Origin of the sequence: Leisingera sp. NJS204 (assembly GCF_004123675.1) — a bacterium.
In the GTDB taxonomy this organism is placed as follows: domain Bacteria; phylum Pseudomonadota; class Alphaproteobacteria; order Rhodobacterales; family Rhodobacteraceae; genus Leisingera.
Window position 1 is genome coordinate 3648024 of sequence record NZ_CP035417.1, and the last position, 115343, is coordinate 3763366.

The 115343-nt window shown below is 61.8% G+C and carries 98 protein-coding genes (1 of these 98 only partly in view); 44 read left to right on the top strand and 54 right to left on the bottom strand.

Translation table 11 applies throughout. The annotated features are described in order from the left end of the window. On the bottom strand, positions 1 to 72 hold the 5' end (the start) of the coding sequence (locus tag ETW24_RS17795; protein ID WP_205877294.1) for an AAA family ATPase. It extends 1746 nt beyond the left edge of the window; the window shows 72 of its 1818 coding nt (coding positions 1–72); the start codon lies at positions 70 to 72; its stop codon lies off the left edge, out of view. 131 nt (positions 73 to 203) lie between these two features. Between ETW24_RS17795 and ETW24_RS17800 the strand changes: the two genes are divergently transcribed. The 3 genes from ETW24_RS17800 to mcrC all read left to right on the top strand — a co-directional run bounded on the left by ETW24_RS17800 (position 204) and on the right by mcrC (position 4585). Continuing rightward, the gene (locus tag ETW24_RS17800; RefSeq protein ID WP_129372276.1) at positions 204 to 1112 is read left to right on the top strand and encodes an ArdC family protein; all 909 of its coding nucleotides are present in this window, start codon (positions 204 to 206) and stop codon (positions 1110 to 1112) included. A gap of 117 nt (positions 1113 to 1229) precedes the next feature. Continuing rightward, on the top strand, positions 1230 to 3458 hold the full coding sequence (locus ETW24_RS17805; protein WP_205877296.1) for an AAA family ATPase: 2229 nt from the start codon (positions 1230 to 1232) through the stop codon (positions 3456 to 3458). Then, entirely contained in the window at positions 3458 to 4585 is a 1128-nt protein-coding gene (gene mcrC / locus ETW24_RS17810) for a 5-methylcytosine-specific restriction endonuclease system specificity protein McrC (protein ID WP_129372277.1), read from the top strand. The genes ETW24_RS17805 and mcrC overlap by 1 nt, the downstream gene beginning before the upstream one ends. 61 nt (positions 4586 to 4646) lie before the next feature. Here the strand turns inward: mcrC and ETW24_RS17815 are convergent, their stop codons facing one another. Further along, positions 4647 to 4826: a hypothetical protein gene (locus tag ETW24_RS17815; RefSeq protein ID WP_129372278.1), complete on the bottom strand. Its 180-nt coding sequence runs from the start codon at positions 4824 to 4826 to the stop codon at positions 4647 to 4649. Between the two features lie 522 nt (positions 4827 to 5348). Here ETW24_RS17815 and ETW24_RS17820 point away from each other — a divergent pair. Next, on the top strand, positions 5349 to 5585 hold the full coding sequence (locus ETW24_RS17820; protein WP_129372279.1) for a hypothetical protein: 237 nt from the start codon (positions 5349 to 5351) through the stop codon (positions 5583 to 5585). After that, positions 5582 to 6019 carry a hypothetical protein gene (locus ETW24_RS17825; protein ID WP_129372280.1) on the top strand — a complete coding sequence of 146 codons (438 nt, stop codon included), beginning with the start codon at positions 5582 to 5584 and terminating at the stop codon, positions 6017 to 6019. Before ETW24_RS17820 ends, ETW24_RS17825 begins: the two co-directional genes overlap by 4 nt. 38 nt (positions 6020 to 6057) lie before the next feature. On the opposite strand, the gene ETW24_RS17830 is transcribed toward ETW24_RS17825, so the two are convergent. The 4 genes from ETW24_RS17830 to ETW24_RS17845 are packed head-to-tail and all read right to left on the bottom strand — an operon-like array spanning position 6058 to position 8629. Further along, positions 6058 to 6285, bottom strand: a complete 228-nt coding sequence (locus ETW24_RS17830; RefSeq protein ID WP_129372281.1) for a hypothetical protein — start codon at positions 6283 to 6285, stop codon at positions 6058 to 6060. Between the two features lie 21 nt (positions 6286 to 6306). Beyond that, positions 6307 to 7686 (bottom strand): relaxase/mobilization nuclease domain-containing protein, encoded by a 1380-nt coding sequence (locus tag ETW24_RS17835; protein ID WP_164982767.1) that lies wholly within the window; start codon positions 7684 to 7686, stop codon positions 6307 to 6309. Beyond that, on the bottom strand, positions 7683 to 8093 hold the full coding sequence (locus ETW24_RS17840) for a plasmid mobilization relaxosome protein MobC (protein WP_129372283.1): 411 nt from the start codon (positions 8091 to 8093) through the stop codon (positions 7683 to 7685). The genes ETW24_RS17835 and ETW24_RS17840 overlap by 4 nt, the downstream gene beginning before the upstream one ends. Positions 8094 to 8140: 47 nt before the next feature. Beyond that, entirely contained in the window at positions 8141 to 8629 is a 489-nt protein-coding gene (locus ETW24_RS17845; RefSeq protein WP_129372284.1) for a hypothetical protein, read from the bottom strand. A gap of 70 nt (positions 8630 to 8699) precedes the next feature. Between ETW24_RS17845 and ETW24_RS17850 the strand changes: the two genes are divergently transcribed. After that, positions 8700 to 11048: a methyl-accepting chemotaxis protein gene (locus ETW24_RS17850; protein WP_129372285.1), complete on the top strand. Its 2349-nt coding sequence runs from the start codon at positions 8700 to 8702 to the stop codon at positions 11046 to 11048. Positions 11049 to 11453: 405 nt separating this feature from the next. Further along, entirely contained in the window at positions 11454 to 14240 is a 2787-nt protein-coding gene (locus tag ETW24_RS17855) for an ATP-binding protein (RefSeq protein ID WP_254695645.1), read from the top strand. 51 nt (positions 14241 to 14291) lie between these two features. On the opposite strand, the gene ETW24_RS17860 is transcribed toward ETW24_RS17855, so the two are convergent. From ETW24_RS17860 to ETW24_RS17900, 9 genes are all read right to left on the bottom strand, one after another. Continuing rightward, on the bottom strand, positions 14292 to 15131 hold the full coding sequence (locus tag ETW24_RS17860) for a DMT family transporter (RefSeq protein WP_129372287.1): 840 nt from the start codon (positions 15129 to 15131) through the stop codon (positions 14292 to 14294). 41 nt (positions 15132 to 15172) lie between these two features. After that, a complete protein-coding gene (locus ETW24_RS17865; RefSeq protein ID WP_129372288.1) occupies positions 15173 to 16849 on the bottom strand; it encodes a Na/Pi cotransporter family protein in 1677 nt (558 codons plus the stop codon). Between the two features lie 154 nt (positions 16850 to 17003). Then, positions 17004 to 17795 (bottom strand): DeoR/GlpR family DNA-binding transcription regulator, encoded by a 792-nt coding sequence (locus tag ETW24_RS17870; RefSeq protein WP_129372289.1) that lies wholly within the window; start codon positions 17793 to 17795, stop codon positions 17004 to 17006. Between the two features lie 384 nt (positions 17796 to 18179). Next, the gene (glyA, locus tag ETW24_RS17875) at positions 18180 to 19463 is read right to left on the bottom strand and encodes a serine hydroxymethyltransferase (protein ID WP_129372290.1); all 1284 of its coding nucleotides are present in this window, start codon (positions 19461 to 19463) and stop codon (positions 18180 to 18182) included. Positions 19464 to 19476: 13 nt separating this feature from the next. Beyond that, positions 19477 to 22137: a phosphoenolpyruvate carboxylase gene (locus ETW24_RS17880; RefSeq protein WP_129372291.1), complete on the bottom strand. Its 2661-nt coding sequence runs from the start codon at positions 22135 to 22137 to the stop codon at positions 19477 to 19479. Next, positions 22137 to 23108: a 2-hydroxyacid dehydrogenase gene (locus ETW24_RS17885; protein WP_129372292.1), complete on the bottom strand. Its 972-nt coding sequence runs from the start codon at positions 23106 to 23108 to the stop codon at positions 22137 to 22139. The genes ETW24_RS17880 and ETW24_RS17885 overlap by 1 nt, the downstream gene beginning before the upstream one ends. A gap of 99 nt (positions 23109 to 23207) precedes the next feature. Then, positions 23208 to 24101: a succinate--CoA ligase subunit alpha gene (sucD, locus tag ETW24_RS17890; protein WP_129372293.1), complete on the bottom strand. Its 894-nt coding sequence runs from the start codon at positions 24099 to 24101 to the stop codon at positions 23208 to 23210. Further along, complete coding sequence (locus ETW24_RS17895; RefSeq protein WP_129372294.1) at positions 24098 to 25297, bottom strand: malate--CoA ligase subunit beta; 1200 nt, start codon at positions 25295 to 25297, stop codon at positions 24098 to 24100. The genes sucD and ETW24_RS17895 overlap by 4 nt, the downstream gene beginning before the upstream one ends. Positions 25298 to 25329: 32 nt before the next feature. Then, a complete protein-coding gene (locus ETW24_RS17900) occupies positions 25330 to 26580 on the bottom strand; it encodes an aminotransferase class V-fold PLP-dependent enzyme (protein WP_129372295.1) in 1251 nt (416 codons plus the stop codon). A gap of 309 nt (positions 26581 to 26889) precedes the next feature. Here ETW24_RS17900 and ETW24_RS17905 point away from each other — a divergent pair, with 309 nt between their 5' ends. From ETW24_RS17905 to ETW24_RS17915, 3 genes are all read left to right on the top strand, one after another. Further along, a complete protein-coding gene (locus tag ETW24_RS17905; protein ID WP_129372974.1) occupies positions 26890 to 27504 on the top strand; it encodes a response regulator transcription factor in 615 nt (204 codons plus the stop codon). A gap of 177 nt (positions 27505 to 27681) precedes the next feature. After that, positions 27682 to 28659 (top strand): HpcH/HpaI aldolase/citrate lyase family protein, encoded by a 978-nt coding sequence (locus ETW24_RS17910; protein ID WP_129372296.1) that lies wholly within the window; start codon positions 27682 to 27684, stop codon positions 28657 to 28659. 79 nt (positions 28660 to 28738) lie between these two features. Next, on the top strand, positions 28739 to 30001 hold the full coding sequence (locus ETW24_RS17915; protein WP_129372297.1) for a glycerate kinase type-2 family protein: 1263 nt from the start codon (positions 28739 to 28741) through the stop codon (positions 29999 to 30001). Between the two features lie 71 nt (positions 30002 to 30072). Here the strand turns inward: ETW24_RS17915 and ETW24_RS17920 are convergent, their stop codons facing one another. Together ETW24_RS17920 and tdm are read right to left on the bottom strand one after the other, a co-directional pair. Further along, on the bottom strand, positions 30073 to 30489 hold the full coding sequence (locus ETW24_RS17920; RefSeq protein ID WP_129372298.1) for a group II truncated hemoglobin: 417 nt from the start codon (positions 30487 to 30489) through the stop codon (positions 30073 to 30075). Positions 30490 to 30518: 29 nt separating this feature from the next. Next, positions 30519 to 32888, bottom strand: a complete 2370-nt coding sequence (gene tdm / locus ETW24_RS17925) for a trimethylamine-oxide aldolase Tdm (RefSeq protein ID WP_129372299.1) — start codon at positions 32886 to 32888, stop codon at positions 30519 to 30521. Between the two features lie 181 nt (positions 32889 to 33069). Here tdm and ETW24_RS17930 point away from each other — a divergent pair, with 181 nt between their 5' ends. Next, on the top strand, positions 33070 to 33912 hold the full coding sequence (locus ETW24_RS17930) for a DMT family transporter (RefSeq protein ID WP_129372300.1): 843 nt from the start codon (positions 33070 to 33072) through the stop codon (positions 33910 to 33912). A 97-nt stretch (positions 33913 to 34009) separates the two neighbouring features. On the opposite strand, the gene folD is transcribed toward ETW24_RS17930, so the two are convergent. The 9 genes from folD to ETW24_RS17975 all read right to left on the bottom strand — a co-directional run bounded on the left by folD (position 34010) and on the right by ETW24_RS17975 (position 43416). Further along, on the bottom strand, positions 34010 to 34912 hold the full coding sequence (folD, locus tag ETW24_RS17935; RefSeq protein ID WP_129371741.1) for a bifunctional methylenetetrahydrofolate dehydrogenase/methenyltetrahydrofolate cyclohydrolase FolD: 903 nt from the start codon (positions 34910 to 34912) through the stop codon (positions 34010 to 34012). A 94-nt stretch (positions 34913 to 35006) separates the two neighbouring features. Further along, positions 35007 to 35312 carry a chorismate mutase gene (locus ETW24_RS17940; protein WP_129371742.1) on the bottom strand — a complete coding sequence of 102 codons (306 nt, stop codon included), beginning with the start codon at positions 35310 to 35312 and terminating at the stop codon, positions 35007 to 35009. A gap of 59 nt (positions 35313 to 35371) precedes the next feature. Beyond that, positions 35372 to 37048 (bottom strand): formate--tetrahydrofolate ligase, encoded by a 1677-nt coding sequence (locus tag ETW24_RS17945; protein ID WP_129371743.1) that lies wholly within the window; start codon positions 37046 to 37048, stop codon positions 35372 to 35374. Positions 37049 to 37346: 298 nt separating this feature from the next. Next, positions 37347 to 38678, bottom strand: a complete 1332-nt coding sequence (gene glnT, locus ETW24_RS17950) for a type III glutamate--ammonia ligase (RefSeq protein WP_129372301.1) — start codon at positions 38676 to 38678, stop codon at positions 37347 to 37349. A 73-nt stretch (positions 38679 to 38751) separates the two neighbouring features. Beyond that, the gene (locus tag ETW24_RS17955) at positions 38752 to 40089 is read right to left on the bottom strand and encodes an FMN-binding glutamate synthase family protein (RefSeq protein ID WP_129372302.1); all 1338 of its coding nucleotides are present in this window, start codon (positions 40087 to 40089) and stop codon (positions 38752 to 38754) included. 11 nt (positions 40090 to 40100) lie between these two features. Next, entirely contained in the window at positions 40101 to 40784 is a 684-nt protein-coding gene (locus tag ETW24_RS17960; protein ID WP_129372303.1) for a protein GlxC, read from the bottom strand. 1 nt (position 40785) lies between these two features. Further along, complete coding sequence (locus ETW24_RS17965; RefSeq protein ID WP_129372304.1) at positions 40786 to 41682, bottom strand: class II glutamine amidotransferase; 897 nt, start codon at positions 41680 to 41682, stop codon at positions 40786 to 40788. Between the two features lie 133 nt (positions 41683 to 41815). Then, on the bottom strand, positions 41816 to 42031 hold the full coding sequence (locus tag ETW24_RS17970; protein ID WP_129372305.1) for a hypothetical protein: 216 nt from the start codon (positions 42029 to 42031) through the stop codon (positions 41816 to 41818). Positions 42032 to 42042: 11 nt separating this feature from the next. Then, entirely contained in the window at positions 42043 to 43416 is a 1374-nt protein-coding gene (locus tag ETW24_RS17975; protein WP_129372306.1) for an ammonium transporter, read from the bottom strand. 555 nt (positions 43417 to 43971) lie between these two features. Between ETW24_RS17975 and ETW24_RS17980 the strand changes: the two genes are divergently transcribed. The 4 genes from ETW24_RS17980 to ETW24_RS17995 all read left to right on the top strand — a co-directional run bounded on the left by ETW24_RS17980 (position 43972) and on the right by ETW24_RS17995 (position 47817). Next, a complete protein-coding gene (locus ETW24_RS17980) occupies positions 43972 to 45117 on the top strand; it encodes an aminomethyltransferase family protein (protein WP_129372307.1) in 1146 nt (381 codons plus the stop codon). Positions 45118 to 45189: 72 nt separating this feature from the next. Continuing rightward, positions 45190 to 45801: a dimethylamine monooxygenase subunit DmmA family protein gene (locus tag ETW24_RS17985; RefSeq protein WP_129372308.1), complete on the top strand. Its 612-nt coding sequence runs from the start codon at positions 45190 to 45192 to the stop codon at positions 45799 to 45801. After that, on the top strand, positions 45798 to 46763 hold the full coding sequence (locus ETW24_RS17990) for a PDR/VanB family oxidoreductase (protein WP_129372309.1): 966 nt from the start codon (positions 45798 to 45800) through the stop codon (positions 46761 to 46763). Before ETW24_RS17985 ends, ETW24_RS17990 begins: the two co-directional genes overlap by 4 nt. Before the next feature lie 10 nt (positions 46764 to 46773). Then, on the top strand, positions 46774 to 47817 hold the full coding sequence (locus ETW24_RS17995) for a heme-dependent oxidative N-demethylase family protein (RefSeq protein WP_129372310.1): 1044 nt from the start codon (positions 46774 to 46776) through the stop codon (positions 47815 to 47817). A gap of 315 nt (positions 47818 to 48132) precedes the next feature. Here the strand turns inward: ETW24_RS17995 and ETW24_RS18000 are convergent, their stop codons facing one another. From ETW24_RS18000 to ETW24_RS18030, 7 genes are all read right to left on the bottom strand, one after another. Further along, entirely contained in the window at positions 48133 to 48789 is a 657-nt protein-coding gene (locus ETW24_RS18000) for a helix-turn-helix domain-containing protein (RefSeq protein WP_129372311.1), read from the bottom strand. A 242-nt stretch (positions 48790 to 49031) separates the two neighbouring features. Then, positions 49032 to 49625 carry a tetratricopeptide repeat-containing protein gene (locus ETW24_RS18005; RefSeq protein WP_129372975.1) on the bottom strand — a complete coding sequence of 198 codons (594 nt, stop codon included), beginning with the start codon at positions 49623 to 49625 and terminating at the stop codon, positions 49032 to 49034. Continuing rightward, complete coding sequence (locus ETW24_RS18010) at positions 49591 to 50298, bottom strand: ABC transporter ATP-binding protein (RefSeq protein ID WP_129372312.1); 708 nt, start codon at positions 50296 to 50298, stop codon at positions 49591 to 49593. Before ETW24_RS18010 ends, ETW24_RS18005 begins: the two co-directional genes overlap by 35 nt. Continuing rightward, positions 50288 to 51055: an ABC transporter ATP-binding protein gene (locus ETW24_RS18015; protein ID WP_129372313.1), complete on the bottom strand. Its 768-nt coding sequence runs from the start codon at positions 51053 to 51055 to the stop codon at positions 50288 to 50290. The genes ETW24_RS18010 and ETW24_RS18015 overlap by 11 nt, the downstream gene beginning before the upstream one ends. After that, entirely contained in the window at positions 51052 to 52032 is a 981-nt protein-coding gene (locus ETW24_RS18020; protein ID WP_254695646.1) for a branched-chain amino acid ABC transporter permease, read from the bottom strand. Before ETW24_RS18020 ends, ETW24_RS18015 begins: the two co-directional genes overlap by 4 nt. Beyond that, positions 52025 to 52894 (bottom strand): branched-chain amino acid ABC transporter permease, encoded by an 870-nt coding sequence (locus ETW24_RS18025; RefSeq protein ID WP_129372315.1) that lies wholly within the window; start codon positions 52892 to 52894, stop codon positions 52025 to 52027. The genes ETW24_RS18020 and ETW24_RS18025 overlap by 8 nt, the downstream gene beginning before the upstream one ends. Before the next feature lie 75 nt (positions 52895 to 52969). After that, complete coding sequence (locus tag ETW24_RS18030) at positions 52970 to 54259, bottom strand: ABC transporter substrate-binding protein (protein WP_129372316.1); 1290 nt, start codon at positions 54257 to 54259, stop codon at positions 52970 to 52972. A gap of 479 nt (positions 54260 to 54738) precedes the next feature. Here ETW24_RS18030 and ETW24_RS18035 point away from each other — a divergent pair, with 479 nt between their 5' ends. Beyond that, positions 54739 to 55464: a FadR/GntR family transcriptional regulator gene (locus ETW24_RS18035; RefSeq protein WP_129372317.1), complete on the top strand. Its 726-nt coding sequence runs from the start codon at positions 54739 to 54741 to the stop codon at positions 55462 to 55464. Positions 55465 to 55486: 22 nt separating this feature from the next. On the opposite strand, the gene ETW24_RS18040 is transcribed toward ETW24_RS18035, so the two are convergent. Beyond that, positions 55487 to 56788 carry an ABC transporter substrate-binding protein gene (locus ETW24_RS18040; RefSeq protein WP_129372318.1) on the bottom strand — a complete coding sequence of 434 codons (1302 nt, stop codon included), beginning with the start codon at positions 56786 to 56788 and terminating at the stop codon, positions 55487 to 55489. Between the two features lie 163 nt (positions 56789 to 56951). On the opposite strand from ETW24_RS18040, the gene ETW24_RS18045 reads away from it, so the two are divergent. Both ETW24_RS18045 and ETW24_RS18050 read left to right on the top strand, forming a co-directional pair. Further along, positions 56952 to 58298 (top strand): NAD(P)-binding domain-containing protein, encoded by a 1347-nt coding sequence (locus ETW24_RS18045; protein ID WP_129372319.1) that lies wholly within the window; start codon positions 56952 to 56954, stop codon positions 58296 to 58298. A 105-nt stretch (positions 58299 to 58403) separates the two neighbouring features. Further along, the gene (locus ETW24_RS18050) at positions 58404 to 59408 is read left to right on the top strand and encodes a GlxA family transcriptional regulator (protein ID WP_027256656.1); all 1005 of its coding nucleotides are present in this window, start codon (positions 58404 to 58406) and stop codon (positions 59406 to 59408) included. Between the two features lie 71 nt (positions 59409 to 59479). Here the strand turns inward: ETW24_RS18050 and ETW24_RS18055 are convergent, their stop codons facing one another. Then, a complete protein-coding gene (locus ETW24_RS18055; protein ID WP_129372320.1) occupies positions 59480 to 65704 on the bottom strand; it encodes a PA14 domain-containing protein in 6225 nt (2074 codons plus the stop codon). 784 nt (positions 65705 to 66488) lie between these two features. On the opposite strand from ETW24_RS18055, the gene ETW24_RS18060 reads away from it, so the two are divergent. Genes ETW24_RS18060 through ETW24_RS18070 form a run of 3 tightly spaced genes read left to right on the top strand, consistent with a single transcriptional unit; the run spans position 66489 to position 71653 of the window. Further along, the gene (locus ETW24_RS18060; protein ID WP_129372321.1) at positions 66489 to 68147 is read left to right on the top strand and encodes an ABC transporter transmembrane domain-containing protein; all 1659 of its coding nucleotides are present in this window, start codon (positions 66489 to 66491) and stop codon (positions 68145 to 68147) included. A 22-nt stretch (positions 68148 to 68169) separates the two neighbouring features. Further along, a complete protein-coding gene (locus tag ETW24_RS18065) occupies positions 68170 to 70311 on the top strand; it encodes an ABC transporter transmembrane domain-containing protein (protein ID WP_164982768.1) in 2142 nt (713 codons plus the stop codon). A gap of 16 nt (positions 70312 to 70327) precedes the next feature. Then, complete coding sequence (locus ETW24_RS18070; RefSeq protein WP_129372323.1) at positions 70328 to 71653, top strand: HlyD family type I secretion periplasmic adaptor subunit; 1326 nt, start codon at positions 70328 to 70330, stop codon at positions 71651 to 71653. 90 nt (positions 71654 to 71743) lie between these two features. Here the strand turns inward: ETW24_RS18070 and ETW24_RS18075 are convergent, their stop codons facing one another. The 5 genes from ETW24_RS18075 to hpaR all read right to left on the bottom strand — a co-directional run bounded on the left by ETW24_RS18075 (position 71744) and on the right by hpaR (position 77608). Next, the gene (locus ETW24_RS18075) at positions 71744 to 72325 is read right to left on the bottom strand and encodes a sarcosine oxidase subunit gamma (RefSeq protein WP_129372324.1); all 582 of its coding nucleotides are present in this window, start codon (positions 72323 to 72325) and stop codon (positions 71744 to 71746) included. After that, complete coding sequence (locus ETW24_RS18080; RefSeq protein WP_164982794.1) at positions 72318 to 75329, bottom strand: sarcosine oxidase subunit alpha family protein; 3012 nt, start codon at positions 75327 to 75329, stop codon at positions 72318 to 72320. Before ETW24_RS18080 ends, ETW24_RS18075 begins: the two co-directional genes overlap by 8 nt. An 11-nt stretch (positions 75330 to 75340) precedes the next feature. Beyond that, positions 75341 to 75628 carry a sarcosine oxidase subunit delta gene (locus tag ETW24_RS18085; RefSeq protein ID WP_129372326.1) on the bottom strand — a complete coding sequence of 96 codons (288 nt, stop codon included), beginning with the start codon at positions 75626 to 75628 and terminating at the stop codon, positions 75341 to 75343. 15 nt (positions 75629 to 75643) lie between these two features. Further along, positions 75644 to 76894, bottom strand: a complete 1251-nt coding sequence (locus tag ETW24_RS18090; RefSeq protein ID WP_129372327.1) for a sarcosine oxidase subunit beta family protein — start codon at positions 76892 to 76894, stop codon at positions 75644 to 75646. A 273-nt stretch (positions 76895 to 77167) separates the two neighbouring features. Next, entirely contained in the window at positions 77168 to 77608 is a 441-nt protein-coding gene (gene hpaR / locus ETW24_RS18095) for a homoprotocatechuate degradation operon regulator HpaR (RefSeq protein ID WP_129372328.1), read from the bottom strand. 114 nt (positions 77609 to 77722) lie between these two features. Between hpaR and ETW24_RS18100 the strand changes: the two genes are divergently transcribed. The 7 genes from ETW24_RS18100 to ETW24_RS18130 all read left to right on the top strand — a co-directional run bounded on the left by ETW24_RS18100 (position 77723) and on the right by ETW24_RS18130 (position 84620). After that, positions 77723 to 78115, top strand: a complete 393-nt coding sequence (locus ETW24_RS18100) for a 5-carboxymethyl-2-hydroxymuconate Delta-isomerase (RefSeq protein ID WP_129372329.1) — start codon at positions 77723 to 77725, stop codon at positions 78113 to 78115. Further along, on the top strand, positions 78115 to 79626 hold the full coding sequence (gene hpaE, locus ETW24_RS18105; protein WP_129372330.1) for a 5-carboxymethyl-2-hydroxymuconate semialdehyde dehydrogenase: 1512 nt from the start codon (positions 78115 to 78117) through the stop codon (positions 79624 to 79626). The genes ETW24_RS18100 and hpaE overlap by 1 nt, the downstream gene beginning before the upstream one ends. A gap of 91 nt (positions 79627 to 79717) precedes the next feature. Continuing rightward, entirely contained in the window at positions 79718 to 80698 is a 981-nt protein-coding gene (hpaD, locus tag ETW24_RS18110) for a 3,4-dihydroxyphenylacetate 2,3-dioxygenase (RefSeq protein ID WP_129372331.1), read from the top strand. A 60-nt stretch (positions 80699 to 80758) separates the two neighbouring features. Further along, entirely contained in the window at positions 80759 to 82171 is a 1413-nt protein-coding gene (locus tag ETW24_RS18115; protein ID WP_129372332.1) for a pyridoxal phosphate-dependent decarboxylase family protein, read from the top strand. Then, positions 82168 to 83037 carry a fumarylacetoacetate hydrolase family protein gene (locus tag ETW24_RS18120; protein ID WP_129372333.1) on the top strand — a complete coding sequence of 290 codons (870 nt, stop codon included), beginning with the start codon at positions 82168 to 82170 and terminating at the stop codon, positions 83035 to 83037. The genes ETW24_RS18115 and ETW24_RS18120 overlap by 4 nt, the downstream gene beginning before the upstream one ends. Further along, positions 83034 to 83834, top strand: a complete 801-nt coding sequence (gene hpaH / locus ETW24_RS18125) for a 2-oxo-hept-4-ene-1,7-dioate hydratase (RefSeq protein ID WP_129372334.1) — start codon at positions 83034 to 83036, stop codon at positions 83832 to 83834. Before ETW24_RS18120 ends, hpaH begins: the two co-directional genes overlap by 4 nt. A gap of 15 nt (positions 83835 to 83849) precedes the next feature. Beyond that, entirely contained in the window at positions 83850 to 84620 is a 771-nt protein-coding gene (locus ETW24_RS18130; protein ID WP_129372335.1) for an aldolase/citrate lyase family protein, read from the top strand. A gap of 185 nt (positions 84621 to 84805) precedes the next feature. Here the strand turns inward: ETW24_RS18130 and ETW24_RS18135 are convergent, their stop codons facing one another. From ETW24_RS18135 to ETW24_RS18150, 4 genes are all read right to left on the bottom strand, one after another. Beyond that, positions 84806 to 86455 carry a DUF4139 domain-containing protein gene (locus tag ETW24_RS18135; protein ID WP_129372336.1) on the bottom strand — a complete coding sequence of 550 codons (1650 nt, stop codon included), beginning with the start codon at positions 86453 to 86455 and terminating at the stop codon, positions 84806 to 84808. Positions 86456 to 86558: 103 nt separating this feature from the next. Further along, entirely contained in the window at positions 86559 to 86906 is a 348-nt protein-coding gene (locus ETW24_RS18140; protein ID WP_129372337.1) for a hypothetical protein, read from the bottom strand. A gap of 132 nt (positions 86907 to 87038) precedes the next feature. Then, a complete protein-coding gene (locus ETW24_RS18145) occupies positions 87039 to 88061 on the bottom strand; it encodes an aspartate-semialdehyde dehydrogenase (RefSeq protein WP_129372338.1) in 1023 nt (340 codons plus the stop codon). An 82-nt stretch (positions 88062 to 88143) separates the two neighbouring features. After that, positions 88144 to 89316, bottom strand: coding sequence for an MFS transporter (locus ETW24_RS18150; RefSeq protein ID WP_129372339.1), 1173 nt, complete (start codon positions 89314 to 89316; stop codon positions 88144 to 88146). Positions 89317 to 89433: 117 nt separating this feature from the next. Here ETW24_RS18150 and ETW24_RS18155 point away from each other — a divergent pair, with 117 nt between their 5' ends. Next, on the top strand, positions 89434 to 90597 hold the full coding sequence (locus tag ETW24_RS18155; protein ID WP_129372340.1) for a DUF3095 domain-containing protein: 1164 nt from the start codon (positions 89434 to 89436) through the stop codon (positions 90595 to 90597). Between the two features lie 2 nt (positions 90598 to 90599). On the opposite strand, the gene ETW24_RS18160 is transcribed toward ETW24_RS18155, so the two are convergent. Further along, positions 90600 to 91250, bottom strand: coding sequence for a carbonic anhydrase (locus ETW24_RS18160; protein WP_129372341.1), 651 nt, complete (start codon positions 91248 to 91250; stop codon positions 90600 to 90602). A gap of 157 nt (positions 91251 to 91407) precedes the next feature. Between ETW24_RS18160 and ETW24_RS18165 the strand changes: the two genes are divergently transcribed. The 3 genes from ETW24_RS18165 (at position 91408) to ETW24_RS18175 (ending at position 94085) form a co-directional block, all read left to right on the top strand. Further along, complete coding sequence (locus ETW24_RS18165; RefSeq protein ID WP_254695647.1) at positions 91408 to 91788, top strand: hypothetical protein; 381 nt, start codon at positions 91408 to 91410, stop codon at positions 91786 to 91788. A gap of 85 nt (positions 91789 to 91873) precedes the next feature. Then, positions 91874 to 93256 carry a leucyl aminopeptidase family protein gene (locus ETW24_RS18170; RefSeq protein ID WP_129372343.1) on the top strand — a complete coding sequence of 461 codons (1383 nt, stop codon included), beginning with the start codon at positions 91874 to 91876 and terminating at the stop codon, positions 93254 to 93256. 4 nt (positions 93257 to 93260) lie between these two features. Then, on the top strand, positions 93261 to 94085 hold the full coding sequence (locus ETW24_RS18175) for a C40 family peptidase (RefSeq protein ID WP_129372344.1): 825 nt from the start codon (positions 93261 to 93263) through the stop codon (positions 94083 to 94085). Between the two features lie 93 nt (positions 94086 to 94178). Here the strand turns inward: ETW24_RS18175 and ETW24_RS18180 are convergent, their stop codons facing one another. The 3 genes from ETW24_RS18180 to ETW24_RS18190 all read right to left on the bottom strand — a co-directional run bounded on the left by ETW24_RS18180 (position 94179) and on the right by ETW24_RS18190 (position 97084). Continuing rightward, on the bottom strand, positions 94179 to 94523 hold the full coding sequence (locus ETW24_RS18180) for a DUF2794 domain-containing protein (RefSeq protein WP_129372345.1): 345 nt from the start codon (positions 94521 to 94523) through the stop codon (positions 94179 to 94181). 115 nt (positions 94524 to 94638) lie between these two features. After that, positions 94639 to 95328: an ArsR/SmtB family transcription factor gene (locus tag ETW24_RS18185; protein WP_129372346.1), complete on the bottom strand. Its 690-nt coding sequence runs from the start codon at positions 95326 to 95328 to the stop codon at positions 94639 to 94641. A gap of 73 nt (positions 95329 to 95401) precedes the next feature. Next, complete coding sequence (locus ETW24_RS18190; protein WP_129372347.1) at positions 95402 to 97084, bottom strand: Y-family DNA polymerase; 1683 nt, start codon at positions 97082 to 97084, stop codon at positions 95402 to 95404. A 112-nt stretch (positions 97085 to 97196) separates the two neighbouring features. Here ETW24_RS18190 and ETW24_RS18195 point away from each other — a divergent pair, with 112 nt between their 5' ends. Beyond that, a complete protein-coding gene (locus ETW24_RS18195) occupies positions 97197 to 97673 on the top strand; it encodes a c-type cytochrome (protein ID WP_254695648.1) in 477 nt (158 codons plus the stop codon). Positions 97674 to 97733: 60 nt separating this feature from the next. Here ETW24_RS18195 and ETW24_RS18200 read toward each other — a convergent pair whose 3' ends face one another. Next, complete coding sequence (locus ETW24_RS18200) at positions 97734 to 98351, bottom strand: TetR/AcrR family transcriptional regulator (protein WP_129372349.1); 618 nt, start codon at positions 98349 to 98351, stop codon at positions 97734 to 97736. Between the two features lie 138 nt (positions 98352 to 98489). On the opposite strand from ETW24_RS18200, the gene mbfA reads away from it, so the two are divergent. Together mbfA and ETW24_RS18210 are read left to right on the top strand one after the other, a co-directional pair. Further along, positions 98490 to 99464, top strand: coding sequence for an iron exporter MbfA (gene mbfA, locus ETW24_RS18205; protein WP_129372350.1), 975 nt, complete (start codon positions 98490 to 98492; stop codon positions 99462 to 99464). 375 nt (positions 99465 to 99839) lie between these two features. Continuing rightward, positions 99840 to 100763 (top strand): AEC family transporter, encoded by a 924-nt coding sequence (locus ETW24_RS18210; protein ID WP_129372976.1) that lies wholly within the window; start codon positions 99840 to 99842, stop codon positions 100761 to 100763. A gap of 7 nt (positions 100764 to 100770) precedes the next feature. On the opposite strand, the gene ETW24_RS18215 is transcribed toward ETW24_RS18210, so the two are convergent. After that, complete coding sequence (locus ETW24_RS18215; RefSeq protein ID WP_129372351.1) at positions 100771 to 101112, bottom strand: cupin domain-containing protein; 342 nt, start codon at positions 101110 to 101112, stop codon at positions 100771 to 100773. Between the two features lie 227 nt (positions 101113 to 101339). Between ETW24_RS18215 and fghA the strand changes: the two genes are divergently transcribed. The 7 genes from fghA (at position 101340) to ETW24_RS18250 (ending at position 107721) form a co-directional block, all read left to right on the top strand. Further along, a complete protein-coding gene (fghA, locus tag ETW24_RS18220; protein WP_129372352.1) occupies positions 101340 to 102173 on the top strand; it encodes an S-formylglutathione hydrolase in 834 nt (277 codons plus the stop codon). Positions 102174 to 102191: 18 nt separating this feature from the next. After that, the gene (gene sthA, locus ETW24_RS18225; protein WP_129372353.1) at positions 102192 to 103688 is read left to right on the top strand and encodes a Si-specific NAD(P)(+) transhydrogenase; all 1497 of its coding nucleotides are present in this window, start codon (positions 102192 to 102194) and stop codon (positions 103686 to 103688) included. Continuing rightward, positions 103685 to 104140, top strand: coding sequence for a YaiI/YqxD family protein (locus tag ETW24_RS18230; protein ID WP_129372354.1), 456 nt, complete (start codon positions 103685 to 103687; stop codon positions 104138 to 104140). Before sthA ends, ETW24_RS18230 begins: the two co-directional genes overlap by 4 nt. Positions 104141 to 104259: 119 nt before the next feature. Further along, positions 104260 to 105222 carry a DMT family transporter gene (locus ETW24_RS18235; RefSeq protein ID WP_129372355.1) on the top strand — a complete coding sequence of 321 codons (963 nt, stop codon included), beginning with the start codon at positions 104260 to 104262 and terminating at the stop codon, positions 105220 to 105222. A gap of 5 nt (positions 105223 to 105227) precedes the next feature. Continuing rightward, positions 105228 to 105848, top strand: a complete 621-nt coding sequence (locus ETW24_RS18240; RefSeq protein WP_129372356.1) for an HAD-IA family hydrolase — start codon at positions 105228 to 105230, stop codon at positions 105846 to 105848. Between the two features lie 29 nt (positions 105849 to 105877). Then, positions 105878 to 106795: an ornithine cyclodeaminase family protein gene (locus ETW24_RS18245; protein WP_129372357.1), complete on the top strand. Its 918-nt coding sequence runs from the start codon at positions 105878 to 105880 to the stop codon at positions 106793 to 106795. Then, positions 106792 to 107721: an alpha/beta fold hydrolase gene (locus ETW24_RS18250; RefSeq protein WP_129372358.1), complete on the top strand. Its 930-nt coding sequence runs from the start codon at positions 106792 to 106794 to the stop codon at positions 107719 to 107721. The genes ETW24_RS18245 and ETW24_RS18250 overlap by 4 nt, the downstream gene beginning before the upstream one ends. A 100-nt stretch (positions 107722 to 107821) precedes the next feature. On the opposite strand, the gene ETW24_RS18255 is transcribed toward ETW24_RS18250, so the two are convergent. After that, positions 107822 to 109066, bottom strand: coding sequence for an MFS transporter (locus ETW24_RS18255; RefSeq protein WP_129372359.1), 1245 nt, complete (start codon positions 109064 to 109066; stop codon positions 107822 to 107824). Between the two features lie 806 nt (positions 109067 to 109872). Here ETW24_RS18255 and zapE point away from each other — a divergent pair. Then, a complete protein-coding gene (gene zapE / locus ETW24_RS18265; protein ID WP_129372361.1) occupies positions 109873 to 110949 on the top strand; it encodes a cell division protein ZapE in 1077 nt (358 codons plus the stop codon). Continuing rightward, a complete protein-coding gene (locus tag ETW24_RS18270) occupies positions 110946 to 111851 on the top strand; it encodes a bestrophin family protein (protein ID WP_129372362.1) in 906 nt (301 codons plus the stop codon). Before zapE ends, ETW24_RS18270 begins: the two co-directional genes overlap by 4 nt. Before the next feature lie 151 nt (positions 111852 to 112002). On the opposite strand, the gene ETW24_RS18275 is transcribed toward ETW24_RS18270, so the two are convergent. The 3 genes from ETW24_RS18275 to ETW24_RS18285 form a co-directional block, all read right to left on the bottom strand. Beyond that, positions 112003 to 113274: a bifunctional folylpolyglutamate synthase/dihydrofolate synthase gene (locus ETW24_RS18275; protein WP_129372363.1), complete on the bottom strand. Its 1272-nt coding sequence runs from the start codon at positions 113272 to 113274 to the stop codon at positions 112003 to 112005. A 110-nt stretch (positions 113275 to 113384) separates the two neighbouring features. Further along, on the bottom strand, positions 113385 to 114335 hold the full coding sequence (gene accD / locus ETW24_RS18280; RefSeq protein ID WP_129372364.1) for an acetyl-CoA carboxylase, carboxyltransferase subunit beta: 951 nt from the start codon (positions 114333 to 114335) through the stop codon (positions 113385 to 113387). A gap of 63 nt (positions 114336 to 114398) precedes the next feature. Continuing rightward, positions 114399 to 115313, bottom strand: a complete 915-nt coding sequence (locus tag ETW24_RS18285; protein ID WP_129372365.1) for a CPBP family intramembrane glutamic endopeptidase — start codon at positions 115311 to 115313, stop codon at positions 114399 to 114401. Between the last annotated feature and the right edge of the window lie 30 nt (positions 115314 to 115343).

Genomic DNA, 115343 nt, shown 5'->3' on the forward strand with positions numbered 1-115343 from the left:
CTTGTTTGGGGCCTTGCAGGCCCGTCCTCCGTCAAGACCAAGCCCTTCGCTTCGGCTGCGCGCAAAAGCCATGGCCGTGGCTCACCTTCGGCTGCGCCCGCACCACTCCATGGCTTTCGGTCTGGACGGCCGTCCCCCCGCTCATTGGCGCGGGCCTAGTCCGGTTGCATGCGCAACCGAGCTTTGAAGGAAGGAAAAAGCCAATGAGACAAGACATTTATCAAAAAGTAACCGATAAGATTATTGCTGATCTGGAACAAGGCGAGTTGTCATGGCTCAAGCCTTGGAACAGCGGAAACCTCGAAGGCAAAATCACCAAACCCTTGCGGCACAATGGCGTGCCCTACAACGGAATCAATATCCTTATGCTATGGGGAGCCGCCGTTGAAGCGGGCTATCTCTCGCCTTTCTGGATGACCTTTAAACAGGCCAAGGAGCTTGGCGCACATGTCAAGAAGGGCGAGCGCGGCAATCTGGTTGTCTATGCCAACACCATTACCAAGACCGAGGAGCAGGACGACGGATCAGAGGAAGAGCGGAAAATTCCTTTCATGAAGGGCTATAGCGTCTTCAACGTCGAGCAGATCGAAGGCTTGCCCGAGCACTACTATTCCAAGCCCGAGCCCGTGATTGACCCCGCCTTGCGGATCAGCCACGCGGAAGACTTTTTCGCCAGCACTGGCGCAGACATTCGCCACGGCGGGAACAGCGCTCACTATGCGGGCGGCAGCGATCATGTGCAGATGCCGTACTTCGAGACGTTCCGAAACCCCGAAAGCTACTACGCCACACTTGCCCATGAGTTGACCCACTGGACAAAGCATAAGAGTCGCCTTGACCGCGAGTTCGGGCGGAAGCAATGGGGCGATGAAGGCTACGCCCGCGAAGAGCTGGTCGCCGAGCTTGGCGCGGCGTTCCTTTGCGCTGATCTGGAACTGACGCCTGAGCCTGGCACAGACCACGCCGCCTACATTCAAAGCTGGCTCAAGGTCTTGAAGGAAGACAAGAGAGCGATCTTCAGCGCTGCTGCGCACGCGCAACGCGCCGCAGATTTCCTGCACGGTCTGCAACCGCTGACCGAGGAAGAAGAGAACGAAGGGGTCGCCGCCTAAGCGGCGACTTGACAGCCAAAAAATTTCGCGCCTGCCGAACGGCAGGCGCATCATTAACTTCTTGATAAGTAATATAAATGGCTATCGCCGACCAATCCTTTTCGCTACTGTCGAGTCATGACAGATACGCTCGACTTGCAGATCAGCTATAGCGCCATTCTCGCTGCAGCGCGAGACCGCCACTTCATCAGCTACGGCGAGCTGGCGAAAGCCAATGGCGCAATATGGAAGAATGTTCGTTACAAGATGAACACTCATCTCGGTGATCTTGTTAAGATCGCCGCTGAGCGTGGCTGGCCGATGCCCAGCTCCATCGTGGTCAACCAAGGCAACTTGAAATCCGGCACGCTCGACGGCACTGCCCGCGAGGGCTTCATCACGGCAGCCAAAGAATTCGGTTTCGATGTCGATGACCCGGCGGACTTCGTCAAAAAGCAGCAACAAAAGATGTTCGACTGGGCACCAAATGCGCCAGACGACCTAGGACTGCCTTCTACACATGAGCCCACCGAGATTGCCGCCGTTGGGCCAAAATTCGTTCAATTCTTCGGCCCTGTCCTCGATGCTTTACGCGATTTTGGAGGATCGGCAGAGGCCCGCCAGGTTATGGACAAGGTGATCGAACTTTCCGACGTCACCGAGGACGAGCTCAAGGAAACGAACAAAAATGGCCAGTCCAAATACGAAAATCAGGTCGGCTGGGCACGTTTCTATCTCGTAAAGGCTGGACTTGTTGAGAGCAAGAAGCGCGGTCAATGGAGCCTGACCACTGAGGGCCGAGAAACCTACCTTGACCACGAAAGTGCCGTCGCACTTTTTAAAGATGTTCATTCCCGCTACCGCGATACGGCTGTCGATGATGACGAAGTAGCACCCGCGATTTCGGACGATGTGGCTGCGGAATTATTCGATGATCCTAAGCGCAGCTTTTGGTTCGTGGGCGCGCTGTGGGGTGATAACGGCGATCAGACCGAACGTTTCCTCGAAGAAGGCATTTGGCAGAACGGATACGACGACAAGTTCTCTGAACATGTTGCGCGCATGAAGCCAGGCGACCGCATCGCAATCAAAGCTTCATTCGTAAAGAAGTACGGCCTTCCCTTCGAAAACCAAGAGAAGCCCGTATCATGCATGCGGATCAAAGCCGTAGGAACAATTACCGAGGCAACCAAAGACGGCCAAACCGTGAAGGTAGACTGGACCCCTCTCGAAAAAGCAAAGGAGTGGTACTTTTACACTTATCGCGTGACTGTCGTCGAGGCCGATATCTCTGACGGACTTGCACGCAGGCTTGTTCAGTTCGCGTTTGGCGATAGCAAACAAGATTATGATTTTTGGATACGACAGCCATATTGGGCGAAGAAATACCGAAAGGCTGCCGATACCATCGCTGATTTGCAGATCGACGAGGAGGAAGCCGAGGCTGACATCGAGGAAGCAACTTTCGAACCCTATGACGTTTCAAACATCATCGGTGACGGATGTTTTCTTCCCGAGGACAATCTGAACGACGCACTCACACGTCTGTCATCGAAGAAGAACCTTATCCTTCAAGGGCCTCCAGGCACTGGAAAGACCTGGCTTGCAAAACGCCTCGCTTACGCGCTCATTGGAACGCGCGACCGGAAATTAACCAGGAAGCGCACGCGCTCGATCCAATTTCACCCGTCACTTTCTTATGAAGATTTTGTTCGCGGTTGGAGGCCAGACGGGGACGGGCAACTCAAACTGACTGACGGCGTCTTTCTAGAGGCCATCGAAGCCGCCCGCGCTGAGCGGGATCGTCCGTTTGTCGTCATCATCGAGGAAATAAATCGCGGAAACCCTGCACAAATTTTTGGGGAGATGCTGACTCTTCTCGAAAAGGACAAGCGGCGAGAAGATGAAGCAATTGAGCTTGCCTATCACAATGAAGCAGGAGAACGCGTCTACATTCCAGATAATCTCTATGTCATCGGGACGATGAACATCGCAGATCGCTCGCTGGCTTTAGTTGACCTTGCACTTCGTCGTCGCTTTGCCTTTGTGACCCTTGAAACGATGCTGAACGGCTCGTGGAAAACTTGGTGCGCCGAGCAAGCTGGTTTGGAAGACAGCGCTATCACCAAAATCCAGAACTTGATTACGGAATTGAATGAAGAAATCGCGAACGACCGTTCTCTGGGCGCTCAATTCAGGATTGGACATAGCTATGTGACGCCCGCCGCGGGGGAGAAGATCGCCAACCCGGCGAAGTGGTTCTGTCAGATAATCGAGACGGAGATTGGCCCGCTTCTTGATGAATACTGGTTCGACAACCCCGACAAGGCGACAAGCGCGACACGGAAGCTGTTAGAGGGATTTTGATGGAGGCCTTGCAGGCAGAGCAAGTTCCCGAACAAGCTGCGCTCCTTGCGCTGGACAAGATTCCTGTTCGAAATGTTTGGCTATTATTCTTGTACGCTTCTGGCCTTGCGCAGTTTCGTGACCGCTTCGAGGCTGAGATTGAGGATTCACCTGATTTCAAATCATTGGTCGCACGTCTTCTTTGCTTTGCGACTGAGAAACGCCTTCGGCGCAATCTGAGTTTCGGATATCGGCGGCGTGAGGATGTCCTTCGGCGCGTGCGTGGGCGGATCGATGTTCTGGAAAGCGTCTCCCGCGATCTTTTTCGGCGAGGTGAGGTAGCTTGCCGATTTGAAGAGCTGACACTTGATACACCACGCAACCAGCTTGTTCGTGCTGCGCTGGAGCGGTTATCCGGATGGCTCGTTAACGAAGACCTATGCCACCGCTGCCGTACGCTTGCCCATGCTTTAGGACGAGCGGGCGTAAGCGGAACAAAGCCCTCCCGCTCTGAAATTGCTGCCGATCAAATTGCTCGCCATGAAGGTGAAGATCGCCTAATGGTCTCATTGGCGAAGGCGGTGTTTGATCTCGTCCTGCCCACCGAGCAGGAAGGCACACGCTCGCTACTAAAAGCACAACGTGACGAAACCGCTTTCCGAAAGCTCTTCGAAAAGGCGATTGGCAATTTTTTCGCGGTTGAGCTTTCGCGCGAAAACGGCTGGCGCGTTTTCCCTGGCAAGCAGTTCAAATGGCCAGTAGCAGCAGCTTCTTCCGGCATTGGCACTTATCTGCCGATTATGGTCACAGACATCATCCTTGAGAATGCGCCCGAAAACCGGCGCATCATTATTGATACGAAATTCACTAATGTGCTGACCGCTTCGCAATACGGCGGCAATAGGTTTAAGACCGATCATATCTATCAGCTTTATTCATATCTTCGCAGCCAGGAGCGTTCAGACGATCCCTTGTCGCTCAACTCCGAAGGTATGTTGCTATACCCCTCGATCGGAACGGATGTGGATGAGACCGCAGTGGTTCAAGGACATAGTGTTCGGTTCGTCACCATTGATCTAGCGCAGCCCAGCTCCACAGTCGTCGACAGGCTACGAAGCCTTCCAATGCTGAGCGTATTAGAGCAGTAAGCCGAGCACTTCGAATATCTAGAGAAAAGAACACGGCCAGCCTGACGGCTGACCGCGTGAGTTAGAGCTTGGGCGGGCGAACCGCCAGCTCATCTTCGATATTGCGCATCGACTGGAGCGCGTTACGGCGCTCTTCCGAGCCCCGCGGCGCGATGGCGAAGGCATTGAAGGCTTCGCTCAGAAGTCCATGCAATTCTGCCGTGCTGCGGGATGCCGCTTCAAATCGTGACACGAGTTTCATCGTATCCTCCTTTGTTTCAAGGAGGCCCCGAACCGCTCAGGGCCTTTCGGCCCTCACGAACACCATCATTGGCTAGTGAAGGCCCTGATGGGTCGGGAGACGGTCTTGGAACGATGGAAAGATGCGCATGAAATGCGGCTTCGTCGGTTTGGAGAGGATTGCCGCGAAGGCGGTATTGATGCGGCCTGATGGCAGCAGGCTTCAGAGGCGTTTGCCCGCCCGCTTATGAAAGCCAGCGTCGCCTTGCTCCAGATGCGGATTTTCGAAGATGGGTTTAGATCGGCATGCTCTGTGGGCGCGGCTAGGTCAGGTCTGGCCGCTTACTTCACTGCTGTCTGTCTCCATTGCGTCGAAGTGGCTTGCACTGATTGCCCCTAAATCCCTGGCCGAATGCGGCTCTGTATTCAATGTCCTGTCCGCACCACCTGGCTTCGCCAGCCGTGTTGAACATGAACCCTGATCCTTTGCCTTCGCCCGTACGGGAGGGCGTTAGCAAGCCAACTTGAAGCAAAGGAGAAAACCATGGCACGCGAAAAAACGAACCAAAACCTGAACTTAAACGCGCCCGACTATCTGGCGTGGCACGTCACCCAAAAATGTGAAAAATCCTACTGGAACAAAGTCGGAGCCGCTTGGCAACACAAAGACGGACGAGGCTTTACGCTCCAACTCGAAACCTGCCCGATCAATGGCCGCATCGTCCTGCGCCTCCCGCTGGAGGATGCTCCCGAAGCAACAAACGACGCGGGGCGCTCATGAGCGCCCCCATCGAACCCCAAGAGCACCGCGTTGATCCTTCGCGACTAGCTTCTGGAACATGGTGCCATACGCGAAACCGACAGATCGGAGAAGGCGATATCGCGGCGTCCTACAGCGCCGACAAGATCGCGCACGGAAAGATCAGGAAACCCTTCTCCTGGAAGAACGGTCTATGGGTTTGCACTGGCACAAACAGCAAATCCGCCGAAGCATATCGTCTCGTGCCCGAGCGCTTCTTTGACGGCGAGCCCACGACCTACAATGAATTCGCGATGCTGCCCTTCGAGCAGCGCATAAAGCCCGAAGGCTTTTACCACGGCATGCGTGTTCGTCATGGCAAGCAGGCCTGCGTTCTTGTCGGACCGAAAGCAGTCTTTCTGCCGAGAAAAGATAGCGAAACGCTCAAACAAGCCGATCTATTCGACGCGCTCTAGAAGAAAGCGCCGCTGGAACATGCGGCGCTTTCGTTCATTTAGACTGGCCCATTGTCCTCATCATCATACCAATCATCGCGGTGCGCCGATGGCTTGAACTTCGGCACAAGCACATCGGGCTTTTTCAAGCGTGCATGAGCCAGCCTGATTGTGAGGCGGAGGGTATCTTCAGCCTTCAACCTGAAATGCTCGCGCAGATCATTGAGAAGATGAGCGTGTTTCTCATCTAGGTTCAGCATGAAGGTTTGTCGTAGTTCCTGTCGCATGGGCGATCTCCTTTCTACTGGTTAAAACTCTCGGCCCCGATCAAGCCCACGGTCTCGCGGGCGCTGACATTGGCGTTCGCGCTGACGATCATCGGCGCGGCGGCGTTCTGTTCGTTTGGTCTCTTCGGATCGCGCGTCCGCACGGGTCGTCGGGTATTTGGGCTCGATCTTCGGAACCTTGCCCTGCTTCATTAGCATGTAGTTCGCGATCTCCTGACGTAGCGCCATGAGTTCCTTGATCCGCTCTTCCCGCATGGCACGAATGGCCTGCTGCAAGCGCTGGCGTTCATCGAGTTGCCGCGAAATCATCTTGTCGCGCTCGACCTGATCACGCTTTAGAGCTTGCCATGCATCATGCTCGTTCTGGGCTATCAGCTTCGAATATCGGCCAGTAAGTTGGCTCCACCACTTGCCCACGCCCTTATTCGGTAGAAGTGAGGCGCGCGCAGCCGCTTCACGGGTTTCGCGTTGCTTTTGAAGCTCAGCCATCCCGGTGCGCTCGATGCGATGTCGTTCCACCATTTGTGTGCGGCGGAACTCGATTGACGGACGGGCGCGCTTGTATCCTTCTTCGATCTCGGCGCGTTGACGGCGCAAGCCGTCCGCCATCAGCGCAGCAACATGCTGTCGTTGCTCATCAACCTTTGGAAGTTCTGTGGCATTCGCGAAGCGGGCATTGACGTCTTTGGCCTTCACGCCCACCCAGCGAGACAAGGAGAACGCTTCACCTCGATAATCCACGGCAACCACGCCCCGACGATCCCCTTGCGCGAGATAGTAGCCGCGCTGTTCCAGGGCGGATTTGAGGCTTTCCGCAGAATCCGAACGCTCCCAAGTGTCTTTGAACATGGCCTTGACCATGCGGGGGTCGAGCTTTGCACGCGCCGCTTGTTGCCACTCCGCGCGAGAGAAAGTCAGCGGATTGCGGTTCTCACGATCCACCATCCCCTTCGGCATCTCCCAGCCGTGACGAAGATACAGCTCACGCGAGACGTCCATGAGCTTTACTTTCGTGAAAGACATCTGCTTCGCCGTCATGGAGTCGGTATCGATACGGCTCCAAACGGCATGGGCGTGACGCCGACCTTCTTTTTCATGGAAGACGACAGCACGCGGCTGACCATCGAGGCCGAGCTTTTGTTCGGCCATTTCGATGGCGGTCTCGAAGGTCTGCGTATCGACGTGAACGCCCTCGGGAGGGTTCAGGCTGAGAGAGAATAGATGTTGCTTGCAGCGCGTGCCCTTCGAGATCGCTTCGGCCTCGGCGAGAGCCTCATGCAGATCCTCTTCGCTCATGAAGCCGCGAAGATCGTGCAGTTCCACATGCTCATTGTCGCGGACGTTCATCAGATGCTTGGAAAGCTCGCGGGCATTGCCGCGCTGGGAACCTTTGAGGATCATGGCTGATCTCCATTCCCGAGCGCGCGGAGCAGTTCCGCACGCATCTCGGCGACTTCCTTGCATGCCTCGCGCAGTTCTTCTTCAAGTTCCGGCGAAACAGGCATCGCGCCAGTGTTAGCCGCGCGAGCAAGCTGGTTCAGGTTCTGGGACAGGCGCGAACCGCCCAGCGTTCCGAGCACTCGGCCCAGAGCCTCGTGATCCTTTACGGGGTTCGTGTTTCGGCGGCGCACCTTCTCCAACGGTTCGTCAAAGAGCTTGGCCTTAATGTAGGCACCGAGCGGCACGCCGTTTGCGGCTTCTAGCAGCGCGGCTTTCTCGTCAAAGCTCAGTCGGAGCGAGAATGGAGCTTCCCGCTTTTTTACTGGCTTCCCAGCTACTTTGTTGAAATCACGCTCCGAAATGCTCATCACCGCACCCCGGATCGTTGTCCTGAGTTACGGTGTTGGAAGGCAGATCACAGGTCTGGAGAATGGTTTCCCATTCTTGGAGGATGGCGAAGAGAGAGTTCGAACTTTCTCCCTCTAGCTGCACCATCTTTCAAAAATTGAATGTTTTCAGAATACTGAGCAGATAGTGCCGGTTTTTTTCGGCAGCCTGTTTCAGTAAGACGAGCGCTGCAAACACGCAAAATCACCGTGAGCACAGGGGTTTTCATATCCTCAGACTCGCAGCCCGCCTGTCCTGCTGCCCTTGAATGCAATTTACCCTGTGCAGCGGATACTGAAGCTGGCGCATGGGATTCGCCGCTCTTCCAAGCCCGGCCGGAGGGGGCACGGCTCAGTGGTGCACCGGCGATTCGCAACAGGCGCGTAAGGGCACAGATAAAAATGGATCTGCTTTTTTGCTGCATATGACCTGCCAAATGCAGCAAATCAGGGGTTTTGGCACATAATTTAACGCTGCCGAAATGAATCCCATCAAGTGTTTTGCCATCAGGCGCCACTCAGCTGGCACCGTTCACGGCTGCTCCCAGGCTGCCGGCAGACTCAAATGTTGATGGGAACTACGCTGCAATGACTCGACTGTTCAAATTCTGGGCGAATATGCCATTGGGCCGCAAACTGCCGCTGTCTATCGCCGCCCCCACGATAATTCTGACCCTCGCCTCTGGCCTATTCTTTGCCTGGGAGGCCGGGCAAGCACTGAAGGCCAACCGGGAAGCTGCATATGCGACACTGCTGGAAGAGCGCAAAGAGGCACTGGAGAACTGGGTGGCCGACCTGCGCTCGCAGACCCGGACACTGGTGGCCAGTAAAGCAGTTGAAACGGCATTGCGGGATTTTTCCAACGGTTTCTATTCTCTGGGCGATGACCCCAGCGGGCATCTGCGCGCCGCCTATGCGGACGGCAACCCCAACCCTGCAGGTGAGCGCTACAAGCTGCTCGATGCCAAAGACAAATCCGCCTGGTCCATCCGCCACAAGATGAATCACACCGGATTTGTCACCTTTCTGGAAGAACAGGGGTTCCTGGACGCCTATCTTTTGGATGTGCAGGGCAACATGGTCTATGCGGTGCAAAAGAACGATGATTTTGCGCTGAATTACCTGGATGGGCCGTATCAGGACAGCGGGTTGGGCATAGCATTCCGCGCCGCGCTGGAACTGGAGCGCGGCCAGGTGTTCCTGTCGGAAATGGCTGCCTACCAAGCCGATAGCGGCCGCCCGGCAATGTTCATCTCTGCTCCGATCCTGAAGAAAGGCGCAATGATGGGGGCGCTGGTGCTGCGCGTCCCGGTTGAAGACATCTCTGAGCTTCTGTCCCACTCCAGTCTGCTGGGGGAATCCGGCCAGGCCTACCTGGTGCGCGGCGATGGAGTCGCATTGACTGCTTCGGACCGCGGCAACGGGCATCAGGCCTTGTCGGACCTGCCCGGTTTGGCACAGATTACGGCGGCACTTGGCGGCGGGAAAAGCAGCTTTTCGGGCACTCCGGGCCTGGCGGGCCAACCGGTCGAAGCCATGGCTGCGGGCGTCGCCCTCGAAGACCGGACCTGGGGCATTGTCCTGGAAGTTGACAGCGCCGAGGCGCTGGCAGCCCAAAACAGCCTGTCCAACGCCGCCATGCTGCAGGCCGTTGGCGTGGCACTGGCTGTGGCACTCCTGTCCTGGGTGGCAGCCCGCAGCATTGCCCGCAAGGTTTCGGCCCTGTCCGACAGTGTCGAGCACATCGCAGCCAAGGATTACAATCACCCGGTCGCCGGTCATGGCACCGGCGATGAATTCGGCAATATTGCCGGTATCCTCGAAGGTTTCAAAACTGACTTGCAAAATGCCCAGACGGCAGAAGAGGAACGGGCTGAATTGCAACGCCAGCAGGATCTCGTTGTTGGTGAACTGCGTAACGGCCTGAAGCGTCTGGCAAACGGGGACTTTTCGAACCCGATTACAGAACCTTTCCCGGAAGCGTACAAGGGCCTGCGCCTTGACTTCAACCAGACGGCTGACACCTTGAACAATACAGTGCGCGAAGTGGTGGAAGCCACCACCAGCATCCGCAATGGCACTTCTGAAATCAGCCAGGCCTCGGATGATCTGTCGCAGCGCACCGAAAGCCAGGCCGCCACGCTGGAGCAGACCGCTGCAGCGCTGGATCAGATGACCGCCAGCGTTAAGGCTGCAGCCGATGGCGCACGCCGGGTGGAAACCGCCATGAACGAGGCCCGGGACGAAGCCGAGGCCAGCGGTGAAGTGGTGCAAAACGCGGTTTCTGCGATGAACGGGATCGAAGCATCGGCCTCCCATATTTCGCAGATCATCGGTGTGATCGACGATATCGCGTTTCAGACAAACCTGCTGGCGCTGAATGCAGGCGTCGAGGCGGCGCGCGCAGGCGATGCCGGACGCGGTTTTGCTGTTGTTGCCTCCGAGGTGCGGGCCCTGGCGCAGCGGTCCTCGGATGCGGCCATGGAAATCAAGGCGCTGATCTCCAATTCCGGTGACCAAGTGGCAAAGGGTGTGGATCTGGTCGGCAAAGCCGGCGAGGCGCTGAACAGCATCGTCTCCCAGGTCACCCATATCTCGGGGCTTGTCTCGGGGATTGCCGAGGGCGCAGCAGAACAATCCACGGGCATTGGTGAAATCAACACCGGCGTGATGCAACTGGACCAAGTGACCCAGCAGAACGCCGCGATGGTGGAGCAGATGACGGCAGCAGGCCAGCTTCTGAACGGCGACGCCTCCAAGCTGGCCGGGCTGGTGGACAATTTCAATGTCGGTATGGACACACCTTCGCCCCGCCAGGTGCCGGAACCAGTCCAGCCATCCGCTCATGGCTCTGGCTGGGATGATTTGCCTGAGACGCATTCCGCCATTCCCGCCACGGAGGGCTCGGCCGCCTTGGCAAAATGGCAGGACTTTTGATCCCGACTGGAGCGGAGCACATTATGGCAAAGACAACAACCTAGTTGCAAAACCCGTCGCGCAACGGCCCGCTGCGGACGCCGCGTTGGCGGCCGCAGCGCCGCTCAGCCTGCACCGGTGTTGTGAAAACCCTATTTTCAGACTTTAAGAGGACATTGGGGCTGAACCGAACACTTGGCATACATTCTGGACACGGATGCCAGCAGTGCTTCGCGCAAATGCAAAGGTGGCAAGATGGCCGTGTCTAAACTTCCTGCTCGCTGGCTGCGCGCCTTCAGCAACCGGACATACCTGCCCGCCCTGCTTGCCTTGGCGGTAGTCTGTGCTGCAGGGTTTTACGCTGAGCAGCAAAACGCCACAATCCACCACCAGTCTGAACGTGCCAGGGTCCAGCAAGAGGCAGGGATGCTCAAGTCCCGGCTGGAAGGCCAAGTCAATGGCGACTATCAGCGGCTGCGCGGGCTGGCAGCGATGCTGGCCACCGAACCGGACATGCAGCAGGCGCGGTTCAGCCGGATGGCCGCACAGGTGCTGGAGGGAAAGACCGCCATCCGGCACATCGCTGCAGCTCCCGGCCTAGTGGTTTCCTTGGTCTATCCGGTGAAAGGAAACGAACCCGTCATCGGGTTGGACTACAATCAGAATGCCGCACAGCGGGAGGCGGCACACCGGGTTCGCGATAGCGGTGACATGGTGCTGGCCGGGCCGGTAAACCTGGTACAGGGCGGCACCGGGTTTATCTACCGGCTTCCTATTTTCACCGGGTCGGGGACTGACCGGCAGTTTTGGGGCATTCTCTCGGCTGTGGTCGCAACCGGCACTCTTTACACCGAGACCGGCATCCATGGAAACAAGGGCGGCCTGGAAATAGCGCTGACCGGCCAAGACGGGACGGGCCCCTCTGGACGCCAGTTTTTCGGCGTGCCGGACATGCTGACCGGAGATCCCGTTCTGCTGGACATAAACCTGCCAGTTGGTTCCTGGAAATTGGCCGCCCGGCCCCGAGGCGGCTGGCAAAGTATTCCTGGCAACCTGTGGAAGCTGAGGCTGGGTCTGTTGGCGGCGGCGGCACTGGTCGTTTTCCCGACGTTTCTGGCCGGCAGGCTGTCTGCTGCAAGGCAAACCGTTATCGGCCAGCTGCGGCGCAGGGAAGCCGAGCTGGAGGCCGTCTCGCGGCGGTTGGAAATTGCAGTCAAAACATCCCGTGTGGGCATTTGGGAATGCGACACGGTGAGTCAGAAGGTGAGCTGGGACAGCCGCATGCATGAACTCTACTGCGTACCCGTGCAGCACGGGCCGCCGGAGGGGGCCGAATGGATGGCCATGCTGCACCCCGGCGACCGGGACCGGGTGGCCAAGGCACTGCAGTCAGCGGAACGGAACAAGACACATTTCGCGTCGGACTTCCGGATTGTTCTGGAAGATGGCACCTTCAAGCATATCCGGGCGCTGGCCAGCCCGTTTACAGATGCGCAAGGCCGCGACTGGATGATTGGCGTCAACTGGAATGTGTCGGAGGATGTCCATCTGCGCGAAGAACTGATCCGTGCGAATCAGACTCTGTCCGAGCGGAACAGCGAACTGAAACACGGCAAACGCGCATTGGAAGACGCCCATGCCGAATTGCAAAAACAACAGGCGGAACTGCACCGTCTGTCGCTGGTCGCAAAACACGCGTCCGACAGTATCATCCTGACCGATGCAGAGCGGCAGATCCTCTGGGTCAACGAGGCCTTCACCCGCGTCACAGGCTATGCCGCCAGCGAGGCAATTGGCCGGACACCTTCAGAATTGCTGGACGGCCCGGATACCGATCTTGGCGTGATCCGGGAAATGAACCGCCACAAGGACCTTGGCATCCGCTATCACAACGAGGTGCTCACCTACACCAAGTCAGGGGAAGAAGCCTGGTTCGATACCAATATCGTCCCAGTGACCCGCGAAGATGGCACAGTCGACCTGATTATCGGCATTGAACGCGACATCACCCATAGCAAACTGCGTGAACGGGAACTGGCCGAGGCCAAGGTTGCGGCCGAACAGGCCGATCGGGCCAAAACGGAATTCCTGGCCAATATGAGCCATGAAATCCGCACTCCGATGAACGGTATCATCGGCATGGCTGATTTGCTGGCTGAGGCGGAGCTTTCGCTGGATGAACAGCAAAATGTGGAAACCATCCGCAGTTCGGCCCAGGCACTGCTGAAGATCATCAATGACATCCTTGACCTGTCGCGGCTGGAAGCCGGGAAATTCTCTATAACCGAAGAGGACTTCGATCTGCGCGACTGTATTGGCAGTGCGGCGGGGCTGTTCCGCCCGAAAGCGCTGGAAAAAGGCCTGTCGCTGCAGGTCTCTTACGCTGACGGGCTACCGGAGCGGCTGCATGGAGATGACGGGCGATTGCGGCAGATTCTGGTCAATCTGATCGGCAATGCTGTCAAGTTTACGCCGCAAGGCAGAATTGACGTCCGCGTCTCGCATGCCGACGGAAACCCATGCCGCCTGATCGCCGAAGTTGAGGACAGCGGGATCGGAATTTCCGGCTCACAAGCGCGCCATATCTTTGACCGCTTCACCCAAGCAGACGCGGCAACGACAAAGGAGTTTGGCGGAACCGGGCTGGGGCTTACCATTTCCAGCATGCTGGCCAAGCGGATGGGCGGCAGCATTTCGGTTAAATCAGATCCCGGCCAAGGCTCTTGCTTCCGGCTGGAACTGCAAATGTCGCCAGCCAGGCAAGCGCCCTCCCCGGCGGCAGAGTTTTTATTGGACACCGCGCCTCAGATCAGGCCTTGCAAGGTTTTGCTGGCTGAGGACAACCAGACCAACAGGCTGCTGATCCGCAAATTTCTGCGCGGTCAGCCGGTGGAGTTGGCTGAAGCCGGGAATGGCCGCGCGGCAGTTGACATGTTTAAGGAGCAGCAACCGGATATTATCCTGATGGATATGTCGATGCCCGAGTTGGACGGCATTGCGGCCACCCGGGAGATCCGCAATCTGCCCTTTCCCCAGCCAGTAATCATTGCCCTGACGGCCAACGCGTTTTCCAGCGACCGGCAAGCCTGTCTGGATGCGGGCATGGATCACTTCTTGGCCAAGCCGGTCAAAAAGGCAGTTCTGCTGCACACTTTGGCATCATTTCTGACAGATACTGCCGCCCTTGAATCGCAGCCCCGAGCAAGAGCCTGAGGTCTAAACCCAATCTCATTGATTGCGCCAGCGCATCAAGCCGCACAGGATCTAGACAGCCATTCCGATCAGGGCCACACCGCAGGCCATCAATACCGCAGAACCAAGCCGCCGTATCCAATATCCTTCTTTGAGAAAGAAAAATCCGATCAGCGCGGCAAAGATCACCGACGTTTCCCGCAGCGCGGAAACAGCGCCAAGCGGGGCAAAGTTCTTGGCATAAAGCACCAGCCCGTAAGCCGTCATGGATACCAGCCCTCCGGCAATCCCCAGGATCCATGTCCGCCTGGGCAAAGCCGCTAGCGTGCTGCGCTTGCGCACAGCAATGAATCCGGCGATAAAAATGTGCAGAAATGCCCCCCAGGCCCAGTAGCTGAGCGTGTTACCGGACAAACGCACGCCGATACCGTCGACCAATGAATAAATCGAAATGCAAAAACCGGTCCCCGCGGCAAAACCAAGAGCCGCGCGCCCGACACCCGAGCGCAGCGCCTTCCAGCTGCTGAGCTGGATGCCAAGGGCAATCACCGCAATGCCCGCCCAGGCCTGCAATGGCAAAACCTCGCCGGCAAAGATCATCGCCCATATGCCGACAAGCGCCGGCACGATACCCCTGGCGATCGGGTAAACGACGCTGAGGTCGCCGTGCTGATAGGCGCGGCCAAGCATGTAATAGTACCCGAAGTGAACCACCGTTGAGAGCAAGATATAGACAAAGCTTTCAGCAGAAGGCAGCGGCAGAATTGTGATCATCACGGCACTGGGGATCACGTGGCCAAAGGCAACCAGCCCGAGTGTGGTGGTGCGGTCCGCAGCCGTCTTCACGATGGCGTTCCACACAGCATGCAACAGCGCTGCCGACAAGATGATAGCGATGATAAAAAGGGTCATGTTCTGGACAGGCCTTTAGGCAGGCGGCTGGATTTCAAGCGTCACTCGGCGTCTTCCGGCAGCATTTCATTGATTAGCCGGGTCTCCAGCAGCTGACCGTTCCGGTACAGAACCGGATAGGCCACAGCTGCAATGTGGCTGTTGAATTCGCGCAAGGCACGCAGCGTTTCCAAATGGATATCGGACGTGTCAAAGCTTTCCCGGGCACCATTCTGCAACCGTTTCAGGTGACGTTTCCGGCTGTCGTGCTCCATCCGCTTCAATTCGGTTTTTTCCAGGCTCAACAGCCGTGCACTTTCCAAATCATCGGAGATCAGCACATTGGAGGCCAGCTGCATATTGGCCAGGATTGCCTCATGCATCCGGGTAATCTCCATCCAGCCTTCCCTGGAAAAGCTCAGGTTCCTTTTGTTCAAATCACCCGCCAGAACTGTCAGCCGGCGCGCCACCACATCACCAGCGGTTTCCAGCCGGATCGCATACTCCATCAGACTGCGGGCCGTCTTCAGCTGTTCTTTATCAAAGCCATCCTCGGGGATCGCAGCCACATATTTCCGGACACCGGAGAGCCCAGCGTTGACCTCGGCGTCCATCAGCTGGACGGTCTTGATTTTCTCCTTGCCACCCGATTGGTACAGTTCCAGTACCGGGCGGAACATGGCATTGACCTGATCCGACATTCGCAGCAGCTCGCGTTTAAGGTTCGAAACAGACACCGCAGCTGAGCCATAGCTGCCCTGCTCCAGCGCACTGACAGGCCGCCCAGGATGGTTTATCTCTGTCTGCGCGGGTTCGGGGAACAGCCGGGCAAAGATTTCTCCCAACGGTGTGCAAACCGGCAGCGCAAGCACCAGCAGTGACGCATTGAAGGCCAGATGCGCGTTGACCAGCATCTGGCCGCCTTGCGGATCCCCCAACACCCCCTGGCGCAGCGCCAGATTGGCACCGAACAGGCAGATCACCGCCCAGGTGCCGCGCAAAGCCAGGTTGGCATAAGGGATGCGGCGTGCCCGCAAATCCATTCCGCGGCTCAGCCAGACGGGAATGAAAGCAGAACCGAAATTCGCCCCCAATACCAGTGAAAGGCCAGCGGCAAAGGGGATCGCTCCGATCTGCACCAGCGTCACGCACATCAGGATAGCGGCAACTGACGAATGCATCACAAAAGCCAGCGCGCCACCGACCAGAAACGCCGTGATGTAATCCCGCGCCAAATAGCCTGCAACCGCCGGCAGAAAAGCGCTGTCGCGAATCGGATCCATCGCTTCGCGCAGAAATCGCAACGAAATCAGAATGAAGGCGACCCCCATCAAGATCCTGCCCAGCTGCCGCGCCTTCTTGGCCTCGGTTTTGACGAACAGATACCCGCCTGCCGCGAGCAGCACCGGCACCAGCCAATCAAGATCAAAGGAAAGGATCTGAATGATCAGCGCCGAACCCAGATCGCCGCCCAGCACGATGGCCAGCCCTGTGGGAAAGGCCAGATAGCCGCTGGCCGCAAACCCGGAGGTGAGCAGCGCCACGGCAGCCGAACTTTGCAGTACGATCGCCAGCATCAGCCCCATCAGGCCCGCCTGCAGATGGCTTTGCCGTCCGGTCAGCAGCCGCTGGAACGAGGCGCCATAGCTGCGCTCGATCCCGGTGCGCACCATCCGCACCGCATAGAGAAGCAGCATCGTGGCTCCCGCCAGACTGATCAAAAAAGTCAATATCGCCATGTCAGTTCCTGCTTGCGGCCTGTAGCCGGGGTGTTTCTGTCCCAGTCGCAACCAATGCAATCTTACCCCGTTCCTGAGGCAGCTGCTGCGGGCATTTCCAGCGGCCGCCCATCAAGCGGCCTGCATTTCAGACTGCCGCAGAGGCAGCTGTTCGTCAGTCATCTTTACCACTTGGAACAACGTCCACTTTCACCCCCCAGCCTGCCAGCGCTGCTGAGAGTTTCTTGTCAGGTCTGCGGTCGGTAAACAGCAGACTGATCTTGCGCGGAGAGGGTCCGCAATGCGGCGCAGATTCCGCAAACTTAGGATGGGCCATGGCCAGCGCCACCTGCTCTGTGCAATCGGCAACCACCCCGGCCAGCTGCGCCTCGGCCGCACTGTGATAGAGCACGCCCTGTTTGGCAGAAAATGCATCTGCAGACAGTATGGCCAGATCCAGCGCAAACCGCCGGACTTGCTGCTCAGCCACAAAACCAAAGGTGCCGCGCTCATTGCTTTGCAATTCACCACCCAGCAAATGCACCCTGTTGCCATTGTGGTTTGCCAGTGCCTGTGCCGCTCCGATAGAATTGGTGACCACGATCAACCCGGTCTTCTGCCGCAGCTCTTCGGCAACAAATGCTGTGGTAGAGCCGACATCCAGAAACAGCGCCATGCCATCACGGGCATGTGCAGCGATCCGGGCCGCGATCCGGGCTTTTTCCTTTTGGTTCTCAGAAATCCGCCGGGCGAAGCTGGTCGCGCTTTGCGGCCCTGCCAGAAAGGCACCGCCATGCACCCGTTGCACGGCTCCAGCCTTGTTCAGAGCCTTGATGGTGCGGCGCACAGTTTCCTCGGAAACATCCAGCATTTTTGCAAGCTCCGCACTGCGGGCTGATCCGCCCAAGCGCCGCAAAGCGTCCACCAGCTCCAATTCGCGGTGAGATAGAGAAAGTGAGTCCGACAAGAGTGAGCCTGTTCGCGATTAACTGCCTGACGCCATAAGGCATGGATTTTTTCCGGCTTACAAGGTCAACCCACATTTTCCCACATTTTTTTGGGTCTTTCCACTTTTTGCCGGACATTCTCCTGCAAACGGGCACCTTTGCGTCCAGCCGCCAGCCGCTCCCGCCCCTTTCCAGCCTGCCACAGGCAGACCCGAAAGCGTTGGGCATGGCGCCGTGCTGGTGCACGGCGCGGGCAGCACCCCGCAGGGGCGCTGCCGGGCCCAAGGCCCGTGCCGGGGCATCTTTGATGCACCTGCGGGGCGCGGGAGCCTTGCCCTTGCCGCAATGGAAAACCGCCGCGGCTGATCGGCCGCGGCGGTTTGTGGTCTCAATGCTGCAAAGGCTTACAGGTTCGGGTACAGCGGGAATCTGGCGCAGAGGTTCGCGACCTTGGCGCGCACCGCCGCTTCCACATCCGCATTGCCGTCTTCACCGTTGGCGGCCAGCCCGTCGATCACCTCGATGATCAGATCGGCAATCTGGCGGAACTCTGCCTCGCCGAAGCCGCGGGTGGTGCCGGCCGGGGTCCCGAGGCGCAGGCCCGAGGTCACGGTGGGCTTTTCCGGGTCGAACGGGATGCCGTTCTTGTTGGTGGTGATATGGGCCCGCCCCAGCGCCTTGTCGGCGATGTTGCCGGTCACGCCTTTGGGACGCAGATCGACCAGCATCACATGGGTATCGGTGCCGCCGGTGACGATGTCCAGCCCGCCTTGGATCAGCTGGTCCGCCAGGGCCGCCGCGTTTGCCTTGACCTGTTTCTGGTAGGTCTTGAACTCAGGCTTCAGCGCCTCGCCAAAGGCCGCCGCCTTGCCGGCGATCACATGCATCAGCGGGCCGCCCTGGATGCCGGGGAAAATCGCCGAGTTCACTTTCTTGGCAATCGCCTCGTCATTGGTCACGATCATGCCGCCGCGCGGGCCGCGCAGGGTCTTGTGGGTGGTGGTGGTGGCCACATGCGCATGCGGGAACGGCGAGGGGTGCTCACCGGCGGCGATCAGACCCGCGATATGGGCCATGTCGACCATGAAATAGGCGCCGACGCTGTCGGCGATTTCACGGAATTTTGCAAAGTCGATCTGGCGCGGGATGGCGGAGCCGCCGGCGATGATCAGTTTGGGCTGGTGCTCGGTTGCCAGCGCCTGGATCTGGTCGTAGTCGATCAGGTTGTCGCTTTCGCGCACGCCGTAGTGCACCGCGTTGAACCACTTGCCCGACTGGTTGGGACGCGCGCCATGGGTCAGGTGGCCGCCGGAGGCCAGATCCATGCCCAGGATGGTGTCGCCGGGCTGGATCAGCGCCTGGAACACGCCCTGGTTCGCCTGGCTGCCGGAGTTCGGCTGCACATTGGCAAAGTCGCAGCCGAACAGTGCCTTGGCGCGGTCGATGGCCAGGTTTTCAGCCACGTCCACATACTGGCAGCCGCCGTAATACCGGCGCCCCGGATAGCCTTCGGCATATTTATTGGTCAGCACAGAGCCTTGCGCTTCCATCACCGCCGCCGAGACGATGTTCTCGGAGGCAATCAGCTCGATCTCGTCGCGCTGGCGGCCCAGCTCGGCGGTGATCGACGCATAAAGCTCAGGGTCGCGCTCGGAGAGGGGTTGGGTGAAAAAGAGGTCTTTGGACATTCGGGGCTCCTGTCTATCCTGTCCAGCCAAGCCCCGCGGCGACGCAGTTCATCGACTGCATCAGCGGGACCGGCACTGTTGAAGGCTTCTCGGCGCGCTCTTCCCGCAGGAGACGCACCTGGGTTTTGTGAATTTCGCGCAGCATGGGCTCAACCCGGCCAAAGCGGGCGCGCAAGCGCGGGAAGCGGCCGGCCAGGCTGCTGTCACCCGTCAGGAACAGAATCGCCTCTCGGGCCAATTGGTATTCTTTGCGGATGGTGCCGAAGATACGCTCGCGGATTTCCGCGTCCTGCACCAGCGTAGCGTAATCCGAAGCAATCTCCATATCGCTTTGCAGAAGGGTCTTTTCGACCTCGTCCACCACCAGGCGGAACAGTGGAGAGTTACGGAACATGTCCTGCAGAACCCCATCGCCGCGCGCGCCGCGGAACTTGCGGAAACTGGCCACCGCCGAGCCGAAGCCGTACCAGCCGGTGATCATGTGGCGGTTTTGCGACCAGGCAAAGACCCAAGGGATGGCGCGCAGATCATCCAGTGAGCCCGCGCCGAAGCGGCGGGCGGGACGCGAGCCGATCTTGAGCATGGCCAGCTCTTCTACCGGGCTGGCCTGCTGGAAGTAGTCCAGGAAGCCGGGCGCGTTCAGAAGGTTGGAATAGGCCGCCTGCGACATGCCGGCGAGGGCCTCGAACGCGTCGTCATGCTCTGGACTCACTGGCGGCGTGCCTTCCTGCAGCGAATGGCGCAGGACCGAGGACGCCATCAATTCCAGCTGATGCAGAGCGGTGCCGCGGTTGGCGTATTTGGAGCTGACCACCTCGCCCTGCTCGGTGATCCGCATCTGGCCTGCGATGGTGCCCGCGGGCTGGGCGGCAATGGCGCGTTCAGCAGGCGCTCCGCCGCGTGAGACCGAACCGCCGCGGCCGTGGAAGAACACCGGCTTCATCCGATGCGCGGCCAAGGTGCGGGTGATTAGGCGCTGCGCTTTCTCCAGCTCCCAGGTGGAACAAAGGAAACCGCCGTCCTTGTTGCTGTCCGAATAGCCCAGCATCACCTCGATCCGGTTGTCGCCGGATTTCAGCGAGCGGCGGGCGAAGGGGACGTCCAAGAGGCCGTTGAGAATGCCAGGGGCCGCCCGAAGGTCGCCGATGGTTTCAAACAGCGGCACAACTTTCAGCGCAGCCTTTTCGGCGCCAAAGCCTGCGTAACGCGCCAGCAGATAGACGCCGAGCAGGTCATCTGTAGAGCGGGTCATCGACAGGATAAACGGCCCCATCGCATGCGGGTCTTCGCCGGCACCGGCATCGCGCATCAGCCGCAGCAGTTTCAGCAGTTCGCCGCTTTGCGGGCTCAATTCATCCGGCATCATATAGGGCAGCGAAGCACTGCCCAGCTCAGAGCGGAGGCGCGCCGACCATTCGGCGCTGCCGAGTTCCGGCACCTGGCCGGAGCGCGACCAGATTTCAGTCAGCGTTTCAGTGGTCACAGTGGAATTCTGCCGGATGTCCAGCGTCACTGTGCGAAAGCCAAAGACATCGGCCTGCCAGCGGATCGGACGCACGTAACGGGCCGCCAGCCGGTTGGCGCCGATTTCCTCCAGCGCTTCCTCAAGCCGGGTGAGATCGCTGACGAAATCGCCCAGATGCGCATAGGCACCGGTTTGCTCGGCGGCGGTTGCCTTGATACGGGCATGAATAGCTGTCAGCGCCTGGCGAAAGACTTCGCCCGGGTTGCGAGCCGCAAGGCCGGCAGCGCCCGGCGCCGCCTTGATGATTTTTGCCAGCCGGCTGGAGGCGCTGTCAGGCAGTGCAAACACGGCGGCAGAGATCGAAATTCGTTCAGCAGCGGTGGCCAGCGCCTTCTGGTAGCGCTTGAGAATGGCTGCGCGGTTCGCGGTCAGCGCTGCCGCCGTGGCATCCACCGTCACATTCGGATTGCCGTCGCGGTCGCCGCCAATCCAGGAATGGAACTTAAGACAGGGCGTATCAGCGCTTTCACCCAGCCGCGGTTCGGCAGCGGCGATGTAGCGCTCGAACAGTTGCGGCACCGCCTCATACAGGCTGTCGCGGAAGAATTGCAGCCCCCATTGAATTTCATCCTGCAGGCTGGGCCGGTCGCGGCGCAGCTCGCCCGTCATCCACAGCAGGTCGATTTCCGAACGCAGATCCTCCAGCAGGCCTGCGCGTTCGCGCGGTGTCCAGCGCTTGGCCTCCAGCGACACCAGCCCGCGGTAGATGCGGCGGTGAATTTCCAGAATCGTGACACGCTTGGCTTCGGTCGGATGCGCGGTCAGGGTCGGGCCGATGGAGAACTGGCCCGCGACCTCCTGCAGCCGTTCAGGCGTTGCCAGCTCACCGGCCAGATCAAGGGCGCGGGCAAAGCTGCCTTCGACCACTTCCGGGCCATCCTGGGTTTCGGCCATGCGGCGGTCGCGCATGGCGGCGTTTTCCTCGACGATCTTCAGCAGCTGGAACCAGATGTTGAACGCCTGCATATAGGCGGTCGCGTGCTGGCCATCGGACAGATCCCAGGCAGGCTCGCCGGTGGCCCGCTCTGCCACCGCAGGCGCGCGCTGGCGCAGGACATCCAGCCAAAGAGCGTGCAATTCGGTGCGGAGCTCGGCGGCATAACCTGCGCCGGTGTACTCCGCGTCCGCGGTTTCAGCAGGATCTCCCATCACATCACCCGGTCCCGTGGCTCGCGACCTGCAAAGAAATCAGTCAGGTTGTCGAGCACACGGAAGCCCATCGCCTCGCGCGCCTCGCGGGTGGCGCTGCCCAAGTGCGGCAGCATCACCAGGTTGTCGCAGTCCATCAGATCCGGGTTGATGCGCGGTTCGCCATCGAACACGTCCAGCCCGGCGCCGCCAATGGTTTCGAACCATAGGGCGCGGGACAGGGCCAGCTCGTCGATAATCTCGCCGCGGGCGGTATTAATAAGGAATGCGCCCGGCTTCATCAGGTTCAGCATCCGGGTGTTAATCAGATGCCGGTTTGCGGTACCGCCCGGGCAGTGCAGTGACACGAAATCGCACTGCGGCATCAGCTCTTCCAGGCTGTCGGCCTGAGTAGCGTTGTAGCGGGCCAGAATGTCCGGCGACATGCGGGAGCGGTTCTGCACCACGATCTTCATGCCAAAGCCATGATGCGCGCGGCGGGCCATTTCCTGGCCGATACGGCCAAAGCCGACGATACCCAGCGTTTTGCCGGATACTTTGGTTCCGACCAGATGGGTCGGACGCCAGCCGGTCCATTCACCGGCACGCACTTCACGCTCACCTTCACTTGCGCGGCGGGCCACCATCAAAAGCAGCGTCATGGCGATGTCGGCAGTACATTCACTAAGAACATCGGGGGTGTTGGTCACAGTCATGCCGTGGCCTGCCGCACTGGGCATATCAATATGAGAGCAGCCCACACCATAGTTAGCGAGGATCCGTGCCTGGGGCTTAGTGATATCAAACGCACTGGCCGGGATCTTGTCGGTCACCGTCGGCAGTACAGCGTCATAGGATCTCATTGCGTCGCGCAGTTGCGCTTCGCTCAATGGCTTGTCGCCAGTGTTCAGCACAGCATCAAAGGCTTCAGAAAGCTGCGCCTCGACTGCGGCGGGCCAGCGGCGGGTCACCAGAACCTTGGGCTTTGCCATGATTTCATCTCCCTGTCGTGCTTATGCTTTATTAATGCGCTCCACCCCTGCCATTGCCCCAGGCCAGGGGTGGAGCGTCGCGCCTGACCCAAAGCCGGATCAGGCGGCGTTCTTTTTCATCACGCTTGCGATGGTCTCACCAATCACGGCGGGGTTTTCGGCAACGGTCACACCGGCCGCCGACAGGATCTCCACCTTCTCGGAAGCGCTCTCGCCGAAGGCCGAGATGATCGCGCCCGCGTGGCCCATGGTGCGGCCCTTGGGTGCGGTCAGACCCGCGACATAGGCCACAACCGGCTTGGTCACGTGGTTCTTGATGTAATCTGCGGCTTCCGCTTCCTGCGGGCCGCCGATTTCACCGATCATCGCGATGACCTCGGTTTCCGGATCCTTCTCGAACCACTCAAGAATATCCTTGAAGGAGGAGCCGTTGATCGGGTCGCCGCCAATGCCGACCGAGGTCGAGATGCCCAGACCCAGCTCTTTCAGCTGCGCAGCGGCTTCATAGCCTAGGGTGCCCGAACGGCCGATGATGCCCACGGTGCCCTGCAGGTAGATATGGCCCGGCATGATGCCCAGCAGCGCCTTGCCCGGCGAGATGGTGCCCGCGCAGTTCGGCCCCGTCAGGATCATCCGCTTGTCCTTGGGATAGCGGTACATATAGCGCTTCACCCGGATCATGTCCTGGGCCGGGATGCCGTCAGTGATGCAGACGCAATAGTTGATGCCCGCATCCGCCGCTTCCATGATGGAGTCGGCAGCAAACGGCGGCGGCACAAACACCAAGGAGGCATTGGCGCCGGTGGCCTCCACCGCTTCTTTCACGGTGTTGAAGACCGGTACGCCTTCGACGGTTTCGCCGCCCTTGCCCGGCACCACGCCGCCGACAACGTTGGTCCCGTATTCGATCATGTCCTTGGTGTGGAACCGGGCGATTTTGCCGGTGATGCCCTGAACGATGACTTTGCTTTCGCGATCAAGAAGGATGCTCATTTAACTGCCCTCACACGAGTGTTCTGGTCGAGGTCGTTTTTCCACGCGCCGACGGCCCGCTCAGCGGCTTCCATCAGCGAGGTTGCGCGGATCAGCGGCAGGCCGCTTTGTGCCAGGATCTTCTGGCCTTCCTCCACATTGGTGCCTGCAAGGCGGACCACAACGGGCACGTCGACCTCAACTTCGCGCAACGCCTGAACAACGCCCTCGGCCACCCAGTCGCAGCGGTTGATACCGGCGAAGATGTTGACCAGAACCGCCTGCACATTGCTGTCGGACATCACCAGGCGGAACGCCTTGGCAACCCGTTCCGGTGTGGCGCCGCCGCCGATGTCCAGGAAGTTGGCAGGCTCGCCGCCGGCCAGCTTGATGGTGTCCATGGTCGCCATCGCCAGGCCTGCGCCGTTCACGATGCAGCCGATGTTGCCTTCCAGGCCGACATAAGACAGGCCGCGGTCAGCAGCACGGCTTTCGCGCGGGTCTTCCTGGGACTTGTCGCGCAGCTCAGCTATCTGCGGGTGACGGAACAAGGCGTTGTCGTCAAAGGTCATTTTGGCGTCCAGCGCAATGACCCGGTTGTCCGAGGTAACCACCAGCGGGTTGATCTCAACCATGGTGGCGTCCAGTTCGGAGAACGCCTGGTAGCAGCCCTTGAGGGTGCGCACCATCTGCTGCGTCATCGCCGGTTCGATGCCCAAGGCAAAGGCAATCTCGCGCGCCTGGAAGTCCTGCAGGCCCACGGCCGGCTCAACAGTCGAGCGCACGATGGATTCGGGGCGCTCGGCGGAGATCTCCTCAATCTCCATGCCGCCTTCGGACGAGGCAACGATCATCACCCGCTGGCTGGAACGGTCCAGCACAAAACCAAGATAGATCTCGCGGGCAATCGGCACTGCACCTTCGACATAGACACGGTAGATGCCTTTGCCTTCGGGTCCGGTCTGGTGCGTCACCAGCTTCTTGCCGAACAGGTTCTCGGTCGCCTCATAGATCTCGGCTTCCGAGTTGCACAGTTTGACACCGCCCGCCTTGCCGCGGCCGCCTGCGTGAACCTGAGCCTTGACGATCCAGCGGTCGCCGCCCAGTTCCCGCGCGCGATAGGCCGCCTGCTCAGGGCTGTAGGCCAGCGCGCCCGGCGGAACCGTCACGCCGAAGTTGCTAAGAACTTCCTTGGCCTGATATTCGTGGATATCCATGGTCCTCTCCTCCTCATGGATGCGGAAATCTATTACTCAGCGGGCTCAAGAGCTGCTGTGTAATGTTGGTCGAGCAGGGCGTTGATCGCCTCAAGGTCGACATTTGCCCCCATGTCGTTCATCGCCTTGCCGAAGCGGTTGACGATGTCGGTGATGGCGGCAGGTGTGATCTGGTTCAGGATGCCGATGCGGACCTGGACCGGCTCCGACAGGGTTGGCCAGATGCCAAAGCCCACGGCGCGGCAGTTGCCCACCAGCTCTTTTTCGCGGCCGGCCAGATCGCCGGGCAGGTTCAAAACCACTAGGCTGGTCATGTTCGAGGTCACGTCGCAACCCATCGCGGTCACGGCATCGCGCAGGGCTTTCTCGTGGAAGGCATAGTCGCGGGCCTTCTGGGCGCGGCCATGCTGCAGGGTGATGCGCAGCGCCTCGTGGAAAGCGGCAACCGCATAGCCGGAATGGGTACGGTGGTAAGTGCCGGCCGCAACGTCCTGACCGTCCACGATGCCCCAGTGGCGGGCTTCCAGGATCGGGTTGTGGACATAGGAATGGCAGCCGTTCTCGCGCACGGTCTGGATGTAGCGGTCGGTGAAAGACACCGGCGCATAGGTCAGCGGCAGGCAGAGCACGCCTTTCTGCGGGCAGGACGCCCAGCCGGCCACCCCCGGGTAATCGTCGATCGAAAAATCCTCGATGCCCAGCGAGGACACCGCGTCGATCAGGCCCATCACGCCGTGCTTCTCACAAGCGTCCGAGAAGCCCTTGAGGTCGTTGATACGGCCCGAGCCGGTTTCCCAATGTGCCATGAAGGCCCACTTTGGTTTCTTGTCCGCCAGCACCTGTTCCACCAGCTTGCCGGAGACCGACTCGCCATGCGGCACGTCGATTACGGTGACAGAGGCAGGCTGCGGGTTCATCGCGTCGGCGGCCAGCTCCTCGCGGGTGGCGGCCTTCATCCGGATAGTCATCGCGTCGATGCCCGAGAAGGTGCCGTTCTGGAAGGCAACCACGGTGTCGCCCGGCAGGATTGCGTTCAGCATGCAATCGAGACCCGAGAAGCCGGTGCCGCCAACGCCGTAGGTGTAGGTGTTGGCAGTGCCCCAAAGGTCGCGAAGCATCTGCTTGCACTCGATCATGCCGCGCAGCACATCCGCCTGCATGTGGTCGGCCAGGCCGGTGTTGGCAAAGGCCTGCAGCACGCGGGGGTCGGTATTGCCCGGGCCAGGGCCTGCGGCCAGGGTTTCCGGGATTTCCAGGCTGGGGAAGATCGTGGGTTCTGTCATCGGGTCAAACCTCTGTTGGTGTCCGTTGCCGATGTGCCGGAGGTCACGGGCCTTCATCACGGTGGTCTTCACTGTGGGAAGGATTGTTTCCTGTCGTGCAACATCTGTTAACCCAAGGAAACCCTAGGTCGACAAAACCCGCAACATTCCTATATCCTGCTTTTGGGTATCTAATAGGATGGTATAAAACCTACCCAAACCGGTAAAAATACCGTTGCATACCGAAACTGACCCTACCCATTCAGGTAGTTTTCAACAAAAGGGCACCAAATGGCTCCTATAAGCGACAAAGTTTCCCCGATTTCGGTCATGCTTGCTGACGCAAATCCGCTGGTGCTGTCGGCGATGTCCGAGATCTTCGACAAGGACCCGCGATTCTCGTTGGTCGCGACCTCCGCCACCGCCGAAGGCTTCCTTGGAACGGTGATGCGGGTGCCGGTTCAGGTCGGGATTATCGACTGGAATCTGCCCGCGCTTGGCGGTGCCAAGCTGATCGAGGTGCTGCGCGAGCAAGCCAACGCGCCGCGGCTGGTGGTCTACGCCGACGAAAGCGGCGACGTGCCGCGCAAGGCGATGGGCGCGGGCGCGGCCGGCTTTGCGCCGCGCTCCAGCGCGGTCGAAGACGTGCTGGATACCTGCCTCGCCGTCGCCGAGGGCAAGATGGTTTTCCCCTTCCTCGACGTGCGCGGTCTGCAGGCCGATCCGATCGAGCAACTGTCCCGCCGCGAACGCACAATGCTGGAGGCACTGTCGAAAGGGCTGACCAACAAGGAGCTCAGCAAGGAGCTGGAAATCTCCACCAACACCGTGAAGTTCCACCTGTCGAACCTTTACGAAAAACTCTCGGTCAAGAACCGCGCCCAGGCGATTGCGTTCTACTACGCCAACCGCGCAGCCAAGGGGGATTTCCACCTCGAACAATGACCCCGGCGTGCCGCCCTCGCGCGAGTGTGCACGCGCACGTACGCGAGAGCGCGACGCGCGGGCGCACACTCGCGCGAATGTATTTAAATGAAATCTTTTTTCTTGACAGGAAACACCTTGATGGGGAATGCCTAGGGAGGAGAGGACGAAAACCCGTCACGAATGAGGAGCAAACCCATGTCATTCCACACCATCGAACAAGCCCCCGGCCGCCTGAACCGCAGCGAATTGGCGATCCCAGGATCCCAGCCGCAAATGTTTGAAAAAGCAGCGAAATCTGACGTTGACGTTATCTTCCTGGATCTCGAAGACGCGGTTGCGCCGGACGAAAAAGAACAGGCCCGCAAAAACATCATCCAAGGCCTGAACGACATCGATTGGGGCAACAAAACCATGTCGGTGCGAATCAATGGCCTCGACACCCACTACATGTACCGCGATGTGGTCGATGTTGTTGAACAGGCAGGCGAACGCCTTGACCTGATCATGGTTCCCAAAGTCGGCACCGCCGCCGATGTCTACGCCGTCGACATGCTGGTCACCCAGATCGAAGACGCCAAGGGCCTGAAGAAGCGGATCGGCTTTGAGCACATCATCGAGACCGCTCTGGGCATGCAGAATGTGAGTGAAATTGCCGCAGCCTCCAAGCGCAATGAATCGCTGCATTTTGGCGTTGCCGACTATGCCGCCTCGACCCGCGCCCGCACCACAATCATCGGCGGTGTGAACCCCGATTATTCGGTGCTGACCGACCCCGCCGCAGACGGCTCCCGCGAGGTGCATTGGGGCGATATGTGGCACTATGCGCTGGCCCGCATGGTGGTTGCTGCACGCGCCAACGGTCTGCGTCCGATCGACGGCCCGTTCGGTGATTTCCAGGATCCGGATGGCTACAAGGCCGCCGCAAAACGCGCTGCGGTTCTGGGCTGCGAAGGTAAATGGGCGATCCATCCAAGCCAGATCGAACTGGCCAACGAGGTGATGTCGCCGTCGGATGCCGAAATCACCAAGGCACACCGCATTCTGGAAGCCATGGCCGAAGCCGAAGCCGCCGGCAAAGGCGCGGTGTCGCTGGACGGCCGCCTGATTGACTATGCTTCGATCCGTCAGGCAGAAGTGCTGGTGGAAAAAGCCAAGCAGATCGCCGGCACCTAAGCTGCCGTTCGTTTTCAAGACCTTACGCCGCCCCGGTTCCACTGGGGCGGCTGAATGCCGCTACGCCAGGGAGATGCAGATGACCGGATTGCTGACCACCGCCAAGGCCCTGTTTCAGGCCGCCGTAGACCGGGCCGACCCGGCCCGGGCGCTGCGGACGCAACTGACAGCCTCCCCTCTCCCCGCCTTGCCGGAAGGCGGCAGAAACGTGCTGCTGGCAGTGGGCAAGGCCGCCATCCCGATGATGCGCGAAGCGCTGGAGCTGATCCCCGGCACCGCCCAGGCCCTGGCCATCACAAACCCGGAAAATTACACCGAAATTCCTGGCGCCACAGTGATTTGCGGCGCCCATCCGGTGCCGGATGAAACCAGCGCTGCCGCAGGTCAGGCTGCCATGGAACTGGCTCACTCCCTGGGCCCCGATGACCGGCTGATTGCGCTGATCTCCGGTGGCGGTTCCGCGCTGATGGTGGCTCCCGCCCCCGGCCTCTCGCTGGCCGGCAAGTCGGCAGTGAACAAACTGCTGCTCGCCTCCGGGCTGGAAATCAACGAGATGAATCTGATCCGCCAACAGCTGTCGGACACCAAGGGCGGCGGCCTGCTGCGTCATGCCGCACCAGCCCAAGTGCAGGCCTTCATTCTGTCAGACGTGATCGGCGACGACCTGCGCGCCATTGCCTCCGGCCCAACCGTGGCCCCCATCGGCACACGCTTTCAGGCGCGGGAAATCATGCAGCGGGCGGACATCTGGGACAGCGCGCCTGAGGCGGTCAGAAACCACCTCAGTGCCGCTGAGGTGGCCAAGGACGCCCCGCCCCCGGCCACCAACACCCTGATCGGTTCCAACCGCCACAGCCTCAAGGCGATGATGGCGGCAGCCGCCGAAGACTGGAATCCCAAGCTGGTCTCCCACCGGCTGGTTGGCGATGTGTCAATGGCCGCTGAAACGGTCGTTGCGGCTGCAGAGGCCACCCCCGAGGACAAACCTGCCGCATTGTTCTTCGGCGGTGAAACCACTGTTCAGCTCCGCGGCCAAGGCCTTGGCGGGCGCAATCAGGAATTGGCCCTGCGCGTTGCCAAACTGGGTGCCGATCGGCTGAATGGCGATTGGCTGTTCCTCTCCGGCGGCACTGACGGGCGTGATGGCCCTACAGACGCGGCTGGCGGCATCGCCACCCCCGCCACCTGGGCCGCGATCAAGGCCGCCGGTCATGACCCGGACGCTCTGCTTGCCGACAATGACAGCTTTGCCGCTCTCAAGGCTGTGGACGCATTGCTGATCACCGGCGGCACCGGCACCAATGTGGCCGATGTGCAAATCTTCCTTAGACGGCCGGATTGATCAAACAGCCATCCATTCACCTTTGCAAAATACTCCCGCCGGAGGCTCCCGAAAGTGCAACAGCGCTGCGCTCAAGCTGACGCGCGCTCCTCGCCCCACTCGGCAAGGTCATTGACCAGCATCAGCGCCACCCGCCGGAACACCTGGCGCAGCCGCTCCACATGCGGCCCTTCCAAGGACAGGTCCGCCAGCGCCTGATCCATGCACTGGAGCCAGTTCTCGGCGTCCTTTTCAGTGATGGGCACATGGGCGTGCATCAGTTTCACGTCCATGTGGCCGTGTTTTTCTTCGTAATACCGGCGCCCGCCCATAAAACCAGACAGAAAATTAAACTGCTCCATCCGGGCATGGTCCATCCCATGCCCGCGCTTGTGCAGCTTGACGATCCGGGCGCCGGTTTCCGTTTCCTCGACAATATCGTAGAACCGCTCGACCAGCGCGCGGATCACCTCTTCGCCGCCGATCTGCTCAATCAACTTCTGAGCCATGTAACCTCCGTGCACCGAACCGGCCGGCCTCAGGATTGAGGCCGGGTTTTCTTGGGGTCGTAATGGGCAAAGGGTACGATCTTGGCGGGCAGGCGTTTTTGATGCCCATCAAGTTTACCGATTTCCACCTCTGTTCCCACCTCTGAACAGGATACGTCCACCCGCGCCAAAGCGATATTTTTTCCCAGCAGCGGCGACCGCATTGCAGAGGTCACCTCGCCAATTTGCGCCCGGCCAATGCGGACACAGTCGCCATGCGCCACGTCAATTGCCGAATCGACATCCAGCCCCACCAGCTTGCGCGCTGGCGTGGTCTTGCGCCGGATCAGCGCGTCGCGGCCGATAAAATCATCCTCTTTCGATTTCAGCGGCACGGTAAAGCCGATGCCCGCCTCAAACGGGTCGGTCTGATCGCTGAAGTCATACCCGGCAAAGATCAGCCCGGCCTCAATCCGCACCATGTCAAGCGCCTCCAGCCCCATCGGGCGGATGCCGTGGTCCTGTCCGGCTTCCCAAACCGCGTCGAAGACATCGCTGGCGTGTTTCGGATGGCAGAATATCTCATACCCCAGTTCCCCCGTGTAACCAGTCCGCGAAACCACAACCGGGACACCATGCTCACCGCCGATGCGTGCAGGCGTGAACCGGAACCAGCCCAGTTCTTCCAGCGCCGGGTTATGCGGCATCGTCCAGATGATCTTCTTCAGCAAGTCCCGGCTCTCGGGGCCTTGCACGGCAATATTATGCTGCATGTCGGTGGATGAGCGGATCAGAACGTTCAGCCCCAGCTTTTCTGCCTGCTCGCGGATCCACTCTCCGCCATAGTCCGAGCCGCCGATCCAGCGGAAATTATCCTTGCCCAACCGGAACACGGTACCGTCGTCGATCATACCGCCATGCGGGTAGCACATCGCGGTATAGACCACCTGTCCTACTGCCAGTTTCTTGATGTTGCGGGTAAAGATATACTGGCACAGCGCCTCTGCATCCGGACCGTGGATCTCAAACTTTCGTAAGGGCGTCAGGTCCAGCAGCACACATTTCTCGCGGCAGGCCCAGTATTCTTCCAGCGGCCCGGTACTGGCATAGCAATTGGCCAGCCAATAGCCGTTATACTCGATGAAATTGCGGGTCATCTTGCTGAGGCGGTCGTGGAAACCGGTTTCCTTGGTCATCTTGGGCTCCGATTCAGGGGTCGCGCGGTACGCAATCGCCCGCTTGAAAGTTTCTTGGCCGCTGTACGTGCGGACGTGAATATCGGTAGGGTTCCAGCCATTGGCGGCACTGGTGTCATCCGGACAGGCAGAGCTGACGCAAACCAGATCGGTCAGCGCCTTGAGCAGCACATAGTCGCCGGGCCGGGTCCAGGGCTCGTCAGCATGCATCACGCCGTGCTCATCCAGGCCGGTGTTGAAGAAGAAGTTGATTGCCATCCAGCCCGCGCGCGGCGTCACCCCGTGCCGGGCCAGAACCCCGTTGAAGTTATCAGAACAGTTCGCATGGCCGGGATAGCCGATGTCGTCATAGTATTTCGCCGCACAGGCCAGGGCAAAGGCATCGTGACGGCCAACTGTATCCTGCACCACTTCGACAAGCGGCAGCATGTCCTGGTCATAATATTTCGCGTGCAGCCCCGGCATCGGATAAGCATGGCCCATCAGCGTCCGGGTTGTGGTCACGTCCAGCGCATGCTCGATCCCCTTGTCCAGCTTGCGGGCCGCAAAACACTGAAAATCCGTACATTGGCGCCCATCAACATCAAGCACCTGGATATAGTCGCCGGCCTTCACAAAATAGGCTTCAGCCGTTGCGCTTTTAACCCGCAGGTCCAGCACCGGATCAGCTAGCGGATCAGGCAATTCAAACCGCGCCGCCTGCTTGATCACCGCCCGCTTGACCATAGCCGTCAGCGGCGTTGCCGTATCCTGCTGTTCAAAGTCCATGATCCCGCCCGGTGCGGCGATGATCACCACACCATTTCGCTGCGCGGTAAAGCTCTCCCCGGTCTTTGCAGGCGTCGCCGCATCAAACAACCGCACCGCACCGCCCTGCGCCAAGTCGATACCGCGTGTTTCCATCCCCAGCCGCAAGCCGCGCAAGGACCGGTCCGCCGAGGTCAGCAGCGCCTTCAAACCGCCGGCGTCACTGTTGGCTGCCGCGCCGATGATGCCCGCATCAATGCGCCCTTTGCCGTCAGCCGCGACGATCTCGCAAGGCTGGCCGCCCTCGTCATTGGTCACCGTCACCGTATCGCCGGTTTCCACCCGGATCAGGATCGCACCGCAACCTTCGATGACGTAACGCTCGGCCCCCTTGGGCAGTGAAAACACCGACGGCTGATACAGTCCGGACGGCTTGGGCGGCCCTTTGGCAACTTCAGGGAAGCTCATGTCATTCATCGCGCATCTCCTGTTGGACACCGGCCAAAAATTGCACAGCCGGAATATTTATTTATTGAAAAGAATATTCCGTTCCCCCACTCTAATCAACAAACATGTTGATTTTCTGCAGTAAAATGGCAGATGCCCGGGATGCGTCATTTTCCTGGGGGTGAATGCCGCAAACAAAAGGATAAGCCCGATGCACTCGTTGCTTCTTGGCCTGGCCGCGGCCCTTGCCTGGGGGCTTCATGACTTTTGCGTACGCTTTATCTCGCAAAGAACCGGTATCCTGCCAGCCATGCTGACCGTGTTTTTGACCGGAGCGATTCTAATTGCGGCAGCGGCTTGGGCCTTTGGGGACTGGCAGGAACTGACCCCGTCCGCAGCCCGGCTGGCCGGCCTTTCCGGCGCCATCTATGCTCTTGGGTCTTACGCGCTCTACCGTGCCTTTGCATTGGGACCGGTTAAGCTGGTGGCCCCGTTGATCGGTGCTTACCCGGTGCTGTCACTTGCCATGGCCATGCTGCAGGGCCAGCCGGTTGGTCCCGGCCATTGGGCTGCTATCGCTGCGGTGGTTGGCGGCGTCGGCTGCATTGCCGTCTTCTCAACCGAAGACGACGGCAGCCCGGTCAACCTGCAGGCCGCGGCCTGGGGCCTCGCGGGGGCCATCGGGTTTGCCCTGACCTTTGCTACCGGCCAAACCGCCACCCAAGCCGGCGCCGAATTGCCGGTACTCATCGTGACCCGCTTGGCTGCCATACTGATCGTTCTGGGGCTTGCACTTATTGCCCGGATGGTTCAGCTGCCCTGCCGCAAAATACTGCCTCTGCTCTGTCTGATGGGTGCGCTCGATGCCTTTGCACTTGGCTTGGTGATCTACTCCGGCTCCTTGCCCCGGCCGGAATTCGCCTCGGTCAGCGCCTCGCTTTTCGGGTTGGTCACCGTAGTGCTCGCCTGGCTTTTGCTTCGCGAAAGCATGAACCGCGCGCAGTGGATCAGCGTCGCCGTCACATTCGGCGGGATCGCCTGCCTGGGTTTTTAAACGCCCGGCCCCTTTTTCATCTTTCCAAAAAATACTCCCGCCGGAGGCGTCCGGCGGAAGCAGGCAGTCTCAGCCAATGCTGTTCTGCGGCGCTGCCTCAGGCGGTCAGGCCTTCGGGCTCTTTCAGACCGTTGGCGCGGCAGCAGGCGGTGACGGTGTTCGCAAGCAGGCAGGCGATGGTCATCGGGCCGACACCGCCCGGCACCGGGGTGATGGCGCCGGCGCGCTCAGCGGCACTGGCAAAATCGACGTCGCCGACCAGCTTCATCTTGCCTTCGCCTTTTTCGGGCGCATCAATCCGGTTGATGCCGACATCGATGACGGTGGCGCCTTCCTTGATCCAGTCGCCCGGCACCATTTCCGGGCGGCCCACGGCGGCCACCACGATGTCGGCGCGGCGCACCACTTCGGCCAGGTCCTTGGTGCGCGAATGCGCGATGGTCACCGTGCAGCTGTCGCCCAGCAAGAGCTGCGCCATCGGCTTGCCGACGATGTTGGAACGGCCGATCACAACCGCATCCATGCCCGACAGCGACCCATGATGGTCGCGCAGCATCATCAGGCAGCCCAAGGGCGTGCAGGGCACCATCGATTTCTGACCGGTGCCCAGAAGGCCGACGTTGGAGATGTGGAACCCGTCCACGTCCTTTTCCGGCGCGATCGAATTGATCACCAGATCCTCGTTCATATGCCCCGGCAGCGGCAGCTGCACCAGAATGCCGTGGATCGAGGGGTCGTTGTTCAGCTGATCAACCACCGCCAGCAGATCCGCCTCGGACGTGTCCGCATCCAGCTTGTGCTCAACCGAGTTCATGCCGACCTCAACGGTCTGCTTGCCCTTGGAGCGCACATAGACCTGGCTTGCCGGGTCTTCGCCGACCAGAACCACGGCCAGGCCGGGGGTGATGCCGTGCTCTTCTTTCAGCCGCGCCACGTGTTCGGCCACCTGGCCGCGCACCTTGGCCGCAAAGGCCTTGCCGTCAATCAGAGTTGCTGCCATTTGATCTCTTCCTTTTTACCGCAGGCCTGAGACCTGCCTTCGTCAGTCCGTTTTCAGGGTCGCGATGCCCGGGCCGCAGGGTCCCTGCCCAGCATCACTCTTCCCGGATCACCCGCGCCTCGCGGGCAATCGACCAGTCCACCAGCTGCCGCCACAAACGCTCTGTCAGGTCCGGGTCCAGCCCCTGGGCCTCAGCTGCGGCGCGGGCATTCATGACCACTTCCTCGACCCGGCTAGGGATCCGCGCAGGCCAGCCGTTTGCCTGCTTCAGCGCGATGGCCCGGTCGATATAGCCGGCACGAAGGGCCAGCAGCGCGATCAGTTCCCGGTCCAGATCGTCGATCTGCAACCTGAGGCTGGCCATATCTGCGCAGGCGTCCGGCGGGGTGCGTGTGCTCATGTCTAAAAACTCTCACGGCCCGGGATGGGTCCCGGGCCGTGAGTGCCGCATATCCTGTCTTAGAACAAGCCTTCGATCTGGCCGTCGTCATTCAGACGGATGGTTTCCGAGGCCGGTTTGCGCGGCAGGCCCGGCATCGTCATGATCTCGCCGCAGACCGCAACGATGAAGCCCGCACCGGCTGACAGGCGGACCTCACGCACCGGAACCGAATGGCCGGTGGGCGCGCCGCGCAAGCTCGGGTCGGTCGAGAAGGAATACTGGGTTTTCGCCATGCAGACCGGCAGATTGCCGTAGCCTGCGTCTTCCCATTCCTTCAGCTGATTGCGGATCTTGTTGTCGGCCAGCACCTCGTCGGCGCGGTAGATGCGCTTGGCGATGGTGTCGATCTTGTCGAACAGCGACATCTCGTCCGGGTAGATCGGCGCAAAGTTGGCCTGGCCCGCATCGACGATTTCCACAACCTTCTCGGCGAGCGGCGCCGAGCCTTCCGAGCCCAGCTCCCAGTGGCGCGACAACACCGCCTCGACGCCATGGGTGGCGGCGTAGGCTTTGACGGCGTCCACTTCGGCATCGGTGTCGGTGACGAAGTGGTTGATCGCAACCACAACCGGCACGCCGAAGGATTTGATGTTCTCGATGTGGCGGCCCAGGTTGGCGCAGCCGTTGTTCACAGCCTCGACGTTCTCGGCGCCCAGATCCGCCTTGGCAACGCCGCCGTTCATCTTCATCGCGCGCACGGTGGCAACCAGCACCACTGCCGACGGCGCAATGCCTGCCTTGCGGCATTTGATGTTCATGAACTTCTCGGCGCCGAGGTCAGCGCCAAAGCCTGCCTCAGTCACCACATAGTCTGCGACTTTCAGCGCGGTCTTGGTGGCAATCACCGAGTTGCAGCCATGCGCGATGTTGGCGAACGGGCCGCCGTGCACAAACGCCGGGTTGTTTTCCAGGGTCTGCACCAGGTTCGGCTGCATCGCGTCCTTCAGCAGAACGGTCATTGCGCCCTCTGCCTTGATGTCGCGGCAGTAGACCGGGGTCTTGTCGCGGCGGTAGGCCACGATGATGTCGCCAAGGCGCTTTTCCAGGTCCTTCAGATCGTTCGCGAGGCACAGGATCGCCATCACTTCGGAGGCCACGGTGATGTCAAAACCGGCTTCGCGCGGGAAACCGTTGGACACACCGCCCAGAGACGCGGTGATGGTGCGCAGGGCCCGGTCGTTCATGTCCACAACCCGGCGCCATGCAACGCGGCGGGTGTCGATCTCGCACTCATTGCCCCAGTAGATGTGGTTGTCGATCATCGCCGACAGCAGCGAGTGGGCCGAGGTGATGGCGTGGAAGTCGCCGGTGAAGTGGAGGTTCATTTCCTCCATCGGCACCACTTGCGCGTAACCGCCGCCTGCAGCGCCGCCCTTCATGCCGAAGTTCGGGCCCAAGGACGCCTCGCGGATACAGATCATCGCGTTCTTGCCGATCCGGTTCAGACCGTCGCCCAGACCCACGGTGGTGGTGGTCTTGCCTTCGCCCGCGGGCGTCGGGTTGATCGCGGTCACCAGGATCAGCTTGCCGTCTTCCTTGGACTGAACCGAGTTGATGAACGACTGGGACACCTTTGCCTTGTCGTGGCCGTAGGGCAGCAGGTCATCGCTGGAAATCCCGATCTTCGCACCAATCTCCTGGATCGGCTTCTTCTGCGCTTCACGCGCAATCTCGATGTCACTCTTGTAGCTCATGGCTCTCTCCCTTTTGCCGAATCTTCTGGCTGAAACCCCGTGGCGCGTGCCCTGTCGAGGTGCTTTATATTCCTATTAATTAAATTATTTTCCTGCACGTCAACACATTCCTGACCACATTCGCCTGAAAAACAGGGCCTTTTCAGTGTTTCGGACGCCGATCGGAAACAGGCGGAATTTCACCCGGGGTAAAGACGGCGCATATGCGGCAAGAGCTGCCGCAAACAAAAAGGGCCCGGGCAATGCCCGGGCCGTGCAGGGTCCGGCCCGAAGGCCAGACAGGGGAATCACTGCCGGGTCAGATATCCAGCGTGTTGTCCTTTTCCCAGCGGGAGAAGTGGTTGACGAAAGAGTTCCATTCCTGCTGCTTCATCTTCAGGTAGGCTGCCGAGAACTCCTCGCCCATCATCGCCTTCAGGCCATCGTCCTTGTCGTAGAACCGCAGCGCATCCAGCATGTTGAGCGGCAGCTTCGGCGCGTCGGTGATGGTGTGGCCTTCGGCATACATGTCGATGTCATGGCGTGGGCCTGGATCCGCCTTGGCCCGGACACCGGAAAGGCCGGCGGCAATGATCACCGCTTGCAGCAGATAGGGGTTCACCGCGCCGTCAGGCAGGCGCAGCTCAAACCGGCCGGGACCGGGGACACGCACCATGTGGGTCCGGTTGTTGCCGGTCCAGGTGACGGTGTTCGGCGCCCAGGTTGCCCCCGACATGGTACGCGGCGCGTTGATGCGCTTGTAGGAGTTCACTGTCGGATTGGTGATCGCTGCCAAGGCCGAGGCGTGCTTCATAATGCCGCCCAGGAACCAGCCGCCCTGTTCGGACAGACCCAGTTCCGCAATATCGCCAGCGCCCTTTTCGGCGGCAAAGACATTGGTGCGCGAATCCGCGCCCGGCGCGTCCCAGACCGAGATATGAGCATGGCAGCCATTGCCGGTAAGACCCTCTACCGGTTTGGGCATGAACGTCGCACGGAAGCCGTGCTTTTCCGCCACCGATTTTGCCATGAACTTGAAGAAGCTGTGCTTGTCAGCGGTCGCCAGGGCGTCGTCGAAGTCCCAGTTCATTTCCCACTGGCCGTTGGCGTCCTCGTGGTCGTTCTGATACGCGCCCCAGCCCAGTTCCAGCATGTAATCGCTGATTTCGCGGATCACGTCCAAACGGCGCATCATTGCCTGCTGGTCATAGCAGGGCTTTTCGGCATTATCGAAGGGATCCGAGATTTCCTCGCCATCGGGGGTCAGCAGGAAGAACTCGGCCTCAATGCCGGTTTTCACATGCAGGCCCTCGTCCGCGGCCTCCTTGATCAGGCGGCGCAGCACGTTGCGCGGCGCCTGGGCGACGTCTTCGCCTTCCATCACGCAATTGCCTGGAACCCAGGCGATTTCCTTGTTCCAAGGCAGCTGGATCACCGCGTCGGGATCCGGCACTGCCAGCATGTCGGGATGCGCCGGTGTGAGGTCAAGCCAGGTGGCAAAACCGGCAAACCCTGCGCCGTCTTCCTGCATATCCGCGATCGCCCGCGCCGGCACCAGTTTGGCGCGCTGGCCACCGAACAAGTCGGTGAAGGAGATCATGAAATACTTAACGCCTTTTTCTTTTGCGAAAGCAGCCAGATCTGTTGTCATGGTCCCACTCCCTTTCCCTGTTGAACGTATTTTGAAAAAGGCGCGGCCATTGCCCGGCCGCGCCTGCCAATCATCAGAACCCTGCTTTGCCAGGGTACCAGTCGGTACCGGCCAGCGGCACACGCGCCATGGCGGCAGCCTCCATTGTCAGGGCGCACAGATCCTCGGGCTCGAGGTTGTGCAAATGGTTGTGGCCGCAAGCGCGCGCAATGGTCTGCGCTTCCAGCGTCATTACCTTAAGATAGTTGCGCAGACGGCGGCCGGCTTCAACGGGATCGACGCGCTTCATCAGTTCGGGATCCTGAGTGGTGATACCAGCAGGGTCCATACCTTCGTGCCAGTCGTCATAGGCGCCGGTGGTGGTGCCCAGCTTCTGGTACTCGCTTTCCCATTTCGGATCATTGTCGCCCAGCGCGATCAGCGCTGCAGTGCCGACGGCCACCGCATCTGCGCCCAGCGCCATCGCCTTGGCCACATCTGCGCCGGTGCGGATGCCGCCGGAGACAACCAGCTGCACTTCGCGGTGCACGCCCAGATCCTGCAGCGCCTGCACGGCAGGGCGGATACAGGCCAGCGTCGGCAGGCCGACATGTTCGATAAAGACGTCCTGAGTGGCGGCGGTGCCGCCTTGCATACCGTCCAAAACCACCACGTCTGCGCCGGCCTTAACCGCCAGCGCGGTGTCGTAATAGGGCCGGGTGCCGCCAACCTTGATATAGATCGGCACCTGCCAGTCGGTGATTTCACGCAGTTCCAGGATCTTGATTTCCAGATCGTCCGGGCCGGTCCAATCCGGGTGGCGGCAGGCAGAACGCTGGTCGATACCTTTCGGCAAGGTACGCATATGCGCGACCCGGTCCGAGATTTTCTGACCCAGCAGCATACCGCCGCCGCCGGGTTTGGCGCCCTGGCCGACCACAATCTCAATCGCATCAGCCTTGCGCAGATCATCCGGGTTCATGCCGTAGCGGGACGGCAGATACTGATAAACCAGCTTGCTGGAATGACCACGCTCTTCCGGGGTCATGCCGCCGTCGCCAGTGGTGGTCGAGGTACCTGCAGCGGATGCACCGCGGCCCAGGGCCTCCTTGGCGGGGCCGGACAGCGCGCCAAAGCTCATGCCCGCGATGGTGATCGGGATATCCAGCTCAATCGGCTTTTTGGCAAAACGGGTGCCAAGCGTCACCTTGGTTTCGCATTTCTCGCGGTAGCCCTCCAACGGATAGCGCGATACCGAGGCGCCGAGGAACAACAGGTCATCGAAATGCGGCACCTTGCGCTTGGCGCCGCCACCGCGGATGTCATAGATCCCGGTCGCCGCAGCGCGGCGGATTTCTGCGTTGATCGGGTTGGTGAAGGTCGCCGACTGGATCGGCTCGGTGCGGGGGATTTTAGTATCCTGATCTGACATAGCCTTAATCCTTAGTACGCTTGCGCGTTGTCGACATCGAAGTTGTAAAGCTGACGGGCCGACCCGTAGCGCTTGAACTCCTCCGGCTTGGCATCAGCGCCGGCGCGCGCCAGCAGATCCTTTAGGATCGCGATATGCTCGGGGCGCATTTCCTTCTCGATGCAATCCGCGCCCAGGCTCTTGACCGAGCCGCGCACAAAGAACCGCGCTTCATAGCAGCTGTCGCCCAGCGCATCGCCGGCATCGCCCAGCACCACCAGGTTTCCCGCCTGCGCCATGAAGGCGCACATGTGGCCGATGTTGCCATGCACAACGATGTCGATGCCCTTCATCGATATCCCGCAGCGCGAGGAGGCGTTGCCCTTGATCACCAGCAACCCGCCATGGCCGGTGGCACCGGCATACTGGCTGGCGTCGCCTTCGACGATCACGGTGCCGGACATCATGTTTTCAGCGACACCGGGACCAACCGAGCCTTCGACCCTGACAGTCGCCTGCTGGTTCATGCCGGCGCAATAGTAGCCGGTGGACCCTTTGACAGTGACTTCAATCGGCGAATTCAGACCCACGGCAATTGCATGGCTGCCCTTGGCGTTCACAATTTCCCAGGCGGTTTTGTTGGTGCCGCCATTCTGTTCCTGCAAGGTCGAGTTCAGACCGCGCAGGCCATTTGCTTCAAGATCATATGTCTGCATCTTAATGGTTCCAGAAGTAAACGGTTGCGGGTTCGGGCTCCCAGACGCGGGCGTCTTCGATGCCCGGCAGGTTCACCAGTGCGCGGTATTCGCTGCCGAAGGCCACATACTGGTCGGTCTCTGCCATCACGGCCGGCTTGCAGGCGATCGGGTCCCGGACCACGCCAAAACCGTCCTTGGTGCCCACAACAAAGTTAAAGAAACCGTCCAGATCCTCCAGAGTACCTTCCAGCGCTTCCCCCAGAGTGGCACCGTTCTGCATCTTCCAGGTCAGATAGGCCGCGCCCACTTCGGTGTCGTTCTGGCTTTCGATCCGCACACCGTCCCGGCGCAGCTTGCGGCGCAGCGAGTTGTGGTTGGACAGCGAGCCGTTGTGCACCAGGCACTGATCCGAGCCGGTGGAGAACGGGTGTGCGCCCTCGGTGGTCACAGCAGATTCCGTGGCCATACGGGTGTGGCCGATGCCATGGGTGCCGCCCATGCCGCGCACGTCGAAACGCTCAGCGACTTTTTCCGGCAGACCCACTTCCTTGTAGATCTCGATGGTGTCGCCTGCGCTCATGACGCGCATTCCGGGGCGCAGTTCAGCCAGCGCGCTGCGGGCTTCCTCTGCCTTGCCCGCGGGCACATCCAGCACCGCGTGGGTATCGATCACCCGGATCGACACATCGGTGCTCAGCGCTTCTGCCAACGCACCTTCCAGCCCGTCAAAGGCCTCCTCCGGCACATCGGACTGAACGGTAAGCTTGGTGTGCCCGTCCATCTCTGATCCATAGATTGCGATGCCCGCACTGTCCGGACCGCGGTCCGTCATGGTGATGAGCATATCTGTGAGCATATCGCCCAATTTCGGCTCAAGTGATTTGTCTTTTAGAAAAAGACCGACAATCCCGCACATGGGTAAGCCTCCTGCTTTTCATCTCGAATCAACGCTAGCAGTTTGCGATCTGCCATTCAACTCTTGTGAAACTTTTTTTCCTAAGAAGGTAAGATGGGGCGCGCCAAACTGGCGCGCCCCTGAAGGGGCAGAGTTAGTATTTTTCAAGCAAGGAGTTTATTTTGTCCTTATCTCCCATTTGCTTGGCCTTCTCCAAATGGGCGCCCTCACGCACAAACTGTATCCGGTGCCAGGCAATCCAGAAGACGACCCCCAGGACCACCATCAATCCTTCTGATCCCTGGAAGGGGTAGACCGCCCCTACCTCGGCCAGGTCCACTGCCCAGCTGTCGTAACCGATCGTAGACATTTCAATTCTCCTTATTCAGCTGGAACACTGCCACCGTTCAGCGCTGCTTTGTCAGCGGCGATGATTTCGGCCTTGGCTTCTTCGTAGGCATGATGTTCGGCGTAATCGAGACCTTGCAGTTCGACCTCAACCGGGATGCGCAGCACACCTGCGGCGGCCTGCATCTTGGCGATCAGGAAACCCGGCAGCCAGCCCAGAACACCAAACATGATCACCGCGCCAATGGTCTGACCAACCGGATTCACGGTTGCATACCCCTCATACGGCGAGCTCGGCGCACCCCACAGCAAGAACCCTGCAAGGATCAGTCCGACAATGCCGGAATACCCGTGTACGGCAACCGCACCAACAGCGTCATCCAGCTTAAATCTGCGTTCGACCCAGTAGTGCAGATTGTAGACGATCACGACCCCAACGGCGCCAACCAGCATCGCCTGGATCGGGTGATACAAATCATTGCCCGCAGAGGCGGTAATGATCCCGGCAAGGCCGCCGGAGAAGGTCCAGAACGCATCGCCCTTGGACACCACATAGGCTGCCATCAGGCCGCCGGACAGCGACATCAGGAAGTTGAAGGTGATCGCAGACAACGAAGTCGGTGCCAGATAGATATTGGTTGCGGTCCAAGTGTCGCCAGTCAGCAAGCCACCAATGCCTTCAGGTGAGATTACCGGAATGTTGCAGGCCGCATAAAAGCCCCAGAACCCGGAATAGATCAGGAAGATACCAATGGTCAGCATCCAGGGATTATGCGGCGGGATATCGCGCGGCGTGCCGTCAGCGGCAAACTTGCCCAGACGAGGGCCAAGAACCATGATCACACCCAGCGCGTAACCGCCGGCAATCGCGTGGATCACACCCGATGCATAGGCATCGTGATAGCCGAGGTATTTCACCATCCAGCCTTCGGCATGCCAGCCCCAGGCCGCATCGATGATCCAGAACACCGAGCCGATCATCACCGCGTGCACCCACAACGCGGATGACCGGATCCGTTCGATCACAGCGCCCGACACAATCGACGCAGCAGTCCAGGAAAACAGCAGGAACGCTGCCCAGAACACACCGGTGATCCGGTCGGACAGGTTGGTGGCCATATTCTGCGACCACGGCAAGTTTGCCGCGCCGGCCTCGTGGTTCAGGCCTCCGAAGAACGGGAAGTTCGGGAATGCCCAGTAAATCCACCAGCCGAAGAAGAAGAATGTCACCGTGACCAGGGGAATGATCATGATGTTCTTCATCAGCGTGTGCATATGGTTGCGGTGGCGGCTGGCGCCGACCTCATACATGCAGAACCCCACATGTATGAGGAACATGAAGACAACGGTCACCCAGTAGTAGAACTCGGTGAACACCGTTGTTAACGCGTTCAGATTTCCATCCAATGTTTTGCCCTCCTGTTGGCAGTTCACCCGGGCATTTTTTGCCTCTCGGGAATATTATTTTCATTTATTATTGTGTCTCAGGAGGTCAGGCTGTCAATAATCATGTGAAAGTTTGTTCACCCTCAGAAAATCTCAAACTGCCATGCAAACGCCTTTGCTGCGCTCTTGCCAGCCGCTTAAAGCCTACCCTCTCAAGGGTTTAAGGCGTTCTGCCTTCATCCCCCTTACGGCAGTCTCCCAGGCCCTGGGCATTAGGCAAATGAATGGCGCAATCGTGGATTTGCGACAAAATTAAGCGAATCTCCGGCACCGGATGGGGGCGATTCTCCCCTGAAACAGGGCACTCTGCAGCCGTCTCCGCCACAAGCAGCCTGCCAAAAAGACCATTTCCGGCCAATCCTTGCCGCAAACCCGTTCGGAATCGGCCTTTTAAGCAAAATCTTTTTCCTGCTAGGAATAATCGTTGACACAGCGCCCCCTCTTTTGGCTAACTGGACCGGACCAATGGAACCAAATCGAGAAATTTGGTCCACCACTATCAGGGAGACATAGACGATGGCCATTATCTGGCGGACTTCAGCACTGGCTCAGCGGCACAAGGAAATCGGCGGTGAGCTGGAAGATTGGAACGGCATGGGAACCGCCTGGTTCTATGACCACAGCCCTGAACGCGCCAAAGCCGACTATGAGGCGGTCCGCACCAAGGCCGGCCTTATGGACGTATCAGGCTTGAAAAAAGTCCACGTCGTGGGTGAACACGCAGCCCAGGTCATCGACCGGGTCACCACCCGCAACGTCGAAAAGATCATGCCCGGCCGCTCAACCTATGCATCGATCCTGAACGATCAGGGCAAATTCGTCGACGATTGCATCATCTACCGCCTGTCGGTGAACAGCTGGATGGTTGTGCATGGCACAGGAACCGGCATGGAGCAGCTGAACGCGGTTGCCGCAGGCAAGAACTGTTCGGTGATCTTCGACGACAATCTGCACGATATGTCGCTGCAGGGGCCGGTCGCTGTTGATTTTCTGGCCGAATATGTGCCGGGCATCCGCGATCTGGCCTACTTCGGCATCATCCAAACCAAGCTGTTCGGCTGCCCGGTGATGATCTCCCGCACCGGCTATACCGGTGAACGCGGGTATGAGATTTTCTGCCAGTCCAAAGACGCGGTTCACCTGTGGGACAGCATCCTGAAAGAGGGCAAAGGCCTGGGCATCGTCCCGGTCCAGTTCTCGACGCTCGACCTCTTGCGCACCGAAAGCTACCTGCTGTTTTACCCGGGCGACAACTCTGAGACCTATCCGTTCAACGATGAAACCTGCGGCGACACCCTGTGGGAGCTGGGACTGGAGTTCACCGTATCCCCCGGCAAGACCGGCTTCATCGGCGCCGAGAACCACTATGCCGCTGAAGGCAAGGAGCGGTTCAAGATCTACGGCGTCGTGCTGGCAGGCACCACCCCGGCAGATGAGGGCGCGGACCTGCTGCAGAACGGCGAGAAAATCGGCGTGGTCACCTACGGCATGTACTCCGACGTGAACAAGCACAACGTGGGCATCGCGCGGATGCCGGTGGCCTACGCCAAGCCGGGCACCGAGCTGACAGTCCGCAATGGCGATGGCACCGAGATTGCAGCCACCGCCGAAGAAATGCCCTTCTATGACAAGGACAAATCGATCCGCACCGCAAAGGGCTGATCCGGATCCTGGGCGTCCCCCCTTTGGGGGCGCCCGCTTTCGTTCACCCGGACTGCAGGAAAAGCGACCCACATGTCTAAAACCGAATTCCCCCCCTCCATCAACAGCCGCCCTGTCTATGGCGAGCTTGAAGCCCGCCCGGGCAGCGGCCACCTGATGATTGCCGACGCGGCAGGTGCCGAGGCAATCCTTGAATTGGCCAAATTCGTCGACCCGGGTTTCTGGGCGAAGGCCCACATCATCTACATCCCCAAGGATACCGGCACCAAATTCACCAGCCAACTGGAAGCGATTGGCGCTGGTCAGTATTACGCCGGCCCCTCCTATGAGGCCGCCCAAAGCCGCATCCGCCGCGCGCTGCAGGACTGCCACATGGGCACCCAAGTTTACCTGACCGGCACCGAAAGCCTGATGGGCCAGGCCATGGCCGAGGCCACCGCAGCCGGCATACCGCATACCGCGATCCAGACCGAACACCGCGGCTCCACCGCACGGCGCATGCAGTGCGTCCATTGCAAAGGCATCACCGAGGACGTCACCACCGACCCGTTTGAATGCAGCCACTGCGGCCTCAGCCTGTTCGTGCGCGATCACTATTCGCGCCGCCTGGCTGCCTTTCAGGGCGTGCGGGTGGATGCCGAGGATCCGGGCAACATCCCCGAAAAAGTGGAGCTGTTCAAATGAGTGCTGGCACCGCAAAACTGAATGTCACCGTGGCCGAGGTCAAACCGGTCAATGATCTTGTCACCCGTTTCAAATTCGTCCGCACCGGCGGCGGCGACCTGCCGACCTTCTCGGGCGGGGCGCATACCGTGGTGGAAATGCAGGACGGCGATATCACCCGGCTCAACGCCTATTCCCTGATGTCCAACCCGGCCGACCGCGGCGCCTACACCATCTCGGTGCGGCGCGACGATCAGGGCCGCGGCGGTTCCAAATTCATGCACTCTCAGGTGAAAGAGGGTATGGAAATGGTGATCTCCAACCCGGTGAACCTGTTCTCTCTTGATCTGCGCGCCAAGAAGCATCTGATGCTGGCCGGCGGTATCGGCATCACACCCTTCATGGCCCAGATGCATCAGCTGGCAATGATGGGCGGCCAGTTTGAGCTGCACTATTCCGTGCGCAATGCCTCGCTTTGCACCTATGCCGAGGACTTGACGGCAAAGTATCCGGGCAAAGTGCACATCTATCACGACGACCAGGGCGAAGCGATCAACCTTACGACCCTGCTCGCCACCCAGCCGCTGGGCACCCATGTCTATGTCTGCGGCCCCAAGGGCATGATCAATTGGGTGCATGGCACCGCATCGGAAATGGGCTGGCCGCGCGAGGCGGTGCATTCCGAGGAGTTCCTGGCCCCCGCCTCCGGCAAGCCTTTTGAGGTCAAGCTGGCAGTCTCAGGCAAGGTGATCCAGGTCGGCGAGCACCAATCGCTGCTGGAAGCGATTGAGGCCGCGGGCGTCGACGCCCCTTACCTCTGCCGCGGCGGCGCCTGCGGACAGTGCGAAACCAATGTCGTCGGCTACGACGGCAAGTTCCTGCACTACGACCATTGGCTCGACGACGAACAAAAGGCGGGCGGCAAACACATCATGCCCTGCGTCTCACGTTTCGAGGGCAAGACCCTGGTTCTGGATCGCTGAGGAAAAGAAAATGACCATTCAATTCAACGACGAAACCTTCTACGGCGACTTCACATTCAAGAACTCGGATTGGGCCATCAAACGGTTCCCCTTCCCGTTCCACGAAGACAGCTACATGTATTCCGTAAACATGGAGCCGCATAAGTCCTACCGGCCCGGCTCGGTGTTTGAACGCACCTTCGACGTGGATGAGCATTATGTCTCCGAAATGAAGGACCGCGCGCGGGTGCTGGCGGATGATCCGCTGCGCTGCCAGTCGCTCCCGCATATGACCCTGGCGGGCTGGGACCTGGTCGAGCTGATCATGGAGGCCAAGGCGGCTGAATACCCCGACCTGTTCGAGCTGCACAAGGACGGCAACCGCTGGCGCTGGGTCAACAAGCCGCTGGGGATTGATGACACATTCACGTTCCTGGATGAAAGCACCCTGCCCTACGGGCCGATGGAATACATCACCCGCCAGACCCAGGGCGATTTTGCAGTGCTGGACCAGCGCGACGACAACTTGTGGATGGATGCCGGCATGGTCACCACCCAGGCCGACTGGAGCCTGGATTTCGACATCGGCATGAACTTTTTTGAGTGGCATGCGCCGGTGCCCAAGGCGAATGAAATGGGCATCTTCGTGCGCGCGTTGAAGTTCTTGCTGAACATCCAGCAGGGCCAGCCAGCCCGGCGCCTGAATTGGACGATGACCGTCAATCCGCTGCTCGACACCTCGCCTGAGAATTATCACAAATGGGGCACCATGAAGCAGGGGCTGACGATGGAAAACATCGGCGAAAAGCAGCACCTGCGGGTTGAGCTGCAGACTTTCTTCCGCCTGCCCCGCTCCAACGCGCTGGTGTTCCCGATCCGCTGCTACCTGATCCGGTTTGAGGATCTGGTCACGGTGCCGAAATGGGCACGCCGCCTGCACCGCGTCATCCGCGACCTGCCGGAGGAGCTGGCCACCTACAAAGGCTTCATCGACAACCGCCCGCTGATGGTGGAATATCTGTCGCAGTTTGATGACGGCAGCCCGACCTCGGACGGTATCTGGGCAGACGACTGATTCTGAAACAACCCGGCGGGCCGTCCCTACCCCCTGTCATTCAGGCCCGCCTCACTGACTGCCGCCGCCTCTGGCCCGACAGTTTCTTTTTGCCCGGAGATAAGCGGCGTTGCACTCCCGCCCCCGCACCAGACAGCAGGCTCCGCCTGCCCCCTGTGCAGCCTTGGGCCGGGCAGCGCGCTTCGCGCGCTGCGGGCAGTTTCGGCAACATCAGCCCCATGACGCAACCGCGCCGCGCACCGCGCGGCGCCACGCCCAACTGTGCAGGGACATTTTCAGGTGTTCCGCAGCAGGCGGGAGCGCTCCGGCTGCGGCTCAGCTCGACTGCGGATACGAAATGATCGACAGATAGCGTGCGGGCAGCTTGATCAGCTGTTCCGGCCCATGCGGCGCGTCGGCATCGAAAAACAGCGTGTCTCCAGGCTTCAACGGAAAAACCTTGTCGCCATGCCGGTAATCCACCTCACCTTCCAGCATGTAAAGCAATTCAACGCCATCATGCTGGAAGGTCGGGAAGACATCCGACTCTTCGGTCAGGGAGATCATGTAAGGCTCCACCAAAACACCCGAAGCATTGGCGCCCAGATGCCCCAGCAACTGATACTGATGGCCTGCCCGCGTTCCGGCACGCTCGGTCTCGACGCCTTCGCCCGACCTGGTATGCACCGCTTCGCGGGTTTCCTCAAAACGGCGGAAGAAAGAAGTAATCGGAACGCTCAGCGCGTTGGCCAGCAATTGCAGCGTGGTCAGCGACGGGGATGTATTGCCGTTCTCGATCTTTGACAGCATTCCGATCGACAGCCCGGTCAGCGTGGCCAGATCGGCCACAGTGATCCCCTGCTGGCGCCGGAACGACCGGACCTCGCGGCCAATCGCCACTTCCAGAACTTTTTCCGCGCCGTCGCGGACCCGGTGCGGATCTTGAGAAAGGTTATTTGCCACTGCGTCGCTATCGTCTTTGGGTTTAGCCACTGTGTTATCTTCCTTATGGACGGCCTCTGACAAGCGCGCAGCGGGCGATACGCAAAAACTTTTCCGGACGCAAGAAACCACGCGAAAATTATTTTACTGGCATTACCACTTTTTCCCAAGCCCTCACCGCCACAGGAAAGAAAATTGTTGCTGTTCAACCCAGCTGAACAATAACGCTGACAAGGAAACCCGGACCATCCGGCCCGGGCTTGCAATCGCCGGCTTTCCGGGTTTCCCCATCTTCAGTCATCCAGCAGCAGCAAACAGGCGCCAAGAACCTTGCGCGTGCCGTCAAACACCACTGGTTTTTCGCCGCGCCAGCGGCTGGCGTGGCGGTGGCCGACCGGCCAGCCGGAGGTCAGGCTGCGCAGGGTTTCACCGGTCTCTGCTGCGATCCGGCCCACCCGGGTTTTCAGATTGGCATGAAAAGTGTCCCGGTGCAGCGCCTCCATTCTTAAATGAAACAATGATGACCGGCTGCGCGGTGCGATCTGCATGGCGTCCACCTGCCCATCCGCCCCGGCCCAGATCGCCAATGCACGGGCTTGCAGCCGTTCAGCCTTTTCCGATGCACCCGCCCGGAACTGCAGCACCGCCAGATTTGCGGGTGGCGCTGCCCGGCGCAGATCAATTGCCGCAAAGGCAACCCGCGCCACAATATCCGCCAGACGAAACAGCCTCATAGCCTTACGCGGGCGGTCACGTCCAGCCTCAGCCAGCGCCCGTTCCATCAGCCGTTCCCAGATCAGATCGGCGCGGGACCATCCCGCTTCGCGCGCGATCCGCATTTCCGCGTCAGGCTTAAAGCCCCAGATACGCGGCGCGGACGTGTTCATTGCCGTGAAGCTCATCTGCTGGTCCCTCCATTGCTGCATTTCCCGTTTCCAGAACATAGGCGTAGTCAGCCAGTTCCAGCGCAAGTTCGGCGTTTTGCTCGACCAAAACCACAGATAATCCGTTGGCGTTGATCTCCTCGACGATCCGGGCGATCTCCTCGACAATTACCGGCGCCAATCCCATAGACGGCTCGTCCATCAGCAAAAGCCGCGGCTTGGACATCAGCGCGCGGCCAATCGCCAGCATCTGCTGCTCACCGCCAGACATGGTCTTGGCCATCTGGGTGCGCCGTTCACGCAGGCGCGGGAAGCGCTTGAAGACATCCTCCAGATCACCCTCAATCGCCCCTTTGTCATTGCGCAAAAACGCGCCGGTGCGCAGGTTTTCCTCCACCGTCATATCAGGGAAGATCCGCCGCCCTTCCGGCACATGGGCAATGCCGTTTGCGACCACTTTATGCGCAGGCAGATGGTCGATCCGCTTGCCCTCAAAGGTGATCTCGCCCTCGGTGATCGGTATCATCCCCGACATCGCCCGCAGCGTGGTGGTCTTGCCCGCCCCGTTGCCGCCGATGATGGTGACGATCTTACCCTCCGGCACCGCAACCGAGATGTTCCGGATTGCGTTGATCTTGCCGTAGTTGACGGCAATGTTCTTCATCTCAAGCAACATGGCGCGCGCCCCCCAGATAAGCCTCGATCACCGCCGGATGGTTGCGGATTTCCTGCGGTCCGCCCTCGGCCAGAAACTTGCCAAAGCTCATGCAGGTGATGGTGTCGCACAGCCCCATGATCGCCTGCATGTCATGTTCAACGATCAGAATGGTGATTCCGTCCGCCTTCAGCCGTTCCATCAGATCCATCATCTGCCGGGTTTCTTCCGGGTTCATGCCGGTGAACGGCTCGTCCAGCAGGATCACATCCGGATGGCTGGCATAGGCCACCGCCATGCCCAGCGCCCGCTGGTGACCGTGGCTCAGATCGCCGGCGCGCTCGTGCATCACATGATCCAGGCCGAAGAACTCCAGCGCTTCCCTGGCGCGCGCCTCAGCACCGCTGCGGTCCTCCTTGTCCCAGCCGATGATCGCGGCAAAGATATTGGGGCGGAACGGCATATGGGTGCCAACCAGCGCATTCTCCAGCACCGTCAGCTCAGCAAACAGCGTCGAGTGCTGGAAGGTCCGCACCACCCCGCGCCGCGCAACCTCGTGCATTTGCAGGCCGGAGATATCCTCACCGCGCAGCAGCACCTGGCCCTCGGTCGGTTTGTAGAACCCCGAGATCATGTTGAACGTCGTGGTCTTGCCCGCCCCATTGGGGCCGATCAGACCATGGATCGAGCCATGCGCCACCTTGAACGACAGGCTGTCCACCGCTGTCAGGCCGCCAAACCGCATGGTCAGGTCTTTGACCTCAAGAAAATCAGTCATTCTGCCGGCCTCCGTTCCGGCGCGCCGCCCGCGGCACGTCTCTGGGTGAATTTCTGCACGAGGCTTTCCAGCCCATTAGGCAGGAACAGGATCGACAGGATCATGATGGCGCCGTAGATCAGCGGCCGCATCTGCTCGAGGCCCAGCTCACGCAGCACAACCTCGTTGATCACCGTCAGCACCACGCAGCCCAGGATCGGGCCGTAGAATGTCGCGGTGCCGCCAACAATCGCCCAGGTCAGCACATAGACCATCAGATCGATATCAAAGGCGTTGGGGTTAATGGTGCCAATGTAATGCGCCAGCAGAGCGCCGGAAATGCCGGCAAAGCCCGAGGCAATGGCAAAGGCCAGCGTCCGGTAGGCCCGCACATTCACGCCCGAGGCCTGCGCCAGCTTGTCCTGCCAATGCACCGCATGGAAGGTCAGACCAACCGGCGACTTTTCAATCCGCCACAGGATCCACAGGCAGACCGCCACAATGACGCCCGCGAAATAGTAATAGGACGTCGGTTCAAAGAAATCGAACTGATAGAACCCGACCGAGAAATCCGGCATCGGGTCGATCCCCTTGATCCCCTTGGCGCCACCAAACGGGTCCCGGAACCGCTTCCACAGCAGGCGGATGATTTCACCGGCAGCGAAAGAGCCGATCAGGAAATAAAACCCCTTCATCCGGAACAGCGGGAAGGACAGAAGCACTGCAATCAACGCGGCAATACCCCCGCCCAGCAGCATCGAAACCGGCACATAAACGCCCAGCTTCTTAGTCAGCAGGGCTGAGGAATAGGCCCCCACCCCCATGATCACCACATGCCCCAGCGACCATTCGCCAGTCAGCGTCAGCAGCCGGTAGCTGGCCACCAGCAGCACATTGATGGTCAGGAACACCAGGATTTCCTGCTGCGAAAAGCTAAGGCCATGCGGCAGGGCGATCAGCGCGGCCAGCGCCGCAATCCATATCAGAAGCTTAGGCACGGTCCGCACTCCCAAACAAGCCGGTGGGCTTCACGATCAGCACAACCAGCATTAAGGACAGGCCAACAATGTCTGCCAGAACGCCGTCGTAGAAAGTGGTCACAAACGTATGCACCAGCGCATAGGCGACCGAGGCAACAATGGCGCCTTCCAGCGAACCGACCCCGCCGACGATGATGACGATAAAGGCGGTAACAATCACCGAATGGCCCATATGCGGGTTGACCGAAACCAGCGGTGCGGTCAGCGCCCCGGCAATCCCGGCCAGACCGGCGCCGATGAACATGGCAATCCGCGCGGTCATGGTGATCGAAATCCCTTGCAGCGCCGCCGCTTCAGGGTCCTGGGCTGATGCGCGCAGCGCCCAGCCGAACTTGGTCCGCTTCAGAAAGTACCAAAGCGCCGACAGCAACACGATTGCGGCGATGATCACATAGAACCGCGCCACCGGCAGCCGCACCTTGTCACTGAACACAATGACTTCTTGGGTTACCGGCGGGATATGCACCATCCGCACGCCGAACCCCATCACCGCCAGCGCCTGCAGGATCATCAGAAACCCGATCGAGGCGACCAGCCCGCCCAAGGGATTATCCTTCAACGGCCTGAACAGCGTCTTTTCCATCAACAGGCCCAGACAACCCACAAACAACAGGCCTATGGCAACTGCGATAAAGAACGGCACGTGCAGGTCAGCATAAAGCGCCACAATCGCATAAGCGCCCGCCATGAACAGTTCGCCATGGGCAAAGTTGATCACCCCCATGACGCCAAAAATCAGCACAAGCCCCACAGCAACAAGGGAAATATAGCTCGCAGCATACACGGCATTCAGGCCGGTCTGCGCCAGAAGGTCCAGCATTGGATTGTCTCTTTATTCAGTCGGTCTGCGGCGCGGGGATCTGCCCCCCGGCCGCGGGATTGCCTGCCTGAAAGATCAGCTGCGCTGATCCCACATCTGGTCATAGGCCTGCATATGCTTGATCAGCAGATCGCCGTGTTTTGCGTACCAGTCCGGGATCGAACGGAATTCCTTGATCCGGGCCTTGCCGCTCTCAATCGCCACCACAGGCCAGTCGCCAACCAGCGCGTTGTCGATGCCGAACAGCTCGGTGCCCCACCACTCCGCGTCGCCAAAGGCATGCTTGCCCTTGCCCTCTTTCATCGCAGCCGCCACGGCATCCGGACTGGCCGATCCTGCCTTCTCCGCTGCTGCCTTCCACAGGTCCATGATCGAGGCATACTCCCAGCTCACCGCGCCCCATTGGCCCGGGTGGCGGGTGTTGAACTCCTCATAGAACCCATTCGGATCGGTAAAGTTTATGTTGTCGCCATTCAGCGCCGGATCATCGAAATCCGGGAACTGAAAGACAAAACCTTCCATGAACTCTTCCGAGGTCTTGGCGATCATCTGGTCATAGAAATCCGCAGTGCAGGAAATAATCTGCCCCTTGAACCCTTGCTGGAACAGCTGCTCGGCAATGGGATGCACGTAATCACTGTAGCAGGTATCGAGGCAGACAATATCCGGGGCCTTGCTGATCAGACGGGTGACAACCGGCGCAAAATCGGTGGTTGCCGGGTCAAACAGCAGCGGTTCATCCAGCATCTCGATGCCGGCGGCCTCAAACGCCGCCAAATAGGTCGCAACCGAGGGCAGGCCAAGCGCATCATCCTGCGCGCACATCACCGCGGTCTTCAGCTCCGGCTTGTTCTCGGCCAGCCACTCCACCCCGGTCACATTGTAAATCGGGTGCACCTCAGCCGGTGCAATCAGCGTGTTGGAATCGGGTGACAAATCCGATGGCAGCAAGGTCGAAAACAACATGCCGGTCTTATCCGCCACCGGCTGCACACCGGGCCAGGTGTCGCCGCCCAGCATCATGATAAAGCTGACGCCGTCCTCCCGGATCAGCTTGGTCGCCCCGGTGCGCGCTTTGGCCGGGTCGTATTCGTTGTCATAAGACACGAACTCGACATCATAGCTGCCATCGCCCAGTTTAATGCCGCCCGCGGCATTCACCCGCTCAGCCCAGATCTGGCAGCCGTCCAGTCCCGGCTTGCCCCAGGCCGCCACGGCACCGGTCAGCGGCGCCAGAAAACCGATCTTGATGGTGCTGCCTGCCGCCAGCGACGCAGCCGGCAGCCCGGCACTCATCGCGGTGACCGCCGTCGATTTAAGGAACGTCCTCCGGGTCAGCCCCGATTTCACGATCTTGGAAATCATTTTCGTCTCCCATGTTGGACCCGCCTGTTTTTACGGCGGTGTTTTCAGCAGGATGCGGTCGCCGTCTTCGGTGCCCCTTGATTTCAGCTCAACACGACTGAACCAGTTGGGGCAAATTGGCCCCATCCCGGGTCAAGGCTAGCAGCGAGTTGGTTCACCGCAAAGAAATTTTCTTTCACACAAGGGACCAAAAAGGCACCAATACAAGACCAATCGCCCTAATATACGGCAAGACAGCCTCTGAAAACGGCACAAAAACATGACCTTGCGGCACATGTTATGCAAACACTCCCTCAACCAATTTATGAACCAATTTTTTTCAGCTTTCTTGCCGCTGAACCCAAGAATCGTTAACCTTAAGACCAATCCCAGCTGTGTCAGAAGGTTGCATTGAGGCCGCCAAAACGGGTAACTGCACATCTGTCACAGCGATCAGGCGCAGGGGATTCCCCCGCCCATCCGGCCCGGAAAAACAGACCATGAGCTCAGCGGAAGACACCACCTCGCAAATCCTGACCACCCATTCGGTTGGCGCCACAGTGCAAGTCGTGATCGACACACTATTCGCCCGGATCAAGGCGGGCACCTACCCGGTGGACACCCGGCTGCCGTCAGAACGCACCCTGGCCTCGGAACTGGGCGTTGCCCGCAATACTGTGCGCGAGGCACTGGACGTTCTGGCCAGCCAGGACGTGATCCATCGCCGCCCCGGGTCCGGCAGCTTTGTCAAATTCCGCTCTGATCCCAAGCCCGAAACCACTTATTCGTCACTGGCCAAGGAAGTTTCACCGCTGGATCATTTGGTGGTGCGCGGCATCCTGGAACCGGAACTGGTGCGCCTTGCTGTGATCAACATGACCCCGCGGCAGATTGAGGAGCTGGACCAGATCCTCTCGCGCGTCGAAGCTGTGCGCACTGATCCGGGGGAATTCATCGAGGCCGAGGAAGATCTCTACCGCAAGATTGCCGAGGGTACCGGCAACCCGCTGCTGCACTCCTGCTACGAGCTGACAATCGAGGCCTGCCGCCTGTCCTACCGTACTGCGCTGCGACGCCGCCATCTGACGCCGCAGCGGATGCAGGAATACCAGAAACGCTACAACACGCTGTTCAATGCCATCGCCTCCCGCGATGTGGAATCCGCGGTGGAATTCATCAAGCTGCACCTGATCGACGAACAGAATCTACTGCTGCAGGAGGTCTAGGCCCGGCCAGTCTTCCGCCCGCTCAGCCCTTCACTGCGCGTGAGCTGACCTCGCTGCCAGGTGCACCGCTTTCCAGCCGCTGATGCCACAGCTGCCCCAACGCCGCCATTTCGGATTTCAGCAAAGCGGAATGCTGCGCCAGCCAGCCGGGGATCGATTTGAACCCGGCAATCCGCGCCTTGCCTTCCTGGATGGTCACGACAGGCCAATCGCCAACCAAGGCATTGGAAATACCGAAAATATCCTCGCCCCACCATTCTGCATGGCCAAACGCGTGGGTGACATGCCCCAACTGTTTCATCGCCGCCAGCACCGATGGAGGCTCAACGGATCCCGCCTTCTCCACCGCGCTGTGCCAGATGTCGAGGATCGCCACATACTCCCAGCTTACCGCCGACCAGCTGCCTGGGAAACGGCGGTTGTATTCCTCAAAAAACACATGCGGGCGGTTAAAGAAAAACGCCTTTTCCCGCAGCAGCGGATCGTCAAAATCCGGAAATTGGAAAACCACGCCCTCCATGAATCCGGGCGACGTCCGTTCCACCAGCTGATCATAGCCATCCATGGTGCAGCTGATAATCTGCCCCTTGAACCCTTTGGAATAGGCATATTCGGTCATCGCATGCACCATCGGCGCATAAGACGAGCACCAGCACAGGATATCGGCGCCGCTCTCCAGCATCGGGTCCACCACCGGCCCCGGATCGCTGGAACCCGCATCATACTGCACCTCGCGCAAGATCGTTTTGCCTGCAGCTTTGAACGCTGCGCGGTAAACCGCCTGTGACGGCATCCCCAGCAGATCCGCCTGGCTGCATAAGGCTACGGTTTTCAAACCCGGTTTATTTTCCGCCAGCCAGGCCACGCCGGTTACATTCTGGATCGGGTGCGCTTCGCTGGGCGCGATCAGATAAGGCGTATCGGGCGACAAATCGGATGGCAGCAGCGTCGAAGTCAGCACCTTGTTGCGCATCAGAAAATCGCGCACCGGTGCAAAGGTATCGCCGCCCAGCATCAGCATAAGCTTCACCTTATGCTTTTGAACCAGTTCCACCGCGCCCTCCAGCGAACGTTCCGGGTCATATCCGCAATCGTAGGAATGGATGCGGATCGGGTAGCGGCGGCCGCCAATCAGCACCCCGCCGGCCTTGTTCAGCCCGTCTTCCCAGATCCGGCAGCCGTTCAGTCCTGGCAGCCCCCAGCTCTCCACCCGGCCCGAAAGCGGGCCAAGAAAGCCGATATTCACTGATTCTGTCATTCCCACCGACAGCCGCGGCAGCGCCGCGCGGGCCGTCAGCTGGTGTACAAAACTGGTCGTCTTCATGGCTTGAATCCTAACAACAATTCTCTGCCCCGCCAGTCCAATCAGTGAAAAATCATATTCCTTCCGTGAAAATATGTTGACTCTGTGGTGCAATTTTGGACCTAATTGGATCAGACCAAAAGAACCAAACCAAAATATTGGTCCGTACCAATGGGAGAGCCACATGACAAAGAAACGTATCGCCATCATCGGCGCCGGCCCCTCCGGCCTGGCCCAGCTGCGCGCATTCCAGTCCGCCGCCAACAAGGGCGAAGAAATCCCTGAGATCGTCTGCTTTGAAAAGCAGGACAACTGGGGCGGACTGTGGAACTACACCTGGCGCACCGGCCTGGATGATAACGGCGAACCGGTGCATTGCTCGATGTACCGCTACCTGTGGTCCAACGGGCCAAAGGAAGGCCTGGAATTTGCCGACTATTCCTTTGAGGAGCATTTCGGCAAACAAATCGCATCCTACCCGCCGCGCGCCGTGCTGTTCGACTACATCAAAGGCCGGGTGGAAAAAGCAGACGTGCGCAAGTGGATCCGCTTCAACTCGCCGATCCGCTGGGTCGAATATAATGAGGACGCGGGCAATTTCACCGTCACCGTGCACGACCACGCCAAGGACAGCACTTACAAGGAAGACTTCGATCACGTTATCTGCGCCTCAGGCCATTTTTCGACCCCGAACGTGCCGTTCTATCCGGGTTTTGACACCTTCAACGGCCGCGTGCTGCACGCCCATGACTTCCGCGATGCGCGGGAATTCAAGGGCAAGGACATCCTGATCCTCGGCGCCTCTTACTCGGCCGAAGACATCGGCTCGCAGTGCTGGAAATACGGCGCCAAGTCGATCACAACCTCCTACCGCTCTGCGCCGATGGGCTTCAAATGGCCGGACAACTGGGACGAGGTTCCGGCGCTGGAGTCGGTCGACGGCAACACCGCAACCTTCGCGGACGGCACCCAAAAGGAAGTTGACGCGATCATCCTTTGCACCGGCTACAAGCATTTCTTCAGCTTCCTGCCGGACGATTTGCGCTTGAAAACCGCCAACCGCCTTGCCTCGGCTGACCTCTATAAGGGTGTGGTTTTTGCCCATAACCCCAAGATGTTCTATCTGGGCATGCAGGATCAGTGGTTCACTTTCAACATGTTCGACGCCCAGGCCTGGTGGGTCCGCGATGCGATCATGGGCAAGATCGAAGTCCCCGCGGACAAGGCAACCCTGCTGGCCGACGTGAAGGAGCGTGAAGCGCGCGAAGAGGCCTCGGATGACGTTAAATACGCGATCAAATACCAGGGCGACTACGTGCTGGAACTGATCGAAGAAACCGACTACCCGACCTTCGACGTGGGCGGCGCATGCCAGGCGTTCTATGAATGGAAGGGCCACAAGGCCGAAGACATCATGGCCTTCCGCAATAATTCCTACAAATCGGTCATCACCGGCACCATGGCGCCTGTCCACCACACCCCGTGGAAGGACGCCCTGGACGACTCGCTGGAGGCCTACCTGCAGAACTAGGATCTGCCTGCTTTGGCAGATCCGCCTGCGCCGTTTTCCTTCCTGGGCGGCGCAGGCACCTTTCGCCGCTGTGCGAATCCCTCTTCGCAAGCTAATATCCACCTTATGCAGCGCGATAATACCATGACACTTGGCTTCCTGATTTTCCCCGGCTTTCCAATGGCCTGCCTGACCTCGGCTATCGAGCCTTTGCGGGCGGCGAATGAAATTGCCGGCACTGAAACCTTTCACTGGAAACTGGTCTCGGAAACCGGCGCCAGCGTGAACGCCTCTGCCAATGTGGCCTTTCAGCCTGATTGCGCTCTGGATCAGGCCGAGGACATCGACACGCTGTTTCTGCTGTCCAGTCCGCAAGGCAAGTTTGAGGACCCCAAAGGCTCCAACGGCAAGCTCCGCCACCTGGCCCGCCACGGCACCACCATGGGTGCGGTGTCAGGCGGGGTGTTCCCGCTCGCGCGTTCCGGCCTGCTCGACGGGCACAGCTGCTCGGTCCACTGGTGCTACAAGGCCGCCTTCAGCGCCGAATTCCCATCGCTTGCCACCGTCGACGATGTAATTGTTCTGGACCGCCGCCGCTTTACCGCCAGCGGTGCTGCGGCAATGTTCGACCTCTCGCTCAAACTGATTGAGCAGACCATGGGCGACGCGGTGATGACCGAAGTTGCCTGCTGGTTTCAGCACCCGATGGTCCGGGCCGAGGGCGTGCGTCAGAAGATCCCCGCCTTTAAGACCGACAGCACCGCCGACAGCCTGCCCCCGCCAGTGGCCAAGGCGGTGGAGCTTTTTGCCGACAATCTGGAGCATCCGGTGTCGATCCGCGACGCCGCCAGCGAAATCGGCGTCTCCCCGCGGCAGCTGGAACGCAGCTTCAAATCCGCCACCGGGCAAAGCCCCGCAATCTATTACCGCACACTGCGGATGAACGCGGCACGGCAGCTGGTAATGTACTCCCGGGATTCCATTACCTCGATCGCCAATGCAGTTGGCTATGCCACCTCCTCAACCCTATCGCAGCACTACCGCGACAGTTTTGGCGTCACCCCGCAGGAAGAGCGCCGCAAGGTGAACCTGTTCCGGGTCCAGGACAACCGCCCGATTCCGTCAGCCTAGCGCGTCCATAATGTCTCTTGGGGCAACACATAGGTTGGCCGGGCTTTCGCTGCCAATTGCATTGGCTTTTCTCAGAACAACACCTGCACACCACCTGGATCCAGTTGTGCCGCAAGCGGCTGAGCGGCCATTTCCAAGGGCTCGTCCACTGCGGGTTCAGCAGGAACCTCTCCGGGGAAAACCGGTTGGGCTGCCAGTTGGACACCCAGCCCCAATGGCAAAGGAAGTCCCCCTAATCCCAGATCAAGATCCAGCACGATCCCATTTTCGGGAACCACATTTACATCAAAACTGCTGGACGACGTCTCGACCTCTCCATCCGGTGCTTGCAGCGTAGTTTCGACATTGATCGTAGCGGGCCCCAAGTCCCCGGATGCCGGCGCAATTGTCAATTGGGACAAATCCCAGCCCGTGACATCCAGCTCCCCTCCGGCAGGGATGCCCGCATTCCCATCCGAACTGATCACCCAATTGTCCGGAACATCGGTCAATTTGACCGCAAGCAATGCGGACGTTCCGGTGTCGATGTCCACGATGAACCCCGCATCATCATCATCTTCGATGGTACCGGCCGGGCTGGGCGTCACCAGGCTGAAATCTGTCTCTCCAGGCCCGCGCCACTCCAGAGTCATCTCTGCGTCGCCATTCAGGTCGAGGTGATGAATGACGATTTCATGCTCACCTGCGCCCATGTTGCAGGCTCCGATCTGCACAGTTGCAAGTCCCTCAACCGCATTGATAACCACAGGATCCCCATCGATCCACATGACAACGGTATCACCGCTGGTCAGCCGAAACTCATAGTTGCCCGGATCATCAACTTGGATACGTCCGGTGACCCGGGTCGCAAACACATCGGTTGATGCTACATCAAAAAACGAAAACGGGGTGCTCGGGAAATCAATGGTCTCTGTATAGAAATCTCCCAGCGGATCACTGCCAAAATCGACACCCAGAATACCTAGAACCCCATCCGCAACTGCGATCTGTTCCACATGGAAACTGGTGCTCACTGTCACAGCAGCCGGCGGGACAGCAACATCCCCGACCGTCAGGCTGAAGGTCCCGCTGCTGCTCAGCCCGCCGGGATCGGTGGCCGTGACGGTCACCGTGACCGAAGGCTCTGCCTCATGGTCCAGGCTGATGCCGTCTTTCAGCTTCAGCACCCCGCCCGTGACCTCAAACCGCGCGTCATCCACCGTATAGCTCAGCGCATCGCCCTCCGGATCGCTGGCCGAGACCGCGCCGATCACCGCCCCCGCCGCGTTTTCCGCAACCGATGCATTGTCCAGCGCTGGCGCGCCAGGGGCCTCGTTCACATCCCCGACCGTCAGGCCGAAGGTCCCGCTGCTGCTCAGCCCGCCGGGATCGGTGGCCGTGACGGTCACCGTGACCGAAGGCTCTGCCTCATGGTCCAGGCTGATGCCGTCTTTCAGCTTCAGCACCCCGCCCGTGACCTCAAACCGCGCGTCATCCACCGTATAGCTCAGCGCATCGCCCTCCGGATCGCTGGCCGAGACCGCGCCGATCACCGCCCCCGCCGCGTTTTCCGCAACCGATGCATTGTCCAGCGCTGGCGCGCCAGGGGCCTCGTTCACATCCCCGACCGTCAGGCCGAAGGTCCCGCTGCTGCTCAGCCCGCCGGGATCGGTCGCCGTGACTGTCACCGTGACCGAAGGCTCCGCCTCATGGTCCAGGCTGATGCCGTCTTTCAGCTTCAGCACCCCGCCCGTGACCTCAAACCGCGCGTCATCCACCGTATAGCTCAGCGCATCGCCCTCCGGATCGCTGGCCGAGACCGCGCCGATCACCGCCCCCGCCGCGTTTTCCGCAACCGATGCATTGTCCAGCGCAGGCGCGCCCGGGGCCTCGTTCACATCCCCGACCGTCAGGCTGAAGGTCCCGCTGCTGCTCAGCCCGCCGGGATCGGTGGCCGTGACGGTGACCGTGACCGAAGGCTCAGCTTCATGGTCCAGGCTGATGCCGTCTTTCAGCTTCAGCACCCCGCCCGTGACCTCAAACCGCGCGTCATCCACCGTATAGCTCAGCGCATCGCCCTCCGGATCGCTGGCCGAGACCGCGCCGATCACCGCCCCCGCCGCGTTTTCCGCAACCGATGCATTGTCCAGCGCTGGCGCGCCCGGGGCCTCGTTCACATCTGTGACCGTCAGGCTGAAGGTCCCGCTGCTGCTCAGCCCGCCGGGATCGGTGGCCGTGACGGTGACCGTAACCGAAGGCTCTGCCTCATGGTCCAGGCTGATGCCGTCTTTCAGCTTCAGCACCCCGCCCGTGACCTCAAACCGCGCGTCATCCACCGTATAGCTCAGCGCATCGCCCTCCGGATCGCTGGCCGAGACCGCGCCGATCACCGCCCCCGCCGCGTTTTCCGCAACCGATGCATTGTCCAGCGCTGGCGCGCCAGGGGCCTCGTTCACATCCCCGACCGTCAGGCCGAAGGTCCCGCTGCTGCTCAGCCCGCCGGGATCGGTCGCCGTGACTGTCACCGTGACCGAAGGCTCCGCCTCATGGTCCAGGCTGATGCCGTCTTTCAGCTTCAGCACCCCGCCCGTGACCTCAAACCGCGCGTCATCCACCGTATAGCTCAGCGCATCGCCCTCCGGATCGCTGGCCGAGACCGCGCCGATCACCGCCCCCGCCGCGTTTTCCGCAACCGATGCATTGTCCAGCGCAGGCGCGCCCGGGGCCTCGTTCACATCTGTGACCGTCAGGCTGAAGGTCCCGCTGCTGCTCAGCCCGCCGGGATCGGTGGCCGTGACGGTGACCGTGACCGAAGGCTCTGCCTCATGGTCCAGGCTGATGCCGTCTTTCAGCTTCAGCACCCCGCCCGTGACCTCAAACCGCGCGTCATCCACCGTATAGCTCAGCGCATCTCCCTCCGGATCGCTGGCCGAGACCGCGCCGATCACCGCCCCCGCCGCGTTTTCCGCAACCGATGCATTGTCCAGCGCAGGCGCGCCAGGGGCCTCGTTCACATCTGTGACCGTCAGGCTGAAGGTCCCGCTGCTGCTCAGCCCGCCGGGATCGGTGGCCGTGACGGTGACCGTGACCGAAGGCTCTGCCTCATGGTCCAGGCTGATGCCGTCTTTCAGCTTCAGCACCCCGCCCGTGACCTCAAACCGCGCGTCATCCACCGTATAGCTCAGCGCATCGCCCTCCGGATCGCTGGCCGAGACCGCGCCGATCACCGCCCCCGCCGCGTTTTCCGCAACCGATGCATTGTCCAGCGCAGGCGCGCCAGGGGCCTCGTTCACATCCCCGACCGTCAGGCTGAAGGTCCCGCTGCTGCTCAGCCCGCCGGGATCGGTGGCCGTGACGGTGACCGTGACCGAAGGCTCTGCCTCATGGTCCAGGCTGATGCCGTCTTTCAGCTTCAGCACCCCGCCCGTGACCTCAAACCGCGCGTCATCCACCGTATAGCTCAGCGCATCGCCCTCCGGATCGCTGGCCGAGACCGCGCCGATCACCGCCCCCGCCGCGTTTTCCGCAACCGATGCATTGTCCAGCGCTGGCGCGCCAGGGGCCTCGTTCACATCCCCGACCGTCAGGCCGAAGGTCCCGCTGCTGCTCAGCCCGCCGGGATCGGTCGCCGTGACTGTCACCGTGACCGAAGGCTCCGCCTCATGGTCCAGGCTGATGCCGTCTTTCAGCTTCAGCACCCCGCCCGTGACCTCAAACCGCGCGTCATCCACCGTATAGCTCAGCGCATCGCCCTCCGGATCGCTGGCCGAGACCGCGCCGATCACCGCCCCCGCCGCGTTTTCCGCAACCGATGCATTGTCCAGCGCAGGCGCGCCCGGGGCCTCGTTCACATCTGTGACCGTCAGGCTGAAGGTCCCGCTGCTGCTCAGCCCGCCGGGATCGGTGGCCGTGACGGTGACCGTAACCGAAGGCTCTGCCTCATGGTCCAGGCTGATGCCGTCTTTCAGCTTCAGCACCCCGCCCGTGACCTCAAACCGCGCGTCATCCACCGTATAGCTCAGCGCATCGCCCTCCGGATCGCTGGCCGAGACCGCGCCGATCACCGCCCCCGCCGCGTTTTCCGCAACCGATGCATTGTCCAGCGCTGGCGCGCCCGGGGCCTCGTTCACATCTGTGACCGTCAGGCTGAAGGTCCCGCTGCTGCTCAGCCCGCCGGGATCGGTGGCCGTGACGGTGACCGTAACCGAAGGCTCTGCCTCATGGTCCAGGCTGATGCCGTCTTTCAGCTTCAGCACCCCGCCCGTGACCTCAAACCGCGCGTCATCCACCGTATAGCTCAGCGCATCGCCCTCCGGATCGCTGGCCGAGACCGCGCCGATCACCGCCCCCGCCGCGTTTTCCGCAACCGATGCATTGTCCAGCGCTGGCGCGCCAGGGGCCTCGTTCACATCCCCGACCGTCAGGCCGAAGGTCCCGCTGCTGCTCAGCCCGCCGGGATCGGTCGCCGTGACTGTCACCGTGACCGAAGGCTCCGCCTCATGGTCCAGGCTGATGCCGTCTTTCAGCTTCAGCACCCCGCCCGTGACCTCAAACCGCGCGTCATCCACCGTATAGCTCAGCGCATCGCCCTCCGGATCGCTGGCCGAGACCGCGCCGATCACCGCCCCCGCCGCGTTTTCCGCAACCGATGCATTGTCCAGCGCAGGCGCGCCCGGGGCCTCGTTCACATCTGTGACCGTCAGGCTGAAGGTCCCGCTGCTGCTCAGCCCGCCGGGATCGGTGGCCGTGACGGTGACCGTGACCGAAGGCTCTGCCTCATGGTCCAGGCTGATGCCGTCTTTCAGCTTCAGCACCCCGCCCGTGACCTCAAACCGCGCGTCATCCACCGTATAGCTCAGCGCATCTCCCTCCGGATCGCTGGCCGAGACCGCGCCGATCACCGCCCCCGCCGCGTTTTCCGCAACCGATGCATTGTCCAGCGCAGGCGCGCCAGGGGCCTCGTTCACATCTGTGACCGTCAGGCTGAAGGTCCCGCTGCTGCTCAGCCCGCCGGGATCGGTGGCCGTGACGGTGACCGTGACCGAAGGCTCTGCCTCATGGTCCAGGCTGATGCCGTCTTTCAGCTTCAGCACCCCGCCCGTGACCTCAAACCGCGCGTCATCCACCGTATAGCTCAGCGCATCGCCCTCCGGATCGCTGGCCGAGACCGCGCCGATCACCGCCCCCGCCGCGTTTTCCGCAACCGATGCATTGTCCAGCGCAGGCGCGCCAGGGGCCTCGTTCACATCCCCGACCGTCAGGCTGAAGGTCCCGCTGCTGCTCAGCCCGCCGGGATCGGTGGCCGTGACGGTGACCGTGACCGAAGGCTCTGCCTCATGGTCCAGGCTGATGCCGTCTTTCAGCTTCAGCACCCCGCCCGTGACCTCAAACCGCGCGTCATCCACCGTATAGCTCAGCGCATCGCCCTCCGGATCGCTGGCCGAGACCGCGCCGATCACCGCCCCCGCCGCGTTTTCCGCAACCGATGCATTGTCCAGCGCTGGCGCGCCAGGGGCCGTGTTGACCGAAGGATCGCTGGGATCCGGGTCCGTAGGTGTCGGATCCACCGGGTCCGGGCCCGTAGGCGTCGGGTCCACCGGGTCCGGGTCGGTAGGCGTCGGGTCCACCGGGTCCGGGTCCGTAGGCGTCGGGTCCACCGGGTCCGGGCCCGTAGGCGTCGGGTCCACCGGGTCCGGGTCCGTAGGCGTCGGGTCCACCGGGTCCGGGCCCGTAGGCGTCGGGTCCACCGGGTCCGGGTCGGTAGGCGTCGGGTCCACCGGGTCCGGGTCCGTAGGCGTCGGGTCCACCGGGTCCGGGCCCGTAGGCGTCGGATCCACCGGGTCCGGGTCGGTAGGCGTCGGGTCCACAGGGTCCGGGTCCGTAGGCGTCGGGTCCACCGGGTCCGGGTCCGTAGGCGTCGGGTCCACCGGGTCCGGGCCCGTAGGCGTCGGGTCCACCGGGTCCGGGTCGGTAGGCGTCGGGTCCACCGGGTCCGGATCCGTAGGCGTCGGGTCCACCGGGTCCGGGCCCGTAGGCGTCGGATCCACCGGGTCCGGGTCGGTAGGCGTCGGGTCCACCGGGTCCGGGTCCGTAGGCGTCGGGTCCACCGGGTCCGGGCCCGTAGGTGTCGGGTCCACCGGGTCCGGATCCGTAGGTGTCGGGTCCACCGGGTCCGGGTCCGTAGGTGTCGGGTCCACCGGGTCCGGGTCCGTAGGCGTCGGGTCCACTGGATCCGGGTCCGTAGGCGTCGGGTCCACAGGGTCCGGGTCCGTAGGTGTCGGATCCACCGGGTCCGGGTCCGTAGGTGTCGGGTCCACCGGGTCCGGGTCCTGCGGAGTGCCAGGCTTACCGGTTAGACTTCCGGCAGGAGGCGCAGGAGAAAACAAGGCCTGTGGCCCGGCATCACTGCTTTGAAAGGCGCCCGCATTGCCGGACGGTTCGGCAATTGATGCTGGCAATGCGGCTTGCTGCAAATCCGGCGCAGCCGTCGTATCTTCCCCACCAATGGCAGAAGGCGCGGCGGGCGGCCGCCCTTGATCCGGCAAAGCTAAAGAAGGATCTTCTAAATCGTCGGTTTCAGCTGGCTTTTGCGCAGCACGGCCTGGCTGACTGCCGGTTTTTTGCGGCAGCACATCCCAGTCATCGCCCTGAGCTTTGTCCATTCCAGGGTAGTCCATAGTACCGCGATGCAAAAGAGACTGACGCTCTCCATTATCGGTGCCATCCCCCTCACCGAACTTTGGCGCCGTATTTGCCGCTTTCGTACGCAATTCACGCTCTGTTTCCTGAACCCGGACCCCAATCGGTTCAGCACTGAAATTTCCGGCACCTCCTGTGCCAAACGGATTATCCGCAGCCATCTAAAACTCCCCGGCAGAACATTACCATTTCACTCAACAAATACCCCGGGCAACGGCCAGCAACGTCCGGCGCCCTGATGCTTTCCTGTATGTTAATAACATTCAACTCCACCATAAGGCGAATGGAGTGTCTGTAAATTTGCACCTAAATTGTAGCCGCCCTTGTTCAGCCGTTTACGCGGGATAAAGAGAAGATCCGCAATATTCAATCTATAGTAGTGTTTGTGTTTAAGGGGTAATTATGTCGGGGACAGGCCAGTCCAGCACTGCCGCATTGCGGCCGGGTGTTTTGAAACTCGATCCCGATTCAATTCTTTCAGCGATCATCATCAATCTTCTGACACTCGCCTTACCTGTTGCGATGCTTCTGGTTTTCGGCCGGGTCATTCCCAATGAATCTTATGACACTCTGTTCGGGATTTTTCTGGCCCTGATTGCCGTCTTGCTGATCGACTTTGTGCTGAAGGCAGCGCGCGCCCACTACGTGCTGGAAACCGCACGGCATGAGGGGGAACGGGCAGGCGAAACCTTGTCCGGTGCCCTGTTTGAAGGCGCTCCCGGCGCGTTGGAGCAGATGGGACAGGAAGCCGCTGTTGAACGTCTGATGGGGGTGCTGGGCCTGCGCCACGCTGTGAAAGAGCAGATCGTCAAAATGTCGGTAGATCTGGCGTTTTCCGTAATTTTCCTGCTGGTTATTGCCGCAATGGGCGGCTGGCTGGTGGCGGCTCCGCTCACCGTGATAGCCGGGCTGCTGCTGACGGTTGCACTGCTGCGGCCGCCCTACCGGACAGCTTCGCAGCTGCAGCGGGAATACGACAAACGCAGGCTGTCATTCCTGCAGGAGATCCTGCAGCGGGCACAGCTGATCAAGCTGCTTGGCCTGGAACATCAGATGCTGCGCCGGTATGAGCTGCTTCATGCCAGTGCCTCTGCGTCCGGGGAAAAAATCATCCGGGTGAGCAACGCCGGACAGGCTGCAGCCAGTGCCGGTTCCCAGATCGCTACAGTCCTGACCTGCGCCCTGGGAGGGCTGCTTGCCATACAAGGCAGCCTGTCAGTTGCAGAACTGGCTGCCAGCATGCTGCTGACCGGACGTGCCGTGCAGCCGGTCATCCAGCTGACATTTCTAAGTGCCGTCAAGGATGACGACAGGGCACGGACCTCCGGGCTGGCCAAGGTGGCTGCAGTGAAGAAAGCCGCCGCAGCGCCGGTGCGTGTCCCGGTGACCGGGGCGATCACCGTGAAAGGTTTATCTCTGGACCGGCCCGGGAAAAACGGCAGCTGGTTCCGCAATATCAGTTTTTCGGCGGCACCCGGGCAGCTGATTGCCATTGAAGGCGGTGTCCAGTGCTGCTCGGGGGCGTTCCTGCGGATCCTTGCCGGCGAAGTCCCGGCCAGCAGCGGAACGGTTTATCTGGACGGGCCCGGATATGTTGACCCGGACGCCGCCAACTCCCCGCCAGGCCTGGTGTTTGAGCCACGGCAGCCTGTGCTGACGGATGGCGAAATTCTGGAGAACCTCACCCTCTTCGACCCCCAGCGGCACACCAAAGCCCTGCAGGCCGCAGCCTCGAAACTTGGCGTCAGCAGCCAGCTCGCCCAGCTTCCCAACGGGGTGCACAGCCAAGTTGCGCGCAATGGCCAAGGTGCCGGCAGCCCGGGGTTTTTCAGGCGTCTGGCGCTGGCAAGAACATTTGCGCAGCAACCCGCAATTCTGTTGCTTGAAGATCCTTTTGCCGACTTGGACCCGGACGGGGTGCGGGCGCTCGAAACGCTGCTGCTGTCCTTGCAAGGCAAGACAACCTGCGTGCTGACCCGGGCCGCCCCGGCAATTCTGGATGCTGCCAATACGATCATCCGGCTCAGCCCTGAACCCGCTGCGCCCAGCGGCACGCGATGACCCAACAGGGCGGAGATCTGATATGAACAGTATCAACACCGGCTTTGAGCAGCTGGACGGCGCCCGGATGCACGGGCCGCACAGCAGTGTTCTTAAGTGGGCGGCAAGCAGGCAGCAGCAGGCAGAACCGGCGCGTGCCGCAGAACTGCTGACGGCCTTGATGCGGTTTGGCGGCTGGGACGCGATGGAGGCACAGGCGCGCGCGGCACTGCCGCACGGGCGCAGCAATTTTGACGGCTGGGATTTATGTGACGCGCTGATTGCCTTGCGGGTTCCGTACCTGCGCCAGGATGGCCGTGCTGCGCAAGGCCCGGCAGAATCGGGGATCAGCCTTTACATCCGCCGGGATGGCAGCTTTCGCCTAGCCAGCCCTGCGTCAGGGCGGGCGATGGCAGGCCCCGATGAAACCCGGCTGTCTTTGCTTCCGGCGTCGGATGCCAGCCGCCGGCCGGCAGCGCAAAGCACTGCGGCGCTCCTCAAGGGGCTGCAAGACCATGTCTGGTCGCTGCTGTTTGCCTCTTCTGCCATCAACCTGGCCGGGCTGCTGACCCCGATTTTTGTCGTTCTCGTCTACAACCGCGCAATTCCGGCGGGCGCACCGGGGGTAATCACTGTGCTGGCCGCCGGGCTTTTTCTGGCCCTCGCAACAGAGCTTGCCATCCGCCGGATCCGCAGCCGTGCCCTGGTCAGCCTGGCAGCACAGCTGGAGCACCGGCTGAGCCTTGCATTGCTGGAAAAACTGATGGTCTTCCCAAGCGCCTTGCAGCAGCAATCGGCCTCGCAACAGCAGCGGGCCCGGCTGAAGCAGTTTGAGACGGTCAGGGATGCACTGGTGGGTCCGCTGATGCAGGTCGCCCTCGACGCTCCATTTGTGGTGATTTTCGGCGCGCTCCTGTTCTATATTGCGCCGCCTGTCGGGTTCGCGGCCCTGGCTGCGGCGCTTGCACAACTGGCGTTCCTTGCAGCTTTTGCACCGCACCTGCGCCGTCAGGAAGTGATTGCAAACGATGCCGCACGCGATTGGCGGAAGCTGTGCGAAACCGTCGTCAGCCAGCGCTGGCATTTGCGGCGTCTGCATGGCGCCAAACCCTGGAGGCAACGCTTCCACGCCTCCCTTGCCAATGCGCTGAACGCCTCCATGCGGCAGCAGTTCCTGATCGAGCTTTCAGCCCATGCCTCCCAGTTTCTCATCCTGCTGGCCGGGGTGGCCGGCGGGCTGCTGGCAACCAGAATGGCGATCCAGGGGGAGCTGACCATTGGCGGCTTCGTCGCAATTCTAGTGATGATCTGGCGGTTCCTGTCCCCGGTCCAGTCTCTGGCCCGGGCAACAGGCCAGGCGCTGGCCGTCCGGCAAAGCTTGCGGGACATCGACAAGATTCTGGCCCAGCCAGAGGAATTGCGCCGCGAAGTGGCCCCCCGCACCGCACCGCCGGTGGCAGCACCGGTGGTGGTGGAACAGGCTGCTCTGCGGTTCGGCGGCAGCGGCGACCTGGCCCTGGCCGGCGCAAGCCTGAGCTTGCACAGCGGCACCATAACCGTTCTGTCCGGCGCCAACATGTCAGGCAAGACCCTGCTGGCGGAAATCTTGCCAGGATTGCACCAGCTTGCGGCCGGACGGGTTCTGTTCAACGGCACCGACCAGCGGCATGTTCCGGTGGACGACCTTCGCGGCGCAATCGCCTTTGCGCCTCAAGAACCAGCCTTCGTCTATGGAACGATCTGGCAGAATTTTGAACTCGCCCTGCCTGGCGCGTCGCAGCGGGAGGTTCTGGACGTCCTGGAGGAAGCAGGGGTCCGCAGCGAAATCGAAGCGCTGCCGGACGGCATGAACACCCGCCTGACAGTCGAAGCCAGCGGCCGCCTGCCGCAAGAACTGCTTCAAGGCATGTCGCTTGCCCGTGCCCTGTTGCAAGCCGGACCGATCCGTATCTTCGATCAGCCCTGCGAAGGGCTGGACCCCAAACATGCCCAACGGATCCGCGCCGCCATTGCCCGGCGGCGGGCAAGCAGCACCACGCTGCTGATTTCAAACCGGCCCGGGGATCTTGCTCTGGGGGACAGTTTCACAGTGCTGCACCGCGGGCGAACGGTGCTGAACGGCAAGGGCCGCAAAGGGCGCGACAAGGCCAGCGCGTTTTTGAACGGCACCCTGACCGGCGGATAGAGGCAAGGAGACAGTGATGGAGCAGGAAACAACAACCCTTTGGACTCCCAGCCTGGACGAGGCCAAGAAACGGGGACTGAATGTGATCCACAAACCGGTCACCGGAACATCCCGCCGGGTGGCGCGCATACTGTTTGCGGCGCTGGCGGCTGCAACGGCCTGGGGCTGGTATGCGGAACTGCCGGAACTGACCTATGCCAAGGGCCGGCTGGTGCCGTCGTCAAACCCGCGCCCGGTCGAACATCCAGACGGCGGCGTCCTGGACGAAATCCTGGTGCGGGAGGGCCGTTTTGTCGAGGCGGGCACCCCCGTGGCCCGGCTGTCCGCCAACCTGCTGACAGAAGAACAGGGGCGGCTCAATGTCCGTGAAGCTGCCCTGTCACGCGACACCGCCCGTTTGAAGTCTGTTATTTCGGTGATCAGCGGCACACTATCCGGCAGTGCCGCCCGCGGTCAGTTGGAACCGGGCCACAGGCTGCTGGCCCAGCTGGATGCGTTTGAGGCCAGCCGCGCCCGCCACCGGGCCAGGATCTCCGAGCTGGAGCGGGCGCTTGAAATCCGCCAGCAGATCCTGGGAAACGCCCGCCGCCGCGAAGAAACCTTTGCAATCGAGCAATCCGCCGCCCTTGCGCTGCATGGCAAGGGGCTGCTCAGCACCACCGCGATGAGCCGGCTGAGCGCGCAGCAGCTTGAGATCGAAGGCGACCGGCTGCGGGCCTTTGCGGCACTGGCGGATGGTGAACGCAACCTGCACGAAGCCCGCCGCCAGGAACAGGAATTCGTGGCAGGTATCAAGGACACGCTGATGTCTGAACTGGAAACAGAAGAAGAAGAGCTTGCCTTGGTTTTACAGGCTTCGGCTGACAATGCCGCCCGTCAGCAGCGGCTGACCATCCTGTCCTCGGTGCCCGGGATTGTGCAAAAGCTGCATTTCAGCGGACCCGGCGAGGTTGTTGCCCCGGGGGAACCCATCGCCGAGATCCTGCCGACCCAGGACAGGCTGATTGCCGAGGTTGAGATCCAGCCTCAGGACATTGGCCACGTTGCAATTGGCGATCCGGTGGAGCTGAAATCCACCACGTTTGATGCCAGGCAATACGGCGTGCAGGCGGGTGAAGTCTTTGAAATCTCGCCGAACTCCCGCCTGAACGAGCGTAATGAGGCGTATTTTGACGTCCGGATCGCGCTTATTGATGAAACCGCCGATGCAGAAACTCTAAGCAGCCGCCTGTCCGCCGGCATGGAAGTGAACGCGGCCATCCGGACCGGCGAGCGCACGGTTCTGGACTACATCCTGGCCCCAATCGCCGACCCGATCAGCCGCGCCTTTCACGAACGCTAAGCGGTGGCCATCGTTGCCCCGGCCGGGGCACCAAACAGCACAAAGGCAGCCGCCCGTTGCGGACGGCTGCCTTGTTCTGACCAGCCTCGTTCAGATAACCGATCTTGCGGCTGCCATCAGCGCATGATGCAGCGAGGCTGCAGAGGAACGCGGGCCGATGATCGAATACTGCTGCCCCGGAGCATGGCACAGCAGAAAGACGCCAAGATGCTCCATCGAGGTGCGCACCGCACCCCCCGCTTTTGCGCCGCGGATATCAGCATTGCACAGCCGCTCCAGCACATCAGAACAGCGCGCGCCTTCCAGGTCGAAGCGGCACCAGCCGTCGGTCTGCTCCACCACGGAACCGGCCTCGCCGACGGCCAGTTTCAGCTCACCCGCCAGCAGCTCGTGGCTGTCATGCGGGGCAGAGACCATCCACAGATCCGGCCCCATCCACCAGGTGGAAAACACACCGTGCTCACTCCAAGCGGCAGGCTCCGGCAACACCCCGCCCAGGTAAGACGCAGCCGCAGATTTCACCGCCTCTTCCTGCCCCTGGCGCGCCGCCAGGGAGGCCAGCGCCCGGTCCGTGACCTCGTGGATCAACAGACCGGTGAAGTTATCCGCCCGCGGCTCATGCCCGCCCAGCGGAGAGATGGCTTTCAGTCCATGATTATCAAACTTACCCACGGAGACGCTCCCCTTCCGGATCCACAAAATGCGCGCTGACAACTTCGACCCGGGTTTCCTTGCCCTCCAGCGGGTTGACCGCGCGGATCACCTCGCCCTTGCGCGCATCACCCCGCTTCAGGAAGCCGATACCGATCGCGCATCCCAGCACCGGCGAATAGGCGGCAGAGGTTATATAACCCTGATCGGTGGCCGCGCTGACTTCGCCGTCAGCGTTCATCAAATGCGACCCGGCCGGCACCGGATCGGCGGCATTCACCGGTTTGAAACCGACCAGCTTCAGCGCATCTTCCCGATTCATGCCCTCGCGCTCGCTCAGCGTGTTGCCGATACAGTCCTTCTTCTTGCTGACCATCCGTCCCATGCCAAGGTTCAGCGCCGAGGTTGTCCCGTTCAGCTCGTTACCGGCAGCATGACCCTTCTCGATCCGCATGACGCCCAGCGCCTCGGTGCCATAGGGCACCGCGCCGAACTCCTCGCCCGCTTCCATCAGCTTGCGGATCATCGCATCACCGTAACGGGTCGGAACCGCGATCTCATAGGCCAGCTCGCCCGAAAACGAGATCCTGAACAGCCGCGCCCGGCAGCCGCCCGCCACGGTGACTTCACCGCAGCCCATAAAGGGAAACGCCTCGTTCGAGAGGTCGAACTCTGGGTCCACCACCTTTTGCAGCAGCTTGCGGGCATTCGGACCGGCCACCGCGAACTGTGCCCAGGCCTCGGTGGTCGAGATCAGCTGCACATCCATATCCGGGAACAGGCACTGGCGCGCAAACTCCATGTTGCGGTAAACCAGAACGGCGTTGGCGGTGGTGGTGGTGACCACGAAATGATCCTCGGCAAAGCGCGCCGCGGTGCCGTCGTCATAGGCAATGCCGTCCTCGCGCAGCATCAGACCGTAACGGACCTTGCCCACCGGCAGTTTGGCAAAGGCATTGGCGTACATCTTGTTCAGGAACGCCGCCGCATCCGTGCCCTGCACGTCGATCTTGCCCAGCGTGGTCACATCGCAGATGCCGACCGAGTTCCGGGTCTGCAGCACCTCGCGGTCCACCGACTGACGCCAATGGGTTTCGCCCGCCTTGGGGAACCACTGGGCGCGCAGCCACTGGCCGACCTCGACAAATTCCGCACCCTGCTCCTCAGCCCATTTGTGGCTGGGGGTCTTGCGGGTGGGCCGGAATTCCTCGCCGACCGAGCGGCCTGCCATCACGCCAAAGGACACTGGCGTATAGGGCGGGCGGAACATGGTGGTGCCGACCTCGGGGATCTGCTTGCCCGCCAGTTCGGCCATGATCGCCAGGCCGCCCATGTTGGAGGTTTTGCCCTGATCGGTCGCCATGCCCAGCGTGGTATAGCGCTTCAGGTGCTCGACCGAACGGAAGTTCTCCTGATGCGCCAGCTTCACGTCTTTGACGGTAACGTCGTTCTGCTGGTCCAGCCAGGCGCGGCCCTTGCCTTCCTTCACGTACCAGAAGGGGGTCACGTTGACGGGCGCATCCTCGGCCTCGGGCAGATCACCGGCCTTGGCTTCGATCCCCAGTTCCGACAGCGCGGCCACGGCGCCCTCGGCACCGGCGCGCAGAGCGGCAGCGGTGGAAAAATTGCCGTTTGCAGCACCGGCCACAGACATGTTTTGCGGCAGTGTCCCCGCGGGGACAAAGGCTGCAATGTCTTCACGCCAGGCCGGGCGGCCGCGCTGGTGGCAGGTCAAATGCACGTTCGGGTTCCAGCCGCCCGAGACCGCCAGCGCGCCGCAAGGCACGTCGCGGGTGGTTCCATTGGCCAAACGCAGCTGAACCATTTCCAGGCCCAGCCGGCCCTTGGTGTCAATCACCTGCGCACCGGCAAACAGCTCGGCGCCGTCAACCTTGGGCGCATCGGCGCGGGTGTCGATCACCGCAGCCACATTCACACCCTTGGCGATCAGGTCAGACACAGTGCGGTGGCCGTCGTCATTGTTGGTGAAGACCGCAACACTCTGATCCGGCGTCACCGCCCAGCGGTTGGCATAGGCACGCACCGCACCGGCCAGCATCACGCCCGGACGGTCGTTGTTTTCAAACGCGATGGGACGCTCGGTGGCGCCAGCCGCCAGCATCGCCCGCTTGGAATAGATCCGCCACAGGATCTGCCGCGGCTTGCCTGCTTCCGGCGCCATCACGTGGTCGGCAGTACGCTCCACCGCGCCATAGATACCGTGGTCGAAGGCCCCGATGATGGTCGTACGCGGCATCACCCGCACATTGTCCATCGCGGCCAGTTCTGCCTGCACCTGCGCCACCCAGGCAGCACCGGTCAGATCACCAATGCCAAAGCTTTCGGCATTCAGCCGCCCGCCCAACAGGAAATCCTCGTCAGCAATGATCACCTGCGCGCCGGCCCGGCCAGCGGTCAGAGCCGCCATCAGGCCGGTAGGACCGGCGCCGATCACCAGCAGGTCGCAATGCAGGAAACCCTTATCATAGGCGTCCGGGTCGTCCTCGAAACTGATGCTGCCCAGACCCGCGGCCTTGCGGATGATCGGTTCATAGAGTTTTTCCCAGAACGCCGCCGGCCACATGAAGGTTTTGTAGTAAAAACCCGCCGTCAGGAAGTTCGAAAACCGGTCGTTGATCGCCATGAAGTCATGCTGCAAGGACGGCCAGCGGTTCTGCGAGTTTGCTTCCAATCCCTCGTACAGCTCAGCCGTGGTGGCGCGGGTGTTCGGCTCCTGCCGCCCGCCGCTGCGCAGCTCAACCAGCGCGTTGGGTTCTTCGGAACCCGCAGTCAGCACGCCCCGCGGACGGTGGTATTTGAACGAGCGGCCCATCAGCCGCACGCCGTTTGCCAGCAGGGCCGAGGCCAGCGTGTCGCCCTCAAACCCTTTGTAGCGTTTACCGTCAAAGGAGAAGGTCAGTGTCTTGCTGCCCTTGATCAGCCCGCCATCCAGGCGGTTGACCTGCACGCCTTTGCGGGCGCCGGTGCTGCCGTCGGCCTGAAAGGCCACGCGGTCGGCGTTCATTACTGCATCAGTCATTTGCTGCGCCCCCTTGCCCGGGCCACATCGCGGGCCAGCTCAACGTTCAGGATTTCATGGGTCACGGTGTTGCGGGTCACCACCAGCCAGGAGCGGTCGCCCTGCTCGTGGAACCACAGCTCGCGGTGTTCGCCCGCCGGATTGTCGCGCAGGTACAGGTAGTCGTGAAACTGGTCCGCCGCGTCTTCGGCCTGCCAGTCAGGCCGGTCGATCAGGCTGGCGTCGCCCAGATAGGTGAATTCCTGCGAGTCGCGCGGCCCGAGGATCGGATGGGTAATAATCATCGTCTGGTCCTTTCCTCAGTGCAGGTTCGGCTGGGCGCCCTGGCCCTTTTCATCAATCATGCAGCCGCGGCGGAACCGGTCGAGCCGGTATTCCGCGGCTACCTTGTGCGGCGTGTCCGTCGCCAGCAGATGCGCATAGCACCAGCCCGAAGCCGGGGTCGCCTTGAACCCGCCGTAGCACCAGCCGCCGTTGAAATAGAGCCCGTCCACATGGGTCTTATCGATGTAGGGAGAGCCGTCCATCGACATATCCATGATGCCGCCCCAGCTGCGCAGCATCCGCACCCGGCCTAAGCTGGGGATCAGCGCCATGCCGCCTTCCATCACGTCCTCGACAACCGGCAGGTTGCCGCGCTGCGCATAGGAATTGTACATGTCCAGATCGCCGCCAAAGACCAAACCGCCCTTGTCGGACTGGCTGCAGTAAAAATGACCGGCACCAAAGGTGATCACCCCGTCCAGAACCGGCTTCAGCCCTTCGGACACGAACGCCTGCAGCACGTGGCTTTCGATCGGCAGGCGCATGCCCGCCTTCTCCATCACCCGGCTCGACGATCCGGCGACGCAGCTTGCCACCTTGTTGGCGCCGATGAAGCCCTTGGTGGTTTCCACACCCAGGCATTTGCCGTTCTCGATCTTGAAACCGGTGACTTCGCAGTTCTGGATTATGTCCACGCCGCGCAGGTCCGCCCCGCGGGCATAGCCCCAGGCCACCGCATCGTGGCGCACGGTGCCGCCGCGGCGGTGCAGCAAACCGCCCTTGATCGGGAAACGCGCGTTGTTGAAGTTCAGGAACGGATACATGGCGCGGACGCCGTCAACATCCAGCAGCTCCGCGTCGGATCCGTTCAGGATCATTGCATTGCCCCGCCGCCGCGCCGCATCGCGCTGCGCGTCCGAGTGTACAAGGTTCAGAATGCCGCGCTGGCTGACCATGGCGTTGTAGTTGAAGTCCTGCTCCAGCCCTTCCCACAGCTTCAGCGAAAGCTCGTAAAACGGCTCATTGCCGTCCAGCAGGTAGTTGGAGCGGATGATGGTGGTGTTGCGGCCCACATTGCCGCCGCCGATCCAGCCCTTCTCAATCACCGCGACATTGGTCAGCCCATGATTTTTAGCCAGGTAATAGGCCGTCGCCAGCCCGTGGCCGCCGCCGCCGATGATCACCACATCGTAGCTTTTCTTGGGTTCCGGATCGCGCCAGGTCGGGCGCCATCCCTTGTGGCCCGTCAGGGCCTCCTTGATTACTTTCAGGCCGGAGTACCGCATGATGTCCTCATCAACTGTCCCCGACAGATTTGTTGAGAAATGCGGCAATTCACAGTGTGATTTCGGACATCAGCGGCGCCATATGCGTCAGAAACAGGATATCACCAATGCGGCCGCAGCATTCTCCTCGCACTGCGAAATGCACAGGAACTTACTTAACCAATTGTATTTAAAATATATACTTGAAACAAAGTGGAACGGCGTCACGATTTCAGAATACGCGCGGTTTGCGTCACCCACCCCGGTATCCGCGCCAAATGCGTCAGAAACGACTCACTCAGACAGGTCGATCTCATCCAGCTCGTTCAATAGGTCCAACAGCGCCTCATAGCGGTCCTCACCCATCTTCTGACGGGTCCGGTTCATCAGCGCGAGGCTCGCCTCAATGTTGCCGGCGATGACCTTCTCCCCCTCCGGTGCGATCTGCACCACCTGGCGGCGGCGGTCTTCCTTGTCCCGCTCCCGGGTAATCAGCTGCTTTTCCTCAAGTTTCTGCAAGATCCGCGTCAGGCTTGGCAGCAGCAGGCAGGCCAGCTCGGCGATCTGGGTCGGATCAATCGGCCCGCTCTCCTGCACCACCCGCAGGACACGCCATTGCTGTTCGGTCAGACCGGCTCCGCTCAGCAGCGCGCGGATCGGTCCCATCACACGCTCCCGCGCCCTGAGAAGGGCAATCGGCAGCGAACGGTCGGTGGAGGGCATCATCCTGGTCATGCCCGATTATCACCCCGCTTCCGGCTAAACGCAATTGCCGCTTGGGTTTCTTCTGCTTGACTCACAGCAGTGCATTTGCTACACATGTTAAGTAATTCAGAAAAGGTAGCTGACATGCCGCACATCACGCTGGACTACTCGGCCAACATGGAGGCGCGCAGTGATATCGCCGCCCTGTGCACCCACCTGCGGCAGGCTGCAGCGGCCACCGGCGTGTTCCCTCTGGCGGGCCTCCGGGTCCGGGCTTTTGCGGCCAATCATGTCTCAATCGCCGACGGCGATCCGCAGCATGGATATATCGACATCTCCATCCGGCTGCGGGCCGGCCGCGATCTGGAAACCCGCAAACGCGCCGCCCAGACGGTATTTGACGCGGCCCGCACCTTCCTCGAACCAGCAATGCAGCAGCATTCCATCGCGCTGTCGCTGGAGATGCGCAACATCGACCCTGAGCTTTCCCCGAAATGCGGCACCATCCGCGACCACATGCAAAAGGCGGACCAGTGATGAGCGATCTGACCTCCAACATCGAAACGCTGAGCGGCCATCTGGCCCGCTACCGCGAGGCCGGAATTCAGAACCTGATCGGCGGTGAAAGCCGCTCCGCAATCTCTGGCGCCAGTTTTGCAACCACCTCACCGGTGGATGAAAGCCTGATCTGCTCCGTCGCCAAAGGCGGTGCCGAGGATATTGATGCAGCCGCAATTGCCGCCAAGGAGGCCTTCCCGGCTTGGCGCGACATGCCGGCGCTTGAGCGCAAGAAGATCCTGCACCGCATCGCCGACCTGATCGTGGAACGCGCCGGGGAAATCGCGCTCTGCGAATGCTGGGACACCGGCCAAGCCTTGCGTTTCATGTCCAAGGCAGCGCTGCGCGGCGCCGAAAACTTCCGCTTTTTTGCCGACAAATCCATCACCGCCCGCGACGGCCAGCAGCTGCAATCGCCAACGCTGATGAATGTAACCACCCGGGTGCCGATCGGCCCGGTAGGCGTGATCACCCCCTGGAACACGCCCTTCATGCTGTCGACCTGGAAGATCGCACCTGCCCTGGCGGCCGGCTGCACCGTGGTCCATAAACCGGCTGAGTTCTCCCCCCTCACCGCCCGCATCCTGGCCGAAATCGCCCATGAGGCCGGCCTGCCGCCGGGCGTCTGGAACCTGGTGAACGGCTTTGGCGAAGACGCCGGCAAGGCGCTCACCGAACACAAGGACATCAAAGCCATCGCCTTTGTCGGTGAATCTAAAACCGGCTCGATGATCATGAAACAGGGTGCCGACACCCTGAAACGGATGCATTTCGAACTGGGCGGCAAGAACCCGGTGGTTGTCTTTGAGGATGCCGATCTCGACCGCGCGCTGGATGCGGCTATCTTCATGATCTATTCACTGAATGGCGAGCGCTGCACCTCTTCCTCGCGCCTCCTTGTGCAAGAGAGCATCTCGGAGGAATTCGAGGCCAAACTCATCAAGCGCGTCAACAGCATCAAGGTCGGCCACCCATTGGATCCCGCCACCGAAGTCGGCCCGCTGATCCACAAGGTGCATTTCGACAAGGTGACCTCCTATTTCGAGACCGCCAAACGGGACGGCGCCACCATCGCCGCCGGCGGCACCCGCGCCGGAGACAAGGGATGGTTCGTCCGCCCAACGCTTTTCACAAACGCCAGCAACGATATGACCATCGCGCAGGAGGAAATCTTTGGCCCGGTCCTCACAGCGATCCGCTTCAAAGACGAAGACGAGGCTCTGACACTGGCCAATGATACTCAATACGGGCTCACCAGCTATGTCTGGACCAACGACCTGACCCGCGCCCTGCGCTTCACAGGCGCGCTGGAGGCGGGGATGATCTGGGTGAACTCGGAAAACGTGCGCCACCTGCCGACCCCTTTTGGCGGCGTCAAATCCAGCGGCATCGGCCGCGACGGCGGCGACTGGAGTTTCGAGTTCTACATGGAACAGAAACACGTTGGCTTTGCCCTGGGCCACCACAAGATACCGCGCCTCGGCGCCTGACCCGTGCTTCTTTCTGGTCTCAAATACCCCGGGGAGCGCGAGGGGCCGGCCCCTCGCTCCCGCCCGCTACTGCAAGTGAAAGGTTCAAAACATGCCCGTCCCCGCCCCGAACCTCTATCCGCCCTTCAACATCGTGCGGCTGTCCCATGTGGAATATGCCGTCACCGGCCTCGCCGCCTCCCGCGCCTTCTATGTGGACACGCTCGGCCTGCAGGTAACGCATGAGGACGACAGCCGCATCTACTTGCGTGCGATGGAGGAACGCGGCCACCACTGCATCGTGCTGGTCAAGGCAGACGCGGCCTCCGTGGGCGTTTTGGGCTTCAAGCTCTATGACGAACCGGACCTGGATAAAGCAGCCGAATTCTTCGCCTCCAAGGACCTGCCGGTTGAGTGGGTGGACCGCCCCCATATGGGCCGCACTTTGCGTACCCGCGATCCTTGGGGCATCCCGCTGGAGTTCTATGTCAAAATGGATCGCCTGGAGCCGATCCATCAGCAATACAGGCTCTACAACGGGGTAAAACCGCTCCGCATCGACCATTTCAACATGTTCTCAGCGGATGTGGATGCCTCCGTCGCCTTCTATAACGAGATGGGTTTCCGCGTGACTGAGTTCACCGAGGATGACGACAGCGGCAAGATCTGGGCCGCCTGGATGCACCGCAAGGGCGGCGTGCATGACGTCGCCTTCACCAATGGCCTTGGCCCCCGTCTGCACCACACCGCCTTCTGGGTACCGAACCCCTTGAATATCATCGACCTGCTCGACCTGATGTCGACCACCGGCTATGTGGAAAACATTGAGCGCGGCCCCGGCCGCCACGGCATCTCCAACGCCTTCTTCCTTTATGTGCGCGACCCCGACGGCCACCGGATCGAGATCTACTGCTCCGATTACCAGACCGTCGATCCGGACCTGGAGCCGATCAAATGGTCGCTCACCGATCCCCAGCGCCAGACCCTCTGGGGCGCCCCGGCGCCGCGCAGCTGGTTTGAGGAAGGCTCCGTCTTCGAAGGCACCACCCCGAAACCCAGCGCCTTGAATGCCCAGCCGATTATTGCACCCTGATGAAAAGGATCGCGCCCGGCCCCTAGCCGGGCACACTCCCATAAGAACAAGGTAAGAAAAATGAAATGGGATGAATTCTCCGAATGGGGCCGCCGGGTCGCGGATTGGACGCAGGATTACCACCTCACTGTCGGCGACCGCCCGGTGCGGGCCCGAACCGAGCCCGGCCAAGTGCTGAACGCCCTGCCCCAAACCCCGCCTGAGGGTGGCGAGGGGATGGAGATGATCTTCCGCGATTTCGAGGATATCGTGATGCCCGGCATCACCCACTGGCAGCACCCCCGCTTCTTTGCCTATTTCACCTCCAACGCCGCCGCGCCTTCGGTACTGGCGGAATTCCTCGCCTCCGCCATCGCGCCCCAATGCATGCTGTGGCAGACCTCTCCGGCAGCGACCGAAATGGAAACCCGGATGATGGACTGGCTGCGCCAAGCGCTGGACCTGCCGGACCAGTTCAGGGGCGTCATTCAGGACTCCGCCTCTTCCGCCACTCTTGCCGCCGTCCTGACCATGCGGGAAAAAGCGCTGAACTGGCAGGGCAACAGCCAGGGCCTGTTCGGTCAGAAAGCGCTGCGCATCTACTGCTCGTCGGAGGTCCACACCTCCATCGACCGCGCCATCTGGGTCGCCGGCATAGGCCAGCAGAACCTGATCCGCATCCCCATCAAGGGCGACTGGCGCGGCATGGACCCGGACGCGCTGGAGGCCGCCATCCAATCCGACCTCGCCGCAGGACACCAGCCCGCCGGCGTCATCCTCTGCGTTGGCGGCACCGGCGTTGGTGCCACTGACCCTGTCGACAAGGTGCTGAATGTAGCCCAAAAATACAGCCTCTACACCCATGTCGACGCCGCCTGGGCCGGCTCCGCCATGATCTGCCCCGAATACCGCCACTACTGGCCGGGGGTGGAGCGCGCCGACAGTATCGTCTTCAACCCGCATAAATGGCTGGGGGTGCAATTCGACTGCTCCGCCCATTTCCTGAAGAACCCGGATGACCTGGTGCAAACCCTGGCGATCAGCCCGGAATACCTCAAGACTCACGGCCATGACGGCATCATCAACTATTCCGAATGGTCGGTGCCGCTGGGCCGCCGCTTCCGCGCTCTCAAGATCTGGTTCCTGATCCGCACCTACGGGCTTGAGGGCCTGCGCCAGCGCCTGCGCAACCACATCACCTGGTCCAACCAGTTGCACAAAAAACTCAAGTTAGAGCCGGATTTTCAGATCACCACCCCGCCAATGTGGTCGCTCTGGTCCTTCCGCTATTCGCCTGAAGGCGCAGCAGACCTCGACGAACTGAACCTCGCATTGGTCAATGCCATCAACGACGACGGCCGCATCTACCTGACCCAGACCCGCCTCGACGGTCAGCTGGTGATCCGCTTCCAGGCGGGCCAGTTTGAAACCACCGAAGCAGACGTGATGATGGTCTTCGATGTTATCACCGAAATCGCGAGGAGCCTGCAGTGACGCGCTTTGCCACCTATACCGCCAATGGAGAGACTTTCTATGGCGCGGTGACAGATACCGGCATGATCGCCCTGTCTCCGCAGTTCCCCGAGTGGCCCACCCTGCGCGAGGTGATCACCGCCCAAGGCCTGCCCGAACTGGCAAAGGCCGCCGCAGGCAAACCCGCCACCCACACGGATTTCACCTATGACATCCCCATCCCCACCCCGGAAAAGATCATCTGCGTTGGCGTCAACTTTCCGGACCGCAACGCGGAATACAAGGACGGCTCATCCCAGCCCAAGCACATGTCCCTGTTTCCCCGCTTCCCGCGCTCCTTCACCGGGGCAGAACGCCCGCTGATCCGCCCGCCGGAAAACCACACCCTGGACTACGAGGGCGAGGTCGCCGTGGTGATCGGCAAACCCGGCCGCCGGATCCAACCGGAGGACGCGTACGATCATATTGCGGCTCTAACACTGACGAATGAGGGCACCATCCGCGACTGGGTGCGCCACGCCAAGTTCAACGTGACGCAAGGCAAGAACTGGGACAATTCCGGCTCTATCGGGCCGTGGCTGGTGCCCTTCACCGATGCCGCCCAGCTGGATGAGGCCCGCATCATCACCCGCGTGAACGGCGAGATTCGCCAGGATGACACCCTGAGCCGGATGATGTTCCCGATCCGCGAGGAGATCGCTTATATCTCCACCTTCACCACGCTGCAGCCCGGCGACGTGATCATCACCGGCACCCCCACCGGCGCAGGCGCCCGCTTCGACCCGCCAAAATACCTAGTGCCCGGCGACGTGGTCGAGGTTGAGGTCGAGGGCATCGGAACCTTGCGCAACACTGTCGCGGATGAGTTCGGCGAGGCCGAAACATGACCCCCGAGCAGCATCAGGAAGCCGCCAAAGCCCTGCTAAAAGCCGAGAAAACCGGCCAGCAATGCGGCCTGCTTTCGCTCGCCTATCCCGGCATGACGCTGGACGATGCTTATGCTGTGCAACAGGCTCTAATACGGCAAAAACTGGCCTCCGGCCGCAAGAAAATCGGCTGGAAAATCGGCCTCACCAGCCGCGCCATGCAGCAGGCGCTGAACATCACAACGCCCGACAGCGGCGTGCTGCTGGACGATATGGCGTTTCAGAACGGCGCCACCGTCCCCGCTGGCCGCTTCATCCAGCCGCGGGTGGAGGCGGAGATCGCCTTCATAATGAAATCCCCCCTCGCGGGCGCCGATTGCACCCGCGCGGACGTACTGGGCGCAACAGACTATGTGGCGCCCTCGCTGGAGATCCTCGACACCCGCATCCTGCGCGCGGACCCGGCAACCGGCAAGGCCCGCATCATCACCGACACCATCAGCGACAACGCCGCCAATGCAGGCGTCGTGCTTGGGGCAGAGCGCCACGCAGTGGACGGCCACGACCTGCGCTGGGTTGGTGCCATCGCCGCCCGCAACGGCACGGTCGAGGAAACCGGCCTTGGCGCCGGCGTTCTGAATGATCCCGTCACCTCGGTCCTGTGGCTGGCGCGGCGGATGGCGGAATATGGACAACAGATCGAGGCCGGGGATATCGTGCTGTCAGGCTCTTTCATCCGCCCCATAGAATGCCCGCCGGGTACGGAAATCACCGCTGATTTCGGCCCCTTCGGCACCGCATCCATCAACTTCGCCTGACAGGAGCCCCCGCCCATGCCCGCGCCCAAGAACACCTTCAAACAGGCTCTATCACAGGGCAAACGCCAGATCGGCTGCTGGATGAGCTTTGCCGACGGCCAGATCGCCGAGATCATGGGCACCTGCGGCTTTGACTGGCTGGTGATCGACGGCGAGCATGCACCCAACGACATCCGCTCGATCCGCGATCAGCTGATGGCGCTGGCGGCCTCCCCCAGCCACCCGGTGGTGCGGGTGCCGGTGGGGGAGACCTGGATGATCAAGCAGGTTCTGGATGCCGGTGCGCAGACGGTGCTGGTGCCGATTGTCGAAAGCGCCGATCAGGCCCGCGAGCTGGTCCGCGCCTGCCACTACCCGCCCAAGGGCCTGCGGGGCGTCGGCGCCACGGCAGCCCGTGCCACCATGTTCGGCACTGTCAGCGAGTACATCCAGACCGCCGACCAGGAGGTCTGCCTGCTGGTCCAGGTGGAAAACCGCGCCGGGATGGCCGCGCTGGACGAGATCCTTCAGGTCGAGGGCATCGATGGCGTCTTCATCGGCCCGGCGGATCTGTCCACCGACATGGGCCACCAGGGCAACTCCGCCCATCCGGAGGTGCGCGCGGCAATTGCCGATGCCATCACCCGCATCAAGGCCGCAGGCCTCGCCCCCGGCATCCTCGGCACCACCGATGAGGCCACCCGGGCCTATGCAGATATGGGCGCGCAGTTCCTGGCGGTCGGAATCGACGTCATGGTGCTGGCCCGCAACGCCCGCGATCTGGCCGCCAAGTGGAAGGCAGAATAAGCCTGCACCACCTTTAGAAGGCGAAGCTCTCCCGCGCCCGCCCGCCGCCCTGGCAATGCCAGAGCAGCGGCAGCGGCCTTGGGCGTGGCACCGCGCCATGTGCGGTGCCACGCCCAACGGGAGGAAGGCATTTTCAATGCCTGACGACGGGCGGGAGTTTCCCGCTGCCATCAGGCGCGCCAATATCAGCGCAGCACCATGTCCTCGGGCCAGTTCAGCGTGGTGTCCAACCGGATGGTCCGGCTCTCCCCCGCCCCAAGCTCCATGTCCCAGGCCAGGATGCCGCGCTGCTTCTCGACGTTTTCTGCCGTAGGCTGCGGTCTCGCACTCCACTTGATCTCCAGATCATCCTGCTGCGAATAGGGCACCTGGTCCAAAACACGCAAAGGCCAGTCCTGCCCTGTAAGGTTCTCCACCATGATCTCGACCTTCTGCACCTGCGCGTTGCTGCGCGAGATCAGCCCCTGTTCCCCCTCGCTCTGCCGCAGCACATCGCGGCGCAGCTGCAAGCCTTCGATCGGGCCGAATCCCGCCTTCATCTCCGCACCTGGTGCCAGCCCGGCAAAATTCCCGACAGTGATCAGCTTACCGTCAACGAAACGCGGCACCTCATCCGAGGCCAGCAGCTGCTCGCCGAAACTGTTGGTGAACGTCACCACCCGGTAGGCGGTTTCATCCCGCGAAGGAACCGCAACCGCGGTCAATTCAGCCGCAGCGGACAGGCTGTCCATTTCCAGCCGGAGCAAATCCGCGCCGGAAGAAATCGAAACCGGCAGCTCAAACCTGTAGGTCGCAGCCGCACCGCCCAGGTCAACTCCCCATCCGCCACGGGCTTCCTGCGCAATGGCAGGCGCCTCAAGCGCCGGCTCGGCAAATGCAGACATTTCCGCCACGTCCAGACCAAGTGATTTCCGAGCGCGGGGAGGCTCTGGTTCTTCAATCCGGCGCAGCCACGGATTCAAAGCCGACGGGCTGCCCTGACCGAATGGCACCGCAGTTGACAGGGTCAATGCCACATCCCGCCAGTTCTCGCCGGTATCCTGAACCAGCACAACCGCGCGTTTCAGGGTAACCTCAGCCGCATCCCCAGTGCTGAGATGCATTTCATAAGACGGCTGCCAGCCGATATTGCCGCCGCCAGCGGTGAAATAGCTAAGCATTACCGTGCCTTCGCCCGCCTGCTCTGCCTCAACGTCCACCGCAATGTACAGCCGGTCCCGGTCCTCCAGCGTGATTGCCGCCAGCGCCGCGCGGGCCGCTGCCAGGTCTTCGTCCAGCGCTTCCAGACGCAGCTCAATCCGGCGGGCCCCGGCTTCAGCCTCCACGGCAGCCTGGCTGGCCTTACCGGCCTCGCGGGAGATCATCCGCGCAATTTCGCTCAAAGCCGATGCATTCGCCTGGGCCAGGCCCTCATTGCCGCCAAGCTGCTGCAGGAACCCGATTGAGGCCTCAGCCGCCAGTATCCCGGCGCGGGCGCCCGCAGCCTCATCCCGGACCGAGGCAACCTGGGCCTCCAGCTCGCGGATCCGTGCTTCGGCGGCCTCAATCTCCGGGTCGTCCGCATCCCGCGGCGGCACGTAATCCTCGCGCAGTAAAGTGGCGATGCGGCGGGCGCCGGTGATTTCAACTTGCAGAGTCTCCAGCAGCGCAGACTTCGGCACATTCTGCAGGATCAGACGGTGCCGCCCTTCAGGCAGCGAGACGGCAGCGCGCCGGGTCACCTCGGCAAGGCCGGGATAAAGGGTCACTTCGGACACCCGGCTGCTGACGGGAACGGTATCGGCCGCAACAGCAGATGCCGCAGCCTGAACAAATGAACAAACGGCAAAAGCCATCAAGGAAATTCTCATTGGCATCTCTCAATCAATCAAGATGGCGGGCCGGAACTGCCCGCCTGATGCCAAACCTACCCTTCAGCCTGCGGCGTGGCCAGCACGCTCAGGCACCATGCGCGGCGGCCTGCTGCGGCTGCGACGGGCCAAAACGCAGCTCCAGTTCATCTGTGTCGATCCCCAGATCCTCGCAAGAGGAGATCGCCGCCAGGCTCAAGGCGTCATAGACCCACAGATCCCCTTCACGCATCCGCAGGCAAATGCCCTTGCGGCGCAGGCCCCTGCACAGGGTGAACCAGTCGCCGGAGGCGGCGAAATCCGCCGCCAGCTGCTGCCGCAACTCTGCCGCGGATGCGCAGTTCAGCTTGGGCTGCGCCGGAACAGCCGCCATAGCGCCAAAAGGCAGAGTTGCGGAAACGGGGGCGGCGCGGCTGAAATCCTGCAGTGCGATCATGGCTTTGGTCCTTAAGTCTGCTGTTGTTCCTGTCTCCCTCAACCTACCGGAGCGGCCTGCCGCCGGGCAGCCGTGCAAAAGAAAAGGGGCTGCCTCTTGCGAAGCAGCCCCCTCACCAAAAGGATATAAGGCTTAGCCTTTTTTCAGAACCTCACGGCCCAAAAGCTCGGCAATCTGCACCGCGTTCAGGGCCGCGCCCTTGCGCAGGTTGTCGCTGACGCACCACAGGTTCAGGCCGTTCTCGATGGTCGAGTCCTGACGGATCCGGCTGATGAAAGTGGCGAAATCACCCACACATTCGATCGGGGTCACGTAGCCGCCGGCCTCCCGCTTGTCGATCACCATGACGCCCGGCGCCTCGCGCAGGATGTCGCGGGCTTCGTCCTCGTCCAAGAACTCCTCGAACTCGATGTTCACGGCTTCCGAGTGTCCGACAAACACCGGCACACGGACACAGGTTGCGGTGACCTTGATCGCCGGATCGACGATCTTTTTGGTCTCCACCACCATCTTCCACTCTTCTTTGGTGGTGCCGTCTTCCATGAAAACGTCGATCTGCGGGATGACGTTAAAGGCAATCTGCTTCTGGAATTTATTCGGCGGCACATCAGAGGTCGGATTATAGATCGACTTGGTCTGGTCCCACAGCTCGTCGGCGCCCTCTTTGCCTGCGCCTGACACCGACTGATAGGTCGAGACGACAACGCGCTTGATCTTGGCGCGGTCATGCAGCGGCTTCAGCGCCACAACCATCTGCGCGGTCGAGCAGTTGGGGTTGGCGATGATGTTTTTCTTGGCGTAACCGTGAATCGCTTCCGGGTTCACCTCGGGCACGATCAGCGGAATGTCCGGATCGTAGCGGTAGAGCGACGAGTTATCGATCACGGTGCAGCCTGCGGCAGCGGCCTTGGGCGCGTAATCCTTGGTCGCGGCGGACCCCACGGCAAACAGCGCCATGTCCCAGCCGGTGAAATCAAAGGTGTCCAGATCCTGGGTCTTCAGTGTCTTATCGCCAAAGCTGACTTCGGTGCCGAGAGATTTGCGGCTGGCCAGCACAGCGATCTCATCCACAGGGAACTGGCGCTCGGCCAGGATGTTCAGCATTTCGCGGCCCACGTTGCCAGTGGCGCCAACGACGACGATGCGGTAACCCATTTGTCTGTTTCTCCAGTAATACCCGGCCCCATGGCCGGCGCCGGAGTGATAATCCCTCTGGGGACAAGTTTAAAGTCCCGGATCAGTCCATGCTGTCCCGGCTGAACAGATAAATTGCGCATCCCAACGCCAGACAGACCAAAAAGAAGGCGAAAATCCCCGTATAGGGCAAAGATGGGTCCGCTCCGGCCATTTTCACATGGATACGGCCAGTGGCAAATTGCATGATTCCCGCGCCGCCGATGCCAAACAGGTTGAGCAGCGTAACACCCCGCCCGGCCAGATGCGGCGGCACAAAGGCCCGGCCATGCGCCATGATTACCGGAAAAGAAGCGCCAAAGAAGCCGACCACCGCCATCATCGCAACCGGCACCCAGACCGGCGCGCCCGCTGCCAGGATCAGCCCGCCCAGTGCCGCACAGCTTAATACATTGCCCCCCAGGATCACCCATTTGCGGCTGCCCAGCACCCGGTCCAGCGGCCCATAGGCAAAGGTGCCGGTAATCATCGCCGCCCCCATTACCAGCGTCGCCAGCCCCACAGCTTGGGTGCTGAGCCCGTAAATGTCGTTCAGATACGGCCCGATCCACAACCCCCGCAGCGCGCCGGAGGGCGCATAGGACACCAGCATCAGCGGAAAGATCGCCCACATCACCGGCATCTTCAGCAGATCCAGCACCGATCCCTTGTGCTCGCCATCCGGCTTGTCGGGGTCTGAAACGGTCAGGAATATTCCCGCCGCCACCGCCACGGAAACAACTGCCAGCCCTGCCAAGGTCTCGCGCCAGCCGAACAGATCCACCGCCAGCGCCGTCGGGTAAGAGGCCACCAGATTGCCGGCCGATCCCACCCCCAGCATCAGCGCTGCCAAGGTGGCAAAGCGTGCAGGCGGGTACTGGCGCGCAAAAATGTAGTACGAGGCCATCAGCACCGGCGAACAGCCGATACCGATCAGAAACATCGCGATACTGACATGCAAGGGCCCGGTGGCCGCGGCAAACAGCGCCGCTCCGCCGCCGCCGCCCAAAAGCAGCAGCAGCGCTGCAGTCCGGCGCGGCCCCGCATGGTCCAATGCCCAGCCCACCGGCAGCTGCATTGCGGCAAAGGACAGGAACCACATGCCCGAGGCAAAGGCGAGATCATCCGGCGCCGCGCCAATGTCCTGCCCCAGGACACTGGACAGCACCGCCAGGAAAGCACGGAAAAACTGGCTCAGCACATAAGCCAGGCACAATAAGACCAATCCTGCCTGCATTTCCTGTCCCCCCGGTTTGCCGTTTCCGCGGCACAGCTTGCATGTTTGGCCCCGGCACACAATTCGTTTAGGTAGGAACAGCAGGTCACTGGGACGGGATACTGGGGCGGGAATGGAATGACGACAGACACTTTCTATTCCGGCCTGCCAAGCACCCGGTCTTTCGACAGCCTTGCCGCGCCAGAGGCCTTTGTGCCGCTGCCGCCGGACTGGCACCTGTGCTGCACCGATATCGTGAACTCTACCGGGCTGGCGGCTGCGGGCCGCTATAAGACCGTCAATATGATCGGCGCCGCGGTGATCGCCGCCATGCGCAACGCGCTTGAGGGTGAGGCTTTCCCCTATGTTTTCGGCGGTGACGGCGCCTCATTTGCGGTGCCGCCCCGGCACAAGGACACCGCCAAACAGGTGCTGGCAGGTCTGCGCAGCTGGACTGAATCGGAATTCGGCGTCAGCCTGCGGGCTGCGATGCTGCCGATGGGCTGGATCCGCGCCGAGGGGCTGGACGTCCGGATTGCCCGCTATGCCGTGTCGGAACACGCGGATTTCGCCATGTTCAACGGCGGCGGGCTGGCCTGGGCCGAGGCGCAGATGAAGGCCGGCGCCTTCGAAGTGCCCGCCGCCCCGCACGCCGCCGCCCCGGACCTCGACGGCTTGTCCTGCCGCTGGAGCAACACTCCGGCGCGCAATGGCATTATCCTGTCGGTGGTTGCCCAGCCCGCGCCGGGCACCAGCCCGCGGGCCTTTGCCCGGCTCTCGGCAGAATTGCTGGATTTGGCCTCTGAACTTGCCGAAGACGGCCACCCGGTACCCGATTCCGGCCCCAAATTGCGCTTTCCGCCCTCCGGCCTGGCTTTGGAAGCCCAGGCGTCCCGCGGTAAATTGCCGGTGATTTTGCGGAAGTTTTATCTTTTCTCACACAGCCTCTTTGCCGGGCTGATCTTCGCCTTGAAACGCCCCGCGGGCGCCTTTGACCCGGTGCATTACCTATCGGTTCTCAAAGCCCATTCCGATTTTCGCAAATTTGATGACGGGCTGAAGATGACACTGGATTGCACACCGGCCATCAGCACCCGGATCCGCGACCGTTTGCAACAGGCCGCCGGGGCGGGGCTGGTGCATTTCGGCCTGCACGAACAGGACGCCGCCATGGTCACCTGCATCGTGCCCTCGCCGGTAGAGGACGACCACGTCCACTTTGTTGATGGGGCCGGCGGCGGCTATACGCAAGCAGCCGCCAATCTGGCGGCTGCTTTTGGAGACGGCAAAAATCCGGCATGACGTCAGACAGGCGCAAACGCGCCCGTCTTGGGATCATAACATTCCAGACCGCCCTCGCCGATATCGGTCCACAGGCCATGCAGGCTCAGCTGTCCGGCCTTCACCGACGATTCGATAAAGGGAAAGGTCATCAGGTTTTCCAATGAGGCAACAACAGCTTGGCGCTCAAACTGGCGCGCTTGCAGGTCTGGATCCTCAATACCTGCGACGCCTTCGAACTTGGGCTTCAGAATATCCATCCAGCGGCCGACAAAACTGGTCTTTTCCTCCAGCTGCGGCGCGTTGCCCTTGCACATGTCGATACAGCCCTGCACGCCGCCGCACTGTGAATGGCCCAGCACGATCAGATGCGACACCTTCAGCGCGGTCACCGCGTATTCCACTGCAGCCGAGGTGCCGTGGTGATCGCCATCCGGTGCAAACGGCGGCACCAGATTGGCAATATTGCGGTGAATAAAGAACTCGCCCTGGTCGGCGCCGAAGATCGACGTCACATGCACCCGGCTGTCACAGCAGGAAATCACCATGGCCCGCGGACGCTGGCCTTCGGTCGCCAGGCGGCGGTACCAGCCCTGGTTTTCCTCATATGATGTGGCTTTCCAGCCGTGATAGCGGGTCACCAGATAACTGGGGAGAGGTTTGGCAAAGTCCATTGTCGAATCCTCCGATCGTTGCACGTTGCCGGACGTGTTACTCTGCATTGTCCGCAAATTCGAGCGATTTGAGCCCCCCTTCAGAAACCTTTTGAAAACTTGTGGGCTTCAAATTGGCAGTTGTGCCGTGGGGGCACATAGAATTTGGGTGAATGTGGTGGCCAATATACTAACAGTAATACGCTCTGAAACAGTACGCTTGGATCCGGACAAACTCTCCGCGCTGTATGAGCAGCTCGGAGAAACCGGCGCCGAAGATGTGGTGTGCCGGGCGGTCGAAGAAATGGCTGTCCGCCTGACGCATTGCGAGCGTCTGTGGCGGCAGAATGACATGATCAACCTGCGCAAAAGTGCGCGGTCGCTGATTGCGATTGCCGATCAGATCGGCATGACGGCGCTGGCAGCCATTGCCAGGGATGCGACGGTGGCCATTGATGCCGGGGACGCTCCGGCGGTTGCCGCGATCCTGTTCCGGCTGATGCGGGTGGGCGAACGCTCGCTGACCGCGGTCTGGGACCAGCAGGACATGACGATCTGATATTTCCGCGGCCTGCAGGGCTTGCAGGCGGCGCTGCGGCGGCTACTCTGGTGCATCCTTATTGATCCGCTACCGGAGTATGCCCATGCCGCCCGTCTTTGCCGCGTCCAGCCCGGACGCCTGTCCAGTGCATGTTATCGCAAGCGACGCTTTTGACAGCTGGCTTTCAGGCCAGCCGCAGCGCGTTCAGGCATGGGTTTCGGCACAGGGTTTTACCGGCACTTGCGGTCAGGCCGTCACGGTGCCAGGCGCAGATGGCAAGATTGAGATGGCCCTGGCCGGCTTTGGCAGCGCCGCCCAGCGCGCGCGCCGCCGTTTCGTGCTGGCCGAGGCCGCCGCGAAACTGCCCGACGGGACGTACCGGATCGCCTCCGGCCTGCCGGAAGAAGCTGCTGCCACCGAAACGCTGGGCTGGTTGCTGACCGCCTACCGCTTTGACCGGTATAAGAAAAGCACGGTACAGACCGCTGCACTGGTTGCGCCGGAAGGCCTTGAGGCGGGCGCCGTAGAATCACTGGCTGCCGCCGAATGTCTGACCCGCGATCTGATCAACACGCCTGCCTCTGACATGGGCCCGCCAGATCTTCAGGCTGCTGCCGAAGCTCTGGCCGGGGAGTTTGGCGCCAGCTGTTCTGTGATCACCGGCGCGGATCTGCTGGACCAGAATTTCCCGCTCATCCACACCGTGGGCCGCGCCTCGGACCGCGCACCGCGGCTGATCGATATCGGTTGGGGCACGTCCGGCCCCCGGCTCACCCTGGTGGGCAAGGGCGTCTGTTTCGACACCGGCGGGCTGAACCTTAAACCCGGCAGCAGCATGGCACTGATGAAAAAGGACATGGGCGGCGCAGCCAATGTGCTGGGGCTGGCGCGGATGATCATGGCCGCCGGGCTGCCACTGCAGTTGCGGGTGCTTATTCCAGCAGTGGAAAATGCCGTGTCCGGCTCCGCCTTCCGCCCCGGCGATGTGCTGATGTCCCGCAAGGGGCTGACGATTGAGAACAACAACACCGACGCCGAGGGCCGCCTGGTGTTGGCCGACGCGCTGGCGCTCGCAGCCGAGGACACGCCGGATCTGCTGATCTCCATGGCCACCCTCACAGGGGCTGCCCGTGTGGCCGTCGGCCCGGACCTCTCCCCCTTCTATACAGGCAATGATGCAGATGCCGCCGCGCTGGCAGCCAGTGCGGCACGCACTGCCGACCCGGTCTGGCGGATGCCGTTCCATGACCCTTACGAGGCCATGATCGAACCCGGCATCGCCGATCTGGACAATGCGCCGTCTGGCGGTTTTGCAGGCTCGATCACCGCCGCGCTGTTCCTGCGCCGTTTCGCCGGAGACACCCGCTATATGCATTTCGACATCTACGGCTGGACCCCCAGCGCCGCCCCCGGGCGGCCCAAGGGCGGTGCCTTGCAGGGCGCCCGCGCGCTGTTTGCCGCCCTGCCGGACATGCTGGAGCTTTAGCAGCATGACCGACCGCCGCCGCACTCCCATGAACTCCCGCATCGCCGCCGTGCATCTGGCGGATGTTTCCGCCGATCTGGAACCCGTGGAGGGCACCGCCGCCCGCATCGGCGTGCCGGTTGCAGACCTCTTGCGCACACCGGACGGCGCCCGCGACCGCCAGCTTGTCTATGGCGAGCCGGTGACCGTCTACGAGGACCGGCAGGGCTGGTCATTCCTGCAAGCGGCCAAGGATTCCTACGTCGGATATGTGCCCGGCACTGCCCTCACGGCGCCGTTTGAAGCCACCCATTGGGTCAGCGCCCCGGCGACCCACAGCTATTCGGCGGATGACTTCAAATCGCCGGAGACACAGGCGCTTAGCCACGGCAGCCGGGTGCAGGTTTTGGGCGGCACCGGGCGGTTTCTTGAAACCGGCTTGGGGTTCATTCCCGCCCGCCACCTGTCGCCGTTGGGCACCCACGCTGCTGATCCGGTGGCGGTGGCCGAATTGTTTCTCGGCACGCCCTACCTCTGGGGCGGCAACAGCCGGTTCGGCATCGACTGCTCCGGCCTGGTGCAAGCGGCTCTGCTGGCCTGCGGCACGGCCTGCCCCGGCGACAGCAATATGCAGGAAGCAGAGTTGGGTGAACCCGCCCCTGATACAGACTACCAGCGCGGCGATCTGCTGTTCTGGAAGGGCCATGTCGCCATGGTGCGGGACGCGGAAACCCTGATCCACGCCAATGCCCACGATATGGCGGTGGCGATCGAATCCATCGGCACGGCAATCAAACGCATTCAAGCCCAGGGCGACGGCCCGGTCACCGGGCACAAACGGCTGGCTTAATCCGCATCAGCAGCCCCAGGCGGCAAAAATCTTGCAAGATTATTGACCGGAAAATTTGAATTTTCCGGCCCGCGCGCGGCTGCAACCCTCCCGTCAATCAACGGACCGGATCAGCTTGCGTTCCAGCACGCGCAGAACGGTTTTCAGATCCGCCCCGCGCTTCAGAATATGCCCATCCATACCGACCACCGAATACTGCCCTTGCCGCACCCGCAGCTTGGGGCGCTTTTCGATCCGGTAAAGCGGGTGCTCTGCCGTACGCCGGAAAACGGAGAAAACTGCCAGGTCACGCAGGGAGGCAATGCCGTAATCGCGCCACTCCCCCGCGGCAACCATCCGCCCATAGAGGGATAGAATGACCGACAATTCCCGCCGGTCGAACGCGACTTGCTGAGGGTAGGGAGATCCGGGAAAAGGCTGCACCTGATCAAAGCTCATAGGTTAAAGGTTGCGCCGTTTCCGGGGCAAATCAAGGTTTATCCCCTTCGAATTTTCGTGTGATGCAGAAGGCGCACAGGCTCTGCCTCCTGTTTTCAGCCCGCTCCGGCCTGCCTCAGGCCGCCACCAGACCACCGCAGCTAAGACCCAGAATCTGCTCCAGCGCGCGTGCTCCCGGCGCTGTCAGCACCAGCCCGCGCTTGTGCCGGTGGCGTTTGACCCAGCCGCTGTCCAGTGCGTGATCCAGGATCAGCCGCCCCATCGGCCCCGCCACATGCAGCTTGCGCTCGGTCCAGTCCAGACAGGGCCGGGCAAAGGGCTGGCGGCCCGGTTTCTCAGGCAGAACAACCCCAAGTTTCAGCCATTCCCCGGCCGGAATAGCGCGAAAGGCGCCGTGTTCCTCGCGCAGCATCCCGCGGTCCAGAAGTGCGCGGGTCATCGCCACAGCCAAAGGCCCGGCCAAATGGTCATAGCAGCTGCGCACCTGTGCCAGATCCCCCGCCTTGCGCCGCTGCGCGCGGTGCAGGCTGTCCGCAGGCGCAATCGCCGCCAGCTGCTCCAGCGCATGGGCCACCTCCGGCCCGGCCAGCCGGTGATAGACACAGCGGCCGCGTTTTTCGGCCACCACCAGCCCGGCATCCTGCAGCAGCCGCAAATGCGCCGAGGCGGTTTGCGGCGTCACCCTGGCCGCCGCCGCCAGTTCCTTGTTGGTATAGGCACGCCCCTCCATCAGCTCGCACAGCATCTGCGTGCGGCTGGCATCGCTGATGGCCTGGCCCAGAATGTCGAAACGCGGTGTGATCATGCCCTTACCCTAAGCGGTTCCTGCAGGCAGGCCCAAGCAAAACCCTTCGCTGCGCATCGAACTGTCCGGCCCGTCACGCAAACGACCCATGACAGAACCAGCCCGGCGACAGCGCACCGCCATGGGCAAAGAACAGCCACAGCCGTTCACCGCTGCGGGTCACAACCACCCAGTAATCGCGCACGCCGCTGCGCCAGTTCGGATCCTCCAGCCACCATTCCGGGGCTATCCGCTCAGGGCCCTCCGCCGCCGCCGGCTCCCAGTTGCGCCCCCGCCAGCGGAAACGCTCCGGCACCTCAGGCCGCTCTGGCGCATGGACCAGCTCGGGCTGCCAGATCAGCAGCGGGCGCGGACGGGGCGGGCGCGGCCAGTCCCCGGCGGCAGGCTCAGACCAGGCTGCCGCCTGCACGGTGAAGGTCTTTTCCGGAATGTGGCTCTCTGCCGGGTGGCAGCGGGTGATGGCCTCCAGCCCCAGCCGCGCGCCAAGGCGGCCGATCAGATCCTCCAGCGCCGCGCCATCCTCCTGCCGCGCCTGCACCGCAGCACCCGCCTGCATATGGCCCGCGGGGGTGCGGGCGTGGATCGCTTCGGCCTGCAGCACCTCCAGCCGCAGCATATCGATGCCATAGCCTGCATCGATCTGTTCCAGCTTCATCTCCAGCAGCGGGCGGATGCGGTCCGGCGCGCGGCTGGCACGGGCCAGGCCCAGGGTCACGGTCTCCATCGCCTGATCGCAGCGGTGCGCCTCCAGCCGCAGCACCCGCGCGCCCTTGCCCCGCGCCTCCAGCCGGGCGCAGAGCCTGGGCAGCATCCGGTCAATGCCTGCCAGCAGATCTTCCATCAGACCGATCGGCTCCGGCAGGGTCAGCCGCACCGCAAAGCGATCCGGGCTGCGCGCGGGCGAGACCGGTTCCGGCGCGCTGCCCATCGCCTGATCCAGCCGCAAGACCAGCCCGCGCCCGAACCGGCGCGCCAGGCCGGCCCGCGGCTGACCCAGCAGGTCGCCAATCCGGCGAAGCCCCAGCCGGTTCAGCTGCGCCACCGTGGCATTGTCCAGCCGCAGCGCCGCCACCGGCAGCGGGGCAAGCGCGCCGTAAGCCTGCCCAGGCCCGGCAATCCGCCCCATCTGCGGCGGCGGCGCCTGCACCTGCGGCGCGGCGCCGCCGCGGGTCCAGTGGCGGCGCTTGGCGCTTTGCCCCGGCGTGCGTTTCTGCGCCCGGGCCCGGGTCGCGCGGGCCTCCTGATCAATGGCATCGCCCGAGCGGTCCGGCACGGCGTCCTCCCCCGCATAACGCGCCAGCGCCCAAGCCGCGCCCAGGGTATCCGCCAGCCCCATCTGCACACTGAGACCCATCTCCGCGCAATCGCGCCCCGCCGTCTCCATCAGCACCGCCTCGCTGCCGAACAGATGCGCGCAGCCGGTAAGGTCAAGGATCAGCCCGTCCTCCCCGGCTTCTGCCACCCAGGGGCTGAACTTCCCGGCCCAGCGCCTGAGGGCGGCCAGGAACGCCGCCTCCGCCGCCCGGTTGCGCGGCCGCACCACCAGCGCCGCACACATCGCATGGGCATCGCGCAACGGCTGGCCCGGCTGCAAACCTTCCGCCGAAGCCGCCGTGTTTAACGCGGAAATAACCTGGGTGTTGGACACTTCTTCGGCAACGGCCAGCGGCCCGGCAATACCGCCGCGCTTTGCCCGCATGATACGTTCGGCGCCAAGGCGCGGAAACCAAAGCGATAAGATGCGGCGATGGGGCATGGGCAGATCGGGCAACAGGGGCCGGCAGGCGGCAGATTACAGGAGTTCCACAGCATATGTTCTTATTTTGTTCATGTCATGCGATTCGGTCGATCCGCCCGGGGGCAGCGTGATGACCATCCGCCTGTTCAAAACCATGGCCTTCATGGTCATCCTTGCGGCTCTTGCCATTGGCAGCACCGCCCCGGTCACAGCCAGGGACGGCACCAGCAAGCATGTGACACGCAGAATGGCCCTGATGACCTCGCAGAAGGCGGCGATGGATGTGCTGACCGGCATGATGGCCGGACGCACATATTTTGACCGGGACAGGGCCCGTGCGGCCCGGCGGCAGCTGATCAGATCCACCGGCACCATCCGCAAGCATTTCAAGAAACCGCAGCTGGATCCGCGCTCTCATGCGCGGCCCTTGATCTGGCAAGCCTGGAAGGATTTCAAAGCCCGTGCAGACACCGCCGAAACGGCAGCCCGCGACCTCAGCACCCGGTCTCTGCCCGCCCTGCGCCGCACCCTGCCCAGCCTGATGCAAAGCTGCCTCAGCTGCCACGAAACCTATCGCAACACGCCCAACAGCTTCACCACGCACTGACCGGCAGGCATTGACCGGTACGCTCTGACCGGCAAGCTCTGACCAGTACGCCCGCAGCCGTCAGGTGCCGAACCGCGCCATAAAGGTCTCGATCGCGCCGGTAATCACCCGCTCACGTTCGGCCTCGGTAAAATGCTCGTCGATGTTGAACAGGAATCGCAGGAAAATATCCGCCTTGCACAGCTCGATGAACTGCGCGGCGGCCAGATCCGCATCCGGAATAGCCAGCTCGCCCCGCTCTACGGCGATTTTCAGGTAATCGCGGATTTGCCCGTGCAAAACCATCGGGCCGCTTTCATAGAACATCGGCCCCAGCTCAGGGAAGCGGTCGGCCTCGGCCACAAAGATGCGGAACAGCTGCAGGCTGATGCCGCCCATCAGCACGGCATGCACGTGTTCCGCCGCCACCCGCAGCACGCCGCGCGGGCCGCAATCGCCTGCTGCCAGATCCGGCCCGCTGTCCGCCTGCTGCCCGCAGACCGAACGCACCACCTCCATGAACAGCACCCGCTTGTCGGGGAAATAGCTGTACAGCGTCGCCTTGGACACGCCGGCCGCCTTGGCAATGTTGTCGACGCTCGCGCCCTCAAACCCGTCAGCCAGGAACACCTCGCGGGCCCCTGCAAGGACCTGATCGAATTTCCGGCCTGTACGCAGGACGCTGGCTTGCTGGTTCATGCGGGTTCCTTTGGCTGCCTGCGGGTCTGGGCCTAGTGTAGCCTCTGCTGCCGCATTGCAACAGCATAACCCGTGCCGTCTTGCAGTCCCTCGCGGAAGCGTTATGATTTAGAATCATTCTAAGTTGAGGGGCGGCAGATGCGTTTTTTCACCCAGCGCAAACGGTTTGCGGAGCTGACCGGGCAGGAAATTCTCGCCCTTGCGATCTCTTCCGAGGAGGATGATGCACGCATCTACCGCGGCTATGCAGAGCGGCTGCGGGCAGAATTTCCCGCATCAGCGGCGATGTTTGACGGCATGGCGGCGGAGGAGGACGAACACCGCGCCCTGCTCATCGCCCTGCACCAGGCCCGGTTCGGGCCGGCAATTCCGCTGATCCGGCGCGAGCATGTGGCAGGCTACTATGCCCGCCGCCCTATCTGGCTGATGGAAAACCTCAGCCTTGACCGCATCCGCGGCGAGGCCCGCGCGATGGAGCGCGACGCCGAACGCTTCTACACCGCCGCCGCCGCCCGCACCCGGGATGCCGCCACCCGCAAACTGCTGGGTGATCTGGCCGCGGCAGAAGCAAGCCACCAGGCCCGCGCGGGCGAACTGGAAGAGACACATCTGGCCCCCGGCACACGCACGGATGAAGATGCAGCCGCCCACCGCCAGTTCGTGCTGACCTGGGTGCAGCCGGGGCTGGCCGGGCTGATGGACGGTTCGGTCTCCACCCTGGCGCCGATATTTGCCACCGCCTTTGCCACCCAGGACACCTGGACCACCTTTCTGGTCGGCATGGCGGCCTCGGTCGGCGCGGGCATCTCGATGGGCTTTACAGAAGCCGCTTCGGATGATGGCGAACTTTCAGGCCGCGGCTCCCCCGTCAAACGCGGGCTGGCCTCCGGCATCATGACCACCGTGGGCGGCCTGGGCCACGCCCTGCCCTATCTGATCCCGGACTTCTGGACCGCCACCACGCTCGCCTTGCTGATCGTCTTCGTGGAACTGTGGGCCATTGCCTGGATCCAGAACCGTTTCATGCAAACCCCGTTCTGGCGCGCCACCATGCAAGTGGTGCTGGGCGGCGCCCTGGTGCTGGGTGCCGGTGCACTGATCGGCAGCGGGTAGAACCGGCCCCGGCGCTCTCCCGCCCGCTTCGGAACAGCCACAGGCTGCCCTCCCCGGTTGGGCCCGGCAGCGCTGACGCGCTGCGGGTGCGCCTTTGCTTACACCGGGCTTCTCAGGGTCAAGGGTGGCAAAGCCGCCGCCCGCCAGCGCGGTCTGCCATTGAGGATGCTATGGCCAGTCTCACAATTGACTTAGTGCTCTTTTGGGCACTCCTGCCCTTAGAGCGCGTCTCATCAGAACCCGCTGCCCCGTGCGCAGCACGGGGCCACGCCCAACTGCGAAAGGCTTCCAAAGGATGCCTATGAGCAGGCGGGAGCACATCCCTTTTGCCAAAAACAGCCTTTGCCAATTGGTCAGCTCTTGTTACCAATCCCCATGGCCGAGATCTTCTTCCGCACCCTGCCCTTCTTTGCAATCATCGGCCTCGGCTACTGGGCCGGGCGCAGCCGCTTCTTTACTGAGGACGCCACCGCCTACCTCACCCGCTTTGTGTTCTACTTCCCGCTTTCGGCGATGATCTTCGGCTTTGCCGCCAATCTGTCGTTTGCCGAGGTCTTTGATCCTATCCTGATCCTCGGCTATCTGGCCGGCACTCTGGCGGTCTACCTGCTGGTGACAGCCGTGGCCGTGTTCCGCGGGCTGGACATGCCCACTGCAGCGGTTGAGGCGCAATGCGCGGCAATCGGCAATGTCGGCTTTCTGGGCCTGCCGATGATGGCGATCCTGTTCGGTCCGGCCTCGATAGCGCCGATGATGGTGGTGCTGAGCGTCGATCTGGTGGTGTTTTCCTCGCTGATCGTCATTTTGATCAACGCAGGCCGCGGACAGGGGCTTGGTACTGCGACGTTAAAGCTGGTCGGGCTGGGGCTGCTGAAGAACCCGATGATTCTGTCCATTGTTGCGGGCCTCGCCTGGTCGGCCTCCGAGCTGCCGATCCCGGCGCCGGCAAACGACTTCCTCACCATCCTCGGCGGCGCTGCCACCCCCGGAGCCCTCTTTGCCATCGGCGCCTCGCTCGCCTCGAAATCGGCAGAACGGGTGCAGATCTCGGGCTGGCTCAGCTTTGCCAAGCTGGTGCTGCACCCGGCCTGCGTCGCCCTTGCGGTGCTGTGGCTGATCCCCGCCGCCCCCTTTGCGGCCTCTGTCGCCATTGCTGCTGCATCACTGCCGGTCGCGGGCAATGTCTACATGCTGGCGCAGCATTACGGCGTGGCGCCGCACCGGGCCTCCGCCGCCATCCTGATCTCGACCGTGCTGTCGATCATCACCGTGCCTGCGGTGATCGCCTGGGTGTCCTGACACAGTTCTATAGACGGATCACGTAATCCTTGCGGGTGGTCTCGATCACCTCCCAGGTACCGCTGAAGCCGGGGCGCAGGATAAAACTGTCGCCTGCCGCCAGCGGATACTCAGCGCCGTCATCGCTGGTGATCACCGACCGCCCGTGCAAAATCCGGCAGTATTCCCATTCGTCATAAGAGATCCGCCACTTGCCCGGCGTCGATTGCCAGATGCCGCAGTAAAGCCCGTCCTGCTCTTCCGCATTCCAGGTGGTGAACACCGGGTCGCCCGCAACCACCTTGGCCGGATCCGGGCGTTCGGTTTCCGGTTCCGCGGCGCTGGTGGTCAGTCTTTGGAAATCGCTCATATCTCCGTCGCTCCCTGTTTTTCCGGCTGCAGACTGTTCCGGCATTCCGGCCCGGTGTCCAGCACCCCTTCGCGCCTTTCACCAAACAATCACCGGCCTTGCGCCCGCATGTTTGCGAAATCGCAAGCCTTGTGCCGCAAAAACCGGCATTGCTGCCGCCCTCCCGCTGGACCCTGAGGCCAACTGCGGATAGCGATAGGGCTAACAGATTATTAGGAGCCTCACCGATGGAAACCGTTTCCGAGAATCGTGCCTTTGGCGGCACCCAGGGCGTCTACAAACACGCCAGCAGCGCCACCGGCGGCGACATGACATTCGGCCTGTTCCTGCCGGAAGAGGCCAAAGACGGCCCGGTGCCAGTGCTGTGGTATCTGTCGGGTCTCACTTGCACCCACGAGAACGCGATGTCCAAGGCGGGCGCCCAGGCCTGGTGCGCCGAGCAGGGCATCGCCATTGTCTTCCCCGATACCTCGCCCCGCGGCGAAGGCGTCGCCGACGACGAGGCCTATGACCTGGGCCAGGGCGCGGGGTTCTATGTGAACGCCACGCAAGACCCTTGGGCGCCGCATTTCCGCATGTGGGACTACGTAGCCGAAGAACTGCCAGCCCTGCTGGGCGAAAAATTTGCCATCGACCTGGACCGCCAGGCGATCACCGGCCATTCCATGGGCGGTCACGGCGCGCTGACGCTGGCGATGAACCTGCCGGGCCGCTACAAATCGGTCTCCGCCTTTGCGCCGATCTGCAACCCCACCGCCTCGGAATGGGGCCGCAAGCAGCTGAGCGCCTATCTGGGCGAAGATGAGGCTGCATGGGCCAAGCATGACGCCACCCTCCTGATGCGCGAAAAAGGCTTCGACGGCCCGGTGCTGATCGACACCGGCACCACCGACCAGTTCATCGACCTCCTGAAGCCCGAGGCGCTGGCCCACGCGGTGGCCGAGCGCCGCCAGCAGGCCACCCTGCGGCTGCAGCCGGGCTATGACCACAGCTATTTCTTCGTGTCGACCTTCATGGAGGAGCATGTCTCCTTCCACGCCGACGCGCTGTACCAGAACTAAGAAACGAAGGACGCGGCCATGAGTGAAGACTTTGATTATGACTTGATCATCATCGGCTCCGGCCCCTCGGGCCGCTCAGCCGCCATTCAGGCAGGCAAGCTGCACCGCCGGGTGCTGGTGATCGACCGCAAGGACCGGCTGGGGGGCGTTTCGGTGCACACCGGCACCATCCCGTCGAAAACCCTGCGCGAAACCGTGCTGAACCTCTCGGGCTGGCGCGAACGCAGCTTTTACGGCCGCTCTTACCGGGTCAAGGATGATATCCTTGCCGAGGATCTGAAGGCGCGCCTGCACAAGACCCTCGATCACGAGGTCGACGTGCTGGAGCATCAGTTCAACCGCAACCATGTGGACACGCTGATGGGTCTGGCCAAATTCATCGGCCCCAACGAGGTTGAGGTCGCCACCGAAGCCGGCGAAACCACCCGGCTGACGGCAGAGAAGTTCCTGATCTCCACCGGCACCCGCACCTACCGCCCGGATTACGTGCCGTTCAACGGCCGCACCGTGGTTGATGGAGATGATTTCCTTGAGATGGCCGATATTCCGCGCTCGCTGGTGGTGATCGGTGCCGGCGTGATCGGGGTGGAATATGCCACCATGTTCTCGGCGTTGGATGTGCGCGTCACCCTGATTGAGCCGCGCGAGAGCTTCCTTGATTTCATCGACAAGACCCTGATTCAGGAGTTCACCCACCAGATCCGCGAAAACGGCGTTGATCTGCGGCTCGGCTCCGCGGTGGAATCCATCGAGGACGCGGGCGAGCATGTCGAAGTGACCCTGGACAACGGCCGCCATGTGCGGGCTGAAATGCTGCTGTTTGCCGCCGGCCGGCTGGGCGCAACAGCCTCGCTGAACCTTGAGGCGACCGGACTGAAGACCGACCACCGCGGCCGCCTGTCCGTGGACCGCAAGACCTACCAGACCGAAGTGCCCCACATTTATGCTGCAGGCGATGTGATCGGCCATCCGTCGCTCGCCTCTACGTCGCTGCAGCAGGGCCGGGTTGCTGCCTGCCATGCGCTCGACACGCCCACCATGCCCGAAAGCCCCTGGTATCCCTATGGCATCTATTCGGTGCCGGAAATGTCCACCTGCGGCATGTCCGAAGAAGAACTGCAAGAGCGCGGCATCCCTTACGAGGTCGGCGTCGCCCGCTTCCGCGAAACATCGCGCGGGCACATCATGGGGCTGGAGCACGGCATGCTGAAAATGCTGCTGTCGCTGAAAACCCGCCGGGTGCTGGGCGTGCAGATCGTCGGCGAAGGCGCAACCGAATTGATCCACATCGGCCAGGCGGTGATGAACCTGCAAGGCACGGTGGATTACTTCGTGCAGAACACCTTCAACTACCCGACTCTTGCCGAAGCGTATAAAATCGCCGGCCTCGACGCCTTTAACCGGATGCCGATCCCGGAAGAGTTCAAGGTCAGCAAACCCGCCCGCAAGACCAAAGCCAAAGCAGCACCTAAGGCAGAAGCCAAGCCCGAGGCAGACAAAAAGGCCGCCGAGTGACCGCGCTATACATTGACGCCGACGCCTGCCCGGTGAAGCAGGAGGCCGAGCGGGTCGCCACCCGCCATGGCTTGCGCATGTTCGTGGTTTCCAACGGCGGGCTGCGCCCCTCGCAGAACCCGCTGGTGGAAAACGTGATCGTGTCTGAGGGCGCCGATGTCGCCGACATGTGGATCGCAGACCGCTGCGGCCCTGGCGATGTGGTGGTAACGGGCGACATCCCCCTTGCCGCCAAATGCATCGAGGCAGGTGCGCGCGTGCTGCGCCACAACGGTGAGCGGTTTACTGAGGCCAACATCGGCCAGCAACTGGCGATGCGCGACCTGATGGCCGACCTGCGCGCTGCCAATCCGCTGGGCGCAGGCGGCAGCGGCAAGGGCTTTACCAAGGCCGACCGCTCGCGGTTCCTGGACGCGCTGGAACGCGAGCTAAGGGCAGCAAAACAGACCTGACCCGGATCAAGGCTCCGCGCCAGTGGACCGCGTGCAACGCGGCCAGGCCTTAACGCGGGAGCAGACCGCCGAACACCCGGACAGGCGCGTACAGGGGCAGGAAACAGGAGGGCAACGGCATGAGCGCAGAGATAAAGATCAGCGTCCCCGGCCTGTTCGCCGCCGCCGGTGCCGGCGTTTCCTTCTCGGTCATCGACATGATCTTCAAGTTCCTGTCGGGTGATTACCCGCTTTACGAAATGGTGCTGTTCCGCTCCGTCATCGCGGTAGCCGTCATGCTTGCTATTATCATGCCGCTGGAGGGCGGCTACCACCTCTTGCGCACCCACCAGCCGAAACTGCACCTTGCGCGCTGTCTGGTGGTGTTCTTTGCCAATATCTGCTTTTTCACCGGCCTCACCCTGCTGCCGCTGGCAGAGGCAGTAGCGATTGCCTTTGCCACGCCATTGATTGTCACCGCCCTGTCGGCGCTGTTTCTGGGCGAACGTCCCGGCCCCTGGCGCTGGGGCGCAGTGTTTGCCGGCTTCCTGGGCGTGCTGATCATCATGCGCCCCGGCCCCGGCACCTTCCAGGCCGCGGCGCTGCTGCCTTTCCTCGGCGCCTGCGGCTATGCAACCCTGCACGTGCTGACCCGCCGCGCCGGCAGCAGCGAGGCCGGTGCGACGCTCGCCTTTTATCCGATGATGGGCTTTCTGATTCTCAGCGCCCTGGCTGGTCTTGCCTTCGGCGACGGCCGCTTTGCCACTGGCGACAGCCCGGCCTTCGACTTCATTCTGCGCGCCTGGATCTGGCCCGCGCCGCAGGACTGGCCCTATCTGATCGGCGTCGGTATCGCGGGTTCGGCGGGCGGCTATCTGGTCAGCCAGGCCTACCGCATGAACGAGGCCGCGCTGGCCGCCCCGTTTGAATACATCGCGATGCCGATGTCGGTCCTGTGGGGCGTGCTGATCTTCAACGAATGGCCCGACCTGCCGGTCTGGCTCGGCAGCGCTCTGATCATCGCCTCCGGCCTGGTCTCCGTCTGGCGCGAAACCCGCCGCAACCGCCCCGCCCCGCGTCCCCGCCCGCGCGCAGAAGGATAAGCCACATGCCCATTGATGCCGTCGTCTTTGACATTGGCCGCGTGCTGATCGAGTGGGAGCCGGAACGTTTCTACGACAGCCGCATCGGCGCCTCCCGCCGCCGCCAGCTGTTTGCCCAGGTGCCGCTGCACGAAATGAACCTGAACGTCGACCGCGGCCACCCTTTCCGCGGCAGCGTCTATGCCCTGGCAGAACAGCACCCGGAGTGGCGCGAGGAAATCCGCTGGTGGCACGGATGCTGGCTGCAGATGGTCCCGCGCAAAATCTCCCGCAGCGTCCGGCTGATGCAGGCCTTGCAGGCCAAAGGCATCCCGGTCTTTGCGCTCAGCAACTTCGGCGCCGAGACCTTTGAACTGGCCTGCGGTTCCTATCCGTTCTTGCGTGGCTTTGACCGCACATTTGTCTCTGCCCATTTGAAATGCATCAAGCCAGAGCCGGAAATCTATGCCATTCTCGAACGCGAAACAGGGGTAGCGCCGGACCGGCTGCTGTTCACCGACGACCGCCTAGAGAACATCGAGGCCGCCACGATACGCGGCTGGCAGACCCATCTGTTCACAACCCCCGCCCTCCTGGCGGCGCGGTTGGTGCAGGCAGAGCTGCTAACAGAACATGAGGCCGCCTGAGACGGCACACGCAAAAGGAAGACAGGCACATGAGCATCCCATTCATCGGGTTTGACGAGGGCGAAGCGCTGCTCGATTGGATCAGTTTCACGGGCGCCCTGGCTGCCAGCCACGATTTGCCCAAGGCCGGGATCGGCGATACATTCCTCTACCGCGATCCTGACACGCTGCTCAGCCGCTCCGCCTGGATCGACGGCATGGGCCTGGCAGTGAAGACAGCCAACGTCTTCCCGCGCAACCCCGGCGCAGGCAAGCCGATGATCAACGGCTCCGTCTGCCTTTACTCGGACGCGGACGGCACGCTTGAGGCGCTGGTCGACTTCCACCTGGTCACCAAATGGAAGACTGCGGGCGACAGTCTGCTCGGCGCCCTGCGGCTGGCCAACCCCGCCGCCCGCGAAGTGCTGATCGTCGGCGCTGGCACCGTCGGCGGCTCCCTGATCGAAGCCTTCGGCGCCGGCTTCCCGCAGGCGCAGATCCGGGTCTGGAACCGCACCGGTTCCAAAGCCGAGGACCTCTGTGCCAAATACCCCGACACCCTCCACACACCGGATCTGGAAACCGCCGTGAGGGCGGCGGATATCATCGTTACTTGCACCATGTCCTCCGAGCCGGTGATCAAGGGCGAATGGCTCAGCCCCGGCCAGCACCTCAACATGATCGGCGCTTACCGCCCCGACATGCGCGAGGCCGATGACGAGGCGCTGCGGCGCACGCAGATCTTTTGCGACAGTTTCGATACCACCCTGGACCACATCGGCGAATTCAAGATCCCGCTGGCTGCCGGCACCATCCAGCGCAGCGACGTGCTGGCGGACTACTATACCCTCAGCCGGTTCCCAGCCTATGACCCGGCCCGGATCACGCTGTTCAAGAACGGCGGCGGCGCCCATCTCGACCTGATGACCAGCCACCACATCCTGCAAAAATGGAAGGCCAAGGCATGATCTGGCTGCTGGTCCTTGTTGTTCTGCTGATCGCCGCCGCGCCTTTCCTGCGCGAACGCCTGCGCAAACCGATGAACACAAAGGTCCGGCAATCCGCCCCCGGCGCCTTCGCGCAGCTCTCCGGCGGGCTGACCCACTACCGCTGGTCCGGCCCCTTGCGCGGCCCGGTTGCGGTCTGCGTGCACGGCCTCACCACACCGTCGTTTGTCTGGGACGGCGTCGCCCGGGGACTCGCCGCCCTGGGCTATCGGGTGCTGAGCTATGACCTCTACGGGCGCGGCTACTCGGACCGCCCGGAAGGGCTGCAGGACAGCAGTTTCTTTACCACCCAGCTGGAACAGCTGCTGCAGGATCAGGAGGTCGGCGATGATTTCACCCTGATCGGCTATTCCATGGGCGGCGCCATTGCCACCGCCTTTGCCGCCGCTCACCCCACCCGCCTGCGCGAGCTGATCCTGCTGGCGCCGGCCGGCTTCGGCAGCAGCCCTGGCCGCCTCACCCGGATGATCCGCCAGATCCCGGTGCTTGGCGATTGGCTGATGCACGCGCTCTACCCGGCGCTGCACATCCGCAGCACCGAGGCCGAGCGCAACCTGCCGTCCTCGGTGCCCGGCATTGCCGACCTGCAGCAGCGCGAGCTGGGCTTTCAGGGTTTCATCCCCGCGGTGCTTGCATCCCTGCGCGGCATCCTGAACGAAGATTTCACCGATGAGCTGCGCGGCCTGCACAAGGCCGGCGTGCCGGCGCTGGTGATCTGGGGCCAGGATGACGCAGTGATCCCGCCAAACTCCGCCGGCCGCCTGGCCGAACGCGCCCGCTCGGTCCGCCAGGAGGAAATCCCGGGCGCGGGCCACGGCCTGCCTTACACCCACACGGACGAGGTGCTGCAGATCATCGCCGAAAACCACCGCCGCGGCCTGATGTGACATCCGCGGATAGGCCCCTGTTGCTTCATCTTTGCAGAAATACTCCGGGGTCCGGGGCTGGCCCCGGTCCGGCAGCCGGCATCACAGCAAACCGCCGGCGTTACCCCGCCGCCACCGCAGCCCGCAGCGGACGTTCCTTCACCGGCAGATGCACAATCGCGCTGAACGCCCCGACGCCGACACCGATCCACCAGACAAAGGTGTAATCGCCATAAGCGTCATACATCCGCCCGCCCAGCCAGACGCCCAGAAAACTGCCCAGCTGGTGGCTGAAGAACACGATGCCGTAAAGCGTGCCCATGTAACGCAGCCCATAGATATGCGCGACCAGACCTGAGGTCAGCGGCACCGTCGCCAGCCACATGGACCCCATCGCAACCGAGAAGATGATCACGCTCATGGGTGTGATCGGGAACATGATGAACGCCGCCGCCGCGATCGTCCGCCCGGTGTAAATCGCCGCCAGCAGGTATTTCTTGGAATACCGCTTGCCCAGATAGCCCGCCAGCAGCGTGCCGCCCACATTGGCCGCCCCGATCAATGAGATTGCCGCCGCCCCCAGCGCCGAGGTGGTGGTAATGCCCAATGAGTGCAGCGCCCCGCCCGGCAGGATCGGCCCGCACATCTCGGTCACGAACGCCGGAAAATGCGCGGTAACAAAAGCCAGCTGATAGCCACAGCTGAAAAAGCCGAGGAAAATCAGCGTGTAAGACGGATCCCTGAAAGCCTTCATCAGGATCGCACCCATGCTCTCTTCCAGCTCTGCCTTGCCGGCTGTCTCCGGTGCCCGCATCAGCGGCAGCAAGGCAATCAGCGCCAGCACCACGCCCGCAAACACCAGAAAAATCGTCTGCCAGGGCAGAAAGCCCAGCATCCACTCCGCCGTGGGCGCACCGAAAATCTGCCCCGCGGACCCTGCCGCGGTGACAATCGCCAGCGACATCGAACGGTTTTCATCGGAACTCGCCCGCCCGACAACCGCCAGCACCACGCCAAAACCAGTGCCGGCAATGCCAAAACCCACCAGCCATTCATAGCTTTGCATTTCAAACGGCGTCGTCGCCCAGGAGCTCAGCACCAGCCCGGCGGCATAGACAATGGCCCCCATGACGATCGCCTTGCGGTCGCCTATCTTCTCGGCAATGGCACCGAATACCGGCTGCCCGATGCCCCAGGCCAGGTTCTGAACGGCAATCGCCAATGAGAACTCCGAGCGCAGCCAGCCGAACTCCTCGGCAATCGGGATCTGGAACACCCCGAACGAAGCCCGCACCGCAAAGCTCACCATGATGATGATGCAGCCGACGATCAGAACGGGGGTAAACAGCGGCGCGGGACGGTCCATGCGGTCTCTCCTGACAGGCCGCGCAACCCTCTGGGATTTCACCGCAGGCGTCAAATCAGGATTTTTGCGGCTCCGGTTAAGAAGTTTTGATCACCAGCGCTTTTGTCCCTTAATCCAGACCGTTTCCGGAACTGAAAACCTCGAGAGTGTTGCGGCAAACTCCGGGCGCCACCGGGCACGCGCCCGGACGCAGGTGACAGTCCTTCCAGAAAACCACTTGGTTATTGCTCGCATTTCCGTAGTAGCAGTATATGACCGGCCTATGTCAGGCGTCTTCAATCGCCACAGGGCCGCTTTCAAGTTTCTTTTCCCCACATAGACTTTAGATCGTTTGAAGAATAAATGCGCCTTACTGTGTGCAGAGATATATGCTGCACAAACGTAGGTACGGCCCTCTCGGCTTATCACTTTATGTATTGTTACAATTGGAAAAAGCGTTTCGTCTCCCGCTTTCTGCGGCCAGTGGCCCTCAAATAGATAAGTGTCATCTATGGTGTCTGTCACACTTTCAAAAACTGATGCTGCATGGCCATTGACGGGATTTAACAGCAAGAATGCAGCCAGAGTAAACACGGTAAAAACGAATATCGAACGATATGCTTTCGCAGGTGACAATCGCGGCAAAATGCTTTTCTCCCAAATATTTTGTTCCGGCGGCCCAGCCGCGCAAAGTCAGTACTGCGGGTTCTGGAGCCGTCTTGGCAGCATGACTTAGAGTAACCATTCGAACTAATCGCTGCCACAATCAATGTGAAAGCAATTGCTCCCCGCTTCCCATCCCCAGCGCCCCGCGCTATCCCTGTCCTATGACCCATCTGACCACGCTGTACCGGCAGAAGACCGACGCGGGCGAATTGCAGCCCGACCCGGCCCAGGAGGCCGTGCTTCCCCATTTCGACCGCATCGCGGAAGGGCTGATGGCGCCGCCGGTGAAACGCGGCTTCTTCCGCAAGGCGGAATATGAACCGGTCCAGGGGCTCTACCTCTGGGGCGGGGTCGGGCGCGGCAAGTCGATGCTGATGGATCTGTTTGTCGACAGCCTCGGCGATATCCCCTCGCGGCGGGTGCATTTCCACGCCTTCATGCAGGAAATCCACGCCAAGATGCACCAGGCCCGCCAAAGCGGCGTCGAGGACGCGCTGGCGCCAGTGGCGGCAGAGGTGGCGGAGTCGGTGCGGCTCTTGGCCTTTGACGAGATGCAGATCACCGATATCACCGACGCGATGATCGTCGGACGCTTGTTCGAGGCGCTGTTTGCCGCCGGCGTCACCGTGATCACCACCTCCAACCGGGTGCCGGACGATCTGTACAAGAACGGGCTGAACCGCCAGCTGTTCCTGCCCTTCATTGATCTGATCAAGGATCATATGGCGTTGCATGAGATGGTCAGCGCCACCGATTACCGGCAGGACCGGCTGACCGGCGCACAGGTCTATTTCGCCCCCATCGATGCCGAGGCCCGCGCGCAGATCCGGGCGATCTGGCAGGATCTCTCGGGCGGCGGCAACGCCCAGCCGCTGACGCTGGAGGTGAAGGGCCGCGAAGTTACTCTGCCCGCCTTCCGCAACGGGGTGGCACGCGCCACTTTCTATGACTTGTGCGGCAAGATGCTGGGACCGGGCGACTACCTCGCCATCGCCGAAGAGGTAAAGGTCCTGGTGCTGGAAGACATCCCGCGCCTATCGCGCAACAACTTCAACGAGGCCAGGCGGTTTGTGACCCTGATCGACGCTTTGTATGAGGCCAAGGTGCGGCTGATCTGTTCTGCGGCAGCCCAGCCCGAGATGCTCTATGTCGAGGGCGAAGGAACGTTTGAGTTCGAGCGCACCGCCTCCCGCCTGCGCGAGATGCAGGCCAAGGACTGGGGCACCGCGGCCCCATGATCGTCCGCGATACGCCCCGGCGGCGGGATATCTTCCTGATCCTGAGCGGATCGGTGGTGCCGCGCATCCTGCCCAACATCATCGGCGCTGCGCTCTGGGCGCTCCTGGTGCTGGTTCTGGACCGATATATCGTTGCAATGCCGCAGATTTCCATCGCCGCAATGGGGGTCTTCGGCCTGTCGCTGTCGCTGTTCCTCAGCTTCCGCAACAACGCCGCCTATGACCGCTGGTGGGAGGCGCGGCGGATCTGGGGCCGCATGGTCTCCGACGTGCGCAGCCTGGCGCAGGAACTGCGGATCTTTGCGGGCAAGGGCCCGGACGAGGAGTACATCCTGACCCGCATCCTGGCCTTCCACCACCTTCACCGCGCCCAGCTGCGCGGCGATGAGGTCGCGGAGACGGTCCGCCACTGGGTCGGGCCCGAGGCGGCAGAGCAGCTGATGCAGACGGAAAACAGCCCCAACGCCGCCCTGCGCGATATCGCCACCCGCCTGCGTGAAATGGCAGAGGACGGCCGCATCGACGGCTTCGGCCAGCGCGCCCTGGCCGAACGTCTCGCCGCCTTCCCCGCCGCCCAGGCCGGGAACGAGCGGCTGCTGACCACGCCGCTGCCTTTTGTCTATTCACTGCTGGTCTGGCGCACCACGTATCTCTACTGCCTGCTCTTGCCCTTTGCCCTCTTGGACAGTGCGGACTGGTTCGAACCGCTGGTGGCGGCGGTGGTGGCTTATGTGTTCTTCGGTCTGGCTGAGGTCACGCATGAGCTGGAGCACCCGTTTCGCAAGCAAGCCAATTCGGTGCCGCTCAGCGCCATGTGCCGGGTGATGGAAATCTCAGTCTGTAATGCCTTGGGCCGCGAGGTGCTGCCCAAGCTGGAGCCGGTGGACTACGTACTGGACTAGGGGGCGGAGGGAAGACGGGGCCGCCGCCCCCTCGGTGTACTTCTGGAAAGATGAAGAATGGCCGCGCCGCGTCAGCGGCGCCCGGCCCAACAGGATGAGATCGCCAGATCGAAGCCGGGCGGGAGAGCCTGCTCCGCCACAGGCGCAAATCTCAGCCGTTTTCGCGCAGGATATGGCCCGCCAGATAGAGCGAGCCGCAGATCAGCACCCGCGCCTGCGGGTCCTTGGCAGTAATCGCCTTCAATGCCGCCATTGTGCTGTCCGCCGTGCCGGCCTCGATGCCCACGGACCTGGCCGCAGCCTCGGTGTCTTCCGCGCTCAGCGTGTTGATCTCATCGGGGATCGAGATGGCCGTCAGGCTCGTCACCTGCGGCGCCAGCGGGCGCATATAACCGCTCACGTCCTTGGTGTTCAGCATGCCGCAGATCAGATGCGTCGGGCGCGCCGGAAGTTTTGCCAGCACATCCGCCAGCGCCACGCCGGCCGCAGCGTTGTGGCCGCCGTCCAGCCACAACTCTGCCTCAGGTGCCGCCTCGGTCAGCGGGCCGGTCTTCAGCTTCTGCATCCGCGCGGGCCATTCGGCGTTCGCCATCGCGGCCTCGCAGGCCGCCTCATCAGCGCCCAGGTGGCGCAGCGCTGCCAGCGCAGCACCGGCGTTCTGGATCTGATGCGCGCCCAAGAGGGCCGGCAGCGGCAGGTCCAATAGGCCGAACTCATCCTGGAACACCAGCCGGCCGCGTTCCTCGTAGACATGCCAGTGCTGGCCATAGGCGATCAGCGGCGCGCCAAGGCGGGCGGCGGTGGCCTCGATCACCTCCATCGCCTCCTCCGGCTGCGGACCAACCACAACCGGCACGCCGCGTTTGATGATACCGGCCTTCTCGGTGGCGATTTTGGTCAGCGTGTCGCCCAGGAACTGCTCATGGTCGATCGAGATCGGGGTGATCACGCTAATTGCGGGTTTATCAATCACGTTTGTGGCGTCCAGGCGTCCGCCCAAACCGACCTCCAGCAGCGTGTAATCCGCAGGCGTGCGGGAAAACGCCAAGAGGCCGGCCACCGTGGTGATCTCGAAATAGGTGATATTCTCGCCGCCGTTCTTGGCATAGCACTCGTCCAGCACCTCACTCAGATGCGGCTCGGAGATCAGCTCGCCCGCCAGCCGGATCCGCTCATGAAAGCGCGCCAGATGCGGTGAGGTGTAGGCGTGAACGCTCTTGCCCATCCCCTCAAGCCCGGCGCGGATCATCGCCTGGGTCGACCCCTTGCCATTGGTGCCGGCCAGATGGATCACCGGCGGCAACTTGTCCTGCGGGTTGTCCAACGCGGACAGCAGCCGCCAGACCCGGTCCAGCGTCAGGTCGATGATCTTGGGGTGCAGCGCCATCATGCGGGCGAGGATCGCGTCGGAGGTCTGGGTCATCGGCCTGGTCCTGTCAGATCGGAAAGTCAAATGCAGCAAATAACAGCGCCCGCCCAGGTAAGGACGGGCGCGGTCCGGCCGGACAGCCGGGCAGGTTAATATAGACCGGTTTATTCGGCAGCTTCTTCGCTGACTGCGGCCTCGGTTGGCGCATTTGCGGCCATGGCGGGGTCTTCCTCTTCCGGCGAGGGCAGATCGCCCACCACCTGCGGCGGCAGGCCCATCAGCATCCGAATGATGGTGATCAGCTCACCGCGCATCTCGGTGCGCGAGGTCACGCGGTCCAGCATACCGTGATCCAGCAGGTATTCGGCGCGCTGGAACCCTTCGGGCAATTTTTCGCGGATGGTCTGTTCAATCACGCGGGGACCGGCAAAGCAAATGAGCGCATTGGGTTCAGAAATATGCACATCGCCCAGCATCGCATAAGACGCTGTCACCCCGCCGGTGGTCGGATGGGTCAGCACCACGATATAGGGCAGGCCCGCCTCTTTCAGCATCTGCACCGCCACGGTGGTGCGCGGCATCTGCATCAGCGACAGGATGCCTTCCTGCATCCGCGCACCGCCAGCGGCGGAAAACAGCACCAGCGGGCGGCCCAGCTTCACCGCTTCTTCAGCCGCGGCGATGATGGCGTTGCCCACATACATGCCCATCGAGCCGCCCATGTAGGAAAAATCCTGCGCCGCAGCGATAATGGGGGTGCGGCCGATTTCACCGGCGGCCACCAGCATGGCGTCTTTCTCGCCGGTCTTTTTCTGCGCCGCCTTGATCCGGTCGGGGTATTTCTTCTGATCCTTGAACTTCAACGGATCGGCCAGCGGTTCCGGCACCGCAACCTCGGTGAACACACCGCCGTCAAACAGCGCGGTGAACCGGTCGCGCGGCGTGATATGCATGTGATGGCCGCAGCTGGTGCAGACGTTCTGATTGTCGCTCAGCTCGCGGTGAAACAGCATGGTGCCGCATTCATCGCATTTCTGCCAAAGGTTCTCGGGCACTTCACGGCGCGAAAAGATCGAGTTGATCTTGGGCCGGACGTAGTTGGTGATCCAGTTCATATTGCTTGCCTCTCCGGGGGCGCGGTTTGCCCCCCAGATAAGGCGCCTTGGCCGCAATTGCAATCAGCGGCGTATGGCAAGCCGTGCGCAAAGCCAGCTAACCAGCATCAGCGCAAAGTCCACCGCCATCCAAGGCCGCAGCGCCTGCACGTCCGCCATCTCGAAGGGGATCATATACAGCGCCAGCCCGTTCAGGCTGGTCGGCGAAGCAAACAGCAATAATGCAGTAACATTGTTGAAAAAATGCACCGCCATCGCCGGACCCAAGGTACCGGCCCGCGCTGTCAGATCCGCCATCAGCACCCCGAACAATCCGGCCCAGACGGTGATCAGCAGCGCATTCTCCCCGGCCTCGGCAGGCAGATAGTGCCCCAATGCAAACAGCGCCGACGGCCCCAGAAGCCACACTGCCGGGCTGCGGAACCGTGCCGCAAGCGCCTGCTGGATATAACCGCGGAACAGGATCTCCTCCGCAGAGGTCTGCACCAGCACCGCGGCAACAGACAAAGGCAGAATGCCCAGCCAGGTCCAGACCGGCAGGTTCGGGGTCATCGCCGGCCCCATGCTGTAGGGCGGCAGCAGCATGATCAGCACGCTCAACCCCAGCAGATACAGGCTCACCTTGCCGAACTGCCAGACCAGCGGCACCAGATGCCCCGTGACGGTGGCAAAGCTGCGCTGGTGAAACAGCCGCGCCGCCATAGCCACCCCCAGCGACAGAAAGGCAAAGCTGCCCAGCAGCACCAGCATGGCGCCGGGATTGCTGCCGTCACCCAGCCCCTGCAGCCAGGCGCCGGGGAACAGGCCCGCCACCATCACCTGCAGCGCCGCGGTCATCGCAAAGCTGACCGCCGCCACCAGCACCAGCCCCAAAAGCAGCCGCCACAGCGCAGGCTGCAGCCGGGCAAAGCGCACCAAGGCCTCATGCGCCCTGTAACTGTGCCCGTCGCTGTACCCGTCTCTGTGCCTGTGCTGCATGTGTCCTCCGGCTGGAATGGCGGCAAATTG

Coding starts and splice junctions, on each gene's coding strand:
- ETW24_RS18255 (WP_129372359.1), bottom strand. CDS start 109,066: ATGGACCGTCCCGCGCCGCTGTTTACCCCCGTTCTGATCGTCGGCTGC.
- hpaD (WP_129372331.1), top strand. CDS start 79,718: ATGCCCGTCCCCGCCCCGAACCTCTATCCGCCCTTCAACATCGTGCGG.
- ETW24_RS17835 (WP_164982767.1), bottom strand. CDS start 7,686: ATGATCCTCAAAGGTTCCCAGCGCGGCAATGCCCGCGAGCTTTCCAAG.
- ETW24_RS18045 (WP_129372319.1), top strand. CDS start 56,952: ATGACAAAGAAACGTATCGCCATCATCGGCGCCGGCCCCTCCGGCCTG.
- ETW24_RS18100 (WP_129372329.1), top strand. CDS start 77,723: ATGCCGCACATCACGCTGGACTACTCGGCCAACATGGAGGCGCGCAGT.
- ETW24_RS17895 (WP_129372294.1), bottom strand. CDS start 25,297: ATGGATATCCACGAATATCAGGCCAAGGAAGTTCTTAGCAACTTCGGC.
- ETW24_RS18080 (WP_164982794.1), bottom strand. CDS start 75,329: ATGAACGCCGACCGCGTGGCCTTTCAGGCCGACGGCAGCACCGGCGCC.
- ETW24_RS17905 (WP_129372974.1), top strand. CDS start 26,890: ATGCTTGCTGACGCAAATCCGCTGGTGCTGTCGGCGATGTCCGAGATC.
- accD (WP_129372364.1), bottom strand. CDS start 114,335: ATGAACTGGATCACCAACTACGTCCGGCCCAAGATCAACTCGATCTTT.
- hpaH (WP_129372334.1), top strand. CDS start 83,034: ATGACCCCCGAGCAGCATCAGGAAGCCGCCAAAGCCCTGCTAAAAGCC.
- ETW24_RS18145 (WP_129372338.1), bottom strand. CDS start 88,061: ATGGGTTACCGCATCGTCGTCGTTGGCGCCACTGGCAACGTGGGCCGC.
- ETW24_RS18175 (WP_129372344.1), top strand. CDS start 93,261: ATGACCGACCGCCGCCGCACTCCCATGAACTCCCGCATCGCCGCCGTG.
- ETW24_RS17970 (WP_129372305.1), bottom strand. CDS start 42,031: ATGTCTACGATCGGTTACGACAGCTGGGCAGTGGACCTGGCCGAGGTA.
- ETW24_RS17985 (WP_129372308.1), top strand. CDS start 45,190: ATGTCTAAAACCGAATTCCCCCCCTCCATCAACAGCCGCCCTGTCTAT.
- ETW24_RS18215 (WP_129372351.1), bottom strand. CDS start 101,112: ATGAGCGATTTCCAAAGACTGACCACCAGCGCCGCGGAACCGGAAACC.
- ETW24_RS18085 (WP_129372326.1), bottom strand. CDS start 75,628: ATGATTATTACCCATCCGATCCTCGGGCCGCGCGACTCGCAGGAATTC.
- ETW24_RS18240 (WP_129372356.1), top strand. CDS start 105,228: ATGCCCATTGATGCCGTCGTCTTTGACATTGGCCGCGTGCTGATCGAG.
- ETW24_RS17965 (WP_129372304.1), bottom strand. CDS start 41,682: ATGTGCGGGATTGTCGGTCTTTTTCTAAAAGACAAATCACTTGAGCCG.
- ETW24_RS18040 (WP_129372318.1), bottom strand. CDS start 56,788: ATGAAGACGACCAGTTTTGTACACCAGCTGACGGCCCGCGCGGCGCTG.
- ETW24_RS18070 (WP_129372323.1), top strand. CDS start 70,328: ATGGAGCAGGAAACAACAACCCTTTGGACTCCCAGCCTGGACGAGGCC.
- glnT (WP_129372301.1), bottom strand. CDS start 38,678: ATGACAACAGATCTGGCTGCTTTCGCAAAAGAAAAAGGCGTTAAGTAT.
- ETW24_RS17865 (WP_129372288.1), bottom strand. CDS start 16,849: ATGGCGATATTGACTTTTTTGATCAGTCTGGCGGGAGCCACGATGCTG.
- ETW24_RS18235 (WP_129372355.1), top strand. CDS start 104,260: ATGAGCGCAGAGATAAAGATCAGCGTCCCCGGCCTGTTCGCCGCCGCC.
- ETW24_RS17805 (WP_205877296.1), top strand. CDS start 1,230: ATGACAGATACGCTCGACTTGCAGATCAGCTATAGCGCCATTCTCGCT.
- ETW24_RS17860 (WP_129372287.1), bottom strand. CDS start 15,131: ATGACCCTTTTTATCATCGCTATCATCTTGTCGGCAGCGCTGTTGCAT.
- ETW24_RS17910 (WP_129372296.1), top strand. CDS start 27,682: ATGTCATTCCACACCATCGAACAAGCCCCCGGCCGCCTGAACCGCAGC.
- glyA (WP_129372290.1), bottom strand. CDS start 19,463: ATGTCCAAAGACCTCTTTTTCACCCAACCCCTCTCCGAGCGCGACCCT.
- ETW24_RS17940 (WP_129371742.1), bottom strand. CDS start 35,312: ATGAGCACACGCACCCCGCCGGACGCCTGCGCAGATATGGCCAGCCTC.
- ETW24_RS18190 (WP_129372347.1), bottom strand. CDS start 97,084: ATGCCCCATCGCCGCATCTTATCGCTTTGGTTTCCGCGCCTTGGCGCC.
- ETW24_RS18050 (WP_027256656.1), top strand. CDS start 58,404: ATGCAGCGCGATAATACCATGACACTTGGCTTCCTGATTTTCCCCGGC.
- ETW24_RS17960 (WP_129372303.1), bottom strand. CDS start 40,784: ATGCAGACATATGATCTTGAAGCAAATGGCCTGCGCGGTCTGAACTCG.
- ETW24_RS18160 (WP_129372341.1), bottom strand. CDS start 91,250: ATGGACTTTGCCAAACCTCTCCCCAGTTATCTGGTGACCCGCTATCAC.
- ETW24_RS17900 (WP_129372295.1), bottom strand. CDS start 26,580: ATGACAGAACCCACGATCTTCCCCAGCCTGGAAATCCCGGAAACCCTG.
- ETW24_RS18270 (WP_129372362.1), top strand. CDS start 110,946: ATGATCGTCCGCGATACGCCCCGGCGGCGGGATATCTTCCTGATCCTG.
- ETW24_RS17915 (WP_129372297.1), top strand. CDS start 28,739: ATGACCGGATTGCTGACCACCGCCAAGGCCCTGTTTCAGGCCGCCGTA.
- ETW24_RS18150 (WP_129372339.1), bottom strand. CDS start 89,316: ATGCAGGCAGGATTGGTCTTATTGTGCCTGGCTTATGTGCTGAGCCAG.
- sthA (WP_129372353.1), top strand. CDS start 102,192: ATGAGTGAAGACTTTGATTATGACTTGATCATCATCGGCTCCGGCCCC.
- ETW24_RS18245 (WP_129372357.1), top strand. CDS start 105,878: ATGAGCATCCCATTCATCGGGTTTGACGAGGGCGAAGCGCTGCTCGAT.
- ETW24_RS17850 (WP_129372285.1), top strand. CDS start 8,700: ATGACTCGACTGTTCAAATTCTGGGCGAATATGCCATTGGGCCGCAAA.
- ETW24_RS18195 (WP_254695648.1), top strand. CDS start 97,197: ATGACCATCCGCCTGTTCAAAACCATGGCCTTCATGGTCATCCTTGCG.
- ETW24_RS18155 (WP_129372340.1), top strand. CDS start 89,434: ATGACGACAGACACTTTCTATTCCGGCCTGCCAAGCACCCGGTCTTTC.
- ETW24_RS18185 (WP_129372346.1), bottom strand. CDS start 95,328: ATGATCACACCGCGTTTCGACATTCTGGGCCAGGCCATCAGCGATGCC.
- ETW24_RS17825 (WP_129372280.1), top strand. CDS start 5,582: ATGAGCGCCCCCATCGAACCCCAAGAGCACCGCGTTGATCCTTCGCGA.
- ETW24_RS18030 (WP_129372316.1), bottom strand. CDS start 54,259: ATGATTTCCAAGATCGTGAAATCGGGGCTGACCCGGAGGACGTTCCTT.
- ETW24_RS18115 (WP_129372332.1), top strand. CDS start 80,759: ATGAAATGGGATGAATTCTCCGAATGGGGCCGCCGGGTCGCGGATTGG.
- ETW24_RS18200 (WP_129372349.1), bottom strand. CDS start 98,351: ATGAACCAGCAAGCCAGCGTCCTGCGTACAGGCCGGAAATTCGATCAG.
- ETW24_RS17800 (WP_129372276.1), top strand. CDS start 204: ATGAGACAAGACATTTATCAAAAAGTAACCGATAAGATTATTGCTGAT.
- ETW24_RS18015 (WP_129372313.1), bottom strand. CDS start 51,055: ATGACTGATTTTCTTGAGGTCAAAGACCTGACCATGCGGTTTGGCGGC.
- ETW24_RS17930 (WP_129372300.1), top strand. CDS start 33,070: ATGCACTCGTTGCTTCTTGGCCTGGCCGCGGCCCTTGCCTGGGGGCTT.
- fghA (WP_129372352.1), top strand. CDS start 101,340: ATGGAAACCGTTTCCGAGAATCGTGCCTTTGGCGGCACCCAGGGCGTC.
- sucD (WP_129372293.1), bottom strand. CDS start 24,101: ATGAGCATCCTTCTTGATCGCGAAAGCAAAGTCATCGTTCAGGGCATC.
- ETW24_RS18135 (WP_129372336.1), bottom strand. CDS start 86,455: ATGGCTTTTGCCGTTTGTTCATTTGTTCAGGCTGCGGCATCTGCTGTT.
- ETW24_RS18010 (WP_129372312.1), bottom strand. CDS start 50,298: ATGTTGCTTGAGATGAAGAACATTGCCGTCAACTACGGCAAGATCAAC.
- ETW24_RS18090 (WP_129372327.1), bottom strand. CDS start 76,894: ATGCGGTACTCCGGCCTGAAAGTAATCAAGGAGGCCCTGACGGGCCAC.
- ETW24_RS17945 (WP_129371743.1), bottom strand. CDS start 37,048: ATGAGCTACAAGAGTGACATCGAGATTGCGCGTGAAGCGCAGAAGAAG.
- ETW24_RS17830 (WP_129372281.1), bottom strand. CDS start 6,285: ATGCGACAGGAACTACGACAAACCTTCATGCTGAACCTAGATGAGAAA.
- ETW24_RS18275 (WP_129372363.1), bottom strand. CDS start 113,274: ATGACCCAGACCTCCGACGCGATCCTCGCCCGCATGATGGCGCTGCAC.
- ETW24_RS17980 (WP_129372307.1), top strand. CDS start 43,972: ATGGCCATTATCTGGCGGACTTCAGCACTGGCTCAGCGGCACAAGGAA.
- mbfA (WP_129372350.1), top strand. CDS start 98,490: ATGCGTTTTTTCACCCAGCGCAAACGGTTTGCGGAGCTGACCGGGCAG.
- ETW24_RS18210 (WP_129372976.1), top strand. CDS start 99,840: ATGGCCGAGATCTTCTTCCGCACCCTGCCCTTCTTTGCAATCATCGGC.
- ETW24_RS18025 (WP_129372315.1), bottom strand. CDS start 52,894: ATGCTGGACCTTCTGGCGCAGACCGGCCTGAATGCCGTGTATGCTGCG.
- zapE (WP_129372361.1), top strand. CDS start 109,873: ATGACCCATCTGACCACGCTGTACCGGCAGAAGACCGACGCGGGCGAA.
- hpaE (WP_129372330.1), top strand. CDS start 78,115: ATGAGCGATCTGACCTCCAACATCGAAACGCTGAGCGGCCATCTGGCC.
- folD (WP_129371741.1), bottom strand. CDS start 34,912: ATGGCAGCAACTCTGATTGACGGCAAGGCCTTTGCGGCCAAGGTGCGC.
- ETW24_RS18285 (WP_129372365.1), bottom strand. CDS start 115,313: ATGCAGCACAGGCACAGAGACGGGTACAGCGACGGGCACAGTTACAGG.
- ETW24_RS17885 (WP_129372292.1), bottom strand. CDS start 23,108: ATGGCAAAGCCCAAGGTTCTGGTGACCCGCCGCTGGCCCGCCGCAGTC.
- ETW24_RS17820 (WP_129372279.1), top strand. CDS start 5,349: ATGGCACGCGAAAAAACGAACCAAAACCTGAACTTAAACGCGCCCGAC.
- tdm (WP_129372299.1), bottom strand. CDS start 32,888: ATGAATGACATGAGCTTCCCTGAAGTTGCCAAAGGGCCGCCCAAGCCG.
- ETW24_RS17955 (WP_129372302.1), bottom strand. CDS start 40,089: ATGTCAGATCAGGATACTAAAATCCCCCGCACCGAGCCGATCCAGTCG.
- ETW24_RS18250 (WP_129372358.1), top strand. CDS start 106,792: ATGATCTGGCTGCTGGTCCTTGTTGTTCTGCTGATCGCCGCCGCGCCT.
- ETW24_RS17880 (WP_129372291.1), bottom strand. CDS start 22,137: ATGGGAGATCCTGCTGAAACCGCGGACGCGGAGTACACCGGCGCAGGT.
- ETW24_RS18065 (WP_164982768.1), top strand. CDS start 68,170: ATGAACAGTATCAACACCGGCTTTGAGCAGCTGGACGGCGCCCGGATG.
- ETW24_RS18035 (WP_129372317.1), top strand. CDS start 54,739: ATGAGCTCAGCGGAAGACACCACCTCGCAAATCCTGACCACCCATTCG.
- ETW24_RS17995 (WP_129372310.1), top strand. CDS start 46,774: ATGACCATTCAATTCAACGACGAAACCTTCTACGGCGACTTCACATTC.
- ETW24_RS17990 (WP_129372309.1), top strand. CDS start 45,798: ATGAGTGCTGGCACCGCAAAACTGAATGTCACCGTGGCCGAGGTCAAA.
- ETW24_RS18005 (WP_129372975.1), bottom strand. CDS start 49,625: ATGAACACGTCCGCGCCGCGTATCTGGGGCTTTAAGCCTGACGCGGAA.
- ETW24_RS17855 (WP_254695645.1), top strand. CDS start 11,454: ATGCTCAAGTCCCGGCTGGAAGGCCAAGTCAATGGCGACTATCAGCGG.
- ETW24_RS17840 (WP_129372283.1), bottom strand. CDS start 8,093: ATGAGCATTTCGGAGCGTGATTTCAACAAAGTAGCTGGGAAGCCAGTA.
- ETW24_RS18170 (WP_129372343.1), top strand. CDS start 91,874: ATGCCGCCCGTCTTTGCCGCGTCCAGCCCGGACGCCTGTCCAGTGCAT.
- ETW24_RS18140 (WP_129372337.1), bottom strand. CDS start 86,906: ATGATCGCACTGCAGGATTTCAGCCGCGCCGCCCCCGTTTCCGCAACT.
- ETW24_RS18060 (WP_129372321.1), top strand. CDS start 66,489: ATGTCGGGGACAGGCCAGTCCAGCACTGCCGCATTGCGGCCGGGTGTT.
- hpaR (WP_129372328.1), bottom strand. CDS start 77,608: ATGACCAGGATGATGCCCTCCACCGACCGTTCGCTGCCGATTGCCCTT.
- ETW24_RS17920 (WP_129372298.1), bottom strand. CDS start 30,489: ATGGCTCAGAAGTTGATTGAGCAGATCGGCGGCGAAGAGGTGATCCGC.
- mcrC (WP_129372277.1), top strand. CDS start 3,458: ATGGAGGCCTTGCAGGCAGAGCAAGTTCCCGAACAAGCTGCGCTCCTT.
- ETW24_RS18130 (WP_129372335.1), top strand. CDS start 83,850: ATGCCCGCGCCCAAGAACACCTTCAAACAGGCTCTATCACAGGGCAAA.
- ETW24_RS17815 (WP_129372278.1), bottom strand. CDS start 4,826: ATGAAACTCGTGTCACGATTTGAAGCGGCATCCCGCAGCACGGCAGAA.
- ETW24_RS18180 (WP_129372345.1), bottom strand. CDS start 94,523: ATGAGCTTTGATCAGGTGCAGCCTTTTCCCGGATCTCCCTACCCTCAG.